The organism is Streptomyces sp. NBC_00726 (assembly GCF_045161735.1).
Taxonomy (GTDB): Bacteria; Actinomycetota; Actinomycetes; order Streptomycetales; family Streptomycetaceae; genus Streptomyces.
In genome coordinates, this window is the sequence record NZ_CP108983.1 from 1023579 (window position 1) to 1136983 (window position 113405).

Consider the following 113405-nt stretch of genomic DNA (forward strand, 5'->3'; position numbering starts at 1 on the left):
AGGATGACCGCGACCTCGGCCTTCTCCAGGGCGGCGGCGGTGCGCAGCGAGGCGTAGTAGTCCGCGCCCTCCTGGAGGTGGACGCGGCGGCGGATGCCGGCCGTGTCGATGAACTTCCAGGTGACGCCGCCCAGCTCGATGAGCTCGTCCACCGGGTCACGGGTGGTGCCCGCCAGCTCGTTGACGACGACGCGGTCCTCGTTGGCCACCTTGTTCAGCAGGGAGGACTTGCCGACGTTCGGGCGGCCGATGAGCGCGATGCGGCGCGGGCCGCCGACCGCCGTGCCGAAGGACTGCGGCGGGGCCTCGGGCAGGGCCTCCAGGACGGCGTCCAGCATGTCGCCGGTGCCGCGGCCGTGCAGCGAGGAGACCGGGTGCGGTTCGCCGAGGCCGAGCGACCACAGGGCGGTGGCGTCCGCCTCGCCGCTCTGCCCGTCGACCTTGTTGGCGCAGAGCACGACGGGCTTGCCGGCCCGGCGCAGCAGCTTGACGACGGCTTCGTCGGTGTCGGTGGCGCCGACGGTGGAGTCGACGACGAAGACGACCGCGTCGGCCGTCTCGATCGCGTACTCCGCCTGGGCGGCGACGGAGGCGTCCAGACCGAGGACGTCCTGCTCCCAGCCGCCGGTGTCCACGACCTTGAAGCGGCGGCCCGCCCACTCGGCCTCGTAGGTGACGCGGTCGCGGGTGACGCCCGGCTTGTCCTGGACGACGGCCTCGCGGCGGCCGATGATCCGGTTCACCAGGGTCGACTTGCCGACGTTGGGCCGGCCGACGACGGCGAGGACGGGGAGCGGTCCGTGACCGGCCTCGTCCAGTGCGCCCTCGACCTCCTCGGGGTCGAACCCCTCCTGCGCGGCGAGCTCCATGAACTCCGCGTACTCGGCATCGCCAAGCTCTCCGTGCTCGTGGTCCGAGCCGCCGGAGTGAATCTGGTCGTTCATGAAGTCCGTTCCTCTTTGCATCATCATCGATGGACCACGCAGCGCGCGGTCCACTACTCAAGTCTTACCCGGTGCGCCCGGTGAGGCGCCCGGCGTGCTCCAGGTGGCCGGTCAGCCGGGCCTGGATGCGCAGCGTGGCCTCGTCCAGCGCCTTGCGCGTACGCCTGCCGCTTCCGTCGCCCGCTTCGAAGGGCTCCCCGAAGACGACATCCACGCGGCTGCGCAGCGGCGGCAGTGCCGATATCAGCCGGCCGCGGCGCTCGGTGCTTCCCAGGACGGCCACGGGGACGATCGGCGCCCCGCTGCGCACCGCGAAGTACGCGAGTCCGGCGCGCAGCGAGGCGAAGTCTCCTTCGCCCCTGGTGCCCTCGGGGAAGATCCCGAGCACCCCGCCGTCCTCCAGCACGCCGAGCGCGCGGGTGATGGCGGTGCGGTCGACGGTCGTACGGTCCACCTCCAGCTGCCCGATTCCGCGCAGGAACGGGTCCAGGGGGCCGACGAACGCCTCTTTCTTGATCAGGAAGTGGACGGGCCTGGGCGCGGTGCCCATCAGCATCGGCCCGTCGATGTTGTGCGAGTGGTTCACCGCGAGTATGACGGGTCCGGCGGCCGGGACCCGCCAGGCACCGAGGACCCGGGGCCTGAAGAGCCCGTACATCAGCCCGATCCCGATGCCGCGCCCGACCGCCGCGCCACGCGGCGAGGGCGCGCTCGTGGCGTCGGTCACTTCGCGGCCCGCTTCTCCCCGACGAGCGTGACGACGCACTCGATGACCTGCTGGAGCGTCAGCTCGGTGGTGTCCACCTCGACCGCGTCGGCCGCCTTGGCGAGCGGGGAGGTCTTACGGCCGGAGTCTGCGGCGTCCCGCTTGATCAGCGCTTCCTTGGTGGCGGCGAGATCGGAGCCCTTGACCTCGCCGCTGCGGCGGGCGGCGCGGGCCTCCGGCGACGCGGTGAGGAAGATCTTGATGTCGGCGTCGGGGAGCACGGTGGTGCCGATGTCGCGGCCCTCGACCACGATGCCCTTGCCTGCCTCGGCGGCGATGGTGCGCTGGAGCTCGGTGATCAGGCTGCGCACCTCGGGGACGGCGCTGACGGCGCTGACCTTGGAGGTGACCTCCTGGGTGCGGATCGGACCGGCGGCGTCCTCGCCGTCGACGGTGATCGTCGGGGCGGCGGGGTCGGTGCCGGAGACGATGACGGGCTTGGCGGCGGCGGTCGCGACCTGTGCGGCGTCGTGCACGTCGATGCCGTTGTTCAGCATCCACCAGGTGATGGCGCGGTACTGGGCGCCGGTGTCCAGATAGCTGAGGCCGAGCTGGGCGGCGACGGCCTTGGAGGTGCTGGACTTGCCGGTGCCGGAGGGGCCGTCGATGGCGACGATCACTGCGGCCGGGGCGGTCCGGACGGCGGCGCTTACGGTTTCCACGGTGGTGGACACCTTCCTGGTGCTCGGGGCGGGCTGGGCGGGACGCGTGAACCCGCCCCGCACAAGGTTACCGAGTGCGGGGACGGGCCCGGTCACCCCTGTGGACAAGCGTGCGACCGGTCAGTTTCCCATGGTCCTACTGACGGATCGACCAGCCCCGTTCGCGGAGGGCGGCCGCCAGATCGGGGGCGGCGCTCGGTTCCACTATCAGCTGGACGAGACCGGCCTGCTGGCCGCTGGCGTGCTCGATGCGCACGTCCTCGATGTTGACCCCGGACCGGCCCGCGTCGGCGAAGATCGCGGCCAGCTCGCCGGGCCGGTCGCTGATCAGGACGGCGACCGTCTCGTACGAGGCCGGGCCGGCGCCGTGCTTGCCGGGCACCCGGACGCGGCCCGCGTTGCCCCGGCTCAGGACGGAGCGGATGCCCTCGGTGCCGGCGCGCCGCTTCTCCGCGTCGGCGGACTGGAGCCCGCGCAGCGCGGTGACCGTCTCCTCCAGGTCGGCGGCGACGCCCGCGAGGACGTCGGCGACGGGACCGGGGTTGGCGGACAGGATCTCGACCCACATGCGCGGGTCCGAGGCCGCGATCCGGGTCACGTCCCTGATGCCCTGCCCGCACAGCCGTACCGCGGTCTCGTCGGCGTCCTCCAGGCGCGCCGCGACCATCGAGGAGATCAGCTGCGGGGTGTGCGAGACGAGCGCGACGGCCCGGTCGTGGGCGTCGGCGTCCATGACGACCGGGACGGCCCGGCACAGCGCGACCAGCTCCAGGGCGAGGTTCAGCACCTCGGTGTCGGTGTCCCCGGTCGGGGTGAGCACCCAGGGCCGCCCCTCGAAGAGGTCGGCGGTCGCGGCGAGCGGCCCGGAGCGCTCCTTGCCGGCCATGGGGTGCGTGCCGATGTACGGGGTGAGGTCGGCCCCCAGCGCCTCCAGCTCGCGGCGCGGGCCGCCCTTGACGCTGGCGACGTCGAGGTAGCCGCGGGCGACCCCGTCGCGCATGGCGGCGGCGAGCACGGTCGCGGTGTGGGCGGGCGGCACGGCGACGACCGCCAGGTCGACGCGGTCCTGGGGCGGCTCCTCCGTACCGGCGCCGAGCGCGGCGGCGGTCCTGGCGGACTCGGGGTCGTGGTCGACCAGGTGGACGGTGACGCCCCGGCCCGCGAGGGCGAGGGCCGCGGAGGTCCCGACGAGGCCGGTACCGATGACGACGGCGGTTCTCACTGGGCGATGTCCTTGCGCAGGGCGGCGGTGGCGCCGAGGTAGACGTGGTTGATCTCGGCCTTGGACAGATAGGTCTCGACGTGCGCAAGGACCCGGACCACCCGGGGCATGGCGCCCTCGATGTCCAGTTCCTGGGCGCAGATCAGCGGTACGTCGACGATCCCGATGGAGCGCGCGGCGGCGGCCGGGAAGTCGCTGTGCAGGTCGGGCGTGGCCGTGAACCAGATGCTGATCAGGTCGTCCGCGACGAGTTCGTTGCGCTCCAGCACGGCGGTGAGCAGGGCGCCGACCCGCTCGTGCAGGTGCCCGGGCTCGTCCCGGTCCAGCTGGACGGCGCCCCGGACCGCTCGTACCGCCACGTCGTGCTCCTCGCTCGTTCGGTGTCGCTTCACGCCTGTCGCTTCCCGCGTATGCGATCAGCGTAGAGGGGCGGCGGGGTCCCGTGCCCGCCCCCGGCCCTTTTATGAGACGCGCCCGCGCCCGGTCCTCGCGTAGCCTCCCGGCATGATCACGCCGACCGACGAGGACCTGGTGCGCCGCCACACGGTGTACTCCTGTGTGATGGGGTCGCGCGCCTTCGGTCTCGCCACCGAGGCCAGCGACACCGACCGGCGGGGCGTTTTCCTGGCACCGACCCCGTTGTTCTGGCGCTTCGAGAAGCCGCCGACGCACATCGAGGGCCCGGCGGCGGAGCAGTTCTCCTGGGAGCTGGAACGCTTCTGCGAGCTGGCGCTGCGGGCCAATCCGAATGTGCTGGAGTGCCTGCACTCGCCACTCGTGGACCACGTGGACGACACCGGCCGGGAACTGCTCGCCCTGCGCGGCGCGTTCCTCTCCCGCCGGGCGCACGACTCGTTCGTACGCTATGCCCTGGCCCAGCGCCGCAGGCTGGAGGCGGACGTCCGCGTGCACGGCGCCCCGCGCTGGAAGCACGCGATGCATCTGCTGCGCCTGCTGGCGAGCTGCCGGGACCTGCTGCGCACCGGCGAACTGACGATCGAGGTGGGCGAGGCCCGCGAAGCCCTCCTCGCGGTCAAGCGCGGCGAGGTCCCCTGGCCGGAGGTCGAACACCGCATGACCCGCCTCGCCACCGAGAACGACGAGGCGGCCGGCACCTCCCCGCTGCCGGCCGAGCCGGACCGGGCCCGCATCGAGGACTTCCTGATCCGCGCCCGCCGGGCGTCGGCGTCAGCGCTCTGAGAGCCGGGCCCGCACTGTGTGTTGGCGAACCCCCGGTAGTGGTGGGCGTGGCCGAGGTCGGTGACCGGGAGACCGGCGTCGTGGAGCGGTGAGGCGTTGCGAGGCGTGGCTCAGGCGTCCCAGAGGGCCTCAAGCTCGTGCGGGCCACCCTGCGTGCGGGCGGCAGCCATCGGCGCGAGCCCGGTCAGCGCGCCGGTCGCAGGAGCGGGGGGTGGAGTGCGGTGGCGTCGCCCGCCCGGTAGAGGGCGGCCGGTTTGCCGCGACCGCCGGTGCGGCGGGGGGCGCCCTCCGCCGGCTGCACGAAGCCCGGGGTGGCGAGGACCTTGCGGCGGAAGTTGGGGCGGTCCAGCTCGACGCCCCAGACCGTTTCGTAGACCTGTTGCAGCTCGCCCAGGGTGAAGTGCGGCGGGCAGAACGCGGTGGCCAGGCAGGTGTACTCCAGCTTGGCGCCGACACGGTCGCGGGCGTCCGCGAGGATGCGGTCGTGGTCGAAGGCGAGCGGGCCCGTCCGGCCCGCGTCCCACCAGCGCGCCCGCGCCGCGTCACCGCCGCCGCGCGGTTCCGGCAGGTCCGGGACGAGGGCGGTGTGGGCGACGGAGACGACACGCATCCGGGGATCGCGGTCCGGGTCGCTGTAGGTGCGCAGCTGCTCCAGATGGAGGCCGGAGACGGTGTCGTCGCTCAGCCCGGTCTCCTCGGCCAGCTCGCGGCGCGCGGCGGCCCCGGCGGACTCGCGGGGCAGCAGGAAGCCCCCGGGGAGCGCCCAGCGGCCCCGGTACGGCTCCGCGCCGCGTTCGACCAGCAGGACGTGCAGCCGGGACGCGCGGACCGTGAAGACCGCCAGGTCCACGGTGACCGCGAACGGCTCGAAGGCGCTCGGGTCGTAGCCCTCGGGGGCAGCGGCGCTCACCGGTGCTCCGGGAGGGGCGCGGCGAAGTCCCAGCCCTCGGCGAGCAGCGCGTCGACGGCCTCGACCGCGCGGGCGAGCCGCGCCTCGCGGCTGCCGGTCACCTCGATGAAGGTCCGGCCGGTACGGGTGAGCTCGGCCCGGAAGCGGTCGGTCATCCAGGGTCGCAGCTCCTCGCCGTCGCGCAGCCCGTCGTCCTCGAAGGCGACGCCCTCGTGGTCCGTGAGCAGCCACAGATGGTGGCGGGCCCCGTCCGCGACGCGCTCGACCAGCGGGTTGCGCCCGCCCACGTACCGCTCGTGCCAGACGGTCGTCGCGAAGGAGTCCGTGTCGCAGAAGAGCACCGGGGAGCCGGTGCCGGCGGCCTCCTCCTCGCGGGCGTTCTGGACCTCGGCGATGTGCGGGAAGTCATGGGTGGCGAGGGTGACGTCCTCCCACTGGGCCCGGGGCCACCGTTCGCGCAGCTCGGCCAGTTTCCGTTCGCTGAACTCGCGCCCGTACTCGGCGACGTACCCCGTGTGCGCCCAGATCCCGCCGCGCCGCCGGTAGTGGGCGGCGAGCGCGCGGGCCAGTGTGGTGGTGCCGGTGGACTCCGCGCCGAGGACGACGACGCGGCGGGCGAGCGCCGCCCGCACCGGCGCTTCGAGGAAGCCCCAGCAGCCGGCCGGGTCGGCGCGGACGGCGGTGCCGGAGACGGGGTACGCGGTGCGGCCGGGGTCGACGCAGACGGACTCGGCGCCGAAGCGGCGGGCCAGTTCGTCCCCGTACGACTCCGAGGTGAAGACGGCGTCCACCCGCTCGGGCACGGCGGCGGTGAAGACGGCCATGTGCGCGTCCCAGATCGCCGGGTCGTGGAGGTCCATGCGGGTGTCGTCCATGGCGCCGACCACCGTCACATCGGGGTGTGCCCGGCGCATCCAGCCGACGCGGTCGGCGAGCGGGACGGACTCCACCGAGGCGGCGCAGACCAGGACGGTGAGCCGTTCGCAGCGGGCGGCGGCGGTGCGGACGAGGTGGTGGTGGCCGGCGTGCGGCGGGTAGAACTTGCCGAGCACGAGTCCGTGCGGGTAGCGCTTCATGCGAGGGCCTTCGAGAGTTGCGGGTCGGCCGCCGTGAGGTCGCGGCGCCAGTGGCGCAGGCCGGTCAGGCACAGCGTCAGGAAGCCCACGTACAGCAGCGAGGTCAGGTACAGCTCCTTGTACGCGTACAGCGGGATGTACACGAGGTCGGCGGCGATCCACAGCCACCAGGACTCGACCAGCTTGCGGCACTGCCCGTAGGTCGCCGCGAGCGAGAGCGCGGTCGTCAGCGCGTCCCAGAACGGCACGGTCGAGTCGGTCGCCCGGTCCAGCAGGACGGTCAGCGCCGCGGTCCCCACCGCCCCCGCCACGAGCAGCCAGGTCCACTCGGTGCGCGTGGTGCGCCGCACCGGCAGGTCCGTCCCTGGTCCACCCCCGTGGGTCCAGGTCCACCAGCCGTACGCGGCGAGGGCGATGAAGACGATCTGGAGTCCGGCGTCGGCGTACAGGCCGGACTGGGTGAACAGCAGGATGAAGAAGAGGTTGTTGGCGATGCCGATCGGCCAGTTGGCGAGGTGCTGGCGGGCCACGAGCCAGACGCACAGCGCACCGCTGCCGAAGCCCAGCACCTCGGTCCAGCTGACCGGGGTGTCCAGGACCGTCACCAGGGGTTGCTGCAAGGGATCGAGTATGTCCGCGAGACTCACGCCCGCCTCCTTAATAGTCACTGTGACTATAAAGGCTCGGACCGGGCGGCGAAAGGCCCGCGGCCGGTTCCTCTCCGGAAAATTCCGGGGAACCGGCCGCGGGCCTTCGAGCGGGGTGTACGGGGACGGGCTACAGGCCGACCTCGCGCATCAGCATGCCCACCTCGGTGTTGGTGAGCCGGCGCAGCCAGCCCGACTTCTGGTCGCCGAGCGCGATCGGGCCGAAGCCGGTGCGCACCAGCCGGTCGACGGGGAAGCCCGCCTCGGCCAGCATGCGGCGCACGATGTGCTTGCGGCCCTCGTGCAGGGTCACCTCGACCAGGTAGTTCTTGCCGGTGTTCTCCACGACGCGGAAGTGGTCGGCGCGGGCGTACCCGTCCTCCAGCTGGATGCCGTCCTTGAGCCGCTTGCCCAGGTCGCGCGGGAGAGGGCCCTGGATGGCCGCCAGGTACGTCTTCTTCACGCCGTACCTGGGGTGGGTGAGACGGTGGGCCAGCTCGCCGTGGTTGGTGAGCATGATGATGCCCTCGGTCTCGGTGTCCAGCCGGCCGACGTGGAAGAGCCGTGTCTCGCGGTTGGTGACGTAGTCGCCGAGGCACTGGCGCCCGTCCGGGTCCTCCATGGAGGCGACGACGCCGGCCGGCTTGTTCAGCGCGAAGAACAGGTAGGACTGGGTGGCGACGGTCAGCCCGTCGACCTTGATCTCGTCCTTGTGCACGTCGACGCGCATGCCCTGCTCCACGACGATCTCGCCGTTCACCTCGACCCTGCTCTGGTCGATCAGCTCCTCGCAGGCGCGGCGCGAGCCCATGCCGGCCCGGGCCAGGACCTTCTGCAGCCGCTCGCCCTCCTGCTCGGCGCCCGGGTGCGTCTTCGGGGTCCTGATCTCGGGCTTGTTCGCGTACCGGTCGCGGTTGCGCTGTTCGATCTTGGCGTCCAGCTCGCGCGGGCGCGCCGGGGCGCCGTACGGGCCGCGCCGGGCGCCGCCCTTCGCGCCGCCGCCCTGCGGGCTCTTCGGGCCGCCCTTGGCGCCGCCCCGGGCTGCCGCGCCGCGCCCCTTGCGGACGCCGTCGCCGCCGGGCTTGTCGGAGCCCGTGTCGTAGCGGCGCTCCTCGGGCCTGGGCTTGCGGGGGCGCTCCTCGTTGCGGCGGTCCTCGCGCTCCGAGCGGGGGGTCCGCGCGTTCGGGTTGCTGTTCCTGCCGGTGCCGCTGTTGTTCCTGCCGCTCCGGCCCCCGCCGCTGCCGCCGCTCCGGCCCCCGCCGCTGCCGCCGCTCCTGCCCCCGCCGCTGCCGCCGCTCCTGCCCCCGCCGCTGCCGCCGCTCCTGCCGCCGCCGCTACCGCTGTTCCTGCCACTGCTTCGCATCAAAAGTCCGTCTTGTCGTCTGCGTGAGTTTCCGGGGTGTCCGGTGCGTCCGGATCGAACGACGGCACACCCTCTGGCGTCTCGGCCTCGATCGCGTCCGCCTCGGGGAGGAAGGGCGCGAGCTCCGGGAGCTCATCCAGGCCACGCAGGCCCATCCGCTCCAGAAAGTAGTTCGTCGTCCTGTACAGGATCGCACCTGTTTCGGGTTCCGTGCCCGCCTCCCCGACCAGGCCCCTCTGGAGCAGGGTCCGCATGACCCCGTCGCAGTTCACCCCGCGCACCGCCGAGACCCGCGACCGGCTCACCGGCTGCCGGTACGCGACCACCGCCAGGGTCTCCAGGGCCGCCTGGGTCAGCCGGGCGTGCTGGCCGTCCAGGACGAAGCCCTCGACCGCCGCCGCGTACTCGGGCCGGGTGTAGAACCGCCAGCCGCCCGCGACGAGCCGGAGGTCGAAGCCGCGCCGCTGCGCGGTGTACTCGTCGGCCAGCTCCCGCAGCGCGGCGGCCACGGCCCGCCGGGGGCGCTCAAGGACCTTGGCCAGGTGTTCCTCGGTGGCGGGCTCGTCCACGACCATCAGGACGGCCTCCAGGGCGGGCTTGAGGCCGAGGCCGGCGACCGCGGAGCCGTCGGGATGCTGCTGCTCGCTCATGGCGTCTCGTCCTCCGGGGTCTCGGGGCCGTCCGGGGCGTCCGGGGCCTCCTGGTCGAACTCGTCCGTCACGACGGGCTCGGCGCCCGCCTCACCGGCCCAGCGCACCATCAGCTCGCCGAGCGCCACCTCCTGGTCCAGGGCGACGGCCTTCTCCCGGTACAGCTCCAGCAGGGCGAGGAAGCGGGCGACGACGGTAAGGGTGTCCGGGGCGTCCTCGGTCAGCGCCCGGAAGCTCATCTCGCCGGCCTCGCGGACCCGGGCGACCACGATGCCCGCCTGTTCCCGAACGCTGACCAGGGGGGCGTGGATGTGGTCGACGTACACCTGCGGCGCCGGCTTCGGCTGCATCGCCTTCACGGCCAGCCGGGCGAAGCCCTCGGCGCCGATGCTGATGACGACGTCCGGCAGCAGCGCGGCGTGGTGCGGTTCGAGGCCGACGGTACGGGGGAAGCGGCGGGCCTCCGATTCGAGCCGGCCGCTGAAGATGTCGGCGACGCGCTTGTACGCGCGGTACTGGAGGAGCCGCGCGAAGAGCAGGTCCCTGGCCTCCAGGAGCGCCAGGTCCGCCTCGTCCTCCACCTCGGCGGCGGGGAGCAGCCGGGCGGCCTTCAGGTCGAGCAGGGTCGCGGCGACCACCAGGAACTCGGTCGTCTGGTCCAGGTCCCAGTCGGGGCCCATCGCCCGGATATGGGCCATGAACTCGTCGGTGACCTTGGAGAGGGCGACCTCGGTCACATCCAGCTTGTGCTTGGAGATGAGCTGGAGGAGCAGATCGAAGGGGCCCTCGAAGTTCGCGAGCCGTACTTTGAACCGGCCGTCGTCGGGGGTGGGGGCCGCTTCGGCGGCCTCCTCCGGCACGGGCGCCTCAGCCGGGGCCGGTGTCTCCACGGGCACGTCCCCCGCCCCCGGCCCGCGCCCCAGAGGGCGGCGGGCGGTGCGGGCGGGCTCGTCGGGTGTCGGCATGGAGATCCAGGGTGCGCGGGGCGGGATACGGCGGCGGGCGGCCTGTACGGGCAGAGGCTACCGGCGCCGTACCGGTCAGCGGCCGCGCAGCCGGCGTACGAGGATGCTCGCGTCGCCGCGTGATTCCAGGTCCGCCAGGACGACGGCGACCGCCTCGCGGACGATCCGGCCCCGGTCCACGGCGAGGCCGTGCTCGCCGCGCAGGACGAGGCGCGCGTGCTCCAGGTCCATCAGCTCCTCGGCGGAGACGTAGACCGTGATCTTCTCGTCGTGGCGCTCGCGGCCGCTGGGCCGCCGGTTCGCACCGCGTCCGCCGCCGCGCCTGCGCTGCTGCTGCACGACGGGCGCCGGGGCCGGTTCGGCGGGCTGCTGCGGGCGGCGGCCGGCCTGGGCGGCGACGGCGACCCGGTCGCTCTCGGCGGACCGGCTGCGCGAGTCGCCCGCTTCGGCGCCGGCCGCCGCGTGCTCCGGGCGGGCGGGCGCGGTGCCGGGGTCCGGGGCGGTCTCCCCCGGCGCCTCGGCCCCGGGTTCGTTCTCACCGGCCGGGGCCGGCACCCGGGCCTCGCCGTTCGCCTTGCGCCTCCGCTCCGCGGGCGACGAGGACTGGAGCCCCATCCCCCCGGTCGTACGGAACAGTTCGTCGGCCCCGGGCAGACTCACTCGGCGTGACACCGGGCGAGCACCTCCCTGGCGAGCTGGCGATAGGCGGCGGCACCGACCGAGTTGGAGGCGTACGTGGTGATGGGCTCACCGGCGACCGTGGTCTCCGGGAAGCGGACCGTGCGCCCGATGACCGTGTGGTAGACGTGGTCGTCGAACGCCTCGACCACCCGTGCCAGGACCTCGCGGCTGTGCACCGTACGGGAGTCGTACATGGTGGCGAGGATGCCGTCGAGCTCCAGGTCCGGGTTGAGCCGCTCCTGGACCTTCTCGATCGTCTCGGTGAGCAGGGCCACCCCGCGCAGCGCGAAGAACTCGCATTCGAGCGGGACTATCACCTTGTGCGCGGCGGTCAGCGCGTTCACCGTGAGCAGACCGAGCGAGGGCTGACAGTCGATCACGATGTAGTCGTAGTCGGCCATCAGCGGCTTCAGGGCGCGCTGGAGCGTCGACTCGCGGGCCACCTCGCTGACGAGCTGCACCTCGGCGGCGGAGAGGTCGATGTTGCTGGGGAGCAGGTCCATGTTGGGGACCGCGGTCTTCAGCAGGACCTCGTCGGCCGCCATGCCCCGCTCCATGAGCAGGTTGTAGACGGTGAGGTCGAGCTCCATCGGGTTGACCCCGAGGCCGACCGAGAGGGCACCCTGCGGGTCGAAGTCGACCAGCAGGACGCGCCGTCCGTACTCGGCGAGCGCGGCGCCCAGGTTGATGGTCGACGTGGTCTTGCCGACGCCGCCCTTCTGGTTGCACATCGCGATGATCTTCGCGGGGCCGTGGTCGGTCAGCGGGCCCGGGATCGGGAAGTAGGGCAGGGGGCGGCCGGTCGGGCCGATCCGCTCGCGGCGCTGCCGGGCGGCGTCCGGTGCGAGCGTGGCCGCGTATTCCGGGTCGGGCTCGTACTCGGCGTCGGGGTCGTAGAAATGCGCCTGAGGCGTCTCGGCGAAGTCGGCGAGGGGGGCGGTGTCCCGGCCACTCTCGTTGCCGGCCATGGCGTTCACGTGTAGGCCGTCCATCATCTGGGGGGCTGTCGTCATGTGCTGGTGGGTGGAGAAGGTGCGGACAGCGACGGAGCCGACAGCCTCCAGCCCGTTCGGGCTCTGGCCCCGTGCAGGCATCCCTGGTTGAACACCCCCGGGAGTAATTGTCGACTCATTCACAAGTCGTCTTACCTCCTTGGACGTGACCAGGAAACTTATCGATAGGTCAGCGTGGCACCATGCCGACGATTGGCGACTCTATGGCGTGTCCCCTGTCCGCAGCAACACAATCCGCCGGACCCGGCCCGTTGTGTCGGCAATCGAACGCCCCGCTGTCAAGGGCGCGCACCCCTCGCTGCACACTTTTCCCGAGTGTACGAAACGGTTAAATGGTTACGTTCAAGACGAGTTGCCCGGGGCGCGCGCGGCCCCGGCATGCGTCCGGCCGGACCTTGACGACAAGGTCCGGCCGGACGCACGGAGTTGACGAAGCGGTTGACCCGGGTCAGCCGATGAGCGTGTTCAGGTCGATGTGGTCGAGGCCGTGCGCTTCGGCCACCTCGCGGTAAACGACCTGTCCGTCATGGGTGTTGAGGCCCTTGGCGAGCGCGGCGTCCCGGCGCAGCGCCTCGGCCCAGCCCCGGTTGGCGAGCTCCACGATGTAGGGCAGCGTCGCGTTGGTGAGGGCGTACGTGGAGGTGTTGGGCACCGCGCCGGGCATGTTCGCGACGCAGTAAAAAACCGAGTCGTGGACCCGGAAGGTCGGCTCGGCGTGCGTCGTGGGGTGCGAGTCCTCGAAGCAGCCGCCCTGATCAATTGCAATGTCGACAAGTACACTTCCGGGCTTCATCTTGGCGACGAGCTCGTTGGTGACCAGCTTCGGGGCCTTGGCGCCGGGGATCAGCACGGCACCGACGACCAGGTCGGCCTCGACCACGGCCTTCTCCAGTTCGAAGGCGTTGGAGACGACGGTCTGCACCTTGGTGCCGAAGACCTTGTCCGCCTCGCGGAGCTTGTTGATGTCCTTGTCGAGCAGCGTGACGTGGAAGCCGAGGCCCACGGCGATCTGGGTGGCGTTCCAGCCGGAGACACCGCCGCCGATGACGACGGCACGGCCGGCCGCCGTACCGGGGACGCCGCCCGGCAGCACGCCGCGGCCGCCGGCCGAGCGCATCAGGTGGTACGCGCCGACCTGCGGGGCCAGCCGGCCCGCGACCTCGGACATCGGGGCGAGCAGCGGCAGCGCGCGGTTGGCCGTCTCGACGGTCTCGTACGCGATGGCGGTGGTGCCCGACTCCAGGAGCGCGTCGGTGCACTCGCGGGAGGCCGCGAGATGCAGGTACGTGAAGAGGGTCTGGCCCTTGCGGAGGCGGTGGTACTCCTCGGCGACCGGCTCCTTGACCTTGAGCAGCAGGTCGGCGGCGGCCCAGACCTCGTCGGCGGTGGGCAGGATCTCCGCCCCGGCCGCGACGTACTCCTCGTCCGTGATGGAGGAGCCCGCTCCGGCGTTCCGCTCGACGACGACCTGGTGGCCGTGGCGGACGAGCTCATGCACACCGGCAGGCGTGATCGCCACGCGGAACTCGTTGTTCTTGACTTCGCGGGGGATGCCGACCTTCATGTCGATCACGGTCCTTGGCTCAGAGGATAATCCGGGCACAGCAATGCAAACAGGGTGGATGCATCACATGTGAAGGCACCGCGAACGGCCGCGGTACAGCCAGTCTAATGAAGGACTTCTCGCTGTCTAGCCTTGCAAAGCATTATTTTTCCATGGAAGCGCTATTGGTTTCGCAGGTCGCACCCGCTTCGCCCAGCAATCTGTCGGCCGCGCCCCGGTGCAGCCCCGCCGCCGCGGGGTCACCGAGCCGGTCCAGGGTGTCCGCCAGCCGCAGCTCCAGCGCCGCCTGAAGGCGTACGTCCCCGGCCCGCCGCGCCCACTCCACCGCCTCCCGGCAGGTGCGCAGCGACTCCCGCGGCCGGCCCGCGTACTCCTGGACCCGGGCCATCTCGCTGAGCGCCCGCGCCTGGGCCGCGAGGTCGCCGAGCCTGCGGTGGCCCGCCGCGGCGGCCCGCCAGTCCCGCAGCGCCTCGCCGTACCGCCCGGCGTAGGCGTGGACGGTGCCGAGCCGCCCGTACAGGCGCGCCGCGTCGGCCGCCTCGCCCTGGGTGAGGCGCTGGGCGAGCGCCCGCCCGTACCAGTCGGAGGCCCGGTGGTAGTCGCCCAGCTCCGCGTAGGCGCCGCCCACGGACTCCATGGCCCGCCCGGTGGCGTACGGGTCCTTCGCGGCCCGGCCGGCGTCCAGCGCGTCCCGGTAGCGGGCCAGCGCCTCGCGGGTGCGGCCGGTCCCGGCGTCCAGGTCGGCCAGGTTGAGCAGGGCCGCCGCCCGTTCGCGGGGCAGGTCGCGCCGCTCGGCGACGGCCAGCACCAGACCGTGCAGGGCGTAGAGGTCGGGGGCGGCGGCGTCGGTGCCCTCGTGCGCGGCGAGCGCCCGCACCAGCGCGGCGACCAGGCGGCGAGCCAGCGTGTCCAGCTCCCCGTCCTCGACGGCGACCCGGGCGGCGGCGAGCAGGGCGGGCCTGCGGGCGCGCAGCCAGCCGGCGGCGGTCTCCGGGTCCGGGAAGCGCAGGGTGCGCGGGAGGCCGGCCAGCTTGCGGCGGGACGGCGAGCCCTCGGGGTCCGTGACGGCGCGGCAGGACTGGAGCAGGCGCACGGTGCGCTCCAGCATCCTGGCCCGGGCGAGCTGGATCTCGGCGGGGCGGTCCCGGTCCTCAAGGAGCGCCCGCAGCAGCCCGGCGAGGCAGCCCGGGACCTCGTACTGCGGTTCGCCGGTGCCCTCGCGGCGCAGCAGGCCGAGGGTCACGAAGTCGTCCAGGGTGGTCCGGGCGGCCGAGACGGAGCAGCCGGCCAGCGCGGAGGCGGTGTGGGCGTCGGCGAGACCGCCTGGGGCGAGCGAGAGCAGTCGCAGTATCCGGGCGGGGGTGGCTGGCAGCGAGTCGTGGACGAGGCGGAAGGCGCGGGTCAGCGGGCGTGTCCCGGCGGGCAGTTCGGGGTCGTCCGGCAGCTCGCGCAGCTGCCGCCCGGCGTCGGCCACCGAGGCGGTCGGGCGGGCGGCGAGCCAGCCGCCGATGAGGACCAGGGCGGCCGGCTGCCCGCCGCACTCCTCGGCCACGGTCTGGGCGGTCAGCGGGTCGACGGTGATCCTGACCTGGCCGGTGGAGCGGCCGAGGAGCTGGACGGCGGAGCCCGCGTCCAGGCCGCCGATGGTGCAGGGCCGGACGCCGGGGATGCCGGTGAGCGGGCCCTCGGACGTGGCGACGACGAGGCAGTCCGGGTTGTCGGGGAGGAGCGGGTCGACCTGTTCGGCGTCGGCCGCGTCGTCCAGGAGGAGCAGCACCCGGCGGACGGCCAGGGCCTCGCGGACCATCTCGGTCAGCTCGTCGGCGTCGGCGCCGGGCGGTCCGGTCAGGCCGAGCCGGCCGAGGAGGTCGCGGGCGGCGCGCTCCGGAGGGACCGGGCCGCCGCCGGTCTCGGCGAGCCGGACGTGGAGCAGCCCGTCGGGGTAGTCGCCGGTTCCGAGGAGCCGGCGGGCGAGTTCGGAGGCGAGCGCGGTGCGGCCGGAGCCGGGGCGTCCGGCGATCAGGAGGACCCGGGCGCGGGCGCTGCGGCGGCCGGCCATCGTGTCGAGTCCGGCGCGCTCGATGTCGTCGCGCAGTTCCTTCAACTCGCGTTCGCGGCCGAAGAAACGGGCCGGTTCGGGGGCGGGCGGCTCCTCGGTCCCCGCTGCCTCGGCCGGGCCGCTGGTGTCCACCGCCTGATCCGTCACGGGCCACGCTCCACTTCGCTGCACGCGTCGCCCTGCGGGACTCCGGTCAGGGCATTCGAAGCGTAGTTCAGGCAGATGGCCGGAGAAGGGGGAGCACGACCCGGGCATCCCCCGATCGGATCAGCAGTTTTTACGATCGGAGGGTGCGCGGGAGTGACCGTACGGGCGGCCCCATCGACCGCCCCGCACGGTTTCAGACGGTTCGTCAGGCTTCGAAGGGGCGGGCCGGCCAGGGCGCCTCGGCGGGGCGCAGCGCGTCGACGCCGTCGCCCGCGAGGGCCGCGGTGAGTGCGAGCACGCCCACGACCAGGCAGCTGTTGTGCAGCTCACCGGCGAGCACCTTGCGTACGAGGTCCTGGAGCGGCACCCGGGCCAGCTCCATGTCGGCCTCCTCCTCGGCGACCTCGAAGCGCTCGCCCTCCGCCTCGGAGACGTCCCGGGCGAGGAAGACGCGTACGGCCTCGTCGGAGCCGCCGGGCGAGGTGTAGATGTCGGTGAGCACCCGCCAGTCCTCGGCCTTGACGTGCGCCTCCTCGTACAGCTCGCGCTGCGCGGCGTGCAGCGGGTTCTCGCCGGGCACGTCGAGCAGCCCGGCGGGGAGCTCCCACAGCTTGTGGCGGACCGGGTGGCGGTACTGGCGCAGGACGAGGACGCGGCCCTCATCGTCCAGCGCGAGCACGGCGACCGAGCCGGGGTGCACCTGGTAGTCGCGGTGCGCGACCGTACCGTCGGGCATCTCGACGTCGTCGGACCGGACGCCGGTCTTCTTCCCCCGGAACGGGGTCGCGCTCGCGGTGACCCGCCATTCCTCGGGCGTGTCCTGGAAACCCATCTGCGTCCTCCCACGAAAAACGGTGACCGGGGCCCGCGTCCCTGTTCGGACGCGCGCCCCGGTCAACCGTAACGCCTGCGGAGGTACCGCCTACTTGCCCTGCTCGCCCCCGGCCGCGGCGCCCGTCCTGCGGGCGACGGCGGCCTTCACCAGGCCGGCGAAGAGCGGGTGCGGGCGGGTCGGCCGGGAGCGCAGCTCCGGGTGCGCCTGGGTGGCGACGAGGTACGGGTGGACCTCGCGCGGGTACTCGACGTACTCGACCAGCTTGTTGTCCGGCGAGGTGCCCGAGAAGACCAGGCCGGCCTTCTTCTCCAGCTCGGCGCGGTAGGCGTTGTTGACCTCGTAGCGGTGGCGGTGGCGCTCCTCCACGTACGGCTGGTCCTCGTACGCCTCGCGGACCAGCGAGCCCTCGGCGAGCTTCGCCGGGTACAGGCCCAGCCGCATGGTGCCGCCCAGGTCACCGGCGCCCTCGACGTACGCGAGCTGCTCCTCCATGGTCGAGATGACCGGGTGCGAGGTCGCGGCGTCGAACTCGGTGGAGTTGGCGTCGGGGATCTCGGCGAGGTTGCGGGCCGCCTCGATCACGATGCACTGGAGGCCCAGGCAGAGGCCGAGCAGCGGCACCTTGTTCTCGCGGGCGTACTGGATCGCGCCGACCTTGCCGACGACACCGCGCTCGCCGAAGCCGCCGGGGATGCAGATCGCGTCGACACCGGCCAGGGCCTGCTGCGCGCCGGCCGGGGTCTTGCAGTCGTCGGACGCGACCCACTCGACCTTGACCCGGGCCCTGTTGGCGAAGCCGCCGGCCCGGATGGCCTCGGTGACCGAGAGGTAGGCGTCGGGCAGGTCGATGTACTTGCCGACCAGGGCGACGGTGACCTCGTGGTCGGGGTTGTGGACGCGGTCCAGCAGGTCGTCCCAGGTGGTCCAGTCGACGTCCCGGAACGGCAGGTCGAGCTTGCGCACGACGTAGGCGTCCAGGCCCTCGGTGTGCAGCACCTTGGGGATGTCGTAGATCGACTTGGCGTCCACGCAGGCCACCACGGCGGCCTCGTCCACGTCGCACATCAGCGAGATCTTGCGCTTGATGGCGGTCGGCACGTCGCGGTCGGCGCGCAGCACGATCGCATCCGGCTGAATACCGATGTTGCGCAGGGCGGCCACGGAGTGCTGGGTGGGCTTGGTCTTCAGCTCGCCGGAGGGGCCGATGTAGGGCAGCAGCGAGATGTGCACGACGAAGACGTTGTCCCGGCCGACCTCGTGGCGGACCTGGCGGACGGTCTCCAGGAACGGCAGCGACTCGATGTCGCCGACGGTGCCGCCGACCTCGGTGATGACCACGTCGACGTCGTCGGTGGCCATGCGGCGGATGCGGTGCTTGATCTCGTTGGTGATGTGCGGGATGACCTGCACGGTGTCGCCCAGGTACTCGCCGCGCCGCTCCTTGGCGATGACCTGCGAGTAGACCTGGCCGGTGGTGACGTTGGCCGAGCCGTCGAGGTCGACGTCGAGGAAGCGCTCGTAGTGGCCGATGTCGAGGTCCGTCTCCGCGCCGTCGTTGGTCACGAAGACCTCGCCGTGCTGGAACGGGTTCATCGTGCCGGGGTCGACGTTCAGGTACGGGTCGAGCTTCTGCATGGTGACCCGGAGGCCGCGCGCCTTGAGCAGGGCGCCGAGGCTGGAGGCAGTCAGACCCTTGCCGAGGGAAGAGGCGACACCCCCGGTGACGAAGATGTGCTTGGTCGTCGTGGATGTGGGCTGCATAGCCAAAGGGGGCTCCCGTGGTCGCGATCATGAGGTGCGTACCGGCTTGCCGTCCGGAAGATTCCGGAGATGCCGTCGCTGCGGTTCGGGGGCCTCGTCCGCTCTCGCCGACGACCACCGGTCCACGGGCTACCAGGGTATCAGCGACAGGGGGAGACTGCTTCCGGCCACCGGTCCGCGAGCGCGGCGCGAGCCGCATATGCCTCTCGCACCTTGCTCAATCCGACCACTCCGGTTGCAAGAGGGTCGCGCGGATCACCCGGCTGCGTCGTATCCTGCTCGGACCCTCGCTCGGGCGAGGCCGAAAGTTCGCAGGTCCCCCCACCACAACCCCTTGCGACAACCTCTTGACCCGCAGTAAGCGCCCCACGGGGCGACATGGCCGTTCGACTGGAGATGCACGTGGCCGGGCGCATCGAGGATTACGCACTCATCGGAGACATGCAGACCGCAGCCCTGGTCTGCCGGGACGGCACAGCCGACTGGCTTTGCCTGCCCCGCTTCGATTCACACGCCATTTTCGCGGGCCTGCTGGGCACCGAGGAACACGGCTTCTGGCGACTGGGGCCGGCCCGCCCCGAGGGCACGGAGCCGCCCGCGGCCGACCGCCGCCGCTATCGCGGGGACTCCCTCATCCTCGAATCGGAGTGGGACACGCCGCGCGGCACGGTCAGAGTGACCGACTTCATGCCGCCGCGCGACGGCGCACCGCAGCTGATCCGGATCGTGGAGGGCGTCAGCGGCCGGGTGCCGATGCGCTCGGAGCTGCGGATGCGGTTCAGCTACGGCCGCGTCACCCCCTGGGTGCACAAGGTGGACTCACGTACGGTCGCCGTCGCGGGCCCGGACTCGGTGTGGCTGGACACCCCCGCCGACACCTATGGCGAGAACCTGACGACGTACTCCGACTTCACCGTCTCCCCCGGTGACCGGATCGCGTTCACCATCAGCTGGCAGCCCTCGCACCACGAGCCGCCCGCGCTCCCGGACCCGGACGGCTCGCTGGAGGCGACCGCGGACTTCTGGCGCGAGTGGGTCGAACAGTGCACGTACCACGGCCCCTACCGCGAGGCCGTGGTCCGCTCGCTGATCACGCTGAAGGCCCTGACGTACGCGCCGACCGGCGGCATCGTCGCCGCGCCGACCACCTCGCTGCCCGAGGACATCGGCGGCTCCCGGAACTGGGACTACCGCTACACCTGGCTGCGCGACGCCGCGATCACCCTCTCCTCGCTGCTGCGCACCGGCTACCGCGAGGAGGCCCGCGCCTGGCGCGAGTGGCTGCTGCGCGCGGTGGCCGGCGACCCGGAGAACCTCCAGATCATGTACGGGATCGCGGGCGAACGGGAGCTGGGCGAGGCGGAGCTGGAGTGGCTGCCTGGTTACGAGGGCTCCGCCCCGGTCCGGGTCGGCAACGGCGCCGCGGGCCAGCTCCAGCTGGACGTCTACGGCGAGGTCACCGAGGCGCTGCACCTGGCGCACATGACGGGCCTGGCCCGCAACGACTACGCCACCGGGCTCCAGCTCAAGCTGATCGAGTACCTGGAGAAGCACTGGAACGAGCCGGACGAGGGCATCTGGGAGGTGCGCGGGCCGCGCCGCCACTTCGTGCACTCCAAGGTGATGGCCTGGGTCGCGGTCGACCGGACCATCAAGCTCATCGAGTCCGGCGACGCGGAGGGCCCGGTCGAGCGGCTGCACGAGCTGCGCGACGAGATCCACCGGGACGTCTGCGAGCGGGGTTACGACCCCGAGCGCAACACCTTCACCCAGTCCTACGGGTCGAAGGAGCTGGACGCCTCGCTGCTGCTCATCCCGCAGATGGGCTTCCTGCCCCCCGACGACAAGCGGGTCATCGGCACCATCGAGGCGATCCAGCGGGAGCTGGCCACGGAGGACGGCTTCGTCCTGCGCTACCCGACCGCGGGCGACGACGCGGGGGTGGACGGCCTGGAGGGCGACGAGGGCGCGTTCCTGGCCTGCTCGTTCTGGCTGGCGGACGACCTCGCGATGATCGGCCGGGTGGACGAGGCGCGCCGGCTGTTCGAACGGCTGCTGTCCCTCCGCAACGACCTGGGCCTGCTGGCCGAGGAGTGGGACGCCCGGCTCCAGCGCCAGGTGGGCAACTTCCCGCAGGCGTTCAGCCATGTCCCGCTGATCGACACGGCCCTGCGCCTGACGGCGAGCGGGGCGTACGTGGGCTGACGGACGCGGACCGGCCCGTCGCCCTACGGGCCCGTCACGACGGGCCGGTCCGCCGGGTCCGCCACCGGCAGCCCCCACTCGCTCCACGATCCGTCGTACACCGTCAGGTCCCGGTATCCGGCCAGCTCGGCCCCCAGCGCGAGGACGCAGGCGGTCACCCCGGACCCGCAGCTGAAGTACAGCCGCTCGCGGTCACCCGCCGCACCGGCGAACGCCGCGCGCAGCTCGTCGGGGGCCCGCATCCGCCCCTCGTCCTGAAGCCGGCCGAACGGCAGGCTGACGGCCCCCGGCATATGGCCGCCGCGCAGCCCGGCCCGCGGCTCGGGCTCCGTGCCCTCGAACCGCCCCCGGGTCCTGGCGTCGAGCACCGCCGCGTCCGGGTCGGCCAGCGCCCGGGCCACCTCACCGGCGCCGGTGAGGAGCCCGGGCCGGGGCCGGGCCGTGAAGTCCCCGCGCCCGGCGGCCGGTCCGGGCGCGCCCTCGGTGACGGGCAGTCCGGCGGCGGTCCAGGCGGGCAGGCCCCCGTCCAGGACGGCGGCCCGGTCGAAGCCCATGGCCCGGAGCATCCACCAGGCCCGGGCGCTGGAGTAGATCCCGGCCGCGTCGTACACGATGACGGTGTCCGTGTCGTCGAGGCCGAGCGCCCGCATCTCCTCGGTGAACCGGGCGGCGTCCGGCATGGTGTGCGGCACCGGCGCCGCGGGGTCGGAGAGCGCGCCGTCGATGTCGAAGACCCCGGCCCCCGCGATCCGCGTCCCGCTCCCCCGGTGCACGCCGACCGACGCGTCGAACACCCGCAGCCCGGGGGCGCCGATGCGCGCGGCGAGCCAGCCCACGGAGACGAGCGGGCCGGGCAGCTCGCCGACCGCGATGCCCTCGTCCCCGTACCCCTGTGTTTCCTCGTTCATGCACCCTCCTCAGCGGGCCGGCGGCTGGGCCAGCTCGTCGTACACGGCGAGCACCTGGGCCACCGTGTCGTCCTCGGTCGGCCAACTCGCCGCCTGCCGCAGGCCATCGGCGGCCAGCCGGTCCCGCTCGGCCGGGTCGCCGAGCAGCCGGGCCACCTCGGCGGCCAGCGCCTCGCCGTCCGCGTACGGCACCAGGACGGCGGCGTCCCCCACGAGTTCGGGCGTGCCGCCGACCGCCGTGGCGACCAGCGGCACCCCGGCCCGTAGCGCCTGCTGGGCGGAGGTCGAGCGGGACTCCCAGCGGCTGGGCAGGACGGCGACGTCGGCGGCGGCCAGCAGGGCGGCGGCGTCGGACCGGTCGCCGAGCAGTTCGACGGGCAGGCCCTCGGCCGTGATCCGCCGCCGCAGCGCCGCCCGCTCCCGCCCCTCGCCGACGACGGCCACCAGTGGTACGGGGTCGAGCAGCCGCCACAGGGCAGCCGCGTCGAGCAGCGTGTCGTAGCCGTGATGCGGTACGAGCGTGCCGAGCGCCACGATCAACGGCCGCTCCACCGCGCCCAGTTCGGCGCGGACCTTGGCGGCGGGCGGTCCGGCCGGGCGCGGGGTCCGGGGGGCGGCGACGGGCGCGAGCCGGGCGTCTCGGGCGCCCCGGGCGCGCGCCCGGTCGACCAGGTCGGACGAGGTGGCGAGCACGACGGCCGCCGCTCGGACGGCCCTGCGCTCCAGGAGGTGCAGCAGCCGGCGGCGGGCTCCTTCGGCGTGGGCCCGGGTGTGCCAGGTGACGACCAGTGGGACGGGCCTGCGGCCGATCGCCAGGGCGGCCCGCACGGCGGCGTGCAGTCCGTGTGCGTGGACGACGTCCGCGTCGGCGCAGGCGGCGCGCAGGGCGGCGACGGCCGCCGGGTCGCTGCGCCGGGGCACGGGCGCGAAGTGGGCGCCGGTGGCGGCGAAGTCGTGGACGCGGTCCAGTCCGGCGGGCGCACAGACGGTGACCCGCACGCCCCGGGCGACCAGCCCGGCGGCCAGCGAGCCGGCGTGCGTGCTGCTGCCGGCACTGCCGCCGCCGAGTACCTGGACCGTGCGCAGCTGTGACACGTCGATTGGCTCCCGGGGCTCCCGAGTCGGGGGTACGAACATCGCCAAGGATGCCAGTTCCGTACGCACGTTCCGGCACGACGGAACCGTAACTCCGGGGCCCACCACGACAAATCGGACGGCCGACACCACCCGCACGGGTGAAAGTGTGTACGGCATCACGACACCTGTACGGCGGGCGTGACGGCCGGGGCGCACGGACGCGCCCCGGCCGTGACGACTATCCGTTCGCGCGGGCCGTGGCGAGCAGTTCCTCGGCGTGGGCGCGGGCCGTCTCGGAGTCCTCCTGGCCCGCGAGCATCCGGGACAGCTCCCGCACCCGGTCCTCGCCCTCCAGGACGGTGACCCCGCTGCTGGTCACCGAGCCGTCCACGGTCTTCTCGACCAGCAGCTGCCGGTCGGCGAACGCGGCCACCTGCGGCAGGTGCGTGACGACGACGACCTGGGCGGACTTCGCCAGCTTCGCGAGCCGCCGCCCGACCTCGACGGCCGCCTTGCCGCCGACGCCCGCGTCGACCTCGTCGAAGAGATACGTGGGCACCGGGTCGGAGCCCGCGAAGACCACCTCGACCGCGAGCATCACCCGGGACAGCTCGCCGCCCGAGGCGCCCTTGGCGATGGGCCGGGGCTGGGCGCCGGGGTGCGGGGCGAGGAGCAGTTCGACCTCGTCGGCGCCGGACGGGCCGTAGGCCACATCGCGGCCGCCGATCTCGATGCCGGACGCCTCGTCCGGTGCCTCGGTCTGCCGGATGTCGAAGGACACCCGGGCGTGCGGCATGGCCAGGGACGCCAGCTCCTCGGTCACCGCCTCCGCGAAGGACGCGGCGGCGGCCGTCCGGGCGTCGGTCAACGCCTGCCCGAGGCCCGAGAGTTCGGTGCGCAGCGCGTCCCGCTCGGCGGTCAGCTCCCCGATCCGGTCGTCGTCGCCCTCCAGCTCCGTGAGCCGGTCCGCGCCCTCCTGCGCCCAGGCGAGTACGGCGGTGATGTCCTCCCCGTACTTGCGGGTGAGGGCGGTGAGCGCGGCGCGCCGCTCCTCGACGGCGGCGAGCCGCAACGGGTCGGCGTCCAGCTGGTCCGCGTAACCGGAGAGTTCACCCGAGACGTCGGCGAGCAGGATGGAGATCTCGCCGACCCGGTCCGCGAGCGAGGCGAGCGCCGGGTCGTGCGAGCGCACCCCGTCGAGGGCCTGCCGGGCGGCGGCCACCACGGTCGTGGCGTCCAGGGCCTCCGGGTCCTCCGGGTTGCCGGCCAGCGCGGTGTGCGCGAGGGCGGCGGCGGAGGCGAGCGCGTCGGCGTGGCCGAGCCGCTGGGCCTCGGCGGCCAGCTCGGTGTCCTCCCCGGGCAGGGGTTCGACGGCGGCGATCTCGTTCAGCCCGAAGCGCAGCAGGTCGGCCTCCTGGGCGCGTTCGCGGGCGCGCGTCGTCAGCTCGTCCAGCTCCGCCGCGACGTCCCGCAGCCGCCGGTAGGCCGCCGCGTACTTGGCGAGCGGCACGGCGACGCCGTCGCCCGCGTACCGGTCGAGGGCCTGGCGCTGCCGGGCGGGCTTGAGCAGGCCCTGCTGGTCGGTCTGGCCGTGCACGGCGACGAGTTCGTCGGCCAGCTCGGCCAGCACGCCCACGGGCACGGATCTGCCGCCGAGGTGCGCCCGGGAGCGCCCTTCGGCGGAGACGGTGCGGCTGATGAGCAGCGCCCCGTCCTCGATCTCGGCCCCGGCCTCCTCGGCACGCAGCGCCACCGCGTCGCCGCCGGCCACCGTGATCCGGCCCTCGACCACCGCGGCCTTGGCGCCGATCCGCACCAGGGCGGGGTCGGCGCGCCCGCCGAGCAGCAGCCCCAGGCTGGTGACGACCATGGTCTTGCCGGCGCCGGTCTCACCCGTCACCGCGGTGAAACCGGGTGACAGCTCCACCACCGCGTCGTCGATGACCCCGAGCGACCGTATCCGCATCTCCTCCAACACGGACATGACCATACGAGGTTTCCCGGCCCGCGTGCACACGGGCGGGTCAGTGGGGCGCGCCCCGCCATCCCGAGACGGGCAGCGCGAATTTGGCGACGAGGCGGTCCGTGAACGACGCCCGGTGCAGCCGGGCCAGCCGGACGGGCACGGCACCGCGCCGCACCTCGACCCGGGCCCCGGAGGGCAGTTCGACGGTCCTGCGCCCGTCGCACCACAGCACCCCGTGCGGGGTGTGCGGCTGGACCTCGACGGCGAGCACCGAGGTGGGCGAGGTCACAAGCGGCTTGGCGAACAGGGCGTGGGCGCTGATCGGGACCATCAGCAGCGCCTCGACCTCCGGCCAGACGACGGGCCCGCCGGCCGAGAAGGCGTACGCGGTCGAGCCGGTGGGCGTCGCGCACACGATGCCGTCGCAGCCGAACCCGGTCACCGGGCGGCCGTCGATCTCCAGGACGACTTCGAGCATCCGCTCGGGCGACACCTTCTGCACGGCCGCCTCGTTGAGCGCCCAGTCGGTGTGGACGACGTCCCCGTTGCTGTGCACCAGGACGTCGATCGTCATGCGCTCCTCGACCGTGTACGCCCGGGTGACGACCCGCTCGACGACCTGGTCGAGGTCGTCGCGCTCGGCCTCGGCGAGGAAGCCGACCCGGCCGAGGTTGACGCCGAGCATGGGCACGCCGGAGGCGCGGGAGAGTTCGGCGCCGCGCAGCAGCGTCCCGTCGCCACCGAGGACGATCAGCAGCTCGCAGCCGTTGAGCACCTCGGGCGTGGCATCGGTGACCGTCTCCACCGACGGGGGCAGCGGCAGATCGGCCGCCTCGGTGGCGAGGACCCGCACCCCCAGGCCGTTGCGCAGCAGCCCCTGCACGACGAGCTCGGCGCTGCGGATCGCGGCCGGGCGGCCGGTGTGCGCGAGAAGAAAGACTGTTCGTGCCTCATGCGTCGTCAACGGGGCCCCTCCGCCACTGCACGGTCGACATCCGCGGGATCGAGTTCCGGTGCTCCGGCCCGCAGCCACAGAAAGTACTCGACGTTCCCGGAGGGCCCCGGCAGCGGGCTCGCGGTCACGCCCCGCACCCCCAGACCCAGCGCCCACGCCCGGCGCGCCACTTCCCGTACCGCCTCGGCGCGCAGCTCGGGGCTGCGCACCACCCCGCCGCTGCCGAGCCGTTCCTTGCCGACCTCGAACTGCGGTTTGACCATGAGCACCAGGTCGGCGCCGGGGGCCGTGCAGCGGACCAGGGCCGGCATCACGAGCCCGAGCGGGATGAACGACAGGTCGCCCACCACCAGGTCGGCCGGTTCGCCGTCGATGGCCTCCAGGGTCAGTTCCCGGACGTTGGTGCGGTCCTTGACGACGACGCGCTCGTCGGACTGGAGCGACCAGGCGAGCTGCCCGTAGCCGACGTCCACGGCGACGACCTGCGCCGCCCCGGCGCGCAGCAGCACATCGGTGAACCCACCGGTGGACGCGCCCGCGTCCAGCGCCCGGCGGCCCTCGACCTCAAGGCCGAGCGGGACGAAGGCGGCGAGGGCGCCGGCCAGCTTGTGGCCGCCGCGCGAGACGTAGTCGGGGTCGCTGTCGTCCTTGGTGACCACGAGGGCGGCGCTGGTCTCGACCTGGGTGGCCGATTTGGTCGCGGTGTTGCCGCCGACGGTCACCCGGCCCGCCGCGATCAGCTGTCCGGCGTGCTCGCGCGACCGGGCCAGCTTGCGGCGTACCAGCTCGGCGTCGAGACGGCGACGGGCGACTCCTGCCACGTTCGGTTCAGCTCCTGTGGTTGTACGGGGGCACCGGTACGGGTGGTCCCGGTGCGGGGGCGGGCCCGGCGTCCAGCGCGCTCAGCGCCTCGCGCAGGCCCCGGTGTACATCCTCGTACACCTCGGTGTGTCCGTCCGCCGCGAGGTGGTCGGCGTCGGCCAGCCGCTCAAGGAGACCGTCCACCTCGGCGCTGCCGGTGGGCGTCCGTACGACTCCGAGGGGCGCCGGCCCCGCGGGCTCGGCCGGCTCCGGCGGGGTGTCCGTCTCGGGCTCGGGCATCGGGTCGCTCATGCGGAAACGCTACCGCGAAGCACTGGGGTAACGTCGATCACGATGGCGACCATGGCGGAGTGCCGCAGCGCACTCGACAGACTTTCCGACAACCTCGCGGGGGCCGACGGCGACGTGCGCCGCGCCGCCGACCTGGACCGCTCGCTGAGCTGCCACATCCGGGACCTGGACCTCACGTTCACCGGCCGCCTCTCCGGCGGCCGCATCCGGGTCCTGGACACGCTGGCGGGTCCACCGCGCGAAAAGGCCGAGATCCGCCTCGCGATGACCGGCGACGACCTGGTCGCCATGGTCGACGGCGACCTGAACTTCGCGAAGGCGTGGGCCTCGGGCCGGGTCCGCCTGGAGGCGGGCTTCAGAGACCTGCTCAAACTCAAATCACTGCTCTAGCGGCACACTCAAGCCCGTCCGGCGCTTGAGGACGTCTTTTCGAAGGCCCCGTGCGCCCCGCGCACCCGCGCAGCGGGTACGACCAACGGCGTCCCCGTCTCCGGGTCCGGAATCACCTGGCACCGCAGCCCGAACACCCGCTCCACCAGCTCCGCGGTGACGATCTCCCCCGGCGCCCCCTCCGCGACGATCTCCCCACCGCGCATCGCGATCAGATGCGTCGCGTACCGCGCCGCGTGGTTCAGGTCGTGCAGGACGGCCACCAGTGTCCGCCCCTGGGTCTCGTGCAGCTCGGCGCACAGGTCCAGCACATCGATCTGGTGCTGGATGTCGAGGTACGTCGTCGGCTCGTCGAGGAGCAGCAGCGGCGTCTGCTGGGCGAGGGCCATCGCGATCCAGACCCGCTGGCGCTGACCGCCGGACAATTCGTCGACATAGCGATCGGCCAGCTCGCCGACGCCCGTGGACGCCATCGACTCCTGGACGACCCGCTCGTCCTCCGGCGACCACTGCCGCAGCAGCCCCTGGTGCGGGTAGCGCCCCCGCGCCACGAGGTCCGCGACCGTGATGCCCTCCGGCGCGATCGAGGACTGCGGCAGCAGGCCCAGCGTCTTGGCGACCTTCTTCGCGGGCAGCCCGTGGATCGACTGCCCGTCGAGCAGCACCCGGCCCCGGCTCGGCCTCAGCATCCGGGAGAGCGCCCGCAGCAGCGTCGACTTGCCGCAGGCGTTCGGGCCGACGATCACGGTGAACGAGTGGTCGGGTATCCCGACCGAAAGGTTCTCCGCGATGACCCGCTGGTCGTATCCGAGGGTCACCGAGTCCGCGGTGAGGCGCTGCATGGTCGTACTCCGGGGGTCGGACGGTCGGCTGTCGGACGGTTGGGAAGAGGCGGCGGGAAAGCGGGCTTTCATATGCGCCCCGCCTTGCGCTCGGTCACCAGCAGCCACACGAGATAGCAGCCGCCGAGCACCCCGGTGACCACCCCCACCGGCAGCTGGCGGTCGCCGAACGCGTCGAGCGCGATCCAGTCGGCCACGAGCAGCAGCGCCGCCCCCATGAACGTCGCGGCCACCAGATTCGGCCCGGTGGACCGGGTCAGCCGGCGCGCCAGCTGCGGGGCGCTCAGCGAGACGAAGGCGATCGGCCCGGCGGCGGCCGTGGCGACGGCGACGAGCAGCACGGCGGCGCCCATGAGGAGGAGGCGGGTGCGTTCCACCCGTACCCCGAGCGCGTACGCCGCGTCGTCGCCCATCTCCATGACGCGCAGGGCCGGCCCGTGCCCGTACACCAGCGGGAGCAGCACGGCGCAGACGACCAGCAGCGGCCAGACCTGCGCCCAGTCGCGGCCGTCGAGCGAGCCGGTCATCCAGACGACGGCACGCGTCGCGTCGACCAGGTTCGCCTTGGTGATCAGGTACTGCGTCGCGGCGGTCAGCATGGCCGCCGCCCCGATCCCCACCAGGACCAGCCGGAAGCCGTGCACCCCGCGCTTCCACGCCAGCAGGTAGACGGCGAGACCGGTGAGCAGGCCGCCGACGACCGCACCGGCCGCGACCTCCTGCGCGCCGCCCTGGAAGAGGACGATCACGGTGAGCGCGCCGACCGTGGCGCCCTGCCCGAAGCCGAGCACGTCCGGGCTGCCGAGCGGGTTGCGGGAGAGGGTCTGGAAAACGGCGCCCCCGACGCCGAGCGCCCCGCCGACGAGCAGTCCGACGAGCACCCGGGGCAGCCGCAGGTCGGTGACGATGAACTCCTGCTGGAAGGTGCCGTGGCCGAAGAGCGTGGTCAGGACCTCGCCGGGGGTCATCGAGAAGTCGCCGCTGCCGATGAGAACGACCGCGGCGCCCGCCGCCACGACGGCCAGGAGCAGGACGACCAGGGCCGCCCGCACGTTCATCCGGAACGAGTAGCCGCCGGCCGTCCGCACGGCCCGTACCGGACGGCCGGCGCGCGCCGTCTCCTTCGTGGTCGTGGCCTTCACAGCTGGGACATCCTCTTGCGTCGTACGAGGTAGATGAAGACGGGCCCGCCGATGAGCGCGGTGACGATGCCGACCTGGAGCTCCGAGGGGCGGGCGATCACCCGGCCGACCACGTCCGCGCCGAGCAGCAGCACCGGGGAGAGCACCGCCGCGTACGGCAGAATCCATCGCAGGTCGGGGCCGGTGAGGGTGCGCACCAGGTGCGGGATCATCAGCCCGATGAAGACGATCGGCCCGCACGCGGCGGTCGCCGCCCCGCAGAGCAGTGTCACCGCGAGCATCGCGAGCACCCGGGTCCGGGTCAGGTTCGCGCCCAGTGACCTGGCCGTGTCGTCACCCATCTCCAGGGCGTTGAGCGGGCGCGCGATGAACACGGTCAGCAGGACGCCCGCCGCGGTGAACGGCCACACCTTGCCGACGGTCTCCGTGTTCGCGGAGGCCAGCGAGCCGACCGTCCAGAACCGCAGCCGGTCCAGCGCCGCCGAGTCCAGCAGCTGTACGGCGTTGACGTACCCGTACAGCGCGGCGGTGACGGCCGTCCCGGCGAGCGCGAGCCGCACCGGGGTGGAGGAGCGGCTTCCGCCGAGGAAGTACACGGCCACCGACACGATCGCGGCGCCCGCGAAAGCGAACCACACATAGCCGGTCAGCGAGGTCACGCCGAAGAAGCTGATCGCGGAGACGACGGCGGCCGAGGCCCCCGCGTTGACACCGAGGATGCCCGGCTCGGCGAGCGGGTTACGGGTCAGCGCCTGCATCACCGCCCCGGCGAGGCCGAGCGCGACGCCCACGAGGAGCCCCAGCACCGTGCGCGGGACGCGGACCTTGCGTACGAGGACGTCGTCGCCGCTGCCCGCGTAGTGGAACAGGCCGTGCCACACGTCGGCGAGCGGCAGCGCCTTGGCGCCGATCCCGATGGACGCGAGACACACGAGGACGAGGACGGCCACGGCCACCAGGAGCCCCGCCGCTCTCGCCGCATGACATCTGCGGGGAGCGGCGGCCTTGTCCGGCGCGGCTATCGGGCCGGAACTGGAATCCGGGGGGCTTTCAACCAACACCCGGTTAGGTTAGCCTACCCAGCCTCGCGGACCCGGGGCCCGGCCTCACCGCCCCAGCCGGGCCACGGCCTTGTCCGCGTCCAGGTCACAGGCCCCGTCCCCGGCGTGCGACCAGGCCGCCGCGCACAGCGCCCGCAGCCCGTCGAGCGGGTCCCCGTCGCCCTCCAGCACGAGCGCACCGCCCCCGGCGGAGGCCGTCCAGCCGCCGCAGCGGAATCCCCCGCCGGCCTCGGTCACCTCGGGCTGTCCGGTGAGCAGCCCGCGCAGATCCGCGTCGATGTACGTCGGCCGGTGCTCGGGCACGGCGGTCACCAGCTGGGCCGCGTCCGTCACCCCGGTGAGCACGAGCAGCGAGTCGACGCCGCCGTTGAACGCCCCCTCGATGTCGGTGTCGAGCCGGTCGCCGACCACCAGCGGCCGTTCCGCGCCGGTGCGCAGCACGGTCTCGCGGTGCATCGGCGGGAGCGGCTTCCCGGCGACCTGGGGCTCGGCGCCGGTGGCGATCCGGACGACCTCGACGGCCGCCCCGTTGCCCGGCGCGATCCCGCGCGCGCCCGGGATCGTCAGGTCGGTGTTGGACGCGAACCAGGGCAGCCCGCGGTTGATCGCGTACGAAGCCTCCGCGAACCGGCCCCACGCCAGGTCCGGGCCGCCGTATCCCTGGACCACCGCGACCGGGTCGTCGTCGGCCGACTCGACGGGTTCGAGGCCGCGTTCCCGCAGCGCGACGCGCAGTCCCTCGCCGCCGATGACCAGGACCCGGGCCCCGGCGGGCAGCTGGTCGGCGACCAGCCGGGCCACGGCCTGCGCCGAGGTGATCACGTCGGCGGGCTCGGCCGGGATGCCCAGCTCGGTGAGGTGCGCGGCCACGACGGCCGGGGTGCGCAGCGCGTTGTTGGTGACGTACGCCAGGTGCATCCCGCCGTCGCGGGCGGTGCCGAGCGCCTCGACGGCGTGGTCGATCGCCTGCCCGCCCGCGTACACGACACCGTCGAGGTCGAGCAGCGCCGTGTCGTACGCCTCGCTCAGCGCGGTACTGCTGCCGCTCGGCCTGGTCCTGCTCGTGCTCATGTTCCGCGCTCCTCTTCGACTGCTTCTCCCCCGATCATCGCGCATCCGTGCACCCCACATACGATGCGTGGATGAACTCACGAGGCACGCCGGACCAGGGACTGCGTCTGCTTCCGTTCCGCGGCCTGCGCTACGTCCCCGAGCGGGTCGGCAGCCTCGCGGCGGTGACCTCTCCCCCGTACGACGTGGTCGTGCGGCCGGACGGGCTGCTGCACCTGGAGTCGGCGGACCCGCACAACATCGTCCGGCTGATCCTGCCGCAGGCCGGCACGGTCGCCGCCCGCAACGCCCGGGCCGCCGCCACCCTGGACGACTGGCTCGCCGAGGGCGTTCTCGCCCCGGACCCCGAGCCCGCCCTGTACGTGTACGAGCAGCGCTCCGACGAAATCCTGCAACGGGGCGTCGTCGGCTCCCTCGCCCTCTCCGGTCCTGCCGAGGGCGTGGTGCTTCCGCACGAGGACGTCATGGCGCATGTGGTCGAGGACCGGGCGGATCTGATGCGCGCCACCGCCGCCCATCTGGAACCGCTGCTGCTGACGTACCGGGGCGACGAGGACACGGCGACGGGGGCGACCGCGGTGGTCGAGCGGACCGTGGAGCGCGAGCCGCTGCTCTGCACGACCACGGAGGACGGCTTCCGCCACCGGCTGTGGGCGGTCACCGATCCCGCCGAACGCGCGGAGATCCAGGCGGATCTGGCCGGACATCAGGCGCTGATCGCGGACGGCCACCACCGCTGGGCCACCTATCTCAGGCTCCAGCAGGAACACACGGACCCGGGCCCCTGGGACTACGGCCTCGTGCTGCTGGTGGACACCGCCCGCTACCCGCTCCGGGTCCGCGCCATCCACCGCCTGCTGCACGGGCTGCCGGTCTCGGACGCGCTGGCCGCGCTGACCGGCCTGTTCCGGATACGGGAGGTGGCGGGGCCGCTTCCGGACGCGATGGATGCCCTGGCCGGGGCGGCCGCCGAGGGCAACGCCTTCCTGCTCGCGGGCGACGGGGGCTTCCATCTGGTCGACCGCCCGGACGAGGCGCTGCTGGCCCGCACGGTCCCGGCGGACCGCCCGGCCGGCTGGCGCACCCTGGACGCGACGGTCCTGCACTCGGCGCTGCTCGACCGGGTGTGGCGCATCCCGGACGACCCGGCGCACATCGCGTACATCCACGACACCGCCGCCGCCGTGGAGCAGGCCGAGCGAAACGGTTCGACGGCGGTGCTGATGCATCCGGTACGCGAGGAGCTCGTCCGGGACCTGGCCCGCCAGGGTGTCACCATGCCCCGCAAGTCGACGTCGTTCGGCCCGAAGCCGGCGACGGGCCTGGTCCTGCGCAGCCTGAACCTGGGCTGAACGCGAAAGAGGGCGGCACCCCCGATCGGGTGCCGCCCTCTTCTCACGCGTTACGCCGGGGACTCGCCGTCCTCGTCGGCGTCGTCCCGGTCCGCCTCGGCGGCGACGGGCTCGGCCTCGTCGTCGTCCAGGGCGTCCACGAACTCGACGCCGTCCAGCTCGGCGAGGCGGTCGGACGCGTCGGTGGCGCCGTCCTTGTCGGCCTCCAGCGCCTTGCCGAACCACTCGCGCGCCTCGTCCTCGCGGCCCGCTTCGAGCAGCGCGTCCGCGTACGCGTAGCGCAGGCGCGGGGTCCACGGGTGCACGGCGTTGGAGGCGAGCTCGGGGCTCTGAAGGGTGACGATGGCGGCGTCGAGCTGCCCCATGTCCCGCCGGGCGCCGGCGGCCACGAGACGCATCTCGACCTGACCGGCCTTGTCCAGCTTCTGCACCTCGGGCTCACCGGCCATCGCCATGGCCTTCTCGGGCCGGCCGAGACCGCGCTCGCAGTCGGCCATGACCGGCCACAGCTCCACGGACCCGGTCATCCGCCGGGCCGCCCGGAACTCCGCCAGAGCCTCCGCGTACTTCTGGGTCGCGTAGGCGGCGAAACCGGCGGCCTCGCGGACGGCTGCGACACGGGAGGCGAGCCGGAGGGCGATGCGCGCGTACGCGTACGCCTGCTCGGGGTCCTCGTCGATGAGCCGGGCCACCATGACGAGGTTCCGCGCAACGTCCTCGGCCAGCGTCTTGGGCAGGCTCAGCAGCTCCTGGCGCACGTCCTGGTCGATCTCGTGACCGGTGACGTCGTCCGGGATGGGCAGCCGCTTGATGGGCTCGCGGTCACGGTCGCGGTCGTCCCGGCGCTCGTAACCGCCCTGCCGGCCGCCGCGGTCGTCGCGGCCGCGGTAACCGCCCCGGTCACGGTCGTCCCGCTGACCGCGGTAGCCACCGCCCCGGTTGTCGTCGCGCCGGGGGCCGCGGTCGCGATCCCGGTCCCGGTCGTCACGACGGAACCCGCCGCCGGACGGACGGCTGTCGTCGCGCCGGGGGCCACGGGGGCGGTCATCGCGGCGGTCGTCACGCCGGTCGTAGCCGTAGCCGCCGGAACGGCCGCCGCGGTCGTCGTCGCGCCGGGGGCCACGGTCCCGGTCGCGGTCCCGGTCGTCACGGCGGAAGCCGCCACGGTCGTCGTCGCGCCGGGGGGCACGGTCGTCGCGACGGAACCCGCCGCCACGGTTGTCATAGCCGCCACCCCGGTCGTCCCGGCGGAACCCGCCGCCGGACGGGCGGTCATCGCGACGGAAGCCGCCGCCACGGTTGTCGTCGTCCCGACGGGGGCCACGAGGCCGGTCATCACGACGGTCGTCCCGGCGGTCGAAACCACCCGGCCGGCCACCACGGTCGTCATCACGACGCGGGTCACGGTCATCGCGACGGAAGCCACCACTGCGGTTGTCACGGTCGTCACGGCGGAACCCACCACCGGAGTTGCCGCCCCGGTCGTCACGGCGGAACCCGCCACGGTCGTCGTCACGGCGGGGGGCACGGTCGTCACGACGGAAGCCACCACCGGACGGGCGGTCATCGCGACGGAAGCCGCCGCCACGGTTGTCGTCGTCCCGACGGGGACCACGAGGCCGGTCATCACGACGGTCGTCCCGGCGGTCATCACGACGGTCGTCCCGGCGGTCGTCCCGGCGGTCATCGCGACGGTCATCGCGACGGTCATAACCACCCGGCCGGCCACCACGGTCATCGTCACGACGCGGGGCACGGTCGTCGCGGCGGAACCCGCCGCCACGGTTGTCGTAGCCGCCACCCCGGTCGTCACGACGGAAGCCACCACCGGACGGGCGGTCATCACGGCGGAACCCACCGCCGGAGGGACGGTCGTCACGGCGCGGTCCACGATCCCGGTCGCGGTCACGGTCGTCGCGTCGGAACCCGCCCCCGGAGGGGCGGTCGTCCCGGCGCGGACCGCGCGAACGGTCGTCGCGGCCGCCGCCGAAGCCGCCCCGGTCACCTCCGTCCCGGCGACGCGGCTCGCGCTCCGAACGATCGTCGGGAGAGTTGGTGGACATGGGTGGAGCTCCTGTCATCGGGGTACTACAGACATTCTTGCGCAGCCGGACACCCGACGCGCTTCGGGCAAAACAAAAAGGACCCTTGGTCCCAGCGCTGAACGCTGGGACCAAGGGTCCTTCAAAAATTGTTCGGCGGCGTCCTACTCTCCCACAGGGTCCCCCCTGCAGTACCATCGGCGCTGAAAGGCTTAGCTTCCGGGTTCGGAATGTAACCGGGCGTTTCCCTAACGCAATGACCACCGAAACACTATCGGCCACTCCCCAACAAGGCGGAGTATCGGCACTTAGCGAACAAGCACACTTTTCAATTTAATGAATGACGCTGTTCAACCAGCACGACTATTCGTGGCCTGGGAACAACACAGTGGACGCGAGCAACTGAGGACAAGCCCTCGGCCTATTAGTACCAGTCAGCTCCACCCGTTACCAGGCTTCCACATCTGGCCTATCAACCCAGTCGTCTACTGGGAGCCTTAACCCCTCAAGAGGGTGGGAATACTCATCTCGAAGCAGGCTTCCCGCTTAGATGCTTTCAGCGGTTATCCTTTCCGAACGTAGCCAACCAGCCATGCCCTTGGCAGAACAACTGGCACACCAGAGGTTCGTCCGTCCCGGTCCTCTCGTACTAGGGACAGCCCTTCTCAATATTCCTACGCGCACAGCGGATAGGGACCGAACTGTCTCACGACGTTCTAAACCCAGCTCGCGTACCGCTTTAATGGGCGAACAGCCCAACCCTTGGGACCGACTCCAGCCCCAGGATGCGACGAGCCGACATCGAGGTGCCAAACCATCCCGTCGATATGGACTCTTGGGGAAGATCAGCCTGTTATCCCCGGGGTACCTTTTATCCGTTGAGCGACAGCGCTTCCACAAGCCACTGCCGGATCACTAGTCCCGACTTTCGTCCCTGCTCGACCCGTCGGTCTCACAGTCAAGCTCCCTTGTGCACTTACACTCAACACCTGATTGCCAACCAGGCTGAGGGAACCTTTGGGCGCCTCCGTTACCCTTTAGGAGGCAACCGCCCCAGTTAAACTACCCATCAGACACTGTCCCTGATCCGGATCACGGACCCAGGTTAGACATCCAGCACGACCAGAGTGGTATTTCAACGACGACTCCACAACCACTGGCGTGGCCGCTTCAAAGTCTCCCACCTATCCTACACAAGCCGAACCGAACACCAATATCAAACTATAGTAAAGGTCCCGGGGTCTTTCCGTCCTGCTGCGCGAAACGAGCATCTTTACTCGTAGTGCAATTTCACCGGGCCTATGGTTGAGACAGTCGAGAAGTCGTTACGCCATTCGTGCAGGTCGGAACTTACCCGACAAGGAATTTCGCTACCTTAGGATGGTTATAGTTACCACCGCCGTTTACTGGCGCTTAAGTTCTCAGCTTCGCCACCCCGAAGAGCAGCTAACCGGTCCCCTTAACGTTCCAGCACCGGGCAGGCGTCAGTCCGTATACATCGCCTTACGGCTTCGCACGGACCTGTGTTTTTAGTAAACAGTCGCTTCTCGCTGGTCTCTGCGGCCACCCCCAGCTCACCGAGTAAATCGGATCACCAAAGATGGCCCCCTTCTCCCGAAGTTACGGGGGCATTTTGCCGAGTTCCTTAACCATAGTTCACCCGAACGCCTCGGTATTCTCTACCTGACCACCTGAGTCGGTTTAGGGTACGGGCCGCCATGAAACTCGCTAGAGGCTTTTCTCGACAGCATAGGATCATCCACTTCACCACAATCGGCTCGGCATCAGGTCTCAGCCTTAACGTGTGACGGATTTACCTACCACACGGCCTACACCCTTACCCCGGGACAACCACCGCCCGGGCTGGACTACCTTCCTGCGTCACCCCATCGCTTACCTACTACCACCTTGGTTCATCGGCTCCACCACTACCCTCAACTCCGAAGAGATCAGGCCGGCTTCACGGACTTAGCATTAATGGGCTCAGTACTGGGCGTTTCAAAGCGGGTACCGGAATATCAACCGGTTGTCCATCGACTACGCCTGTCGGCCTCGCCTTAGGTCCCGACTTACCCTGGGCAGATCAGCTTGACCCAGGAACCCTTAGTCAATCGGCGCACACGTTTCTCACGTGTGTATCGCTACTCATGCCTGCATTCTCACTCGTGAACCGTCCACAACTACCTTCCGGTGCTGCTTCACCCGGCACACGACGCTCCCCTACCCATCCATACAGGCGTTAACCCTATGTGTATGAATGACACGACTTCGGCGGTACGCTTGAGCCCCGCTACATTGTCGGCGCGGAATCACTTGACCAGTGAGCTATTACGCACTCTTTCAAGGGTGGCTGCTTCTAAGCCAACCTCCTGGTTGTCTCTGCGACTCCACATCCTTTCCCACTTAGCGTACGCTTAGGGGCCTTAGTCGATGCTCTGGGCTGTTTCCCTCTCGACCATGGAGCTTATCCCCCACAGTCTCACTGCCGCGCTCTCACTTACCGGCATTCGGAGTTTGGCTAAGGTCAGTAACCCGGTAGGGCCCATCGCCTATCCAGTGCTCTACCTCCGGCAAGAAACACACGACGCTGCACCTAAATGCATTTCGGGGAGAACCAGCTATCACGGAGTTTGATTGGCCTTTCACCCCTAACCACAGGTCATCCCCCAGGTTTTCAACCCTGGTGGGTTCGGTCCTCCACGAAGTCTTACCTCCGCTTCAACCTGCCCATGGCTAGATCACTCCGCTTCGGGTCTAGAGCGTGCAACTCAAACGCCCTATTCGGACTCGCTTTCGCTACGGCTTCCCCACACGGGTTAACCTCGCTACACACCGCTAACTCGCAGGCTCATTCTTCAAAAGGCACGCAGTCACGACATGCAAGCAAGCTTGCATGCGACGCTCCCACGGCTTGTAGGCACACGGTTTCAGGTACTATTTCACTCCGCTCCCGCGGTACTTTTCACCATTCCCTCACGGTACTATCCGCTATCGGTCACCAGGGAATATTTAGGCTTAACGGGTGGTCCCGCCAGATTCACACGGGATTTCTCGGGCCCCGTGCTACTTGGGTGTCTCTCAAACGAGCCGTCAATGTTTCAGCTACGGGGGTCTTACCCTCTACGCCGGACCTTTCGCATGTCCTTCGCCTACATCAACGGTTTCTGACTCGTCTCACGGCCGGCAGACCATGAAAGAGAGATCCCACAACCCCGCATACGCAACCCCTGCCGGGTATCACACGCATACGGTTTGGCCTCATCCAGTTTCGCTCGCCACTACTCCCGGAATCACGGTTGTTTTCTCTTCCTGAGGGTACTGAGATGTTTCACTTCCCCTCGTTCCCTCCACACTGCCTATGTGTTCAGCAGCGGGTGACAGCCCATGACGACTGCCGGGTTTCCCCATTCGGACACCCCCGGATCAAAGCTCGGTTGACAGCTCCCCGGGGCCTATCGTGGCCTCCCACGTCCTTCATCGGTTCCTGGTGCCAAGGCATCCACCGTGCGCCCTTAAAAACTTGGCCACAGATGCTCGCGTCCACTGTGCAGTTCTCAAACAACGACCAGCCACCCACCACCCCACCCTCACGGGCGAGTTCACTGGGGCCGGCAACCGAAGAACGACCATCACGGCCGTACCTTCAGATACCCAACAGCGTGCCCGACCCGACCCATTGCTCCTACACGTTCCACGCCGAAGCAGTACTAGTGACAAACAATGTGCCGAGCCGAGTAGTCAACGTTCCACCCATGAGCTACCAGCACCGGACACTCGCCGGTGTTCTGGCCTCTGACCAAGCAAAGCTTGGTAAGAAGTGCTCCTTAGAAAGGAGGTGATCCAGCCGCACCTTCCGGTACGGCTACCTTGTTACGACTTCGTCCCAATCGCCAGTCCCACCTTCGACAGCTCCCTCCCACAAGGGGTTGGGCCACCGGCTTCGGGTGTTACCGACTTTCGTGACGTGACGGGCGGTGTGTACAAGGCCCGGGAACGTATTCACCGCAGCAATGCTGATCTGCGATTACTAGCAACTCCGACTTCATGGGGTCGAGTTGCAGACCCCAATCCGAACTGAGACCGGCTTTTTGAGATTCGCTCCGCCTCACGGCATCGCAGCTCATTGTACCGGCCATTGTAGCACGTGTGCAGCCCAAGACATAAGGGGCATGATGACTTGACGTCGTCCCCACCTTCCTCCGAGTTGACCCCGGCAGTCTCCTGTGAGTCCCCATCACCCCGAAGGGCATGCTGGCAACACAGAACAAGGGTTGCGCTCGTTGCGGGACTTAACCCAACATCTCACGACACGAGCTGACGACAGCCATGCACCACCTGTACACCGACCACAAGGGGGGCACCATCTCTGATGCTTTCCGGTGTATGTCAAGCCTTGGTAAGGTTCTTCGCGTTGCGTCGAATTAAGCCACATGCTCCGCTGCTTGTGCGGGCCCCCGTCAATTCCTTTGAGTTTTAGCCTTGCGGCCGTACTCCCCAGGCGGGGAACTTAATGCGTTAGCTGCGGCACCGACGACGTGGAATGTCGCCAACACCTAGTTCCCAACGTTTACGGCGTGGACTACCAGGGTATCTAATCCTGTTCGCTCCCCACGCTTTCGCTCCTCAGCGTCAGTAATGGCCCAGAGATCCGCCTTCGCCACCGGTGTTCCTCCTGATATCTGCGCATTTCACCGCTACACCAGGAATTCCGATCTCCCCTACCACACTCTAGCCTGCCCGTATCGACTGCAGACCCGGGGTTAAGCCCCGGGCTTTCACAACCGACGTGACAAGCCGCCTACGAGCTCTTTACGCCCAATAATTCCGGACAACGCTTGCGCCCTACGTATTACCGCGGCTGCTGGCACGTAGTTAGCCGGCGCTTCTTCTGCAGGTACCGTCACTTTCGCTTCTTCCCTGCTGAAAGAGGTTTACAACCCGAAGGCCGTCATCCCTCACGCGGCGTCGCTGCATCAGGCTTTCGCCCATTGTGCAATATTCCCCACTGCTGCCTCCCGTAGGAGTCTGGGCCGTGTCTCAGTCCCAGTGTGGCCGGTCGCCCTCTCAGGCCGGCTACCCGTCGTCGCCTTGGTAGGCCATTACCCCACCAACTAGCTGATAGGCCGCGGGCTCATCCTTCACCGCCGGAGCTTTCAACCTTCTCCCAGGAGGGAGAAAGTATTATCCGGTATTAGACCCCGTTTCCAGGGCTTGTCCCGGAGTGAAGGGCAGATTGCCCACGTGTTACTCACCCGTTCGCCACTAATCCACCCCGAAGGGCTTCATCGTTCGACTTGCATGTGTTAAGCACGCCGCCAGCGTTCGTCCTGAGCCAGGATCAAACTCTCCGTGAATGTTTTCCCGTAATCGGGGAACACATCACGAGAGCGGAACAACAAGGTCGGAATATGACCTGTTGTCCACTGCGTCCTCGCTGTGTTTTGCCTACCCGGACCCGAAGGGCCGTGTAGGACTTTCAAAGGAACCTCCAACCTGCCGAAGCAGGCCGGGGTATCAACATATCTGGCGTTGACTTTTGGCACGCTGTTGAGTTCTCAAGGAACGGACGCTTCCTTTGTACTCACCCTCTCGGGCTTTCCTCCGGGCGCTTCCCTTCGTTCTTGCGTTTCCGACTCTATCAGACTCTTTCGTGTCCAATTTCCCGGTCGAAGCGGGGCTTTCTTTTGCCTTTCGGCGTGTCCACTACTTTAGCGGATTCTCCCGTTTACTCATAATCGAGTCAGTGGGATTGAATTCCGGCATGCCGAAACTCGCACCCTCTGGGGTGAGTCGTAGGTAGTAGTTGGCCGCTTCGGGTCTGCGCGGTTCACGATCCGATGGACCGAACCAACTGCTGTACCCGTGTCAAGCGACTCGGACAACATTAGGGGCCCCGTCCGGGCGAGTCAAATTGACCTGCGGCGCGGGGCATGGGCGCGGTATGGGCTCACCGTGGGGTCGCCGTCGATCCAGAACCGCCAGGGGTGCACCGCCCCGTCCCCGCCCACTCCGGTCCGCGGACCGTTCCGCACCTGGTCACGCGTGGGCGGGGTGCCGTGGAGCACGGTGAGCTCGGCGCCCTCGTGGGCGATGGCATCGGTGCCGTCCAGTGCGCGGCCGATGTCCAGAGCGGTCGCGAGGCGCGCCGGGCCTTTGGCCAGTTCCTTGTCATTGCGGGCCGAAACTCGACGTTTACGCGTCAGCTCGGCGCCCTCCAGGATCTCGCCGGCCCGCAACAACACCCCGCTCGCCCTGCCCTCGGGGCCGCACACCAGATTCATGCAGTGCCACATGCCGTACGTGAAGTAGACGTACGCGTGGCCCGGCGGGCCGTACATCGCTTCGTTCCGCCGTGTCCGGCCCCGGAAGGCGTGCGAACCCGGGTCGATCTCACCGGCGTACGCCTCCACCTCCGTGAGGCGCAGGATGATCGGACCCTCCGGGGTGCCGCGGACCAGGGTGCGGCCTAGGAGGTCGGGTGCCACCTCCAGTACGGGGCGGTCGAAGAAGTCCCGCGTCAGCGGCGTAAGTTCCGGGTGATCGATCACGAGGTTCGAGGTTACTGGGAACCGACTACGGTCGTCGCGCGTATGTAGGGGTCAGGACCTAGGAGGAGAAACATGGGCTTCAAGCGGCTGCTCGCGAGCATGGGTGCCGGCGGCGCCTCGGTGGAAACCGAACTGAGCGAGGTCAACGTCGTTCCGGGTGGGGTCGTCCAGGGCGAGGTACGGATCCAGGGCGGCTCCGTGGACCAGCAGATCGAGGGGCTCTCCGTGGGGCTCCAGGCCCGGGTCGAGGTCGAGGGCCAGGACCAGGAGTACAAGCAGGACATCGAGTTCACCAAGCTGCGCGTCGGCGGCGCCTTCCAGGTGCAGGCGGGCGCTGTGCATGTGGTGCCGTTCGGCCTGGAGATCCCCTGGGAGACGCCGATCACCATGTTCGCCGGCCAGCATCTGCACGGCATGAACATCGGGGTGACGACCGAGCTGGAGATCGCGCGGGCGCTGGACTCCGGCGACCTCGACCCGATCAACGTGCACCCGCTGCCGGCCCAGGAGGCCATCCTCGACGCCTTCGGCCAGCTGGGCTTCGGCTTCCGCAGCGCCGACATGGAGCGCGGCCACATCCGCGGCACGCGGCAGCGGCTGCCGTTCTACCAGGAGATCGAGTTCCACCCGCCGCAGCAGTACCGGGGGCTGAACCAGGTGGAGCTGTCATTCGTCGCGGACGACCGCGAGATGGACGTCATCCTGGAGATGGACAAGAAGGCGGGTCTGTTCAGCGAGGGCAGCGACTCGTACCGCGCCTTCCAGGTCGGTCTGCACAACTTCCACGAGACCGACTGGGCGGCTTATCTGAACCAGTGGCTGGCCCAGGTCGGCGGTTCGCGCAATTGGTTCTAGGGTCAAAGGCGTCATCCGACGGAGCCGACCGAGAGGTGCTGACGTGACCGAGCCGAAGAGGGCGCCGCTGCCGCACGACTTCCATCCGGAGGTTCCCTCGTTCACCGTGGTGAGCGAGGACATCGCCGCCGGGGCCGTGCTCCCCGACGCGCAGGTGTACGCGGCGGGGAACACCTCGCCGCAGCTGCGGTGGGAGGGCTTCCCGGCGGAGACGAAGAGCTTCGCCGTGACGTGCTACGACCCCGACGCGCCCACGGGCAGCGGGTTCTGGCACTGGGTGCTCTTCGACATCCCCGCGTCCGTCACGGAGCTGCCGGCCGGCGCGGGCGGCGGGAAGTTCGAGGGACTGCCCGCCGGTGCCGTGCACGCGCGCAACGACTACGGGACCAAGGACTTCGGCGGCGCCGCCCCGCCGGCCGGGGAGAACCACCGCTATGTGTTCACCGTGTACGCGGTGGACACCGGGAAGCTGGGCCCCGACGGCGACGCATCGCCGGCGGTCGTCGGGTTCAACCTGCGGTTCCACACCCTGGGCCGGGCCCAGCTCGTCACCGAGTACGCGGAGCCCGCCGAGAACGCCTGAGCACCAAATCGTCCGCATCCGTTTGCCCTGCCCTGGTCTTGGAGAGATCAGGGCAGGGCATTTTTTAATGCGTTGTCCATCACGGCTTGCCGGGGCCAGAGTTGATCCGGGCCTGCCAGGGGGCGGCCGGCACACGGGAGGTGGGCGGGATGCGGGACACGCTGGTACTGAACGCGAGCTTCGAGCCGCTGTCGACGGTGACGCTGAACCGCGCGGTGGTGCTGATCCTTCAGGACAAGGCCGTTGTCGAGCAGTCCCACCCCGGCCTCCGGATGCGCGGCGCCGATGTGGACATCCCGGTACCCCGGGTGATCCGGCTCTGCCGGTATGTACGGGTGCCGTTCCGAAGACAGGCCCCGTGGTCCAGAAGGGGCGTCCTGGTCCGGGACCAGCACCGGTGTGCGTACTGCGGGAAGCGGGCGAGCACCGTCGACCATGTGGTGCCGAGGGCGCAGGGCGGGCAGGACACCTGGCTCAACACGGTGGCCTCCTGCGCGGAGGACAACCACCGCAAGGCGGACCGTACGCCGGAGCAGGCCGGGATGCCGCTGCTGCGCAAGCCCTTCGTGCCCTCCCCCGCGGAGGCGATGCTGCTGGCGCTGGGGGCGGGTGACCGCTCGGCGCTGCCGGAGTGGCTGGCGCGGTCCGCGGCGTAGCCGCCGTACGCCTCATGACGTCGCCGGAGCCCGTCTCCCCCGGGGGAGACGGGCTCCGGTCGTTCAGCGGAGCAGCAGCTGGACGATGGCGACCGTGCCGACGGTGACGATGAGGGCGCGCAGCAGGGCGGGGCTGAGGCGGCGGCCGACCTTGGCGCCGATCTGGCCGCCGATGGCGGAGCCCACCGCGATCAGGACCACGGCGGTCCAGTCGAAGTCGGCGACGAAGAGGAAGAACAGCGCGGCGATGCTGTTGACGACGGCGGCGAGGACGTTCTTGACGGCGTTCAGGCGCTGGATGGTGTCGTCCACCAGCATGCCCATGAGGGAGAGGTAGATGATCCCCTGGGCGGCCGTGAAGTAGCCGCCGTAGACGCTGGCGAGGGTCAGGCCGATGTAGAGCAGCGGGCCGCCGTCGGGGTGGGCGGGTGTCCCGGTGCGGGCGCGCCGCTCCTGGACAGCCTTGCTGATGCGCGGTTGCAGGATGACCAGGGCGAGGGCCAGGGCGACCAGGACCGGGACGATGGTCTCGAAGGCCGTCGAGGGCAGGGCCAGGAGCAGGGTGGCGCCGGTGAGGCCGCCGATGAGGGCGCCCACGGTGAGCTTGAGGACGCGGGAGCGCTGTCCTTCGAGCTCCTTGCGGTAGCCGATCGCGCCGCTGATGGAGCCGGGGATCAGGCCGAGCGCGTTGGAGACGGTGGCGGTGACCGGGGGCAGCCCGGTGGCGAGCAGGACGGGGAAGGTGATGAGTGTGCCGGAGCCGACGATCGTGTTAATCGTGCCGGCGCTGATCCCCGCGGCGAAGACGGCGAGCATCTCCCAGATGGACATGGCGTATCCCCCGTGCGTGATCGGTGCTTGGTGCACCGAATCATGCACGGGGGGTGTACACGTCAGTCGACCGGGGGTTCCTCGCGCCGTTCCTTGCCGGTGTTGAAGCCGGGTGCGCCGGAGCCGAGGTTGCCGAAGGCGCCGCTGAGGCCCTTGAGGGCGTCGCCGATCTCGCTGGGCACGATCCAGAGCTTGTTGGCGTCGCCCTCGGCGATCTTCGGCAGCATCTGGAGGTACTGGTACGACAGGAGCTTCTGGTCCGGGTCGCCGGCGTGGATCGACTCGAAGACCGTACGGATGGCCTGGGCCTCGCCCTCCGCGCGCAGGGCGGCGGCCTTGGCCTCACCCTCGGCGCGCAGGATCGCGGACTGCTTCTCGCCCTCGGCGGTGAGGATCGCGGACTGGCGGGTGCCCTCGGCCTGGAGGATGGCGGCGCGCTTGTCGCGGTCGGCGCGCATCTGCTTCTCCATCGAGTCCTGGATGGAGGTGGGCGGCTCGATCGCCTTGAGCTCGACGCGGTTGACGCGGATGCCCCACTTGCCGGTGGCCTCGTCCAGGACGCCGCGCAGCGCCGCGTTGATCTCCTCGCGGGAGGTGAGAGTCCGCTCCAGGTCCATGCCGCCGATGATGTTGCGGAGGGTGGTGACGGTGAGCTGCTCGATGGCCTGGATGTAGCTGGCGACCTCGTACGTCGCCGCCCGGGCGTCGGTCACCTGGTAGTAGATGACGGTGTCGATGTTGACGACCAGGTTGTCCTGGGTGATGACGGGCTGCGGCGGGAAGGGCACGACCTGCTCGCGCAGGTCGATCCGGTTGCGGATCGAGTCGATGAACGGGACGACGATGTTCAGGCCCGCGTTGAGGGTGCGGGTGTACCGGCCGAAGCGTTCCACGATGGCGGCGCTGGCCTGCGGGATGACCTGGATCGTCTTGATCAGGGCGATGAAGACGAGCACCACCAGAATGATCAGGACGATGATGATCGGTTGCATCGTTTCCTCGTGCCCTTCGGTTGATGATCGTCATCGAGTCTGACAGAACGCGCCTGGGTGTGGGGGCAGTTCGGTCACATGACGACGGCCGTCGCCCCGTCGATGTCCACGACGTCGACCTGTTGGCCGGGTTCGTAGCTGTATTCGGGGTCGAAGGCGCGCGCCGACCAGATCTCGCCCGCCAGCTTGATGCGGCCACCGGTGCCGTCCACCCGTTCCAGGACGACGGCCTGACGGCCCTTCAGGGCGTCGATGCCGGTGGCGTGCACGGGTACCCGGTCCGCGCGCTGCCGCCCGGCGATCACGCGTACCACGGCCGTCAGCGCCACCGAGACGATGACGAAGACCAGGACCTGTGCGACGATTCCGCCGCCGAGGGCCGCGACGACCGCGGCGGCGACGGCCCCCACGGCGAACATGCCGAACTCGGGCATCGCGGTCAGGACGAGCGGAATGCCCAGTCCCACCGCGCCGATCAGCCACCACACCCACGCGTCGATGTCCACATGACCATCGTAGGACCGCGGACGCCCTCACGGACAGGGCGCGCGACGGTCAACCCGGCCTAGCCGAGCGGCAGTCCGCGGGCGGTGTAGCGGTCGCCCTGGTGCTCGACCACGAGGGGCAGGCCGAAGCAGAGGGAGAGGTTGCGGGAGGTGAGCTCGGTCTCCATGGGGCCGGCGGCCAGGACCTTGCCCTGGCGGATCATCAGGACGTGGGTGAAGCCGGGGGCGATCTCCTCGACGTGGTGGGTCACCATGATCATGGAGGGTGCGTACGGGTCGCGGGCCAGCCGGCCGAGGCGGCGGACCAGGTCCTCGCGGCCGCCGAGGTCGAGACCGGCGGCGGGCTCGTCCAGGAGGAGCAGCTCGGGGTCGGTCATCATGGCGCGGGCGATCAGGGTGCGCTTGCGCTCTCCCTCGGAGAGGGTGCCGAACTTGCGGTCGAGGTACTCGGTCATGCCGAGCCGGTCGAGGAAGGCGCGGGCGCGGTCCTCGTCCACCTTGTCGTAGTTCTCGTTCCAGGTGGCGGTCATGCCGTAGGCGGCGGTGAGCACCGTCTGGAGGACCGTCTGGCGGCGGGGCAGCTTTTCGGCCAGGGCGACGCCCGCGATGCCGATGCGGGGGCGCAGGTCGAAGACGTCGGTGCCGACGCCGCCGAGGCGCTCGCCGAGGACGCTGACGCTGCCCTTGGTGGGGAAGAGGTAGCTGGACGCGATGTTGAGCAGGGTGGTCTTGCCGGCGCCGTTGGGGCCGAGGATGACCCAGCGCTCACCCTCCTTGACCGACCAGGAGACGTCGTCCACCAGAGCGCGTCCGTCGCGGACCACGGATACGTCCACCAGCTCCAGTACATCGCTCATGAGCGCGTTGTCTCCCCATGCAGTGTCGAGATCGTCGCGTGCCTGTGGGCACAGCTCCCAGGGAAAACCTACGCCACCGCGTGAGTACCGGCGGCGCTGGGCCCGCCGTCGCGGACCCGGCCGGGCGCGACGGGGGACCGCCTAGGCTGTCCGCATGCTTTCGGAACCACGTTCAGGGCTGCTGGCCGCCTGGGGGAACGCGTTGCTGGCGGGGCTCGTGTCGCCGGACGACGCGGCGCTCGCCATCGTCGGGGAGGACGCGGTGCACCGCGTCGAGGGGCTGCCGGGTGAGGCCGGTCCGGTCGGGCTGACGTTCGCCCTGGGGCGGCTGCGGGCGCTGGGGGTGAGCGGCTTCCGGGTCGCGCTGCCGGTGCCGGGGCATCCGCTGGGGCTGAGCGGTCCGGCCGATTTCAACGCCCGGGCGCTGGAGGCGGAGGAGGCCGTGGTGACCCACGGCGCCCCGTACGGGCTGGTGCCCGAGGTGCGTGAGGCGGGCCCGGCCGGTGATGTGCACGTGGACGTGGTGTGGCACTGCCTGGCGGTACGGGAGGCTCCGCCGGCCGATGTGCCCTCGCTGGGCGAGGCGGAACGGGAGCTGGCCGAGGCGCTGCGGGACGCGACGACGCTGCTGACCCGGCTGGACGTGGCCGGTTCGGGGCCGGTGGCCGAGGCGGCGGTGGACGCGTACCGGGCGCGGGCGGAGCGGGGGCGCGAGGTGCTGGCCCCGGGCTATCCGCCCCGGGCGGTACGGGTGCTTGAGCTGGCGCAGCGGGTCGGGCTGCTGATCTCGGTGGCGTACGAGAACGGGCACGGCGGCGCGGTGAGCGCGTCGGAGATGGCGGCGCGGGGCGAGGCGCTGCGGCCGGTGGAGCGGGTGGCGCGGCGGGCGCAGGTGGCGGCGTACAACGCGTATGTGGAGGAGCGGGCGCGGTAGGGGCGCGAGCGCCCCGGGTCGGCGGGAGCGCGTGCGGCGGACCCGGCAGCGCGTGCGCCCCGGGGCCGCCGGAGCGACGGTGCGTACGGACAGGGTCGGCCGGAGCGGCAACGCGAGCGCCCCGGGTCGGGCCTGAGCGACGGTGCGTACGGCCGCGGCGGCAGCGCGCGGGGCTGGGCCGGGGCGGCGGCTGGGACCCCGGTGCCCTGCGGGCCGGGCCGGCTTGCGGCCGTGGTGGTCGGAGCCGGCCCGGCTCCCCCTCAGCCCGCCGCTCCGTGGCGGACCGCCCAGAGTGCGGCCTGGGTGCGGTCGGCCAGGTCGAGCTTCATGAGGATGTTCGAGACGTGGGTCTTGACCGTCTTCTCGGACAGGACCAGGGCGCGTGCGATCTCGCGGTTGGACCGGCCGTCGGCGATCAGGCCGAGCACTTCCCGTTCGCGTTCGGTGAGGGTGCTCCCCCGGCCGGTGCCCGTGCCCGGCTCGTCCTGGGCGAGCAGTGCCCCGGCCACCTCGGGCTGGAGCAGGACGTGTCCGGCGTGGACGGAGCGGATGGCGCCGGCCAGGGCGTCCGGGTCGACGTCCTTGTATACGTAGCCGGAGGCGCCCGCGCGCAGGGCGGGGACGACGGTGCGTTGCTCGGTGAAGCTGGTGACGATCAGCACCTTGGCCGGGTTCTCCAGCTCGCGGAGGCGGCGCAGCGCCTCGATGCCGTCGGTGCCGGGCATCTTGATGTCCATCAGCACGACGTCGGGCCGCAGCTCCTCCGTCCTGGCCACGCCCTCGGCGCCGTCGGCCGCCTCGCCGACGACCTCGATGTCGTCCTGGATCTCCAGGAACGTGCGCAGGCCGCGGCGGACGACCTGGTGGTCGTCGACGAGCAGCACCCTGATGATCCTGTCAGCCACCGGGGATCTCCATCTCGATCGTGGTGCCCTTGCCGGGCGCGGATTCAACGGTGAGGCGGCCGCCGACGCCGCTCGCCCGGTCCCGCATGGAGACCAGGCCCAGGTGGCGCCCGGCCCGGCGGGTGGCGGCGGGTTCGAAGCCCCGGCCGTCGTCGGTGATCCGCAGCAGCGTGGCGCCGTCGTGGCGGGCGAGGCTGACGTCGACGTGGGCCGCGTCGGCGTGGCGCAGGGCGTTGTGCAGGGCCTCCTGGGTGACCCGGAGCAGCGCTTCCTCCTGGGCGGCGGGCAGGGCCCGGACGCCGGTGCCGGTGAAGGTGACCCGGGCGGTGTGGGCCCGGTCGAGGACCTGGACCTGGGTGCGGAGGGTGGCGACGAGGCCGTCCTCGTCCAGGGCGGCCGGGCGGAGCTCCACGACGGCGGCGCGCAGTTCGTCCACGGCCTCGGCGGCGAGGGCGGCGACCTGCTGGAGCTCGCCCTTGGCGCGGGCCGGGTCGCGGTCGACCAGGGTGGCGGCGGCCTGGGCGGTGAGCCGGAGCGAAAAGAGCTTCTGGCTGACCGCGTCGTGCAGCTCGTGGGCGAGGCGGGAGCGCTCCTCGGCGATGGTGAGCTCGCGGCTGCGTTCGTAGAGGCGGGCGTTGGTGAGGGCGATGGCCGCGTGCTGGGCGAGGATCGAGAGCAGTTCCTCGTCCTCGGCGGTGAATCCGCAGACGCCCTCGGGCTTGGGGCACCTCTTGTTGGCGAGGAAGAGGGCGCCGATGGTCTCGTCGCCGTCCCGGATGGGCAGGCCGAGGAAGTCGGACATGTCGGGGTGGGCGCTGGGCCAGCCCCCGAAGCGGGGGTCCTTGCGGACGTCGGCGAGACGTTCGGTCTTCGCGCCGTGGAGCATCGCGGCGAGGATGCCGTGCTGGCGGGGCAGCGGTCCGATGGCCTTCCACTGTTCGTCGCTGACGCCGTCCACGACGAACTGGGCGAAGCCGCCGTGGTCGTCGGGGACCCCGAGGGCGGCGTATTCGGCGTCCAGGAGTTCGCGGGCCGAGGCGACGATCGTCTTCAGGACGTCCCGTACCTCCAGGTGGCGGCTCATGGCGAGCAGCGCGGCGCTGACGGCGGCGAGGCCGGAGGGGGGTCGGTGGCTCATGCGGATCACCGTACCGGCGGGCTCCGCGCCCCGTATCGGACCGGAGGCGGCCGGGAACCGGGGCGGAGGGACTAGGACCTGCGGCCGGTGTGCCGTGCGCGGGGCCGGGAACGGCTGCCCGAACCCCTTCCGGAACGTCGCACTCCGAATTGCTCCAGCAACACGTGGTGAGGTCGTTACCCGCCCGATGTGAGGCCGGGCATAGGGCCCACGTCACTTACGAAGCCACCTAGTAGACCGAAAAGGGCGATTTGGTGTGCGATGAGCTGGGGGCGAACCGGGCAAACCGCCCCGCATTCCACTACCCGGCTTCGTACGTCACACCTTTGCCACGGCATTTTGCCGCCGCTAAGAATTGAGCTCGTCCCCGACGGAGATGCGCAGTCGCTCCCGTCTTCGTCCTCCGTGAGGACCCCCCGAATACGAAGAGGTAAGCCTGTATGTCCGCGTCCCGCTTCACCGGCCGTATCCGTAACCTGAACAAGACCCAGAAGCTCTCCGCCGCCGGCGTCTCCGCCGTCGCCGCCGCTGCACTCTCCTTGTCCCTGGTGCCCGGTCACGCCGAGGCCGAGACGGAACCGCAGGCTCTCTCCGCCGCCCCGGTCCTCTTCGACTCCGCGAGCTCCAAGCAGGCCCGCGCGATCCAGGACAGCGTCATCCAGCAGCACTCGACCGCCGAGAAGCTGGTCAAGGCCGCCGACGCCGCCAAGGCCGAGAAGGCCGCCGCGGTGAAGGAGAAGGCCGAGGCCAAGGCGAAGAAGGCGAAGAAGGCCGAGCTGAAGAAGAAGGCGAAGGCCAAGGCGCACACCAAGGCCAAGTCCCACAAGTCCGAGTCGCGCTCCAGCCGCTCCTCCGCCCGTACGCACCTGTACGCCAACAACCTGGACGGCTGGATCCGGGAGTCCCTCGACATCATGCACGAGAAGGGCATCCCGGGCACGTACGAGGGTCTGCACCGCAACATCATCCGCGAGTCCAGCGGCAACCCGAACGCCATCAACGACTGGGACATCAACGCCCAGAACGGCGTGCCCTCGATCGGTCTGCTCCAGATCATCAAGCCGACCTTCGACTACTACCACGTGTCCGGCACCCCGCACACGCAGTACGACCCGGTCGCCAACATCACCGCGTCGGCCAACTACGCCGCCGACAAGTACGGCTCGATCGACAACGTCAACAGCGCGTACTGATCCGCCGCGATCCGTACCGCCGATGACAGACGCCGAAGGGCGGCACCCCGCGTGGGTGCCGCCCTTCGGCGCGTGTCCGGGCCGGTTACTTGCGCATGACCTCGGGCTCGTGGCGGCGCAGCAGCCGCGCGACCGCGAAGCCGCAGACGACGCCGAGGAACAGCAGCACCGAGATGTCGATCCCCCACTGGCCCACCGAGTGCTCCCAGAGCGGGTCCAGGTCCGTGGGGTTGTTCTGGTCCCACGGCGGCATGAGGTGGCCGAGGTCCAGCGTCGCGCCGGCGCCCGCGATGGCCCAGCGGGACGGCATCAGCCAGGCGAACTGCTCCAGGCCGGGCGATCCGTACACCTGGAAGAGGATGCCGGTGAAGACGACCTGGACGATCGCGAACATGACCAGCAGCGGCATCGTCTTCTCGGCGGTCTTCACCAGCGAGGAGATGACCAGGCCGAACATCATCGAGGTGAAGCCGAGCGCGATGACCGTCAGGCAGAGCTCGACGGCCGGCGGCATGATCAGGCCCTCTTCGGGCAGATCGCGGGTGGCGAAGCCGATGCCGCAGATGATGACGCCCTGGACGGCCGTGATCAGGCCGAGGACGATCACCTTGGACATCAGATAGGCGGAGCGGGACAGACCGGTGGCCCGTTCCCGTTCGTAGATGACGCGTTCCTTGATCAGTTCGCGTACGGAGTTGGCCGCGCCGGAGAAGCACATGCCGATCGTGAGGATCAGCATGATCGTTCCGGCGTCGCCGTTGAACTTGTGCGGCGGCTTCGGCGGCGCGAGACCGTAGTCCGACGGGATGACCACGCTGACGATGCCGAGCACCGCGGGCAGGATCACCATCAGGCCCATGAAGCCCTTGTCGGAGCCGATCACCGAGAGGTAGCGGCGCATCAGCGTCCACAGCTGGGTACCCCAGCCCTGCGGCTTCGGCGGGCGCATCTGCTGCGGCGGCGGCATGTGCACGGACTGCACGGCGGCGGCGTCGATGTCGGCGGCGTACATCTGGTAGTGCTGCGAACCGCGCCAGCGGCCCGCCCAGTCGTAGTCGCGGTAGTTCTCGAACGCCGAGAAGACGTCGGCCCAGGTGGTGTAGCCGAAGAAGTTCAGCGCCTCGTCCGGCGGGCCGAAGTAGGCCACGGCACCGCCCGGCGCCATCACCAGGAGCTTGTCGCAGATGGCCAGCTCGGCGACCGAGTGCGTGACGACCAGCACGGTACGGCCGTCGTCGGCCAGTCCGCGCAGCAGCTGCATCACATCGCGGTCCATGCCCGGGTCGAGGCCGGAGGTCGGCTCGTCCAGGAAGATCAGCGACGGCTTGGTCAGCAGCTCCAGCGCTACCGAGACGCGCTTGCGCTGGCCGCCGGAGAGCGAGGTGACCTTCTTGTCCTTGTGGATGTCGAGCTTGAGCTCGGTCAGGACCTCGTGTATCCGGGCCTGGCGCTCGGCCTCGGTGGTGTCCGCGGGGAAGCGGAGCTTGGCCGCGTACTTCAGGGCGCGGGTGACGGTCAGTTCCTTGTGCAGGATGTCGTCCTGCGGAACCAGGCCGATGCGCTGGCGGAGCTCGGCGAACTGCTTGTAGAGATTCCGGTTGTCGTAGAGGACGTCGCCCTGGTTGGCGGGCCGGTAGCCGGTGAGCGCCTTGAGCAGGGTGGACTTCCCGGAGCCGGACGGGCCGATGACGCCGATGAGCGACTTCTCCGGGACGCCGAACGAGACGTCCTTGAGGATCTGCTTGCCGCCGTCGACGGTGACCGTGAGGTGGCGGGCCGCGAAGGAGACCTCGCCGGTGTCGACGAACTCTTCCAGCCGGTCGCCGACGAGCCGGAACGTCGAGTGACCGACGCCGACGGTGTCGTTCGGGCCGATGAGCGCCGAGCCGGACTTGGAGAGCGGCTGGCCGTTGACGTACGTGCCGTTGTGCGAGCCGAGATCGCGGATCTCGAAGCGGCCGTCGGGCGTCGCGTGGAACTCGGCGTGGTTACGGGAGACCTGGAGGTCCGAGACGACCAGGTCGTTCTCCAGCGCACGGCCGATCCGCATCACCCGGCCGAGGGCCAGCTGGTGGAACGTGGTCGGGCTGCGGTCCCCGTAGACCGGCGCCGCTCCCGCCGGGCCGTTGCCGGGACCGGGCGGCGCCGGGGCCCCGCCCTGCTGCGGCACGTACGGCTGCTGAGGCGCGGGCTGCTGGGGTGCCGGCTGCTGCCAGCCCGGGCCGCCCTGCTGAGGCTGGTGCGGCTGCTGAGGCGCGGGCTGCTGCTGCGGCTGCGCGGGGCCGGCGGCCCGGCCGCTGTAGACGTCCGCGGCGCTCAGGGTCAGCCGGGGTCCGTCGGTGGCGTTGCCCAGGTTCACGGTGGAGCCGGCCGCGATCTCCATCTGGTGGATCCGCTGCCCGTGCACGTACGTGCCGTTGGTGCTGCCGTGGTCCTCGATGAACCAACTGCGCCCGTTCCAGCTGATCGTGGCGTGCCGCCACGACACTCTGGCGTCATCGATCGCCATGTCCCCCTGCGGATCACGCCCCAGGGTGTATGCCCTGGACGCATCGAGCGTCCAGGTCCTGCCATTCAATTCCAGTACGAGTTCCGGCACTCCGCGCCCCACTAGTTGTCCCCCGTGTTACCCCCGTCGCAGGGAGTCTAGGGATGCTGAACATCGTGGGGAACTATTCCAGGACCGGTCCCGGATACGAAAGCCGGGCGGCCGAGGGTGACCTCACCGAGACCTGCGCGGCCAGGCGAAAGGGGACGGACCGGGTGCGGATGCCCGGGGTGTCCGGCACTCGGGACGGGCTGCCTGCGCGCGCTCGGGGACCGATACGGTGGGTGCACCATGAGCGTATCCCGGCCTCCTGAGCCCGCCCCGTCTCCCGAGCCCGCCGAGTCACGGCAGGGTCCGGACGTACCGACCCTGCTGGTGAAGATCTTCGGGAAGGACCGCCCCGGGATCACCGCGGGCCTCTTCGACACCCTGGCCGCCTACTCGGTCGACGTGGTCGACATCGAGCAGGTCGTGACCCGGGGCCGTATCGTCCTGTGCGCGCTGGTCACCGCGCCCACCGCGGGCGGGACCACCGAGGGCGAGCTGCGGGCCACCGTGCACAGCTGGGCGGAGTCGCTGAAGCTCCAGGCGGAGATCATCTCCGGCACCGGCGACAACCGGCCGCGCGGCGTCGGCCGTTCCCATGTCACGGTGCTGGGGCACCCGCTGACCGCGGAGTCCACGGCGGCCATAGCGGCCCGGATCACCTCGACCGGCGGGAACATCGACCGCGTCTTCCGGCTGGCGAAGTACCCCGTCACGGCGGTCGAGTTCGCGGTGTCCGGTACGGGGACCGAGGAGCTGCGCAGCGCGCTGGCGCCGGAGGCCGCGGGCATCGGCGTGGACGTGGCGGTCGTCTCGGCGGGGCTGAGCCGCCGGGCGCAGCGGCTCGTCGTGATGGACGTCGACTCGACGCTGATCCAGGACGAGGTCATCGAGCTGTTCGCGGCGCACGCGGGCTGCGAGGCCGAGGTCGCCGAGGTGACCGAGCGGGCGATGCGCGGTGAGCTGGACTTCGAGCAGTCGCTGCACGCCCGGGTGGCGCTGCTCGCGGGGCTTGACGTGTCCGTGGTGGAGAAGGTCCGCGCGGAGGTCCGGCTGACGCCGGGGGCCCGGACGCTGATCCGTACACTGAAGCGGCTCGGCTACCAGGTGGGTGTGGTCTCGGGCGGTTTCACTCAGGTGACCGACGATCTGAAGGAGCGCCTGGGGCTCGACTTCGCGTCCGCCAACACGCTGGAGGTCGTGGACGGAAAGCTCACGGGCCGGGTGACCGGGGACATCGTGGACCGGGCGGGCAAGGCCCGGCTGCTGCGGAGCTTCGCCGCCGAGGCGGGGGTGCCGCTGGCGCAGACGGTGGCGATCGGCGACGGGGCCAATGACCTGGACATGCTGAACACGGCGGGGCTCGGGGTCGCGTTCAACGCGAAGCCGGTGGTCCGCGAGGCCGCGCACACGGCGGTGAACGTGCCGTTCCTGGACACCGTGCTCTATCTGCTCGGCGTCACCCGCGAGGAGGTCGAGGCGGCCGACGGCCTCGTGGAATAGCTCCCGCCACTGCTACGGGAAGGGCCCCGGCGCGCACCTCGCGGTGTGTGCCGGGGCCCTTCCCGTACGGGCGGCGGTTCAGTCGTTGGGGGTCCAGTATTCGGTGAGCCGGCCGACGCCGTGCTCGACGCTCTTCCAGGGGCCGGTGAACCCGACCACGGCGAAGGCGGCGGTCGGGAAGCCGCCGCGCGCCATCCGGGCGAGCCCGTCGCCCTCGCCGCTGCCGGAGAGGGCGTCGGCGAGCGCGTGCATGCCGGGGTTGTGGCCGATGACCAGCAGGTCGGCGACGTCGTCCGGGGTCTCGTTGACCAGGGCGATCAGGTCGCCGAGCGATGCCTCGTACAGCCGCTCCTCGTACACGGTCCTCGGGCGCTCGGGCATCTCGTGCACGGCCAGCTTCCACGTCTCACGCGTTCTGGCGGCGGTCGAGCAGAGGGCCAGGTCGAAGACGATCCCGGAATCGGCGAGCTTGCGGCCCACCATGGGGGCCTCCATGCGGCCGCGCTCGGCCAGCGGCCGCTCGTGGTCGGACTCCTGCGACCATTCCGCCTTGGCATGTCTGAGAAGGACGATCCTGCGAGATGTATCGGCGCTCATACACCTCAGCTTCGCATGAAACGCGCCACCCGGCGCAGGGTGTTGGCGGCTTCGCAGCCCCCGGGGACGGGAGGTCAGCGGGTCAGCAGCTCCACGAGGTGGCGCAGCAGCCGGCCGGTCGCCGATTCGCCGGTGGCGGCCTGCGCCTGGCCCGGTCCGGCGATCAGCAGCAGGAGCGCGGCGAAGGCGACGGCGGGCAGTGCGACGGCCCACCACGGCAGCCGTACGTCGACGCCGCTCGGCTCCGGACGGGTGGTGTGCGTACGGGCCGGCATGTCCGCCTCCGTGGGTGGTCGGTTCTGATACTCAGAACTTACGGAGACGGGGGCGCCGCTCCCATCCGGTGACCCACCCACTTCACCCTGACCCTGGCCCCCTAAGGGATGGGGGTGCTAGCCCCACCCCGCCAGGGCGGGGCGTCACGGGGACGCGAGGGCGGCGATGACGCCGACGACGACCGTGATCAGCAGCATGGCCCCGAGGACGAGGAGCAGCTTCTTCTGACCGTTCTGGGGATTCGGATCGAGCACAGGTGACATGGCCCCAGTCTCGCACCTCAGGATTCGTCCTCGATCGTCCGGTCCCGGCCCGCCAGGACGCCCACGGCCATCTGCGGCACCATCAGGGCGGCCATCAGCGCGATCGGCACGCCCCAGCCGCCGCTGTGCTGGTAGAGCACGCCGACCAGGAGCGGTCCGGGGATCGAGATCAGATAGCCGGTGGACTGGGCGAACGCGGACAGCCGGACCACTCCGGCGCCGCTGCGGGCCCGCATCCCGATCATCGTGAGGGCGAGCGGGAACGCGCAGTTCGAGACGCCCAGGAGCAGCGCCCAGGCCCAGGCGCCGCCGGAGGGGGCCAGGTAGAGACCCGCGTAGCCGGTGAGGCCGCAGGCGCCGAGGAGGACGACGATCGGGCCCTGGGTGCGCATCCGGGCGGCGACGCGCGGGATCACGAAGGCGAGCGGGACGCCCATGGCCATGGTGAGCGCGAGCAGCACGCCCGCGGTGCCGGCGGAGACCCCGGCGTCCCGGAAGATCTGCGGCATCCAGCCCATGGTGATGTACGCGGCGGTGGCCTGGAGGCCGAAGAAGCAGGCCAGCGCCCAGGCGGTCCGGCTGCGGGTGATCCGGAGCTCCGGGGCCTCGGGCCGCGCGGCGGCCGGGACCGGCTCGTGGGCGGTGGTCCGGGCCCGCAGCAGTGGGAGCCAGGGCAGGATCGCGGCGGCGGCCAGCACGGCCCAGATGCCGAGCCCGGCCTTCCAGCTGCCGCCCATCGCGCCGGTCAGGGGCACGGTCACGGCGGCGGCCAGCGAGGTGCCGAGGGCCAGGGCCATGGAGTAGAGCCCGGTCATGGAGCCGACGCGGTCGGGGAACCAGCGCTTGACGATCACCGGCATCAGGACGTTGCTGACGGCGATGCCCATGAGGGCCAGGGCGCTGGCGGCCAGGAAGCCGGCGGTGCCGCCGACCAGGGGCCGGATCACCAGCCCCGCCGTGATGGCGACCATGCCCGCGCAGACCACCGCACCGGGGCCGAAGCGGCGGGCGAGGCGCGGTGCCATGACGCCGAAGACCGCGAAGCAGAGCGGGGGCACGGAGGTGAGGACCCCGGCGACGCTGCCGCTCATGTGGAGCCCGTCGCGGACTTCTTCGAGGAGGGCGCCGAGGCTGGTGATGGCGGGGCGGAGGTTGAGCGCGGTGAGGACGAGCCCGAGGGCGACCAGGCGCAGCGTCCACGGCGCGGGGCCGGTCCGCGGGGCGGGGGCGCCGGCGCGGGTGGCTGCCGGGGCGCCGGGGCTCAGGGTCCCGGTCGCGGTCTGGGGAGTCGTCTCTTCGTCACGCATGAGGCCATCATAGAATCATGGGATGATTGGTTGTCCATTCCTTCCGCCCACCGGACCCTGAGAAGATCGGGCCCATGAGCAGTTGCGACCGAGGAGCACCATGGCGCTGACGTCCCCGAGGCGTTCGGCACTCGCCGACCAGGTGATTGCCCAGCTGAGGAACCAGATCACCACGGGCGAGTGGCCGGTGGGTTCTCGTATCCCGACCGAACCCGAGCTGGTCGAGCAGCTGGGGGTGGCGCGTAACACCGTCCGCGAGGCGGTCCGGGCGCTCGCGCACAACGGACTGCTGGACATCCGGCAGGGCTCGGGCACCTATGTGGTCGCCACCAGCGAGCTGGCCGGGGTGATGCACCGCCGGTTCGCCTCGGCGGACCCGCGTCACATCGCGGAGCTGCGGTCGACCCTGGAGTCCTCTGCGGCGCGCCTGGCTGCGGTCCGGCGCACCGAGCGGGACCTGAAGCAGCTGGACGCGCTGATGCGGCGGCGCGAGGAGACCTGGGCGGCCGGGGACGCGGAGGCGTTCGTGGCCGCCGACGCGACGCTGCACCTGGCCGTGGTGGCCGCTTCCCACAACGACGTGCTGACGGGGCTCTACGCGGACCTGGGCGACCTGCTGCGGGACTATCTGCGCGGTGACGTCGGCCAGGAGCTGCGGCCGGAGAACCATATGGACCACAGCCGCCTGGTCGAGGCGATCCGGGCGGGCGACGCGGAGACGGCGGCGACGGAGGCCGCGAGCCACGCGCTGATCTGCCTGGCGGACCGGGTCTAGGACCTGGGCCCCGGAGTCCTTGCGCCCTACGGAGTCCTTGCGCCCTACGCTTTGGGCGCCGCGCTGTGGGTGACCCAGGCGGAGGCGACTTCCTTCCAGCAGCGGTCGGCCAGGCGCACCGTGTGCCCCGGGCCGACCGTCACCGGCTTGGAGTCCGCGTCCACGTCCCACCAGCGGGCGCACTCGGTGTGCAGCTGGACGCGGTCGGCCGAGGGGTACGGGTTGTGGCAGTAGGCGACGACCCGGGAGCCCTCGATCGACGTACGGCACTCGGAGCCGGCCGGTTCGGGGCTGGGCGCGGGCGGCGCGGCCGCACCGGCGGCCCCGACGTGCCCGGCGGCGTACAGGCCGGCCGGGACGAGCAGTCCGGCGATCACCGCGCCGGAGGCCAGCAGGGAACGGGTTCGGTGAGGTGTGCGACGCACCGCGATCTCCTCCCCATGCCTGACCTGAAGTCCGGTTCCTCCACATTCTGCGGGGGATCGTCCGGCTTTTCGACCTGAGCGCGGCTCGGGCGTACACCGAGGGGGAGAAACGGCCGCGCACCGCCTCCGGGGGGATTCCGGGGACGGTGCGCGGGCGGAACGTACGGGACCGGGAGGTCAGGCACCCATCATGTGCACGCCGCTGTCGACGTGGATGATCTCGCCGGTGGTCCGCGGGAAGAAGTCGGAGAGCAGTGCGACGATGCCGCGCCCTGCCGGCTCCGGGTCCTTCATGTCCCAGGCCAGCGGCGCGCGGGTGTTCCACACGTCGGCGAGCCCGTCGAAGCCCGGGATGGACTTGGCGGCCATCGAGCCGAGCGGCCCGGCCGAGATCAGGTTGCAGCGGATGCCGTCCGGGCCCAGGTCGCGGGCCAGGTAGCGGGAGGTGGCCTCCAGGGCGGCCTTGGCCGGGCCCATCCAGTCGTACTGCGGCCAGGCGAACTGGGCGTCGAAGGTGAGGCCGACGATCGAGCCGCCCTCGCTCATCAGCGGCTTGCAGGCCATGGCGAGCGACTTCAGCGAGAACGCCGAGACGTGCATCGCCGTGGAGACCGACTCGAACGGGGTGTTGAGGAAGTTGCCGCCGAGCGCGTCCTGCGGCGCGAAGCCGATGGAGTGCACGACGCCGTCCAGCGAGCCCAGCTCGTCGCGGACCAGCCCGGCGAGGCGGTCCAGGTGCTCCTGGTCGGTCACGTCCAGCTCGATGACCTTGGCGGGCTTGGGGAGCTTCTTGGCGATGCGCTCGGTCAGCGTGGGCCGCGGGAACGCGGTGAGGATGACCTCCGCGCCCTGCTCCTGCGCCACCTTGGCGGCGTGGAACGCGATGGACGACTCCATCAGCACACCCGTGATGAGGATGCGCTTGCCGTCGAGAATTCCGCTCATGGTGATCAGTGACCCATGCCCAATCCGCCGTCAACGGGGATGACGGCTCCAGTGATGTACGACGCGTCGTCGGAGGCGAGGAAGCGCACCGCGGCGGCGATCTCCTCGGGCTGCGCGTAACGCGCGAGCGGCACCTGGGCCACGATGCCCTTGCGCTGCTCCTCGGTGAGCACCTGCGTCATGTCGGTGTCCACGAAGCCGGGCGCGACGACGTTGAAAGTGATGTTCCGCGAGCCGAGCTCGCGCGCCAGGGACCGGGCGAATCCGACCAGACCGGCCTTGGACGCGGCGTAGTTGGCCTGGCCGGCCGAGCCGAGGAGGCCGACGACCGAGGAGATCAGGACGACGCGGCCCTTCTTGGCGCGCAGCATGCCGCGGTTGGCGCGCTTGACGACCCGGAAGGTGCCGGTGAGGTTGGTGTCGAGGACGGACGTGAAGTCCTCCTCGGACATGCGCATCAGCAACTGGTCCTTGGTGATACCGGCGTTGGCGACCAGCACCTCCACGTTGCCGTGCTTCTCCTCGATCTCCTTGTAGCCCTGCTCCACCTGCTCGGGGTCCGTGATGTCGCAACGGACTGCGAGAACACCGGCCTCGGTGAGCTCGGCGGGCGGCTCGCCGGAACGATAGGTGATCGCGACCTTGTCGCCGTTGGCGACGAAAGCGCGGGCGATGGCGAGGCCGATGCCCCGGTTTCCTCCGGTGACGAGAACCGAGCGGCTCAACGGATCACCCTTTCGTTAGCGGTCTGGTACCTCGGAAACCTATCGGTACCGTCCGCGCGTCGGAGAATCGGCCCCTGACAGCGCCTTTGGCCGGGCACTGTCGGGTTCCTACAGTCCGCCCGCCCCGTCAGTCCGCCAGACCAGGTGCGTGGGCCGACAGCCCCCCGGCCCGAGCAGTCTCGAGCATCCTGCGGTCGTACGTCACCAGGGCGGTCAAGTCATCCCGCAGCGAGAGAGCGCTGGCCACGTGGATCGCGTCCAGCGTCCTCAGGCGCCCGACCAGCAGCGCTGCCGCATCACGTACCTCGCGAGTGAGAAGAACCTCAGTGATCCGGGCGTCCAGGTCCTCCATGGCCTTCGGAAAATGCCCCATGAGGTCCAGCGTCCGCACTGTCTCCACGAAGCCGAGCGTGCTGGTGGCGAGCGGCTCTGTGGCCCGTTCCTGGAGAAAGACGTCGAGCGTGGCCCAGTGGCTGCGCCGGGTCATCCAGGTAACAAGGGCGGACGTGTCCATGTAGATCAACGGTCGTCCTCTTCGCGCTCGGCCAGCAGCAGCGCCACGGGATCGACGTCTTCCGCAACCTCGTAGTGCGGCATGGTGTGCCGCTCGGCGGCGGTGACAGGCTTCAGCTTGATCTTTCCCTGTGCCACCAGGTGTGCGTACCGCTCCATGGGGCTACCGGCCGGTGACAGTATCGCGATCACATTGCCGTGCCGGGTGACCTCGATCGCCTCTCCCTTCTCGACGCGAGCGAAGACGGCGCTGGGATTGTACGAGAACTCGCGGACGGAGATGGTGCTCATGGCGGCCTCCCAATTGTGCCTACACGTAAGCCACTGTACCTACACGCCAGAGGCTGGTGTCGCGGCTGGACGGGCTCCATGCCACTCAGTCGTCACTCGGCGGCCTCACCGCCTTCCAGCGCGTCGAGGAGCCTGCCGGCGAGTTCCGAGAGGGTTTCTCCGTCCTGGGTGGCCCAGCGGGCGGTGCCCTGGTTCGAGACGGGGCGTTCCTCCCATTCGGCCAGCTCAAACATGCGCGCGACAAGACCGCTGGGTGAGTACGAAAGGCCGTCCGCGGCCCAGACGATCGGGCGGGTCCGGTTGGTGTTGGTCCACTTCGCGTGTGCGCGCCGCGGGTTCGCCCCGAGCCACGAGGCCAGCGCGTCTTTCTCCGACTGCACGTAGAGGGCCAAGCTCAGGGTCGCCCCTTCGTCCAGCGCCCCCCTGTCGATAATGACGTGCACCGCGTTGGGCCTGCGGCGCTTTCGTGGCTTGTTCTCCTGGCGTCGGTACTTCGCCGCGGCGTCACTGCTCCCGCCTCTGTCGAGGCGTGCCAGAACGGCGCTCACCAGATCGGCGGCCTGCCCGGAGTCGGCGCATACACGCTGGACACTCGATCGGGTGCCCACTTCGTCGTCCAGAACCTGCACAAGAACAGGTACGACACGCTTGACCAGGTCGGGCACCTGCTCCTTCGCCCCGGCAGCCCATGCCAGCGACTGGTCCGGCTCCCCCATGCCTGCGTCCTGAGCGAGAAGCCGCCGGAACACCAGGTGGGTGATGAGGAACGTTCCGTCGTCGATGACGGCGGCCGCACGCCCGGCGTACTGTTCGCGCTCCGTACGCAGAGCCTTCCGCACCGCCCGCAGAACGTTTACGGCGTTCCAGATCGCGTACACGCTGGGGACGGAACGGAAGAGTGGGTCGTAGATACCGCCGCCACCCCGTACCCACAGCACGTCGGTCGAGCCGGCCGCGACGAGTCGGGCCGAGAACCTGCTTCCAGAGTGGGCACAGGCGAGCGCGCACGCGGCTTCCACGACGGAGCAGCCCTCGTCGTCCTGCGGTTCGAGCTCGCTGCGACGCACGCTGTACACGAGCCCGAGTTCCGCGCGGAACTCCTCGATGAGCACGGCCTGGACGGGGTCGAGCGCAATGCGGTCGCGTTCGGTGATGTGATTCTGCCGATTGGTGGCCTGGGTGGTGCGGTTGGCGAACTCGGCATCGCCGCCGGTGACAATAAAACGGACGGTGACCTGGGCAAGTCCGGCCTCATCGGCCTGCTCCGCCGCGTCGATGACGGAGCGTACGGTCTGCGCGCCATTTACCACACTGGCACCGTGAGCGATGAGCCGGACGGGGTGACGCTCGGGGAACTTCTGCGAACCGGGCACTGCTTCCACGGAGTCACAGAGAACGGTGACGCCGTTGTTGAAGTACCAGAAGTGGGAGGGCTCCTCAGTGAGAGTGTCGACCAGTTCCTTGTTGATCGGGGTCAGCCCGAGCGGGTTACGGATGTTGTGAGCGAACAGCTCATTGCCGTGCTCGGCCCAGCTAGCGACCTGCTCGGCCTGCATGACGCCCTCGTAGGAGAGGTACGGAGACGGCACACTGAACCAAGGCTGGAGCGTTGCTTCCAGGGTGACGGGCTCGCTCTGTTGGTCCTTGCGCACCAGCGCATAGACATCAGGCGCATGCAGAACACTATGCCCGACGTAGTCGCCGAGGGAGTTGAACTCCTTTTCACCGTTCTTGATGGCCTGCCGCACTCCTGGCGAAGGCGACGTGGTTCCCATAAGGACGATCACCTGGGTGATCTTGGTGGCCTTCGCGCCGATGAGCTCGTGTGCCTGCTTGGCGAGGATCTGACCGCGTGGGTTGAACTGGGCGGCCTCTCCGGAATCGATGAGGCTCAATCCCACGAAGAGCTTGTGCACCGCTGTCTCGTCGGCCTTGGCCGTCCCGGTCGGGCTCCACTTAGCCTGTACAAGATAGATATGGGCTGCCGCCTCGTCGATGGCGACGGCGTCGATCCCTTGGTCCTGACCGCCGTCGATGACACACTCGGCTGCCTGCTCGGGCGTCCACCCCGTCACGATCCGCACGGCGTGCGCGGCCAGGGCCCGCGAGCGGAAAGCCGGCTCTGTCTGATCCGGCGGCCGGTTACCGAAGTCACTCATGTCGATGAGGCCGGCGTACGTCTCGTCAAAGGCGCGTGCCGTCTGACGGACCTGGGTGGGGATGTCGGGCTGCTGGGGTGTGGCGTTCACGGTTTCCTGTCGGGGCGACTGCGTGTGATGGAGGAAGGATGGGTACGGCGGCGCTCTCAGCCGAGGGAGTCGAGTACTCTCTCAAAGCTCCGCTGCGCGTCGCCGAGGTGGTCCACGATCGAGCGGGCTATGTCACGCGGATCGCCGAAGTCGTACGGCGCCTCGCCGGAATCGGCCCTCAGGTCGAGTCTGACGTCGGGACTGTCCAGGATCTTCCGCACGGCGTCGCGGTCGTAGCGCTTGAAGCGCGACGACTCGGTACGACCGGTGAAACCTTCTTCTCCGGGCCGGTACGCCTCCAGGAACTCCGTGAAGTCGTCCTCTGTGAGCGGGCTCTCGGTGTCCGTGTGATGGAGGTCGCGGGCGTCGTACACCCATAGCTCGTCGGTGTTCGGCTCGCCAGTCGGGCGTCGCGTGGATTTGGTGAAGAAGAGGACGTTCGACTTGGAACCGGTGTCGTGAAACATGCCGGTCGGCAGCCGTAGCAGGGTGTGCACGGTGCAGTTCTTCAACAGCTCCCTGCGAATGGTGGACGCCGCACCCTGGTGGAACAGCACACCGTCGGGAACGAAGACAGCCGCCCTCGCACCCTGAGGCAGGGTGATGGCCAAGTGCTGGAGGAAGTTGGCCGGCAGCGTGGCGTTCTGTGCCCAGAAGTCGTCCCGCTGCTCGGTGTTCGTCTCCACGCTCCTGAACGGCGGATTGCAGATGACGACGGTCGCGGCCACGTCCCGTTCATGCCGACGCACCAGCCGGTCCCTCACTCTGAGCGAGTCCGCGCGCAGGACCGGGGGGACGTCGTGGAACTGGCGCCCGGTGTTCAGCAAAACGTTCATCGTCGCCAGGCGGCACATCTGCACATCGATGTCGGCACCGGCGATGGCAGCCGCATCGACGCGGCCCCCTTGCGCGGCCATCTCGCGGTGCGCGGCGATGAGGCTTGTGCCGACCCCGACTGCGCCGTCGATCACCCTGTCCTGCTGAGTGAGGGCGAGCGCCTCGGCGATGACCTTCAGCAGGTACGGCGGAGTGAGGAACTGGCCCGTCTCCCGCTTGGCCCTGATGTCGTCGCGACAGTCGGCGATCAGCAGGGAGAAAGCCGATCCGAGTTCGTCACGGTTCACATCCGACCAGCGGTACGGGTCGAACTCCTCGATGATCAGCCGCCCGAGTTCCGCCATCCTGTCCACGGGCCAGGGGCGGGAGTCCTGGAAGAGGACGCCGGCGATCGCCCGGCGGGGATCCTGCGGGTTCGGCCTGCCGAGGTCGGTCATCAGTCCGGTGAGGGCTCCATGCAAATCCTCACCACTGGCAAGTACGAGGCGGGGCCAGCTGTCCGCCGGGGCAACCGACCGGGTCGCGAACATCCCGGACCGCTGGGAACGTTCATGATCGAGCTTGAGGAAGAGCAGATAGGCGATGTGCTCGGTGAACTCCAGCCGGGTCAGGGCCTTGGCGCTGGTCTTGAGTTCGTAAAACCGCTGCCAGCGTTCGAAGATCGCCTTCGCCGTCCAGTGCTTCTCCGGCCCTCTGGTCCCGACTCCACCGCGCTCCGCCGCCATACCCCGCCCGCTCTCGTACGTCCCGGTCCGAGTGGATCACCGACAGGGCGCCCACTGCCTGGACGGCCCTGACAGCCGGAGTACCGCGCAGTGCATGGGCCGCTGGGCCGCAGGCGATCAACTCCTCCCCATCGTAGGCATATCTTCACGATCAGTACGACAAGATTGGCTGTCGGTGGCGATGAGCCCGTCATGCCTCCGCCTTCTCCTCAGCGGAGCGGGAGCCGCTGCGGTTCAGCACATCGAAGTGGGCCACGTTCCGGGCCGGCGTGATAGCGGGCGAGCTGTGAGCAGGCAGATGACAGTGTGACGGCGGGCCGGTGGCTCCTCGAAAACCACCGGCCCGTCGCCGGTGTCTGCGTCTACTTGTCGTCCGCCGACGGGTGCGCTTCCTTCTTCAGGGCTTGAGCCACGGCCGTGAACTCGGCCAGTGCCACTTCGAGTTCGTCGACGATCTCCTGCGCGATCACATCCGGCGACGCGTACTTCGTGGCGGCGGCGGTGCCGGATTCGAGCACCGTGAGGTCGAGGTTGGCCTTGTCCCGCGCGATCAGCTCGTCGTAGTCGTACGAGCGGAAGCGGTTGTTGGGAGTGCGCTTGGTGAAGTCCGTACCACCGGAGTGGTAGGCGGCGACAAAGTCGTCAAGATGCTGACGGCCCAGCTGGCGCTGTTTGAGCGTGAAGCGCTGGTCCGTGCGGAAGTCGTAGACCCAGAGTTTGCGGGTGCCGGGGCGGCCCCCCGTACGCTGGCCGGTCTTGTCGAAGAACAGGACATTGGCCTTGACGCCATTGGCGTAGAAGATGCCAGTGGGCAGGCGCAGAAGGGTGTGAACGTCGCAGAGGTTGAGGAGGTTCCTGCGGATGATCTCGCCGGCACCACTTTCGAATAGGACGTTGTCCGGCAGGACCAGAGCGGCTCGGCCGTTGGTCTTCAGCAGGTTGTAGATGTGCTGGACGAAGTTGAGCTGCTTGTTGGTCGTCGGCGCCCAGAAGTCGGTGCGGGCGGCATAGGACTCACCGGTGACCGAGCCGACGCCGAAGGGCGGATTGGCCAGCACGATGTCGTAGTGCCGCTTCGGGGGGCGTGCCAGGGAGTCCTGAATGGTGATGAGCGGCTTGGCCTCGGAGCTCCCGATGCCGTGCAGCAGCATGTTCATCAGGGCGAGGCGGCCGGTCTCCCGGACCAGCTCGTATCCGGTGATCGCGCCCGTCTGGAGGGCCCGTCCCTGGTCGCCATAGAGCTCGGCCTCGTAGTTTTGGACGAGGTGGGCGTGCGCCGCGATGAGGAAGCCGCCGGTGCCGCAGGCCGGATCGGTGAGGGTTTCGCCGGGCTTCGGCCGGACGCAGTCGACCATTGCGTCGATGAGCGGGCGCGGCGTGAAGTACTGGCCCGCACCCGTCTTGCGGTCCTCCGCGCCTCGCTGGAGCAGACCTTCGTAGGCGTCGCCCTTGAGGTCCTGGTTCTCCGTGGTCCAGGTATGGGGATTGATCAGGTCCTTGATCAGGCGTTCCAGGACGGCGGGTTCCTGGATCTTGTTCTGCGCTTTGGTGAAGACCTCTCCGAGCATGGTGCCGCCGCGCTGACCGAGGTCCTTGAGGATGAACTCGTAGTGGTCGAGCAGCGCTTCCGCGGACCGGGTCATCAGGCTCTGCCAGTCCCGGCCCTCGGGCACGAGTGGCTTTTCGGGGGCGTTGCGCCGGAAGACGGCCGGACGGTTGGCGCGCTCGTGGGCCATCTTCAGAAAGAGGAGGTAAGTGAGCTGCTCGACGTAGTCGAGGGTCGAGACGCCGGAGTGACGGAGCAGCTCGCAGTACGACCAGAGCCGGTTGACGAGGGTGGAGGTCGAGACCGGGGCGGGGCTTGCGACGGTTGTCTTCTCAGTGTTGCTGCTCATGGTCGTGCTCACAGGGGAAGTACTTCCTGGGTGCCGGAGGGAACCGGTCGGCCGGGGGGCGCGGAAGCGGCCGGCGGTGTCGTACTGGGCGCGCGCTTACGCTTGGCCGGTTTGGCGCTGGCGGCTCGTTCAGCGCGGATCCGGGCGAGGAGGGCGGACGCGGGCTCATCGTCGGGGTCCTGGGGGACGAGGGCGCCGGTGAAGGCGGCGTGGAGGAGGGCGTTGCGGAGCCGTCCGGCTTCGTGAGCCTGTTCGTCCAGCGGCGCTTTCAGCGGGCGCACTTGCTTCATCGCGTCCGAAACAGCTGCCACCACACGCTTCTGTCCCACGCCCTGGGGAGGGATGGGAATTCGAGCGGAGCGGACAGCCCCCTGCGAGATATTCCGCATCGAGTCACTGGTCCCCGTGGCCACCGCAGAATACTGAGCCCGCACCGGCCGCGACAGGAGGACTTCAATGAGCCACTCCTTCTCCACACCCGCTTTCGGCACCAACCGCAGGCTTTTGTCACTGAGCATCAACTTTGCACGAGTGGTACGTACCATCACTGGGGCGCCCACGTAGTCAACGGTGTTCGCGCGGCTCATAAGAATGTCACCATCGCGAATCTCGTAGTCCGGATTCGGATTACGTTCGGGCGGCAGCGCCTTGTTTTCCTCTGGTTTGAACTCTCCCCAGGTCATGGCACTGACTTTGATGACTCCCCACTCATCATTGCGGGCCACCCTCGGAAGGCAAGTAAAGGATTTACCCGCTTCGATCCCTTCAAGGACGTCCCCTACCGTGCCCCATCTCCAACCCTCGGGCAGTGCATTTCCGTTTGCCGGCCAAACGCACCGAGACCGCACCGCGTGAACAAGATCGTCTATCTTCTCGACAGCCAGAGCCAGAGCCCCTTCGCCCACCTCAACGTGTGCCAACTGATCGTTCAGCTTGGCGACGATGCGGTGTTGTTCGGCGAGGGGCGGCACCGGGATCTCCAGCCCGGCCAGATAGGGGCGCGGCACACGGCGCTGGCCCACAGCGCCGGTCATGTGCCGCTCTGCGGCTCTCCGGACACCCCGTTGCAGCAGAAAATGCATCAAGTACTCGGGGAGCACAGATCCTCGGCTCCGCAGCACATGAAACTCGGTACTCCCAAGCGCACGCCCCCCAGTCAGCCCTTGCGCTTTCGCGATCTTCCCGTTCTCCATGCAGGGCGTGATCTTCGCAAACAGTACGTCGTTCTCCTGGAACCTGGTCAGCGACTTCTTCTTCACGTCGCCATACCGCACCTGCATCGACGCGTCCATGCGCCCCGTCACTGCTTCGACAGCAGCCATTGGCACCTGGGAAATCAGATCATCATCATCAGGTTCCTCGTCGAAACCTCGTGGATTCACGTCGCACAAATCACTGATCGTCGCCCGAACCCACCCCGCAGGAAGTCCATCCGTGACATCCTCCTCGGCCCCCGAGCCCGTCGGCTCCGGTTCCGTACCCGAGTCGGTTGTCACGCGCTCAGCTCCTTGTCCAGTTCAGTGATAATGCGTTCCGCCCGTGTTCCCCCGAATTCGGCAATGAAGCCGTCCGTACCGTTGTGCTTGGTGAAAGGGGCGTAATCCAGGTCAACGGTGTCGAAGCGTACACGTTTGGCAGTCGCTTCGGCGATGCGGTCGAGCCACCACCGCTCGCCCTCCGTGAACCGAGTGCCCATCTGTTCCTGGCGGGCGATCCACGCCTGGTAGCGCTCCCGCACTACCTCCTCGTACGGGCGCGGGGTCGGCGCCCCCCGCTCCGCCCCGCCCGCGAGTTCGTAGCGGAGCAAGGCGAGCAGGTCGGAGGCCGTACGTGTGCGACGGGCACCATCGGTCACCGCCTCGCCCAGTTGCTCGTACGCCTGCCAGAGCCGGTCCGGGGTCCAGGCTCGCGGTGGGCGGGCGATGCTGCGGGCCACGTCGTCCAGCCTGGCCATGGCGGCCCTCGGTGGCACGTCCGAGCCGGCACTGAACGCGACGGACATGGCCGCGATCTCGTCGCGGTTGTCGGCGATGTACTGGCGCCAATCGCGGACGGTCCGCAACGCCGAGTCCTCGTCCTCCACGACCGCGCCCGCCCCCAGCAGCTCGTCCTTACCGGTCTCGTCGTAGAGGATGTCCTTTGCTCGCCGCATCTCCAGCAGCCGGGCGCGCAACGGTGGCTGGGCGGCGAGTGGGCGCACGGCCCGCTCGATGAGATCGCGCACCGCGCGCCCGGGGTCGCGGCCGGCACGCTCGGCGGCCCCCCGGACCTCCAGTTGCCGGTCCGCCGACACGGCTTCGACCATCCCGTGAACGATCTTCGTCAGCTCCGGTCCGCCGCTCAGGCGCTGGATCTCGGCCCGCTCCTCATCCGTCATCTGAATGTCGAGCTTGGCGAGGCGGGCCGCGAGGGTGGAGACCTCTTCCTCCTCGATGGTGTTCGCGGCGGTTTTGCGCAGCAGCTTCTCCAAGCTGATCTGCTTGTCACTGTGACGCTCCAGCGGTGCCGCGTCGACCTTCGGCTTCTTCGTCACACCGACCGCGTCAACGATCACAAAGCGAGTTTTCGGCCCCACCCCAGGAGTGACTTTCTCGAATTCCGTGAGGGACAGCGTCCGGGCTCCGCGGCCCTTCATCTGCTCGAAATAGGCCCAGCTCTTGACGTCCCGCAGGAAAAGCAGACATTCCAGCGGTTTGACGTCCGTGCCAGTGGCGATCATGTCGACGGTGACCGCGATACGCAGATCAGGAAGATTACGGAAGGCCGCGAGGCGCTCGGCGGCGTTGCGGGCCGCGCTAGTGATCTTCGCGCAGAAATCATTGCCCTTGCCGAAAACGTCGCGGACGACCTCGACGATCTCCTCCGCATGGTTGTCGTTCTTGGCGAACACCAACGTTTTAGGCACGTACATCTCGTCCCACGACAGGGCACCCGTGACCGGGTCGCGTCTGGCCCGCTCGGGGAAGATCTCCGTGAACAGTCGGTCGTGGAAGGTCTGGACGACCGTGCGCAGCTGGTCCTTGCTGATGACTCCGACGCCGACTTGCTTCGCGCCGTACTCGATGTCCTCGTCGATGTCCTCGTAACGCTGGCGGCGCGTGCGACGGTCGCGGACCGGGATGGTTCCCTGCGCGATGACACCGCCCTCGGCGGTTATCCGCGTCTGGATCTCGTAGACGGAGAAGTCGACGTTGACGCGGTCGGCCACGGCCTCCTGGTACGAGTACTCGCTGACGAGGTTCCCGTTGAAGTAGCCGAAGGTCTGGGCAACGGGGGTGGCGGTGAGGCCGACGATGGGGGCGTCGAAGTACTCGAGAACGGAACGCCACTTGCCGTAAATGGAGCGGTGGCACTCGTCGACGACGATCAGGTCGAATGCCTCCGGGGGGATGTCCGCGTTGTAGCCGACTTCGACGCCGCCGGGCACGTCGATATCGTAATCGATCTCCCCGTCGCCTTGTTCGGTCCCCGGCAGGCTCGCCCCCGTGAGCTCCATGTAGAGGCGCTGCACAGTGGAGATGACGACCTTGGAGGAAGCGAACATGCCCTCCGCGCCAAGTCGCTGAACGTTGTAGAGATCGGCAAACTTGCGGTCGGTGTCCGGAGTCTTGAAGTTCTCGAATTCGGCGAATGCCTGTGCGCCGAGGTTGTTGCGGTCGACGAGGAACAGGACGCGCTCCGCACGGGCGTGCTTGAGGAGCCGGTACGAAAACGTGACAGCGGTAAAGGTCTTACCGGCGCCAGTGGCCATCTGGACGAGGGCGCGGCACTGGCCCATGCCCTGCTGTCCCCTGCCGTGGGCGAGCGATTCCTCCACGCCACGGACGGCCGTGATCTGTGCGGGGCGCAGGGGGCGTTCATCGAGTTCGGGCATACGGTGGCGCAGCCGGGCCCGGTAGCTGGGGGCCTGCTCGTCCTCCTCGGCCTGACGGACCCAGCGGGCCAGCGTGCGCGGCTGGTGGAAGGAGAAAATGCGGCGGGTCCGGGAGTCCGGGTCGAGCACGGACCGGAATCGGGTCTCGCCGCCGTCGCTGACGTAGCGGAACGGGAGCGGGGTACGCCAGGCGCTGAAGCGCTGCTGGGCACCGGTGGGATGGTCGGCGTATCGATCGGCCTGGGCCTCCGCAGCGGACAGGTCGGCGCCCTCGCGCTTGGCCTCGATGACGCCGACGAGCTTGCGGTCGACATAGAGGGCGTAGTCCGCCCGGCCCTGGGCGGTCGTGACCTCCCGAACGGCGATGCCGTTGCCCCGCCAGTCGCCCTGGACATGAAGGTTGAGGTCGGCGCCACCGTCCTGGACGTCCCAGCCCGCCGCCATGAGCATGACGTCGAGTCGCTTGCGGACCTGTACTTCGGTGAGGGGTTCGCGGGATGCCTGCTCGGCGTTTTCCAGGAGGCGGGCCCGCTCCGCGACGGCCGCCGATGCGGCAGCACGGTCTGTGGCGGCGGTGTGACGGCGGTCGAGCTGGGCGGCCTCGGCTGCGGCCTGCAACTCCTTGAGCTGGTGCTGCATGGCCGCGACCGCGTGCGCCAGCTCCTCACGCTCGGCCTGGGCCTGGGCCAACTCGCGTTCGACGGTGCTCCGGGCGGTCTGTTCGGCCTGCGCGTGGGACGCCCGGTCGCGGTAGCTGAGACGAGCCTCCTCCAGCTCCTTTCGGGCCTTGGCGACGTCCTGGAGCAGGCGCTCGTTCTCGGCGGCCGGGGTACGGTCGGGACTGGGCGGCACAAACGGCAGCTGCTCACGTGAACCGGTGAGCAGCCGGTGGTACCAGGTGCCGAGGCGGAAGCAGGTGCGCAGGGCGCGGAAGGCATCGTCGGCGTTGTCGAGCCCCGAGTGATTCGCCTCGTTGCCGAGGGTGCGTACCTCGTGGAACGCGGTTCCCACATCGCCGTGAAGGTAGCCCTCACGGTCCAGGGCTCGCAGGCGGTCGAACTGGGTAGTGCCCTCCACCCGGACCCGGGCCCGGCTGATCAGGTCCGCCGCCAGCGCCTCCGCGAACTGGCGGGATTTGATCAAAGACGTGTTCGGGTCGCTGAAGACATGACTCTCGGCAGCGGTTCCATAGGCGACGAGCAGCGGCAGGTGCGGAAGCAGGAAGCCGAAGTTGCGGGACTGTCCGGCCAGGCGTACGAGCCGGGGGGCCGGCGTCTGGGGCACATCGCCCGCGCTGCTCATGAGGTTGGTGCCGCCTTCCCGGACGTACGAGGGCCACGTCCGCTCGTACCGCGTGATCACCCGTCGAGCCTAACCGGCGAACCGGCCTTGACGCCGGGACTTTCACCCGGGGAAACCACACCGCATCCGTTGGCGCATGATTCACTCAGCCGGACCGCGCCATGACTCTATGGGGAGGCTGCACATGGCCAATGCGATTGATCCATCCTTCACGGCGCTTCCGCTACGGGCTCTCGCCGACGCGGCGCTCGCCCGGGCGCGGGCGCTCGGGGCGGTGCACGCCGACTTCAGGTTCGAGCGGGTGCGCAGTGCGACCTGGCGGCTGCGGGACGCCCGGCCCGCCGGGGGCTCGGACACCACCGATCTCGGTTACGCGGTCCGCGTCGTGCACGGCGGGGCCTGGGGGTTCGCCTCGGGCGTCGATCTGACGATGGACGCGGCGGCGCGGGTGGCCTCGCAGGCCGTCGCGATGGCGAAGCTGTCTGCCAAGGTGATCGCGGCGGCGGGCGCCGACGAGAGGGTGGAGCTGGCGGACGAGCCGTCGCACGGGGAGCGGACCTGGGTCTCGGCGTACGAGGTCGACCCCTTCGACGTACCGGCCGGGGAGAAGGCCGGACTGCTCGCCGAGTGGAGCGCGGGGCTGCTGGCGGCCGAGGGGGTGGCGCATGTGGACGCCTCGCTGATGGCCGTGCACGAGAACAAGTTCTACGCGGACACGGCGGGCACGGTCACCACGCAGCAGCGGGTCCGGCTGCACCCGGAGTTCACGGCCGTGGCGGTGGACTCGGCGACCGGCGAGTTCGACTCGATGCGGACCATCGCGCCGCCGGTGGGGCGCGGCTGGGAGTATCTGACCGGGACCGGCTGGGACTGGGCCGGGGAGCTGGAGCGCATCCCCGGGCTGCTGGCGGAGAAGATGCGGGCGCCGAGCGTGGCGGCGGGGACGTACGACCTGGTCGTGGACCCGTCCAACCTGTGGCTGACGATCCACGAGTCGATCGGCCACGCCACGGAGCTGGACCGGGCGCTGGGTTACGAGGCGGCTTACGCGGGAACGTCGTTCGCCACCTTCGACCAGCTGGGGAAGCTGGCGTACGGCTCGCCCGTGATGAACGTGACGGGCGACCGCACCGCCGAGCACGGGCTCGCGACGATCGGCTACGACGACGAGGGCGTCGAGGCGCAGTCCTGGGACCTGGTGAAGGACGGGACGCTGGTGGGCTACCAGACGGACCGCCGCATCGCGAAGCTCACCGGCCTGGGCCGGTCCAACGGGTGCGCCTACGCGGACTCCCCCGGGCATGTCCCCGTACAGCGCATGGCGAATGTGTCGTTGCGGCCGGACCCGGGCGGGCTCTCCACGGAGGATCTGATCGGCGGGGTGGAGCGCGGGATCTACGTGGTCGGGGACCGGTCGTGGTCCATCGACATGCAGCGGTACAACTTCCAGTTCACCGGGCAGCGGTTCTTCCGCATCGAGAACGGCAGGCTGGCCGGGCAGCTGCGCGATGTCGCGTACCAGGCGACGACGACGGACTTCTGGGGCTCGATGGAGAAGGTCGGCGGCCCGCAGACGTATGTGCTGGGCGGCGCCTTCAACTGCGGCAAGGCCCAGCCGGGCCAGGTCGCGGCCGTCTCGCACGGCTGCCCGTCGGCCCTGTTCCGAGGCGTGAACATCCTCAACACGACGCAGGAGGCCGGGCGATGAGCCGCGTCAGCAAGCCGTACGAGATCGTCGAGCGGGCGCTCGAACTGTCCACCGCCGACGGCTGTGTGGTGATCGCGGACGAGGAGTCGTCGGCCAATCTCCGCTGGGCCGGCAACGCGCTGACCACCAACGGGGTCACCCGGGGCCGGACCCTGACCGTCGTCGCCACGGTCGACGGCGCCGAGGGCACCGCATCCGGTGTGGTGTCCCGGTCCGCCGTCACCACGGAGGACCTGGAGCAGCTGGTCCGGGCCGCCGAGGCCGCCGCGCGCTCCGCGGGACCGGCCGAGGACGCGCAGCCGCTGGTCACCGGGGTGGCCGCGTCGCCCGGCTTCACGGACGCGCCCGCCGAGACGGACTCCGAGGTGTTCGCCGCGTTCGCGCCGGCCCTCGGGGACGCCTTCGCCCGGGCCCGGGCCGGGGGGCGCGAGCTGTACGGCTTCGCGCACCACCAGATGACCTCCACCTACCTGGGCACCTCCACGGGGCTGCGGCTGCGCCACGACCAGCCGAACGGCACGCTGGAGCTGAACGCGAAGTCGCCCGACCGCACCCGTTCCGCCTGGGCGGGCCGCGCCACACGGGACTTCAAGGACGTCGACCCGGGCGAGCTGGACGCGGAGCTGGCGCGGCGGCTCGGCTGGGCGGAGCGCCGGATCGAGCTGCCCGCCGGGCGGTACGAGACGCTGTTGCCGCCGACCGCGGTGGCGGACCTGCTGATCTACCAGCTCTGGTCCTCCACGGCGCGGGACGCGGCGGAGGGCCGGACGGTGTTCTCCAAGCCGGGCGGCGGTACCCGGCTCGGCGAGACGCTGTCCCCACTGCCGCTGACCCTGCGCAGCGACCCGCACGCGCCGGGCCTGGAGTCGGCGCCCTTCGTCATCGCCCACTCCTCCGGCGACGGCGGCTCGGTCTTCGACAACGGGCTGCCACTGGCCCGGACGGACTGGGTCGCCGACGGCCGCCTGGAGCGGCTGACGACGACCCGGCACACCGCGGCGCTGACGAAGCAGCCGCTCGCCCCGGCGGTCGACAACCTCCTCCTGGAGGGCGGGGGCGAACGGTCGCTGGAGGAGATGGTCGCCGCGACGACCGGCCGCGCGCTGCTGCTGACCTGCCTCTGGTACATCCGCGAGGTGGACCCGGCCACGCTGCTGCTGACCGGGCTGACCCGGGACGGGGTCTATCTGGTGGAGGACGGCGAGGTGGTGGGCGAGGTGAACAACTTCCGGTTCAACGAGTCCCCGGTCGACCTGCTGTCCCGCGCCACCGAGGCGGGCCGCACCGAGAAGACGCTGCCGCGCGAGTGGGGCGACTGGTTCACCCGGGCCGCGATGCCCGCGCTGCGCATCCCGGACTTCAACATGAGCTCGGTCAGCCGGGGCGTGTGACCCGCCTAGACTGAACCGTCAAACGTATCGCCTTAAGGAGCACTGGAACCGTGACGGACATCGTCGACGAGCTGAAGTGGCGCGGGCTGTTCGCCCAGTCCACCGACGAGGACGCATTGCGCAAGGCTCTCGCGGACGGTCCCGTCACGTTCTATTGCGGCTACGACCCCACCGCGGCCAGCCTGCACGTCGGCCATCTGGTGCAGGTGCTCACCATGCGCCGGCTCCAGCAGGCCGGGCTGCGGCCGCTCGCCCTGGTGGGCGGGGCCACCGGCCAGATCGGCGACCCCCGGCCGACCGCCGAGCGCACGCTGAACGACCCGGAAACGGTCGCCCGGTGGGTGACCCGGCTGCGGTCGCAGATCGAGCCGTTCCTGTCCTTCGAGGGCGAGAACGCCGCGGTCATGGTGAACAACCTGGACTGGACCGCGGGCCTGTCCGCGATCGAGTTCCTGCGGGACATCGGCAAGCACTTCCGGGTCAACAAGATGCTGACCAAGGAGTCCATCGCCCGCCGGCTGGAGTCCGACGAGGGCATCAGCTACACCGAGTTCAGCTACCAGCTGCTCCAGAGCATGGACTTCCTGGAGCTGTACCGCCGCTACGGCTGCACCCTCCAGCAGGGCGGCAGCGACCAGTGGGGCAACCTCACGGCCGGCCTGGACCTGATCCACCGCCTGGAGCCGGGCGCCGAGGTGCACGCGCTGGCGACGCCGCTGATGACGAAGGCGGACGGCACCAAGTTCGGCAAGTCGGAGGGCGGGGCCGTCTGGCTCGACGCCTCGATGACGACGCCGTACGCGTTCTACCAGTTCTGGCTGAACGTGGACGACCGGGACATCTCGCGCTACATGCGCATCCTCAGCTTCCGGACCCCGGCCGAGCTTGAGGAGCTGGAGAAGGTCACGGAGGAGCGCCCGCAGGCCCGGACGGCGCAGCGCGCGCTGGCCGAGGAGCTGACGACGCTCGTGCACGGGGCGGACCAGTGCGCGGCGGTCGTCGCCGCGTCGAAGGCCCTGTTCGGCCAGGGTGACCTGGGCGAGCTGGACGAGGCGACGCTGGGCGCCGCCCTGTCCGAGGTGCCGCACGCCCGGGTCGCCGAGCTGGGCCCGCTGGTGGACCTGCTGGTGGAAGCCGGTCTGGCGCCGAGCAAGTCGGGGGCGCGGCGCACGGTCAAGGAGGGCGGCGCGTACGTGAACAACGTCAAGGCCGTCGACGGCGAGGCGGCCCCGGCCCGCGAGGAGCTGCTGCACGGGCGCTGGCTGGTGCTGCGCCGGGGCAAGAAGAACCTGGCGGCGATCGAGGTCACGGCCGGCTGACCCGTACGCGTACACACGGCGAAGCGGCCGGACACGTCACTCGTGTCCGGCCGCTTCGCCGTTCGGGGGTCAGGTGCGCTGTCTGTTGCCCCGCAGCGAGGCGTACAGCATGTCGCCGACTCCGACGACCACCACCGCGCCGATGAGCTGGAGCACATGGCGTGTCCAGTCGATGCCCTTGGTGTCGTTGACGCCGATCCACGTCGCGACAGCGTTTCCGAGGATGCTGCCGATCATGCCGCAGATAACCGTCAGCCAGAGGGGGATCTGCTGCTTGCCCGGCAGGATCGCCTTGGCGATCAGTCCGAGCACCAGGCCCACGATGATTGCCCACAACCAGCCCATGTGCTGCCTCCTTGTGCGACGCCGTGTCGCGCGTGTCCCGCCCAGTCTCGGCGCTGCGGCACCCCGCCGCACGTCGTGCGGGTCCGTGCGGGCCAGGGGCGGAATGTACGCATACGGCGCGCCCCGGTCTCGTACACGGTGAAGGCCGGGCGTAGCGTAGGAGCGGCCGGTCCGGGGCCGGGGAAGGTTGGTGGGGACGTGGTGCGCAAACAGGGTGGTGCGGAGGTCTTCCGGATCACGGGTGCCCGGCAGGGGCTCGCCGATGACGTGCGTGGCAGGCAGCGCCGCTATGTGATCTCGATGTCCGTGCGCACCGTGTCGGTGGTGGCCGCCGCGCTCCTGTGGAACGTGGAGCGGCACATCGCGTTCGTGGCGCTCGGTCTCGGGGTGCTGCTGCCGTACGTGGCCGTCGTCATCGCCAACGCGGGCCGCGAGAACAGCCCCGCGCTGCCGTCCACGTTCGTTCTGCCGCCCCAGTCGCGTCCGGCGCTCGACGCCGGTGCGGCCGCGCCCTCACCGCAGTCCGGACGCGCTTTCCGGTCTTCGGATGAGCCGGAGCACGACTGAGCCCAGGACGGGCCCAAGCTCAAGAAAAGCTCAGATCAATCATGGAGTTCCGGTGCACCGCGGCAGGGTGTGCGTGACATACTTTGTAGGCGCTCCGCATCCCCCGTCGGAGCGACGGACCGACGCCGGGCAGCTCCCCCCGTGGCTGCCCGGCGTCGCCTTTTCCCCCGCTTTTTCCTGTAGGGCAGCGCCGTTCTAGGGTTGAGTCCGTGAACTCCCCCGAATCCGCCGAGAATCCCGCCCCCGTGTGTTCGGCCAAGGGCTGCCGGGCCGACGCCGTCTGGGTGCTGGCCTGGAACAACCCGAAGCTGCACACGCCGGAGCGCCGCAAGACGTGGCTGGCCTGCGAGGAGCACCGGGAGCATCTGTCCTCGTTCCTCGGGGTGCGGGGCTTCCTCAAGGACGTGGTGAAGCTGGCGGAGTGGGAGGCGCGGCCCGCGTCCCCGTGACCGGGCGGGGCCGGACCGGGTCAGCCGCCGATCGCGGACATCGGGCGGTCGGGCTGGAGGAAGCTCGGGTCGTCCAGGCCGGACCCGGCCTTCTTGCCCCACATCGCCTGCTTCCAGATGCGGGCGATCTCCTCGTCGGGCGCGTCCGAGCGCAGCGCCCCGCGCAGGTCGGTCTCCTCACGGGCGAACAGGCAGGTGCGGACCTGTCCGTCGGCGGTGAGCCGGGTGCGGTCGCAGGCGCGGCAGAACGGGCGGGTGACGGAGGCGATGACGCCGACCCGGTGCGGTCCGCCGTCGACGGTCCAGCGCTCGGCGGGGGCGGAGCCGCGCTCGCCGTCGTCCTCCGGGGTGAGGTCGAAGCGGGTGCGCAGCGAGTCGAGGATGTCGCCCGCGGTGATCATGCCGTCGCGCTTCCAGCCGTGCTGGGCGTCCAGCGGCATCTGCTCGATGAAGCGGAGCTCGTAGCCGTTGTCGACGGCCCAGGCGAGCAGGTCGGGGGCCTCGTCGTCGTTGAGCCCCGGCATCAGGACGGTGTTGACCTTGACGGGGGTGAGTCCGGCCTCGCGGGCGGCCGCCAGGCCGGCGAGCACGTCGTGGTGGCGGTCGCGGCGGGTGAGGGTCTTGAACACCTCGGGCCGCAGGGTGTCGAGCGAGACGTTGACCCGGTCGAGTCCGGCGTCCTTGAGGGCGGCGGCGGTCCGCTTCAGCCCGATGCCGTTGGTGGTGAGGGACATCCTCGGGCGGGGGTCCAGCTCGGCGCAGCGCTGGACGATGGAGACGAGGCCGGGGCGCAGCAGCGGTTCGCCGCCGGTGAAGCGGACCTCGGTGACGCCGAGCGTGGTGACGGCGATGCGGACCAGCCGGACGATCTCGTCGTCGGTGAGCAGGTCGGGCTTGCCCAGCCACTGCAAGCCCTCCTCGGGCATGCAGTACGTGCAGCGCAGGTTGCACCGGTCGGTGAGCGAGACGCGCAGGTCGGTGGCGACCCGGCCGTAGGTGTCGATGAGCATGGTGGACCCCCTCCCCCGGTGACTTCCCGGTCGCGGTATCTGACTCTTTCGAGCCTACGCGAGAGCGGCGGAGCCGGGAGGGGCCCGTTTGGCACGAGGTGCGGCGGGGCCGCGTCGTAGGGTCCTACGACGCGGCCCCGGGCGGACCGGTCAGTGGGCTCCGATGCCGGTGAGGGACTTGACCTCCAGCTCGGCGTACTTGCCCTTGTCCGGCTCCTCCTTGGACAGGAGCGAGCCGATCCAGCCGAGCAGGAAGCCGAGCGGGATGGAGATCAGGCCGGGGTTCTCCAGCGGGAACCAGGCGAAGTCGACGCCCTTGAACATCGAGGACTTCTCGTTGCCGGAGACGACCGGCGAGAACAGCACCAGGATCACGGAGGAGGCCAGGCCGCCGTAGATCGACCACAGCGCGCCCTGGGTGGTGAAGCGCTTCCAGAAGAGGCTGTAGAGGATCGTCGGCAGGTTGGCGGAGGCCGCGACGGCGAAGGCGAGGGCGACGAGCCCGGCGACGTTCATGTCGCGGGCGAAGACGCCGAGGACGATCGCGGCGGCACCGATGAAGACGGTGGACCAGCGGGCGGCCCTCATCTCCTCCTGCTCGGTGGCCTGACCCTTGCGGATGACGTTCGCGTAGATGTCGTGCGCGAAGGAGGACGAGGAGGCGAGGGTCAGTCCGGCGACGACGGCGAGGATGGTGGCGAAGGCGACCGCGGAGATGACGGCGAGCATGACCGCGCCGCCGGTGGTGCCGGTCCCGCCGAGGTATTCGGCGAGCTGTGGGGCGGCGGTGTTGCCGGGGGCCGCGATGTTCTTCGGACCGATCAGCGCGGCGGCGCCGAAGCCCAGGGCGATGGTCATCAGGTAGAAGACGCCGATGATGCCGATGGCCCAGTTGACGGACTTACGGGCGGCCTTGGCGGTGGGCACCGTGTAGAAGCGGATCAGGATGTGCGGGAGTCCCGCGGTGCCGAGGACCAGGGCCAGGCCGAGGGAGAGGAAGTCCAGTTTCGAGGTGCCGTTGGCGCCGTACTTCAGTCCGGGCTCCAGGAACGCGGAGCCGTGGCCGCTCTTCTCGGCGGCGGTGCCCAGCAGGTCGGAGATGTTGAAGTCGAACCTCCACAGCACCATCAGGGTCATCAGGAGGGCGCCGGCGATGAGCAGGACGGCCTTGACCATCTGGACCCAGGTGGTGCCCTTCATGCCGCCGATGGTGACGTAGACGATCATCAGTACGCCGACCAGCGCAACGATGAGGATCTTTCCGCCGTCGCTGCTGATGCCGAGGAGCAGGGTGACCAGTGCTCCGGCGCCCGCCATCTGTGCCAGCAGGTAGAAGATCGACACGATGATGGTGGAGACGCCCGCCGCGGTGCGCACCGGGCGCTGACGCATCCGGTAGGCGAGGACGTCGCCCATGGTGTAACGGCCCGAGTTGCGCAGGGGTTCGGCGACGAGCAGGAGCGCCACCAGCCAGGCGACGAGGAAGCCGATGGAGTAGAGGAAGCCGTCGTAGCCGAAGAGGGCGATGGCACCGGCGATGCCGAGGAAGGACGCGGCGGACATGTAGTCGCCGGAGACCGCGAGTCCGTTCTGGAAGGCGGTGAACTGCCGCCCGCCCGCGTAGAAGTCGGAGGCGCTGCGGGTCTGGCGGCCGGCCCATACGGTGATGCCGAGGGTGGCGGCGACGAAGACCGCGAACAGCGTGATGATGAGCGGCCGGTGCTCGCTGGTGGACGCGGCGGCGAGGTTCACGACGGAGTGGGAGTGGTACGCGGCGCTCATGCGTCGGCCTCCATGCGGTCCTTGATGGCCTCGGCCTTCGGGTCCAGCTTCGCGTTGGCGTGCCGCGAGTAGAACCAGGCGATGAGGAAGGTGGTGAGGAACTGGGCGAGGCCGAAGACGAAGGCCACGTTGATGTTGCTGAACACCTTGGTGCCCATGAAGCCGCCCGCGTAGTTCGAGAGCAGCACGTACAGCAGGTACCAGAGGACGAAGGCGATGGTCAGCGGGAAGGCGAACGAGCGGTAGGAGCGGCGCAGTTCGCCGAACTCCGCGCTGTTCTGCTCCGCGAGGAACGCCTCGGTCGTGGGCTGGGCAGGGGTCTTCTCCGTACTGCCCTCGGGCGGCGGTGCATCGGTAGCCACGGATTCTCCTCGCGACGCGGGTGCGGTGGTGGGGACGATCGGTTGCACTGGGGACCTCGTGTTCGGGGGTGGTGGTGCGCTTCCCCTGACAACGGCACGCAACGCGCGGCGAAGCGGTTCACTTGGGTTCGCGCCTTCTCGCCATCACCCCTTCGGGTGGTCCGATGTGCACGCGTTCGTGCGAATCGATTGATGTGCCGGGATGATCGGCGCTAGCTTCACTGGTCATGTACGCGACCGGACACGTCTCGTGTCCGGTCGGCTGACACGGATGAAGTGGAGACCCCATGGCTCATCTGGTATCCCGGCGGACGCGCGCACTGACGCTGCCCGTCGGACTGGCCCTCACCGCCTCGCTCGGCTTCCTGCCGGCGGGGGTCGCCTCCGCCGCCCCGGCGGGGCACGGTGCCCCCTCGGCGGCGGTGCCGGCGGACGGACCGGAACTGTCGTACGTGGTCAACACCCAGGGCGGTCCGGGCACCGTCAAGCAGGTGCGCAAGGCGATAGAGCGGGCCGGCGGCACGGTGGTGATCGCCTATGACCGGATCGGTGTCATCGTCGTCCACTCGAAGAACCCGGACTTCGCGAAGACGGTCCGCAAGGCCAGGGGCGTCCAGTCGGCGGGCGCCACCCGCACCAACCCGATCGTGCCCCAGGCCACCAAGGACATCGGGGTCGAGCAGCCCCTGACGGCCGCGCAGGAGAAGGCCGCGGCGGCGAAGGCGACGGCGGACCAGGACCCGATGGAGCCGTTGCAGTGGGACCTGCCGGCCATCAAGGCGGACAAGGCCCACCAGAAGTCGCTGGGCAGCTCCCGGGTGACCGTCGCGGTCATCGACACCGGTGTGGACGACACCCACCCGGACCTCGCGCCCAACTTCGACCGCGCGGCCTCCGCGAACTGCGTGTCGGGCGCCCCGGACACCACGGAGGGCGCCTGGCGCCCGAAGCCCGGCGAGAGCGACCACGGCACCCATGTCGCCGGCACCATCGCGGCGGCCAAGAACGGCATCGGCGTGACGGGCGTGGCTCCCGGGGTGAAGGTCTCCGGCATCAAGGTCGGCAACCCGGACGGCTTCTTCTACACGGAGGCCGTCGTCTGCGGCTTCGTCTGGGCCGCCGAGCACGGGGTGGACGTCACCAACAACAGCTATTACACCGACCCGTGGATGTACAACTGCAAGAACGACCCGGACCAGGGCGCCCTGGTCGAGGCCGTGTACCGGGCCACCCGGTACGCCGAGCGGAGGGGCGCGGTCAACGTCGCGGCCGCCGGGAACTCCGCCGAGGACCTGGCGGCGGACTCCATCGAGGACACGACCAGCCCGAACGACTCCACCCCGGGCGGCCGGACCGTCGACCCGCGCCAGTGCCTGGACATCCCGACCATGCTGCCGGGCGTCGTCACCGTCTCGGCGACGGGCGCGAAGGGCCTGAAGGCGTCGTACTCCAACTACGGGAACGGGGTCATCGACGTGGCCGCGCCCGGCGGTGACTCGACCGTCTACCAGACCCCCGAGCCCCCGGCGACGAGCGGCCTCATCCTCTCGACGCTGCCCGGCGGCACGTACGGCTACAAGGCCGGTACGTCGATGGCGTCCCCGCACGTCGCCGGCGTCGTGGCCCTGATCAAGTCGAAGCACCCGTACGCTCCGCCCGCCGCGGTCAAGGCGCTGCTGGCGCTGGAGGCGGACGCGAAGGCGTGCGACGAGCCGTACGACATCGACGGTGACGGCACCGCCGACGCGGTCTGCGAGGGCGGGAGGAACCACAACGGCTTCTACGGGGCCGGTGTGGTCGACGCGCTGGACGCCGTGCGCTGGTGAGCCCGGGTCCGGGGGCCGGCGCGTCCCGGCCCCCGGACCGCCGGATCACGGGTGGTTCACGGCGTGATGAGGACCTTCAGCGCCGTGCGCCCGTCCATCGCCTTGTAGCCGGCCGGTACACCGTCGAGCCCGACGGACAGGTCGAAGACGGGTGAGGGGTCGATGGTGCCGTCCAGCACGTCGGGCAGCAGCTCCGGGATGTACGTGCGCACGGGGGCGACGCCGCCGCGCAGCGCGATGTTCCGGTCGAACATGTCGCCGAGGTCGAGTCCGGTGCCGCTGCCGTGCGGGACGCCGACGTAGCCGATCGCGCCGCCGTCCCGGGTGATGCCGACGGCGGTGCGCATCGACTGCTCGGTGCCCACGGCCTCGATCACGCAGTGCGCGCCCTCGCCGCCGAGCAGGTCCCGTACGGCCGCGACCGCCGCGTCGCCGCGCTCGGCGACGACGTCCGTGGCGCCGAAGTCCCGGGCGATGTCCGTGCGCGCCGGGTGCCGGCCGAGCGCGATGATCCGCTCGGCGCCGAGCCGCTTGGCGGCCATCACTCCGCACAGCCCGACGGCCCCGTCCCCGACGACGGCGACGGTCGCGCCGGCCCGGACGCCCGCACCGACCGCCGCGTGGTGGCCGGTGCCGAGCACGTCGGACAGGGCCAGCAGGCCGGTGAGCAGCCGGTCGTCGGAGGCCGCGGCGGCGGGCAGCGCGACGAGGGTGCCGTCGGCGAAGGGCACGCGGACGGCCTCGCCCTGCCCGCCGTCGGAGCCCACCGAGCCCCAGAAGCCGCCCTGCGGGCAGGAGGTGGTCAGGCCCTCCGCGCAGTACGCGCAGGTGCCGTCGGACCAGACGAACGGGGCGACGACCAGATCCCCGGCGGAGAACCCGCGCACCTCGGACCCGGCCTCCTCGACGATGCCCAGGAACTCGTGGCCGATACGCTGACCGGGCTGCCGCGCGGACTCACCCCGGTAGGCCCACAGGTCGCTGCCGCAGATACAGGCCCGCAGGACCCTCAGCACCACATCGGTGGGCTGCTGGATCACCGAGTCGGGCACCTCCTCGACGCGTATGTCGTGGGGGGCGTGGATGACGGTGGCGCGCATGCGTGGGGGTCCTTGCTGATCTCAGATGCTGATACTCCTTTCACGGTACGCCCCCGAGCCGGCTTCCTGCCGGGCCGGGGCGAGCGCCCCCAGGGTGAGCAGGAGCTGGGCGGCGACATAGGTGAGCATCACCCAGAAGCCGGGGGCCGGGAACTGGGGCCAGTCCGCGATGCCGGTGGCGATGAGCGCGTCGGAGAGCAGGAAGAGGGCCCCGCCGGTCGCCGCGTACCGGCCGAGGACGCCGGAGCGGTACGCCATGGCGGTCAGCAGCAGGCTGTAGCCGGCCATCGGAATCCGCAGCCCGGCCGGCAGCCCGTCCCAGATCAGCGCGAGGAACACGATGAGCACGACGGCGTACACCAGCGCCGGGATCAGCGCCCCGCGCGCCCGCCCGAACAGCACCAGATAGCAGACGTGCCCGGCGGCGAACCCGGCCATTCCGACGAGGAACGCCAGGTCGGAGTCGGCCAGCAGGAACACATCGCCCGCCCAGCCGCACAGCAGCGCCGCGATCAGCAGCCTCGGCCCGCGCCGGGCGAGAGCGTACCCGGCGAGCAGCGGCATCAGGAGCGGCTTGGCGCCGAGGTGGAGCCAGTCGGGGCCGGTGAGTACGCCGACGAGGTCGACGGCGCACGCGACGAGGAAGGCGATGAGCAGCGGCCGCGCGAAGCGCCCGCTCATGCGGTGCGCTCCGGGGCGGGCGCGGCGACGGGGGCGGCGGTGGCCGGGGCGGTACGGGCCTCGGCCGGCTGCCAGCCCGGGCCGCGGAAGACGCGCCCGGCCCGCTCGCCCCAGCCGCTCGCCGCGCGGACGTCGCGGGCGATGGCGGCGTACTCGTGGGTGGCGACGCGCAGCGGGTTGTACGTGTGGATGTTCTTGGTGAGCCCGTAGACCGGCCGCACCGTCTCCTGGGCGAACGAGCCGAACCAGCGGTCCCACACGATGAGAATGCCGCCGAAGTTGCGGTCGAGGTAGCCGCCCTGCGAGGCGTGGTGCACCCGGTGGTGCGAGGGCGTGTTGAGCACGTACTCGAACGGCCGGGGCAGCGTGCCGATCCGCTCGGTGTGCACCCAGAACTGGTAGACAAGGTTGGCCGACGAGCAGAACGCGAGCGCCGCCGGGTGCACCCCGCACGCGATGAGCGGCAGATAGAACGGCCAGGACGTCAGCGAGGTCCAGGGCTGGCGCAGCGCGGTGGACAGGTTGAACTTCTCGCTGGAGTGGTGCACCACATGGCAGGCCCACAGGATGCGGATGACGTGGTGGCCGCGGTGGGACCAGTAGTAGAAGAAGTCCTGCGCGAGCAGCATCAGCGGGACCGTCCACCACAGGACCGGGACGCGCAGCGGCGTCAGCTCGTACACCGCGGTGTAGATGGCGACGATGGGCACTTTCCACATCAGGTCGAAGACCAGGCTGCCCAGCCCCATGGTGATGCTGGTGGCGGCGTCCTTCGCCTCGTACCCGGCGGCGTCCTCGTCGGGATGGAAGTGGTGCAGCGCCATCTCCAGGACGGTGAGCAGGACGAAGGCGGGTATGGACCAGAGCACTACGTCGGGCAGGTTCGTCGGCATGCCTGCACGGTAGGGCCGGGTCCGGCCGGGGGCCAGATGTTGTTACCAACAAGTATGGAAGACCTGCGGTCAGCGGAGTTTGGCGACTTCCGACAGGAACGGTGTCTCTAGACCCCCGCCGCCCCCAGCAGATGCCCCGCCCCGTACGTCACCGCCATGGCCACCGCGCCCCCGCCCATATTGCGCAGCACCGCCCGGCCCGGGGCCGCCTCGCCCAGGCGGGCGCTCCACCAGCCGGTCACGGCCAGCACCGCGAGGACGGAGAGCACGGTCACCGGGACCCGGGCGGTGGCCGGGGGCAGCACGATCGCGAGCAGCGGCAGCAGGGCGCCCACGGTGAACGCGAGGAAGCTGGCGCCCGCCGCGTGCCACGGGTTGGTGAGGTCGTCCGGGTCGATGCCCAGCTCCACCTCCGCGTGGGCGCGCAGCGCATCCCGCTCGGTGAGCTGGACGGCGGCCTCCCTGGCCACCTCGCGGCTCAGCCCCTTGCCCTGCAACAGGCCGGTCAGCTCGGCGAGTTCCGCCTCCGGGGTCTCCTGGAGCTCCCGCTCCTCCGTGGCCAGCGCGGCCTTCTCCGAATCGCGCTGGGTGGACACCGAGACGTACTCGCCGGCCGCCATCGACAGCGACCCGGCGAGCAGCCCGGCCAGCCCGGCCGTCAGCAGGGCGCCCCGGTCGTCGGTGGCGCCGGCGACACCGACGACGAGCCCGGCGGTGGACACCACACCGTCATTCGCCCCGAGCACCGCCGCCCGCAGCCAGTTGAGCCGGGCGCCAAGGCCGCCCCCGTGAGGTTCGTCGTGCTCAGGCGCTCGCGTCATCCCGGGATGGTCTCACCTACGGCCCGCACGCGCACCGAGTACAGGACTGTCCGAGTCGGCCCGTATTCTCTGTGACCATGCTCGACGACCCGCAGACCGCAGCACCGTGGCCGGCCGCCTACCCGCAGGGGTACGCGGTCGTCGACGTGGAGACCACCGGGCTCGCCCGGGACGACCGGATAGTGTCCGCTGCCGTCTACCGCCTGGACGCGCGGGGCGAGGTCGAGGACCACTGGTACACGCTGGTCAATCCGGAGCGAGATCCGGGTCCGGTATGGATCCACGGGCTGACGAGCGACGTGCTGGCGGGGGCGCCGCTCTTCCCGGAGATCGCCGCCGAGTTGTCCGAACGGCTCGCGGACCGGGTGCTCGTGGCGCACAACGCCGCGTTCGACTGGTCGATGCTGGCGCGGGAGTACGCGCGCGCCTCGGTCACCGCGCCGGTGCGCCAGCGGCTGTGCACCATCGCGCTGGCCAAGGAGCTCCGGCTGCCACTGGCCAACCACAAGCTGGCGTCCCTCGCGGAGCACTTCGGCGTGGTCCAGCAGCACGCCCACCACGCGCTGGACGACGCGCGGGTGCTGGCGGAGGCGTTCCGCCCGAGCCTGCACGCGGCGGCGCGGGACGGGGTGCGGCTGCCGCTCCTGGAGTGCCGGCCGCTGACCGAGTGGTCGCAGTCGCCGGTGGCCCCGCGGTCCGGCTCCTCGCCCTCGTACGGAGGACACGGCACCTGGCGCGCCTCGCGGAAGCGGCCGGCCTGCCCGTATCCGAACCCGGGACGGTACGAGAAGGACAAACCGCTCAAGCAGGGCATGCGGGTGGCGTTCTCCGGGGACACCTCGGTCGACCGCGAGCTGCTGGAGGACCGCGCGGTGGAGGCGGGGCTGCATGTGGCGACCAGCGTCTCCCGGCTGACCAGCCTGCTCGTCACCAACGACCCGGACTCGGCGACGTCGAAGACGGTGAAGGCGAAGGCGTTCGGCACCCCGATCCTGGACGAGAGCGCCTTCACGCATCTGCTGCGCGATGTCGCCCCGGCCGTCGCGAAGGTGCCGGCGCCCACGCCGTCATCGGAGTGAACCGGGGGCGACTCGCCGCCCGCCGGCCGCCCGCCGCCGCCCGCGCGTCCCACCCTGTGGCGCATGGCACGTTGTGAGGTCTGCGGAAACGATTACGGGATGTCCTTCGAGGTGCACGCGCAGGGCGCGGTGCACGTCTTCGACTGCTTCGCCTGCGCCATCCACCGCATGGCGCCCATCTGCGAGCACTGCCGGGTCCAGGTCATCGGCCAGGGCGTCGAGGTCGACGGGCACTGGTTCTGCGGCGGGCACTGCGCCCGCGCGGAGGGGAAGGTGGGCATCGTGGACCGCGTCTGAGGGCTCGGGGCGGCCACCCCTTCGGCCACCCCGTGCGCGAGGCACCCCACGGCCGGTTGTACGGTCGTGGGGTGTACCGCTTCCTGATGACCCGGCAGTGGCTGATCCTCGCCCTCCTCTCGCTCGTCCTCATCCCCACGATGATCGAGCTGGGTTTCTGGCAGCTGCACCGGCACGAGCACAAGGTCGCGCAGAACGCCCTGATCTCGCGCAATCTGAAGGCGGACCCGGTCGCCGTGTCCGCGCTCACCTCCCCCGGCCACACCGTTCCGCGCGCGGACTACTGGCGCACCGTGACGGCCACCGGGACCTTCGACGAGAAGCACGAGGTCGTCGTCCGCCGCCGGACCGCCACCGACGGCTCCATCGGCGTCCATGTGCTGGTCCCGTTCGATCTCAAGGGCGGCGGCACGGTGCTGGTCAACCGGGGCTGGGTGCCCTCCGCCGAGGACCAGCACGCCTTCCCCGACGTACCGGCCGCCCCGAAGGGCGAGGTGACCGTCACCGGACGGCTCAAGGCCGACGAGACGACCGGCGCGAGCGGCATCAAGGACATCTCGGACCTTCCGGACCGTCAGGTGATGCTGATCAACAGCGCCCAGCAGGCCCGGCTGCTCGACCGCCCGGTGCTCGGCGGCTATATCGAGCTGACCGCCCCGGCGCCGGAGGACGGCTCGCCGGAACCGATCGAGGCCCCCGACGACAGCTCCATCGGCCCGCACATGGCGTACGCCGTGCAGTGGTGGCTGTTCGCCGCCGGTGTCCCGGTGGGCTTCGTGGTCCTGGCCCGGCGCGAGAAGCGCGACCGGGCCGCCGCCTCGGAGGCGGCCGCCGCCACCGAGGACGCGACACCGGAGCCCGAGCCCGCCCAAGGGTGACTCCCGCCTCTCCTGGCACACAGTCCGCTTAACGGAGGCCGGGTTCGGGAAGACGCCTGAACGTGACCCCACGCATCGAGGACTACGCCCTCATCGGCGATCTGCAGACCGCGGCCCTGGTCGGCAAAAACGGTTCTGTCGACTGGTTGTGCCTGCCCCGCTTCGACTCGGGCGCCTGCTTCGCCGCCCTGCTCGGCGACGAGGACAACGGCCACTGGCGGATCGCGCCCAAGGGTGCGGACATCTGCACCCGGCGCGGCTACGCGGGCGACTCCCTGGTCCTGGAGACGTACTGGGAGACCCGCACCGGCACCGTCAAGGTCATCGACTTCATGCCGCAGCGCGACAAGGAGCCGGACGTGATGCGGATCGTCGAGGGGGTCAGCGGCACCGTCGAGATGGCGTCCGTGATCCGGCTGCGCTTCGACTTCGGGTCCATCGTGCCCTGGATGCGCCGCTCGGACGGCCACCGGGTCGCGGTCGCCGGGCCGGACTCCGCCTGGCTGCGCAGCGAACCGCCGGTCAAGACGTGGGGCCAGCAGTTCTCCACCTGTTCGTCCTTCACCGTGTCCAAGGGCGAGAAGGTGGCCTTCGTCCTCACCTGGCACCCCTCGCACTCGCCCCGGCCCAAGCTCGTCGACCCCCACGAGGCGCTGGCGAACACCCTGGCCGACTGGGCCGAGTGGTCCGCCCGCTGCAAGTACCGGGGTCCGTACCGGGACGCCGTGATCCGCTCGCTGATCACCCTCAAGGCGCTCACCTTCGGCCCGACCGGCGGCATCGTGGCGGCCCCGACCACCTCGCTCCCGGAGGAGATCGGCGGCGTACGGAACTGGGACTACCGGTTCTGCTGGCTGCGGGACTCCACCCTCACCCTCGGCGCGCTGGTCTCGGCCGGCTATCTGGAGGAGGCCGCCGCCTGGCGCGACTGGCTGCTGCGCGCGGTGGCCGGCGACCCGGCGGACCTCCAGATCATGTACGGGCTGGCCGGCGAACGCCGACTCCCCGAGTCCGAGCTGCCGTGGCTGCGCGGTTACGAGAACTCCACCCCGGTCCGGATCGGCAACGCGGCGGTGCGCCAGCGCCAGCTGGACGTGTACGGGGAGGTCATCGACTCGCTCCGGCTGGCCCGGGACGCGGGCCTGGACGACAAGCCGCACGCCTGGAGCCTCCAGCTCAGCCTGCTCGGGTTCCTGGAGTCCACCTGGCGCGAGCCGGACGAGGGGCTGTGGGAGATCCGCGGGCAGCGGCGCCACTTCGTGCACTCCAAGGTGATGGCCTGGGTCGCGGCCGACCGGGCGGTGCGCAGCCTGGAGGACGACCCCTCGCTGGCCGGGGACGCCGACCGCTGGCGGGCGATGCGGGACGCCGTGCACCGGGAGGTGTGCGAGAAGGGCTACGACCCGGTGCGCAACACCTTCACCCAGTCGTACGGCTCCCGGGAGCTGGACGCCGCGACGCTCCTGATCGCCCGGACCGGCTTCCTGCCGCCGGACGACCCACGGGTGATCGGCACCGTGGACGCGGTCCGCGACGAGCTGGGCAGCGGCGGCCTGGTGCGCCGCTACAGCACGGACGGCGGCTCGATCGACGGGCTGCCGGGCGGCGAGGGCGCCTTCCTGGCCTGCTCGTTCTGGCTGGCGGACGCCCTGCGGATGACCGGGCGCACCCAGGAGGCCACCGCACTCTTCGAACGGCTGCTCGCCCTGCGCAACGACGTGGGTCTGCTGGCCGAGGAGTACGACACGGCGGCGGAGCGCCAGCTCGGCAACTTCCCGCAGGCGTTCAGCCATATCGGCCTGGTCGGCACGGCGGTCGCGCTCGCCGAGGCGCAGCCGGCCGAAGCCCGGGCCGCCGGGGACGACGCCGGGGGCGGCACGGCAGGATAGGGCCATGGATCTTGGACTGAAGGACCGTGTGTACATCGTCACCGGAGCGACGCGCGGGCTCGGCTACGCCACCGCGCGGGCCCTGGTGGCGGACGGCGCGAAGGTGATCATCACCGGCCGGGACGAGCAGCGCGCCCGGCAGGCCGCCGCCGACCTGGGCCCGGACGCCGTCGGGCTCGCCGCCGACAACGCCGACCCGGCGTCGGCCGAACGGCTGGTGGAGGCCGCCCGGGAGGGGCTTGGCCGGCTCGACGGCATCCTCATCAGCGTCGGCGGCCCGCCGCCGGGCGGCATCGCGGACAACACCGACGAGCAGTGGCGGACCGCCTTCGAGTCCGTCTTCCTGGGGGCGGTACGGCTGGCCAGGGCGGCCGCCGCGGCGCTCGGCGAGGGCGGGGTCATCGGCTTCGCGCTCTCCGGCTCCGTCCACGAGCCGATTCCCGGGCTGACCGTCTCCAACGGGCTGCGCCCCGGCCTGGCCGGCGTCGCGAAGTCGATGGCCGACGAGCTCGGCCCGCGCGGCATCCGGGTCGTGGGCCTGCTGCCGGCCCGGATCGACACGGACCGGGTGCGGGAGCTGGACGCGCTGTCGGGCGACGCGGAGGCCGCGCGTGACGCCAACGAGGCGAACATCCCGCTGCGCCGCTACGGCACCCCGGAGGAGTTCGGCCGCACGGCCGCGTTCCTGCTGTCCCCCGCCGCCTCGTATCTGACGGGCATCATGGTGCCGGTCGACGGCGGCCACCGGCACGGCTTCTGAGCCGCGTGCGGTGATACGGCGGTGGCGCGGGGCCCGCGCCACCGCACCGCCCGTCAGCTCACCCGCGCGGCCCGGTGCTTGACGGCCTTGAGCCGGACCTCGGTGGGCAGCCGGGCCAGCCCGGCGGAGTCCCGCGCGTGGGCCAGCGCCTCGTCGCTCAGCCGCCCCAGCGCCTCGTCGGGCGCGGCGTGCGGCTCCATCAGCAGCCGGACCCGGGCGGCCGGGGTGGAGCGCTTGCCGGTCAGGGTGACCTGGGCGCGGGCGACCCCGTCCAGGGCACCCGCCTCTCCGGCGAGCACCCCTTCCAGGGCGCGGCCGCGCAGCAGGGCGCCCTCGCCGTCGCCGCTCTCCACCAGCACCTCGCTGAGGCGGGGGCGGCGGAGCTGGGCCAGCAGCCACCACAGGGCGAGGACCACGAGAACGGCGAGGACCGCGATCACGGTCGGCCACCACCAGCCCTCGGAGCGCCAGCGGTCCCGGTCCGCCTCGCTGAGCAGGACGTCGTTCCTGCCGTACCAGGGCCACCAGGACGGCACGGAGAGGCCCGCCGCCGCGGCGAGCACCCCGCCGCCCACGCAGAGCAGCACCAGCCCGGCCAGCCCCAGCAGTACCCGGTTGACGGTCCTGAGCACGCCGTTCACCCCTTCTTCGCCGGCCGGCGGACATGGACCGACAGGCTCGGCTGCCTGGCGAGTCCCAGTTCCCGGATGCCTGTGGAGAGCACGGTGTCCAGGTCGGCCCGTACGTCGTCCAGTTCCCGGAAGTGCGAGACGGCACGCACTCCCACCTTGCTCCGGCCCATGCGGACCCGGACCGACTGGACACCGGCCACCTCGACGGCCCGGTCGCGCAGCACCATGGCGGCCGCCGTCCGGTCGAGCCCGGCGCGCACATCGGTGTGTTCGCGGCGCATCGGCAGCAGGTCGCGCAGCCCGGGCGTGAGCGCGAGGAGCAGCAGCCAGAGCCCGAGGGCGGCCGCGACGGAGGCGCCGGTCAGCACCCAGACGTCGTCCAGCCGCCGGGTCGCGAGCTCGTCCGCGAGGGTGCGGCGCCACCGCATCGCGGGGTGTCCGGCGCGGACCGCCGCCACGTCGTAGAGGAGCAGGCCGCTCGCGCCGAGGATCACCGCGGCGACGATGCCGGCGGGGATGCGGCGGGCGGCCCAGAAGCGCCCCGCGCCGCCTTCGGGCCGTTCCCTGCCGGGCGCGGGGTCGTAGGCCGCGGCGGAGGCCGACTGGTCGAGCGCGAGGACACTGCCGTGTTCCACCGCCCCGGCCTCGGGCGGTCGCCGTGTGCCGTCGTCCGGGTCGTGGGGCTCGGTCATCGAATCCTCCCCTGTGCCGCCAGGCTCGCTCCGGTGGGATGCAGGCGTTCGACCTGGACGGCCACTTCGGGCACCTCCATCCCCGCCAACGCCTTTACCCGCTCGGCGACCCGCCGACGCACGGCACCGCACTGGTGGCCGATGTCCGTGGGATATCCCAGCTCCAGGCTCACCCGTACGCGGGCGGTGTCGCGGTGCACGGTGACCGTGGCACGCGGCGACGCCGCCTCCTTCGGGGTCGCGTCGACCGCCTCCTTGGCCGCCTGCGCGGCGATCTTCGCGACCACCCGGTCGGCGATCCGCGTCTCTCCCCGTTCCCCGGCCGGGACCGGGCCGCTCGCCCCCGACACCTCCGTCACCGCCGTCGGTCGCCGCGCTCGCGACTGCGGAAGAAGTCGCCGGGTTCCAGATCGCCGTCGAAGAAGCGGCCGGCGACGAAGCCGACCGCTCCGAGGGCGGCCACCAGCACAAAGGCTCCGAACCCGCCGAAGTACCCGGCGAAGCCGAGCGCCATGCCGGCCAGCAGACCGGCCACAGCCATGCTCATCGTGTGCTCCTCAACCGCTCGGGGACGCCGGTACTACTGGACGCGGGACTCTGACTCGTCGTCATCGTCGTCCTCGTCGGGCAGCTTCACGTCGCTGACGGCGATGTTGACCTCGACCACTTCCAGGCCCGTCATCCGCTCGACGGCCGCGACGACGTTCTCCCGTACATCGCGGGCGACGTCGGAGATCGACACGCCGTAGTCCACGACGATCTCCAGGTCCAGCGCGGTCTGGGTCTCGCCGACCTCGGCCTTGACGCCCCGGGTGACGGACTTGGAGCCGCCGGGGACCCGGTCGCGGACCGCGCCGAACGTGCGGGACAGGCCGCTGCCCATCGCGTGCACCCCGACGACGTCGCGTGCCGCCATTCCGGCGATCTTCTCGACCACTCCGTCCGCGATGGTGGTACGGCCGCGGGTGCCGGGGTCGCCTCCGCCGCGCTTGGTCAGGCTGCTGCCGCCCGAGGCGTTGCTGTCGGGGTTCTCGGGCCGGTTCCGCTGTGGGGTATCGGTCATCGCCGCTCTTCCCTTCGGGGCAGATGTGACTACTTCGCCCACATTAAGGTCGCTTGCCCCGACTCGCGCCGTGGATACGGCAGTCTGGGGGCCATGACGACGGCTGACGGCCCGCACAGGGCCCACGCGTGGACGGCTGCGGTACGGCAACGACTCTCGCTGGGCCGGCTGCTCCCCCTGGGCGGCCCGGCGGACGGCGCCTGGATCGCGGAGCGGGCCGCGGTCGCGGTGCTGCGCCGGGCCGTGGCGGGCCCCGAGCCCGGCCCGGTCCTCGGCGAGCTGCGGATCGCCGTGGCCGACCCGGACGCGGCCCCCGCCGCCCAGGTGCCCCCGCCCCCGAGCGCGCTGCCGCCGGGTGCCCTACGAATCGAGGCGACGATGACCGCGACGGCCGACCGGCCCCTGCCCGCAGCCGCCGACGCGTTGCGCGCGGCCCTTCTGTCGGCCGCCGCGCGCCGGCTGGGCCTGGTGGTCTCCGAAGTGGACCTGCGGGTGACGGGACTGCTCGACGGCTCGCCCGGGCGGGTGGAACCGGAGCCGGCGGAGGTGCGCCCGGTGGACGCGGAGAACGCCGCGGGCCGGGCCGCCGCATCGGTGACCGGGGTGGCGGCGCTGACCGGAGTGCTGGGTCCGGCGGTGCGGACGGGCGAGGACCATGTGCGCGTCGAGCTGGCGACGGAGAGCGGTCACCGCGCGCTGGACGTGGCCCGCGCGGTGCGCGAGGCGGTGACGGAGGCGGCCGAGGGCCGGCCCCCGGTCGCGGTGCTGGTCACGGCGGTCGCGGAGGACGGCGCGGCGGGCTGAGGTCCGGTACGGAGACGGGCCGGAGGGCGCGTTGCGGCTCCGGCCCGCCCGTATGTCAGCCGAGGGCGCTCGCCAGGTCGCGGAGGCGGCGGCCCTGCGCGGCCCGTTCGGCGGCGCGCTGCTCCTCGTACGTACGCGAGAGGGCGCCGCCCAGCAGGGCCTTGGTCTCGATGACGGCGTCGCGCGGGGCGGCCAGCAGGGCGCCGGCCAGATCGCGCGCCGCGCCTTCGAGGTCGGCGGCGGGCACGACGAGGTTGGCCAGGCCGGTGCGCTCCGCCTCCTCGGCGTGGACGTAGCGGCCGGTGGCGCAGATCTCCAGCGCGCGGGCGTACCCGACGAGGTGCACCAGGGGGTGCGTGCCGGTGAGGTCGGGCACCAGGCCGAGGCTGGTCTCGCGCATGGCGAACTGAACGTCCTCGGCGACGATGCGCAGGTCACAGGCGAGGGCGAGCTGGAAGCCCGCACCGATGGCGTGGCCCTGGACGGCCGCGATCGACACGATGTCGTTGCGGCGCCACCAGGTGAACGCCTCCTGGTACCCGGCGATCAGCGCGTCGAGCTCCGCCTCCGGGCCGCGCCCCATGTCGAGGAACGACGGCTCGCCGTCGAAGCCCTCGGGGGTGAACGCCTGGCGGTCGAGTCCGGCGGAGAACGACACGCCTTCGGCGCGCAGCACGACGACCCGCACACTGCCGGGCAGGGCCCGTCCGGCCTCGGTCAACGCCCGCCACAGAGCGGGAGACTGGGCGTTGCGCTTCGCCGGATTGGTGAGGGTCACCGTGGCAACCGCGTCGGCGACGGTGAGTCGTACGCCGTCCTGGTCGAGCACGGAGTCGAGCGAGGTCATACGGGGCCTCCGGTTCGGGTGCAGTCAGCACATCAAGCTAAGTGACTGAACAGTAACCACCGGACCGGCCCTGTGGCCGACCGGGTGGGCGCACCCGGACCGGGGAACTCCCGTCAGGCCGTCGCGGCCTTCTTGCCTCGTGTGGCGCCGCCGCGTCCGCGGAGCGTCACGCCGGATTCGCTGAGCATCCGGTGGACGAACCCGTAGGAGCGGCCCGTTTCCTCGGCCAGCGCCCGGATGCTCGCACCGGAGTCGTACTTCTTCTTCAGGTCTGCCGCGAGCTTGTCGCGCGCGGCGCCGGTCACCCGGCTGCCCTTCTTCAGAGTCTCGGCCACCCGTGCCTCCTCATGGGAAGTGCGCTCTGGACTCTCATGATCACCCCTCGGGCGCTTCCTGGCCACCCATTCGGCAAGGTCTCTGCGACCGGATTCGCGCCCCGGGAGTGCGCCGGTGCGACCGGAATGCCCCATTCCAACAAGTCGTACGAGGTGCCGTGCGGGCGCCCCGGAAGGAACGTCCAGGTCAGGGCGCACACGGGCCGGGGGCCGGAAATGGGTGCGCCCGGCAGCTATCTGCCGGGCGCCGCGCCGGGGGATGAGACGTACTCACACAGATGAAGGATCTCGCGTAGGCCGAATGATCCGGTCCGGGGATCAGGCCAGGGCGACCAGGTCCCGGTAGTCGGCGCCCCACAGGTCCTCGATGCCGTCCGGGAGCAGGATGATCCGCTCCGGCTGAAGGGCCTCGACCGCGCCCTCGTCGTGCGTGACGAGGACGACGGCGCCCTTGTACGTACGCAGCGCGCCCAGGATCTCCTCGCGGCTGGCCGGGTCCAGGTTGTTGGTGGGCTCGTCGAGCAGGAGCACGTTGGCGGAGGAGACGACCAGGGTGGCCAGGGCCAGTCGGGTCTTCTCGCCGCCGGAGAGCACTCCGGCCGGCTTGTCCACGTCGTCCCCGGAGAACAGGAACGAGCCGAGCGTCTTGCGGACGGCGACGAGGTCCAGGTCGGGGGCGGCGGAGCGCATGTTCTCCAGGACCGTGCGGTCCGGGTCCAGGGTCTCGTGTTCCTGCGCGTAGTACCCCAGCTTGAGGCCGTGGCCCTCCACGACCTGGCCGGTGTCGGGCCGCTCGGCACCGCCGAGGAGCCTCAGCAGCGTGGTCTTGCCGGCGCCGTTGAGGCCGAGGATGACGACGCGGGAACCCTTGTCGATGGCCAGGTCGACGTCGGTGAAGATCTCCAGCGAGCCGTAGGACTTGGAGAGCCCTTCGGCCATCAGCGGCGTCTTGCCGCAGGGCGAGGGGTCGGGGAAGCGCAGCTTGGCGACCTTGTCGGCGACCCGGACCTCGTCCAGGCCGGACAGCAGCCGGTCGGCGCGCTTGGCCATGTTCTGCGCGGCGACCGTCTTGGTCGCCTTGGCGCGCATCTTGTCCGCCTGCGCGTTGAGGGCGGCGGCCTTTTTCTCGGCGTTCTGGCGCTCGCGCTTGCGACGCCTCTCGTCGGCCTCGCGCTGCTGCTTGTAGAGCTTCCAGCTCATGTTGTAGACGTCGATCTGGGAGCGGTTGGCGTCGAGGTAGAAGACCTTGTTGACGACCGTTTCCACGAGTTCCTCGTCGTGGGAGATCACGACAAAGCCGCCGCGATAGGTCTTGAGGTAGTCGCGCAGCCAGACGATCGAGTCCGCGTCGAGGTGGTTGGTCGGCTCGTCCAGGAGCAGCGTGTCGGCGTCCGAGAAGAGGATGCGGGCCAGCTCGACGCGGCGGCGCTGACCGCCGGAGAGGGTGTGCAGCGGCTGGCCGAGCACCCGGTCGGGGAGGCTGAGCGCGGCGGCGATGGTGGCGGCCTCGGCCTCGGCGGCGTAACCGCCCTTGGTGAGGAACTCCGTCTCCAGGCGCTCGTACTTCTTCATCGCCTTCTCGCGGGTGGCGCCCTTGCCGTTCGCCATCCGGTCCTCGTTCTCCCGCATCTTGCGCAGGATCTCGTCCAGGCCGCGGGCGGACAGCACCCGGTCCCTGGCCAGGACGTCGAGGTCGCCGGTGCGGGGGTCCTGCGGGAGGTAGCCCACCTCGCCGGAGCGGGTGATGGTGCCCGCGGCGGGGACGCCCTCGCCGGCGAGGCACTTGGTGAGGGTGGTCTTGCCCGCTCCGTTGCGGCCGACGAGGCCGATGCGGTCGCCCTTGGCGATGCGGAAGCTGGCGGATTCGATGAGCAGACGGGCGCCGGCGCGCAGCTCGATGCCGGAGGCGGTGATCACGGGGAGGTACTCCAGGGCGGAAGGAAGGGCGGAGGAACGACGGGTGGTGACGGATCGACGCCGCTACTCACGCACACGCACAAGGAGAACTGCCATGGAAACCAGTCTACTGGCGGTGTCCACCGACTTTTCCGCGTGCTCCCCGCCCGCCCGGGCGCAGGACGTGAACAGGGCATTACGGGGCGTATGCCCGGATACTCGGCGAAGGGGCCGTGCGGGCGGGACGCCAACACGAAGGACGCCAGAACCCAGCTGGGGACTCTGAGCCGGTGCCGGTGGGCGGTGCCAGACTGAGACGTGGATCACACAAGCGGTACGAAGGGGCTGAGTGCGATGGCGGAGACGGGTGTGGCGACGGTGTACCCGACACTCCTCTACGACGACGCGAAAAGCGCGATCCGGTTGCTCACGGAGGGGCTGGGGTTCGTCGCGGAGGCGGTGTACGAGGGGGACGACGGGTCCGTGGTGCATGCGGAGCTGTCGTGCGGGAACGGCAGGGTGATGCTGGGGTCGCGGGGGCGGGAGGGGGTGTTCGCCCGGGCGATGGCGGGGGCGGGGCCCGCGGGGGTGTATGTGGTGGTGGAGGAGGTCGACGCGCATTATGCGCGGGCGGTTGAGCACGGGGTGGAGATTTTGATGCCGCCCACGGATCAGTCGTACGGGTCCCGGGACTACATGGCGCGGGACGGGGAGGGGAACGTGTGGAGCTTCGGCACGTATGCGCCGGGGGCGGCGGGCTGAGGCGGCGCTCCTCAGGCCCCTCCGGCGATTCCCTCCGGCGATTGAGGAGCGGGGGTACGGGGGCAGCGCCCCCGGAATCACGAGCCGCCCGTGTGGACCTGGAAAGCCGCCTTGCGGACCGCCTTGGCCAGGGCCGGGTCCGGGTGGGCCGCTGCCAGGGCCACCAGGACCTGGACCGTGCGGGGGTGGCCCACCGCGCGGACCTCGTCCAGGAGGGCCGGGACCGTGCCCTGGACCGCCGCGTCGAGGTGGCGGACCAGGAGGCCCGTCTCGCCGTGGTCGGCGACGGCCGCCGCCGTGTCGACCCAGAGCCATGTGGCCTCCTCGCGGCTGAGGACCTCCTGGGCGTCGTCGGGGTCCGTACCGTCGTATTCGGCGAGCCAGATCAGCGCGTACGGGCGGAGTGACGGGTCGGTGCGGACGGCCCGGACCTCGGGCTCTGCGGGGGCGCCGACGACGCGCAGGGCCTCGAAGGCCAGGCCGCGCAGGAGCGCGTCCTCGCCCCGGGCGACGTCCAGGAGTTCGGCGACGGCGCTGCCGACGGGGCGGGCGGCCAGCCAGGCGCGGTATTCGGCGCGGGCGGGGCCGGGGGTGAGGCGGGCGCAGCCGAGGAGCATGTCGGCGGCGGCCTGTTCGATGTTGCCGGCGGGGCTCTGCGCGGCGACGCAGATCTGTTCCAGCTTGACCCAGACCGCCCAGTTGCCGAGCGGCGTCAGCGTGGCCTGGTCCGGGCCGAGGGTGAGCGCCCCGACGTCGGCCAGGCCCTCCAGGGCCCAGTCGAGCAGGCGGGCGACGAGAGCCGGGGGGTGGGCGGTGGGGGCCGGTTCGGCGGGGGCGGGCAGCGGCTCGGGGCCGTACGGCACCTCGCAGCGCTCCTCGTGGAGCTCCGCGACGCGCTGGCCGAGGAGGTCGAGGAGGGCGGGCACGGTGACCGGGCCTGCCGAGAGCTGGAGCAGCGAGAGGACCTGCGGCACCGCCTCGACGGCCTCGGCGACCGCGGTGGACTCGACGCCCCGGGGCGCGGGGTGGACGAGCGACCAGGCGTCGAAGAGCGCCACCCAGCCGCGCAGCACCGCGGAGTCGTCCCGGTCCCAGGCGCGCAGCCGCCAGCCGGGGCGTGCGGTGTCGCCGTGGAGTTCGACCAGTCCGGCGAGCCGGGCCCGGTCCCAGCCGGAGCGCACCTGTGCCGGGGAGATGTCCAGCGCGGCGGCGGCGTGTTCGAGGGTGGCCGGCGGTGTGGTGCCGGGGGCCGCCCCGTCGGAGGCCCAGCGGGCGATCCGTACGGCGTCGGCGAGGACCGTCCGGGCCTGGCGGGCCAGCTCCGCCCGGGGTGGGGTGCCCTCGGGCGGGCGCGGCGCGGGCCTGGTGCGCCGGGTGGTCACGGCCCTTCGGGCGGTGGCGAGGGGTCGCGGGCGGACAAGACGCAGCCTGGAGTCGCGCGGGGTACGGGACGTCACGGGAGCAGTCTTGCCCCTGACGGCCCGAAAGCCCAAACGGAACCCGGGTCACCGGCGTTGCCGGGCCCGCCCGCCGGCCGGGACCAATCGGCTGAACCGGCGCATCCCCTCACATCAGGGGCGTGAGGAAGCGGCGCAGGGTCTCCTCGTAGCGGGCCGGGTCGGCGTTCCACATCGCCGCATGCGGAGCGTGGTCCACGGTGTGCAGGGAGACCAGGTCGGGGCGGGCGGCGGCGAGCCGGCGGGAGTGGATCCAGGGGGCCAGGGTGTCGTCGGGGCCGTGGAAGACGAGCGTGGGGACGTGCAGGGTCACCGGGACCGAGGTGTCCAGGAGCGCGGTGCCGTGCAGTCCGGTCTGCCCCTGGGCGGCGCGCACCGCCAGCGGCAGCAGCGCGGCGGGCACCCCGCGTGCGGCGGCCAGGCCGCGCAGGGTGTCGGTCCAGTCGAGCACGGGCGAGTCGAGGACGAGGCCGGAGATCCGGTCCCGGAGCGCGGAGCCCACGCAGGCGTGCAGCGCCATGGACGCGCCGGTGGACCAGCCGTACAGGACGACCCGCTCGGCGCCGTTGCGGACGGCGAAGCGGATCGCGGCGTCCAGGTCGCGCCACTCGGACTCGCCGAGGTGGCCGAGCCCGTCCGGGGAGCGGGGGGCGCCCGGGTCGCCCCGGTAGGCGAGGTCGAGCACCGGCAGCTGCCGGCCGTGCAGGAAGCCGAGGAGGTTCAGCGGGTGCTCGCGGGTGGCACCGATGCCGTGGACGGTGATGACCCAGGTGGGGCGGGGCGCCGGGACGTACCAGGCGGGCAGTTCGCCGAGCTCGCCGGGAATCCGCACCTCGCGGAAGGCCAGGCCGAGCGCGCTGCCGAGGTCGCCGCTGTACACCTGGGGCGTGAGGCGGACCTTGTCGCCGGGGGCGAGGACGCCGTGGTCCACGCGTTCCAGCCGGCGCACCACGGTGTCGGCGGCCTGGTGGGCCCGGTCGATCACGGGGCCGACGACGGCGTGGACGTCCTTGCCGGTAAGACCGTACGTGCCGGGGCGCAGCGAGGTGAGGGACCGGGTCAGGGTGACCTGCCCGGCGGCCGTCGCGTGGACGGTGAGTTCGCGGTCGGCGGGGAGCGGTCGGCCGGGCGGCGTCCTGAGGGCGACGTCGCCGGCGAACCGGCCGGCGGCGACCGCTGCCGCGCCGGCGCCGATGAGGGTGGTGACGGCCGCTGCCGTCGCGGTAACCGGGCGCACACCCTCAGTGTCGGGGCCCGGGCGCCCCGATGCCAGCGGACAGGGCCGTACGGTGCCGTGTCCGCGCTGCCCGTCGTGCCGCGTCAGCCCTGCTGCCCGTATCCCTTCAGCGCCTCCAGGACCTCGCCGAGCTGGTCGTCCGACAGCAGGGCGGGGGTGCGGCCGGGTACGGCGCTCGCGGTGAGCCAGACATGGCAGAGCCATTCGAGCTGGGCGGTGCGGTCGTACGCCTCGTCCAGGGTGGCGCCGTAGGTGACGGTGCCGTGGTTGGCGAGCAGGCAGCCGGTGCGGCCGCGGAGGGCGGTGAGCATGTTGGCGGCCAGTTCGGGGGTGCCATACCGGGCGTAGGGGGCGACCCGGACCGTGCCGCCGAGGATCGCGGCGGCGTAGTGGACCGGGGGGACCTCGGTGACGAGGGTGGAGACGGCGGTGGCGTGGACCGCGTGGGTGTGCACGACGGCCTTCGCGTCGGTGTTCCGGTAGACGGCGAGGTGGAGGGGGAGTTCGCTGGTGGGGTTCAGTGCCCCGAAGGTCTGGTTGCCTTCCGGATCGACGCCGGTCAGGTGCTCGGGGCCCAGCTCGTCGTACGGCACTCCGCTGGGTGTGACCAGCACCGTGTCGCCGACCCGCAGCGAGACGTTTCCGGAGGTGCCGACGACCAGTCCCTCGGCCGCCGTGCGGCGCGCCGCGGCGACGACCGCCCCCCATCCACGGGCCATCTCGTCGTGCCGTCCGTCACTCATCCGAAGATCCTTTCCGGGCGCCGTCCGGCCACCACCGCGGGGGTCACCGCAACGCCCTGCTCAGTTCATCTTCCGTTCACTCAAGTTGCCTACGTTCCACGTGCCAATGACGTCGAACGATTGCCTGGGTAAATGGAACACATCACGCTGCTGCTCGCGATAGTGATCGTGACAGCTCTAGTGTTCGATTTCACGAACGGTTTCCACGACACCGCCAACGCGATGGCCACCACCATCTCGACCGGCGCACTCAAACCCAAGACGGCGGTCGCGATGTCCGCCGTTCTCAATCTGGTCGGCGCGTTCCTGTCCGTGGAGGTCGCCAAGACGATCTCCGGCGGGATCGTCAACGAGGACGGCCTCAGAACCGAGGTCATCTTCGCGGCGCTCGTCGGCGCCATCCTGTGGAATCTTCTGACCTGGCTGGTCGGGCTCCCGTCCAGCTCCTCCCACGCACTGTTCGGCGGCCTCATCGGCGCCGCGGTGATGTCCGCCGGCTGGTCGTCGGTCAACGGCGGCACCGTCGTCACCAAGGTGCTGCTGCCCGCCGTCGCCGCCCCGATCGTGGCCGGCGTGGCCGCGCTCCTGGCCACCAGGCTCACGTACCGGATCGGCGGGAAGATCCGTAACGACGCCCAGGAGAAGGCGACCGCCAAGGGCTACCGGGCGGGGCAGATCGCCTCGGCCGGGCTCGTCTCGCTCGCCCACGGCACCAACGACGCGCAGAAGACGATGGGCATCATCACGCTGGCCCTGGTCACCGGCGGCGTCCTCTCCCCCGGCTCCAACCCGCCGGTCTGGGTCATCGTCAGCGCCGGAATGGCCATCGCGCTCGGCACGTACCTCGGCGGCTGGCGCATCATCCGCACCATGGGCAGCGGCCTGACCGAGCTGAAGCCCCCGCAGGGCTTCGCCGCCCAGACCAGCGCGGCCACCGTCATCCTGGCCTCCTCGCACCTCGGCTTCTCCCTCTCCACCACGCAGTCCTGCTCCGGGGCCGTGATGGGCGCGGGCCTCGGCCGGGCCGGGGGTGTGGTCCGCTGGTCCACCGCCACCCGGATGTTCGTCGCCTGGGGCCTGACCCTGCCGGCCGCCGGTCTGGTCGGCGCGGGTGCCGAGTTCCTGACGAAGCAGGGCACCTGGGGCGTCGTGGTCGTCGCGGCCCTGCTGGTCGCTGGTTCCGGGGCGATCTGGGTGCTCTCGCGCCGCAAGCCGGTCGGCCACGGCGATGTCGCACCCGGCACCGAGGACGCGGCCCCGGCCGAGCCCGCCGGTGTCGTCACCCAGGCCATCGCGGCCGTGAGCCCGCCGCCCACCGCGGCCCAGGCGCACGACCTCGCCGCCACCATTCCGGCGCCCGCCGCACCCGCCGCCGCCGATCCGGCCCGACCCGCCACGGTCTGACCGACCCGGCACTCCGGTAAAGGACACCCGTATGAACATCGACTGGGCAGCTCTGGGCACCGTCTTCGGCGTCTCCCTCGTCACCACCGTCGCCCTGGTGGGCCTCTTCACGCTCGGCATCGTCGGCCTCTCCAAGCAGCCGGAACCGGCCGCGCAGGGCGGTCCGGCGGGCTCCTCGGTCCTGCTGGCGCGCGCCGGGGCGTACGTCTGCTTCGGGCTGTGCGCGGCGGCGGTCGCGTACGGCATCTATCTGATCGTCGCCTGACGCGGCACCCCCTCCCCCGGGCCGGACGCACCTCGTGCGCGTCCGGCCCGATGTGCGTCCGCCCACACCCCGCCGCCGCAGGTCAACGGCGAGTTGACGGGCGTTCGCGGGGCGTGGTGGACTGCCGGAGCCATTACGGCGACAGCAGAGGAAGCCGGTGCGAATCCGGCGCGGTCCCGCCACTGTCACCGGGGAGCGGTCCCCCACCGCACGTCACGGCCCGCGCGAGCGGACTGGAAGACCGGGGAATCCGCCGATCCGGAAGCCAGGAGACTCCTGCCGCCGTCACGTCGAACCAGGGCGCGGACCCTGAGTGAGGACATATCGCCATGCCCGGCTGCCGTGCGCCCCTCTCCCCACAGCCTCTGCCGGCGGACTCCGGTACGGCCGGCTGAGCCGTGCGTGCCGATCGCATCTACGCGTACGGCGCCACCGCCGGCCTGATCGCCGACCTGCTGCTCGGTGACCCCCGCAGGGGCCACCCGGTCGCCGCCTTCGGGCGGGCCGCCGCGGCCGTCGAGGACCGGCTCTGGCGCGACCACCGCGGCCGGGGCGCCCTGCACACCCTGATCTGCGCCGGGGGCGCCGCCGGGAGCGCCGCGCTCGCCGCCCGCGCCCTTCGCCGCCACCCCGCCGCGTCCGTGGCCCTGACCGCCGCCGCCACCTGGTCCGTCGTCGGCGGTACGTCGCTGGGGCGGGAGGCCCGGGCCATCGGCGGGGCGCTCGCCGCGGGGGACGTCGAGGCGGCCCGGGAGCGGCTGCCGCATCTGTGCGGGCGCGACCCGCAGGCGCTGGACGGCCCCGGGATCGCGCGCGCCGTCGTGGAGTCCGTCGCCGAGAACACCTCGGACGCGGTGGTCGGCGCCCTCGTCTGGGGCGCCCTCGCAGGGGTCCCCGGGCTCGTCGGCTTCCGCGCCGCCAACACGCTCGACGCGATGGTCGGCCACAAGTCGCCGCGCCATCTGCGGTACGGCTGGGCCTCGGCCCGGCTGGACGACCTCGCGGGCTGGCCCGGCGCCCGGCTCACCGCCCTGCTCGCCGTGGCCTCGGGCGGCCGGCCCCGGGAGGCGGTACGGGCCTGGCGGGCGGACGCCGCCAAGCACCCGAGCCCCAACGCGGGGCCGGTGGAGGCCGCGTTCGCCGGGGCGCTCGGCGTACGGCTGGGCGGGACCCTCACCTACGGCGGCCGGGTCGAGCACCGGCCCGTGCTCAACGGGGCGGCCGGCCGGGCGGTGGAGACCGCGGACATCGAGCGCGCGGTGCGGCTCTCGCGCCGGGTGGGCGTGCTGGCCCTCGGCGTCGGCGTGGCCGCCCGGCTGGGCGCGGGGGCGCTCGCTCGCCGGTCCCGCAGACCTCGTATACCTGGACGGAGAGCGATATGAGCGGCGGACTGCTGGTCGCCGGGACCACATCGGACGCGGGCAAGAGCGTCGTCACGGCGGGCATCTGCCGCTGGCTGGTGCGCCGGGGCGTGAAGGTCGCCCCGTTCAAGGCGCAGAACATGTCGCTGAACTCCTTCGTCACCCGCGAGGGCGCGGAGATCGGCCGGGCCCAGGCGATGCAGGCCCAGGCCGCCCGTGTCGAGCCGACCGCCCTGATGAACCCGGTGCTGCTCAAGCCCGGCGGCGACCGCTCCAGCCAGGTCGTCCTGATGGGGCGGCCGGTCGGCGAGATGAGCGCCCGCGGCTACCACGGCGGGCGGCAGGAGCGCCTGCTGTCCACCGTCACGGACTGCCTGGAGCAGCTGCGGAGCACGTACGACGCGGTGATCTGCGAGGGCGCGGGCTCGCCCGCCGAGATCAACCTGCGCCGCACGGACATCGTGAACATGGGCATCGCCCGGGCCGCGCGCTTCCCGGTCGTGGTGGTCGGGGACATCGACCGGGGCGGGGTCTTCGCCTCGTTCTTCGGCACGACGGCGCTGCTCGCGCCGGAGGACCAGGAGCTGGTCGCGGGATACCTGGTCAACAAGTTCCGGGGCGACGTCTCGCTGCTTGAGCCGGGGCTCGACATGCTGCGCGACCTGACGGGCCGCCCCACCTACGGGGTGCTGCCGTTCGCGCACGGGCTCGGTATCGACGAGGAGGACGGGCTGCGGGTGTCGCTGCGCGGCACCGTACGGGAGTCGGCGGTTGCCCCGCCGCACGGCGAGGACGTCCTGCGCGTCGCCGTGTGCGCGATCCCTCTGATGTCGAACTTCACCGATGTGGACGCGCTGGCCGCCGAACCCGGCGTCGTCGTCCGCTTCGTGGACCGGCCGGAGGAGCTGGCCGACGCGGACCTCGTCATCGTGCCCGGCACCCGGGGCACCGTGAAGGCGCTCGCCTGGCTGCGCGAGCGCGGGCTCGCCGAGGCGCTGCGGCGGCGCGCGGCCGAGGGACGGCCGGTGCTCGGGATCTGCGGCGGCTACCAGATCCTCGGCGAGCACATCGAGGACGAGGTGGAGTCGCGCGCCGGGCGGGTCGACGCGCTCGGCCTGCTGCCCGTGCGGGTCCGCTTCGACCGCCAGAAGACCCTCGCCCGGCCGTCCGGCGAGGCGCTCGGTGCACCCGTCGACGGGTACGAGATCCATCACGGCGTCGCCGATGTGCGCGGCGGCGAACCGTTCCTGACGGACGGCCTCGGCACCCCGCTGGACGGCTGCCGGTCCGGTGCCGTCTGGGGCACGCACTGGCACGGTTCGCTGGAGAGCGACGCCTTCCGCCGCCGGTTCCTGGCCGAGGTGGCCCGGCTCACCGGCCGCCGCTTCGTGCCCGCGCCCGACACCTGCTTCGCCGCTCTGCGCGAGGAACAGCTCGACCGCCTCGGCGACCTGATCGAGGAACACGCGGACACGGACGCGCTGTGGCAGCTCATCGAGTCGGGCGCGCCGTCCGGTCTGCCGTTCATCCCGCCGGGTGCGCCCGCCATCCCCGTCAAGGAGGCCCTGTGAGTACGCCCTACCCCTTCACCGCCATCGTCGGCCAGGACGACCTGCGGCTCGGGCTGCTGCTCAACGCGGTCAGCCCGGCCGTGGGCGGGGTCCTGGTCCGTGGCGAGAAGGGCACCGCCAAGTCGACCGCCGTGCGCGCGCTGGCCGCGCTGATGCCGGAGGTCGCCGTCGTGCCGGGGTGCCGGTTCTCGTGCGATCCCGCCGCGCCCGACCCGGCGTGTCCGGACGGCCCGCACGAGGACGCCTCCGGCGTGTCGCGGGCGGCGCGGACCGTGGAGCTGCCGGTCGGCGCGTCCGAGGACCGGCTCGTCGGCGCGCTGGACATCGAACGGGCCCTCTCCGAGGGCGTGAAGGCGTTCGAGCCGGGGCTGCTCGCGGACGCGCACCGCGGAATCCTGTACGTGGACGAGGTCAACCTCCTCCACGACCATCTGGTCGACCTTTTGCTGGACGCGGCGGCCATGGGTGCCTCGTACGTGGAGCGCGAGGGCGTCTCCGTACGGCACGCGGCGCGGTTCCTGCTCGTCGGCACGATGAACCCCGAAGAGGGCGAGCTGCGGCCGCAGTTGCTCGACCGGTTCGGGCTGACCGTCGAGGTCGCGGCGTCCCGGGAGACGGACCAGCGGGTGGAGGTCGTGCGGCGGCGGCTCGCCTACGAGGACGATCCGGCGGGCTTCGCGGCGCGCTGGGCCGCCGAGGAGGCGGAGTTGCGGGACCGGATCACGGCGGCCCGCGCGCTGCTGCCCGAAGTGGTGCTCGGCGACCGGGCGTTGCGGCAGATCGCGGCGACCTGCGCGGCCTTCGAGGTCGACGGGATGCGCGCGGACATCGTCATGGCCAGGACCGCGACCGCGCTGGCCGCGTGGGCGGGGCGCACCGACGTACAGGCCGATGACGTCCGGCAGGCGGCGCTGCTCGCGCTCCCGCACCGGCGGCGGCGCAACCCCTTCGACGCGCCGGGGCTCGACGAGGACAAGCTGGACGACACGCTGGAGCGGAACGGCGGCGGGGACAACGAGCCGGAGCCGGACGGGCCCGGTGACGGCGGCGGTGACGGCGGTGGCGGTGGTGGCGGCGGGCTGCCGCCGCAGGGGGACGCACCCGACACGCCGCCCGCGCCCGCCGAAGGGCCGGACGACACGCCCGGGGCGCCCGTGCCCGGGCAGGGCGGTGAGCAGCAGCCCGTACGGGCCGGTGAGCCGTTCCGTACGAAGATGCTCAGCGTGCCCGGTCTCGGCGAGGGTGCGGCGGGGCGGCGGTCCCGGGCGCGCACCGAGCACGGGCGGACGACCGGTGCGCGGCGGCCCGAGGGCGCGCTGACCAAGCTGCATCTGGCCGCGACGGTGCTGGCCGCCGCCCCGCACCAGCGGGCGCGGGGCCGGTCCGGGCGGGGGCTCGTGGTGCGGCGGGACGATCTGCGGCAGGCGACGCGGGAGGGGCGCGAGGGCAATCTCGTGCTGTTCGTCGTGGACGCCTCCGGGTCGATGGCCGCCCGGCAGCGCATGGGCGCCGTGAAGGGCGCGGTGCTGTCCCTGCTGATGGACGCCTATCAGCGGCGCGACAAGGTCGGTCTGGTCACCTTCCGGGGCCGGGACGCGGAACTGGCGCTGCCGCCGACCTCGTCGGTGGACGCGGCGGCGGCCCGCCTCGAATCGCTGCCGACCGGCGGGCGGACCCCGGTGGCCGCCGGGCTGCTGAAGGCGCACGACGTGCTGCGGGTGGAGCGGCTGCGCGACCCGTCCCGGCGGGCGCTGCTGGTCGTGGTGACGGACGGACGGGCGACCGGCGGGCCGGACCCGGTGGCGCTGGCCGCGCGGGCCGCCCGGCTGCACGCGGCCGAGGGCATCGCGTCGGTCGTCGTGGACTGCGAGACGGGCCCGGTCCGGCTGGGGCTCGCGGCGGGACTCGCCGCCGGCCTGGGCGGCACCGCCGTCACGCTGGACGAGCTGCGCGCCGAATCGATCGCCGGGCTGGTCAAGGACGTCCGGGGCGCGGGCCCCGGGCACACCGACAGGAGGGTCGCGTAATGCCGCAGGGACAGCCGGAGAGCGTGCCGGACGACGGACTCACCACCCGGCAGCGGCGCAACCGGCCGCTGCTGATGGTGCACACCGGCATCGGCAAGGGGAAGTCGACGGCGGCCTTCGGGCTCGCGCTGCGCGCCTGGAATCAGGGCTGGCCCGTCGGGGTCTTCCAGTTCGTCAAGTCGGCGAAGTGGAAGGTCGGCGAGGAGAACGCGCTGAAGGTCCTCGGCGCGAGCGGCGAGGGCGGGTCCGTCGCCTGGCACAAGATGGGCGAGGGCTGGTCCTGGGTCCAGCGCGACGACCAGACGGACAACGAGGCGAAGGCCCGCGAGGGCTGGGAGCAGGTCAAGCGCGACCTGGCCGCCGAGACGTACCGGCTGTATGTGCTGGACGAGTTCGCCTATCCGCTGCACTGGGGGTGGATCGACACCGACGAGGTGGTCTCCGTACTGCGCGACCGCCCCGGTACGCAGCATGTGGTGATCACCGGCCGCAACGCGCCGGCCGCGCTGCTGGACGCGGCGGACCTGGTGACGGACATGTCGAAGGTCAAGCACCCGATGGACGCCGGGCAGAAGGGCCAGAGGGGCATCGAGTGGTGAACATCCCCCGCCTGGTCATCGCCGCGCCCTCGTCGGGCAGCGGCAAGACCACCGTCGCGACGGGGCTGATGGCCGCGTTCGCCGCGCGGGGGCTCGCCGTGTCCGGGCACAAGGTGGGCCCCGACTACATCGACCCCGGCTTCCACACGCTGGCGACGGGGCGCCCGGGGCGCAACCTCGACGCGTACATGTGCGGGCCCGAGCTGATCGCGCCGCTGTTCGCGCATGGGGCGCGGGGGTGCGGGCTGGCCGTGGTCGAGGGCGTGATGGGGCTGTACGACGGGGCCTCGGGGCTCGGTGAGCTGGCGTCCACCGCGCATGTGGCGAAGCTGCTGCGGGCGCCGGTGGTGCTCGTCGTGGACGCGTCGTCGCAGTCGCGGTCGGTGGCGGCGCTGGTGCACGGGTTCGCGTCCTGGGACGCGGAGGTGCGGATCGGCGGGGTGATCCTGAACAAGGTGGGGTCCGACCGGCACGAGGCGTTGTTGCGGGAGGCGTTGGAGGAGTCGGGGGTGCCGGTGCTCGGTGTCTTGCGGCGGGCGGAGGGGGTTTCCGTGCCGTCGCGGCATCTGGGGCTGGTGCCGGTGGCTGAGCGGGGGGCCGAGGCGGTGGCCGCTGTCGCGGCGATGGCTGGGCAGGTGGCAGCGGGGTGCGACCTGGAGGGGTTGTTGGCGTTGGCGCGGTCGGCGCCTGCGTTGCCCGATGCGGGGTGGTCTGCGGGTGAGGCGGTGGGGGGCGCCTTCGGCGGAGCTGTTCCCCTCCCCATCCCCAAGCTCTCAGCTTCGTTCGAGCAGGGGAGACCCCACTCTTCCCGTAACCGGGGCTCCGCCCCGGACCCCGCTCCTCAAACGCCGGAGGGGCTGGATATGGCGGAGGCGCGGCGGCCCATCGTTGCCGTGGCCGGTGGGGCTGCTTTTACGTTTTCCTACGCCGAGAACACCGAATTGCTCGCCGCTGCGGGGGCCGACGTCGTGACCTTTGATCCCCTGCGGGACGAGGCGCTGCCCCTCGGAACCCGGGGCGTCGTCATCGGAGGCGGGTTCCCCGAGGTGTACGCCCCCGAGCTGTCGGCCAACGAAGCCTTGCGGAAGGCCGTCGCGGAATTGGCTCTCTCGGGGGCGCCGGTGGCCGCCGAGTGTGCCGGGTTGTTGTATCTGGCGCGGTCCCTGGACGGGCTGCCGATGTGCGGGGTGCTCGACGCCGAGGCGCGGATGACCAAGCGGCTGACGCTCGGGTACCGGGATGCCGTGGCGCTCTCCGACAACGTGCTGGCGCCCGCCGGGGCGCGGCTGCGGGGGCATGAGTTCCACCGGACCGTCATCGAGCCCGGGGCGGGCGACGAACCGGCCTGGGGCATGCACCGGCCCGAGCGGCGCGTCGAGGGGTTCGTCCGGGGCAACGTACACGCGAGTTATCTGCACACCCACTGGGCCGCGTCGCCCGGGACGGCCGCGCGGTTCGTGGCGCGGTGCCGGGGGTGACGGGGTCACTGCGCGAGGCCCACCACCAGCCAGATGAAGCACACGCCGGCCACCGTACACAGCAGGGTGGAACGGGCCGGGTGGTCGTGGTGGGCCTCGGGCAGGATCTCGGCGGCGGCGAGGTAGAGCAGGGCGCCGCCGAAGAAGCCGAGATAGCAGCCGAGCAGTTCCTCCGGCAGGGTGAACAGCAGCGTCGTCGCCGCCCCGACGACGGGCGCCGCCGCGTCCGCGAAGAGCATCGTGAGGGCCTTGCGGCGGGCGTTCCCGTACAGGCTGGTGATCGTGTAGGTGTTGAAGCCGTCCGCGAAGTCGTGCGTGATCACGGCGAGCGCCACGGCCGCGCCCATCCCGCCGCCGACCTGGAAGGCCGCGCCGAGCGCGACCCCGTCCATCAGGCTGTGGCCGACCATCGCGGACGCCGCCGTCAGCCCGACCTGCGGGACCCGCTCCTCGGCCGCGCCGTGGGCCGCCTGGCGCACCGCGAGCAGCCGTTCCACGAGGTGGGCGACGAGGAAGCCGCCGACGAACAGCAGCAGGGCCGCCGGGACGCCGAAGACCAGGCCGCCCGCCGCCTCCACCGCCTCGGGCAGCAGGTCCAGGCCGACCACGCCGAGCATCAGCCCGCCGGCCAGGCCGAGGACCAGGTGGCGGCGGTCGCTGACGCGCTGGGCGACCCAGCCGCCCGCCAGGGTCATCAGGAACGCGCCGAGCGCGACGAACACCGCCATGGCCTCTTGCTAGCCGATGTACCCCGCTCCGCGCATCCCGGCGCGCTCGTCGTCGGCGTCGGCGCCTCCCGGGGTGTCTCCGCCGACGAGGTCACCGGGCTGGTCCTGGCGGTGCTGCGGGAGGCGGGGCTCACGGCCGGCTCGGTCGCCGAGCTGGTCACCGTGACGGCGAAGGCCCATGAGCCGGGGCTCCTCGCCGCCGCCGCCCGGCTCGGGGTCCCGCTCCGCGCACACCCGGCGGACGTGCTCGCCCTGGTCCCCGTCCCGCACCCCTCCGGCGCGGCGCTCGCCGCCCTCGGCACCCCCTCGGTGGCCGAGGCCGCCGCACTCGCCGGCGGCGGTCAACTCCTCGTGCCCAAAAGGAAGTCACGGCCGCCCGACGGGCACCCGTCGAAGGCCACCTGCGCGGTCGCGCGCCGGCCCGTCGGGACCGTTGCGTGAAACAGGGTGCGGGGCGCATAGTCATCGTGCCGGAGTCCACCCAGGCCACGGCGCACACCCCCCACCACACCCCCACCACGGCGGTCATGCACACTCCCACTGAGAGTCCCGACGCGACAGGCTCGGGCACCTACGATCTGCGTCACCACGGCGACGCCGAAGTACGCGGACGGGGCCGGGATCTGACCGATCTCGCCGTCAACGTACGGGCCGGCACCCCACCGGCCTGGCTGACGGAGCGGATAGCCGGCTCCCTGGGCGCGCTCGCCGCCTACCCGGACGGCCGCGAGGCCCGCGAGGCCGTTGCCGCGCGCCACGAACTGCCGCCCGATCGCGTCCTGTTGACGGCCGGCGCGGCCGAGGCGTTCGTCCTGATCGCCCGTGCGCTGCCCGCCCGGCGGCCCTACGTGGTGCACCCTCAGTTCACCGAGCCCGAGTCGGCGCTGCGCGCTGCCGGGCACCAGGTGGGCCGGGTCCTGCTGCGGGCCGGGGACGACTTCCGGCTCGACCCGTCGGACGTGCCCGACGAAGCGGATCTGGTGGTCGTCGGCAATCCGACCAACCCGACGTCCGTCCTCCACCCCGCCGCCGTCCTCGAACGCCTCGCCCGTCCCGGGCGGACCCTGGTGGTGGACGAGGCGTTCATGGACGCGGTGCCGGGCGAGCGGGAGGCCCTGTGCGGGCGTACGGACATCCCCGGGCTCGTCGTCCTGCGCAGCCTCACCAAGACCTGGGGGCTCGCCGGGCTGCGCATCGGTTACGTGGCGGCCGCCCCGGAGACCATCCGCGCCCTGACGGAGGCGCAGCCGCTGTGGCCGGTGTCGTCGCCCGCGCTGGCGGCGGCGGAGGCGTGCATGGAGCCGCGCGCGCTGGCGGAGGCCGCCGGTGCGGCGGACCGGATCGTGGTGGACCGGGCGCATCTGGTCGCCGGGCTGCGGGAGTTCTCCGAGATCCGGGTGGTGGAGCCGGCCGAGGGGCCGTTCGTGCTGATCCGCCTCGACGGGGCCGCCGAGATAAGGGAACGGCTGCGGATGCTGGGGTTCGCGGCGCGGCGCGGAGACACGTTTCCGGGGCTCGGCGACGGCTGGCTGCGGCTGGCGGTACGCGACCGGGCGACGACCAACCGCTTCCTCCAGGCGCTGGACCTGGCGCTCCAGGCGCTGACGGTGGCGGGGCGGTAGGAGGTGGTCGCGGGGGCGCTCTCGTGAGTGAGCGGTGCTCTGTTTCACGTGCGGTACTCATGTGAGTGAGCGGTGCTCCCCCCTCGGAGCACCGCTCACTCACCCCCTCCCCCTGGGTTCCCCCTCGGGCCGTCAGCCTCGGGCGCGGCGGCGGGTCAGGACCATGGCGGCCGCGCCGGCCGCCAGCAGCAGCGCCGCGCCGCCCGCGATGTACGGGGTGCTGGAGCTGCTGCCCGTCTCGGCCAGGTCCGCGTCGGTGGCCGCCGGGGCCCGGTCCGTACCCGTCTGGGTCTTCACGTCGCCGCCGGTGGAACCGGCCTCGTCACCGCCGCCCGTGGAGCCGCCGTTCCCGGAGCCGCCGTCCGTCGCGCCGCCGTCACCCGAGCCGCCGTCCGTCGAACCGCCTCCGGTCGCGCCGCCGTTGCCGTTCCCGCCGTTGCCGTTCCCGCCGTTGTCACCGCCGCCGTTGTCGTTCCCGCCGTTACCGCCGCCCGTGTGGCCGCCGTGGCCCTTCGGGGTTTCGCAGGTGGCCTCCGCGAGGGTGACCTCGCCCTTGACGTCCGCGACGTTCAGGTTGCCCGGGTTGACCGACACCTTCAGCTGGAGTGCCACCGCGGCGGCCGTGCGCGAGGTGGTCCGCGTCTTCGACAGGTCGAGCGTCACCTCACCGACCTGCGGCACCGCGACCCGCGTGGTGCCGCCCGCCGTGAGCGTGACGCGCTTGCCGAGCACCGACACGGACCCGAGCACGTTGGACTCGGCGACCGGCCGGCTGCCCACCTCGCAGACCGCCTTCGAGGTGACCTTCTCCACCTTGAGCAGCGGGAACATCGTGAGCCCGGGGAGGCTCACCCGGGCGTTGGCGAGGTTGCTGTAGCCGGCCGCCCGGTGCTCGTCGGCGGTGGCCTCCGCGGTGGCCACGTCCGCGCTGAGGACGCTGACCGGCTTTCCGTGGTCCACGCCGTCGAGCCGCACGCTGAGCGCGGTCTTCTCGGCGGTGCGCGGCGCCCGCACCTCGTTGAGCGTGACGTTCAACGGCACGT

Annotated in this window: 103 protein-coding genes, 3 rRNA genes, 1 pseudogene and 1 riboswitch (2 of these 108 cut by a window edge); of the genes and pseudogenes, 32 read left to right on the forward strand and 75 right to left on the reverse strand. The window is 71.2% G+C overall.

The window, feature by feature from the left end; all coding sequences use genetic code 11:
* The 5 genes from der to aroH form a co-directional block, all read right to left on the reverse strand.
* Window positions 1-944, reverse strand: the 5' portion of a protein-coding gene (der, locus tag OG338_RS04525; protein WP_391264211.1) for a ribosome biogenesis GTPase Der. The gene continues 526 nt to the left of window position 1, outside the view; only the first 944 of its 1470 coding nucleotides appear in the window; its start codon is at window positions 942-944; its stop codon lies off the left edge, out of view.
* A gap of 64 nt (window positions 945-1008) precedes the next feature.
* Window positions 1009-1671: a lysophospholipid acyltransferase family protein gene (locus OG338_RS04530; protein WP_405936080.1), complete on the reverse strand. Its 663-nt coding sequence runs from the start codon at window positions 1669-1671 to the stop codon at window positions 1009-1011.
* Window positions 1668-2384 carry a (d)CMP kinase gene (gene cmk, locus OG338_RS04535; protein ID WP_405936081.1) on the reverse strand — a complete coding sequence of 239 codons (717 nt, stop codon included), beginning with the start codon at window positions 2382-2384 and terminating at the stop codon, window positions 1668-1670. Before cmk ends, OG338_RS04530 begins: the two co-directional genes overlap by 4 nt.
* A gap of 124 nt (window positions 2385-2508) precedes the next feature.
* Window positions 2509-3594 carry a prephenate dehydrogenase gene (locus OG338_RS04540; protein ID WP_405936082.1) on the reverse strand — a complete coding sequence of 362 codons (1086 nt, stop codon included), beginning with the start codon at window positions 3592-3594 and terminating at the stop codon, window positions 2509-2511.
* Window positions 3591-3953 (reverse strand): chorismate mutase, encoded by a 363-nt coding sequence (gene aroH / locus OG338_RS04545; RefSeq protein ID WP_405940316.1) that lies wholly within the window; start codon window positions 3951-3953, stop codon window positions 3591-3593. The genes OG338_RS04540 and aroH overlap by 4 nt, the downstream gene beginning before the upstream one ends.
* 145 nt (window positions 3954-4098) lie before the next feature.
* Here aroH and OG338_RS04550 point away from each other — a divergent pair, with 145 nt between their 5' ends.
* Window positions 4099-4794 carry a DNA polymerase beta superfamily protein gene (locus OG338_RS04550; RefSeq protein WP_405936083.1) on the forward strand — a complete coding sequence of 232 codons (696 nt, stop codon included), beginning with the start codon at window positions 4099-4101 and terminating at the stop codon, window positions 4792-4794.
* Between the two features lie 184 nt (window positions 4795-4978).
* Here the strand turns inward: OG338_RS04550 and OG338_RS04555 are convergent, their stop codons facing one another.
* The 12 genes from OG338_RS04555 to OG338_RS04610 form a co-directional block, all read right to left on the reverse strand.
* Window positions 4979-5704 carry an NUDIX hydrolase gene (locus tag OG338_RS04555; RefSeq protein ID WP_405936084.1) on the reverse strand — a complete coding sequence of 242 codons (726 nt, stop codon included), beginning with the start codon at window positions 5702-5704 and terminating at the stop codon, window positions 4979-4981.
* Window positions 5701-6780 carry an AAA family ATPase gene (locus tag OG338_RS04560; protein ID WP_405936085.1) on the reverse strand — a complete coding sequence of 360 codons (1080 nt, stop codon included), beginning with the start codon at window positions 6778-6780 and terminating at the stop codon, window positions 5701-5703. Before OG338_RS04560 ends, OG338_RS04555 begins: the two co-directional genes overlap by 4 nt.
* Window positions 6777-7427, reverse strand: coding sequence for a nicotinamide riboside transporter PnuC (gene pnuC, locus OG338_RS04565; RefSeq protein ID WP_405936086.1), 651 nt, complete (start codon window positions 7425-7427; stop codon window positions 6777-6779). Before pnuC ends, OG338_RS04560 begins: the two co-directional genes overlap by 4 nt.
* 130 nt (window positions 7428-7557) lie before the next feature.
* Window positions 7558-8790 carry a pseudouridine synthase gene (locus OG338_RS04570; RefSeq protein ID WP_405936087.1) on the reverse strand — a complete coding sequence of 411 codons (1233 nt, stop codon included), beginning with the start codon at window positions 8788-8790 and terminating at the stop codon, window positions 7558-7560.
* A complete protein-coding gene (scpB, locus tag OG338_RS04575; RefSeq protein WP_405936088.1) occupies window positions 8790-9440 on the reverse strand; it encodes an SMC-Scp complex subunit ScpB in 651 nt (216 codons plus the stop codon). The genes OG338_RS04570 and scpB overlap by 1 nt, the downstream gene beginning before the upstream one ends.
* On the reverse strand, window positions 9437-10405 hold the full coding sequence (locus OG338_RS04580) for a segregation and condensation protein A (RefSeq protein WP_405936089.1): 969 nt from the start codon (window positions 10403-10405) through the stop codon (window positions 9437-9439). Before OG338_RS04580 ends, scpB begins: the two co-directional genes overlap by 4 nt.
* 75 nt (window positions 10406-10480) lie before the next feature.
* A complete protein-coding gene (locus OG338_RS04585) occupies window positions 10481-11065 on the reverse strand; it encodes a hypothetical protein (protein ID WP_405936090.1) in 585 nt (194 codons plus the stop codon).
* Window positions 11062-12180: a ParA family protein gene (locus tag OG338_RS04590; RefSeq protein ID WP_328899509.1), complete on the reverse strand. Its 1119-nt coding sequence runs from the start codon at window positions 12178-12180 to the stop codon at window positions 11062-11064. The genes OG338_RS04585 and OG338_RS04590 overlap by 4 nt, the downstream gene beginning before the upstream one ends.
* Before the next feature lie 367 nt (window positions 12181-12547).
* Window positions 12548-13663 (reverse strand): alanine dehydrogenase, encoded by a 1116-nt coding sequence (gene ald, locus OG338_RS04595; protein WP_405936091.1) that lies wholly within the window; start codon window positions 13661-13663, stop codon window positions 12548-12550.
* 142 nt (window positions 13664-13805) lie between these two features.
* Window positions 13806-15869: a tetratricopeptide repeat protein gene (locus tag OG338_RS04600; protein WP_405936092.1), complete on the reverse strand. Its 2064-nt coding sequence runs from the start codon at window positions 15867-15869 to the stop codon at window positions 13806-13808.
* A gap of 205 nt (window positions 15870-16074) precedes the next feature.
* A complete protein-coding gene (locus tag OG338_RS04605) occupies window positions 16075-16701 on the reverse strand; it encodes an NUDIX domain-containing protein (RefSeq protein ID WP_405936093.1) in 627 nt (208 codons plus the stop codon).
* Between the two features lie 90 nt (window positions 16702-16791).
* A complete protein-coding gene (locus OG338_RS04610; RefSeq protein ID WP_405936094.1) occupies window positions 16792-18465 on the reverse strand; it encodes a CTP synthase in 1674 nt (557 codons plus the stop codon).
* Window positions 18466-18867: 402 nt separating this feature from the next.
* On the opposite strand from OG338_RS04610, the gene OG338_RS04615 reads away from it, so the two are divergent.
* Window positions 18868-20670, forward strand: coding sequence for a glycoside hydrolase family 15 protein (locus OG338_RS04615; protein ID WP_405940317.1), 1803 nt, complete (start codon window positions 18868-18870; stop codon window positions 20668-20670).
* A gap of 23 nt (window positions 20671-20693) precedes the next feature.
* Here the strand turns inward: OG338_RS04615 and OG338_RS04620 are convergent, their stop codons facing one another.
* The 6 genes from OG338_RS04620 to OG338_RS04645 all read right to left on the reverse strand — a co-directional run bounded on the left by OG338_RS04620 (window position 20694) and on the right by OG338_RS04645 (window position 26689).
* Window positions 20694-21578, reverse strand: a complete 885-nt coding sequence (locus OG338_RS04620; protein WP_405936095.1) for a sulfurtransferase — start codon at window positions 21576-21578, stop codon at window positions 20694-20696.
* Window positions 21579-21587: 9 nt separating this feature from the next.
* Window positions 21588-22673 (reverse strand): glycosyltransferase family 4 protein, encoded by a 1086-nt coding sequence (locus OG338_RS04625; RefSeq protein WP_405936096.1) that lies wholly within the window; start codon window positions 22671-22673, stop codon window positions 21588-21590.
* A gap of 220 nt (window positions 22674-22893) precedes the next feature.
* Complete coding sequence (gene recN / locus OG338_RS04630) at window positions 22894-24639, reverse strand: DNA repair protein RecN (RefSeq protein WP_405936097.1); 1746 nt, start codon at window positions 24637-24639, stop codon at window positions 22894-22896.
* A 40-nt stretch (window positions 24640-24679) separates the two neighbouring features.
* Window positions 24680-25585, reverse strand: a complete 906-nt coding sequence (locus OG338_RS04635; RefSeq protein WP_405936098.1) for an NAD kinase — start codon at window positions 25583-25585, stop codon at window positions 24680-24682.
* The gene (locus tag OG338_RS04640) at window positions 25582-26397 is read right to left on the reverse strand and encodes a TlyA family RNA methyltransferase (protein ID WP_405936099.1); all 816 of its coding nucleotides are present in this window, start codon (window positions 26395-26397) and stop codon (window positions 25582-25584) included. Before OG338_RS04640 ends, OG338_RS04635 begins: the two co-directional genes overlap by 4 nt.
* Before the next feature lie 7 nt (window positions 26398-26404).
* Window positions 26405-26689 carry a hypothetical protein gene (locus OG338_RS04645; RefSeq protein WP_405936100.1) on the reverse strand — a complete coding sequence of 95 codons (285 nt, stop codon included), beginning with the start codon at window positions 26687-26689 and terminating at the stop codon, window positions 26405-26407.
* A 42-nt stretch (window positions 26690-26731) separates the two neighbouring features.
* Between OG338_RS04645 and OG338_RS04650 the strand changes: the two genes are divergently transcribed.
* Entirely contained in the window at window positions 26732-27079 is a 348-nt protein-coding gene (locus OG338_RS04650; RefSeq protein ID WP_405936101.1) for an SCP2 sterol-binding domain-containing protein, read from the forward strand.
* A gap of 8 nt (window positions 27080-27087) precedes the next feature.
* On the opposite strand, the gene OG338_RS04655 is transcribed toward OG338_RS04650, so the two are convergent.
* The 4 genes from OG338_RS04655 to OG338_RS04670 form a co-directional block, all read right to left on the reverse strand.
* Complete coding sequence (locus tag OG338_RS04655) at window positions 27088-27921, reverse strand: ABC transporter ATP-binding protein (protein ID WP_405936102.1); 834 nt, start codon at window positions 27919-27921, stop codon at window positions 27088-27090.
* A gap of 68 nt (window positions 27922-27989) precedes the next feature.
* Entirely contained in the window at window positions 27990-29063 is a 1074-nt protein-coding gene (locus OG338_RS04660) for a FecCD family ABC transporter permease (protein ID WP_405936103.1), read from the reverse strand.
* Window positions 29060-30019 carry a FecCD family ABC transporter permease gene (locus OG338_RS04665; RefSeq protein WP_405936104.1) on the reverse strand — a complete coding sequence of 320 codons (960 nt, stop codon included), beginning with the start codon at window positions 30017-30019 and terminating at the stop codon, window positions 29060-29062. Before OG338_RS04665 ends, OG338_RS04660 begins: the two co-directional genes overlap by 4 nt.
* 150 nt (window positions 30020-30169) lie before the next feature.
* Window positions 30170-31195: an HAD-IIA family hydrolase gene (locus OG338_RS04670; protein WP_405936105.1), complete on the reverse strand. Its 1026-nt coding sequence runs from the start codon at window positions 31193-31195 to the stop codon at window positions 30170-30172.
* A 71-nt stretch (window positions 31196-31266) separates the two neighbouring features.
* On the opposite strand from OG338_RS04670, the gene OG338_RS04675 reads away from it, so the two are divergent.
* Window positions 31267-32547, forward strand: coding sequence for a DUF1015 family protein (locus OG338_RS04675; RefSeq protein ID WP_405936106.1), 1281 nt, complete (start codon window positions 31267-31269; stop codon window positions 32545-32547).
* Between the two features lie 50 nt (window positions 32548-32597).
* Here OG338_RS04675 and OG338_RS04680 read toward each other — a convergent pair whose 3' ends face one another.
* From OG338_RS04680 to OG338_RS04705, 6 genes are all read right to left on the reverse strand, one after another.
* Window positions 32598-33350: a tetratricopeptide repeat protein gene (locus OG338_RS04680; RefSeq protein ID WP_405940318.1), complete on the reverse strand. Its 753-nt coding sequence runs from the start codon at window positions 33348-33350 to the stop codon at window positions 32598-32600.
* Window positions 33287-34360 (reverse strand): hypothetical protein, encoded by a 1074-nt coding sequence (locus OG338_RS04685; protein ID WP_405940564.1) that lies wholly within the window; start codon window positions 34358-34360, stop codon window positions 33287-33289. The genes OG338_RS04680 and OG338_RS04685 overlap by 64 nt, the downstream gene beginning before the upstream one ends.
* 380 nt (window positions 34361-34740) lie before the next feature.
* Window positions 34741-34857, reverse strand: a 5S ribosomal RNA gene (gene rrf / locus OG338_RS04690).
* 136 nt (window positions 34858-34993) lie between these two features.
* A 23S ribosomal RNA gene (locus tag OG338_RS04695) occupies window positions 34994-38115 on the reverse strand.
* Between the two features lie 302 nt (window positions 38116-38417).
* Window positions 38418-39943: ribosomal RNA gene (locus OG338_RS04700) — 16S ribosomal RNA — on the reverse strand.
* The 16S, 23S and 5S rRNA genes sit together here, the layout of an rRNA operon.
* A 552-nt stretch (window positions 39944-40495) precedes the next feature.
* Window positions 40496-41137, reverse strand: a complete 642-nt coding sequence (locus OG338_RS04705; RefSeq protein WP_405936107.1) for a DNA-3-methyladenine glycosylase — start codon at window positions 41135-41137, stop codon at window positions 40496-40498.
* A 72-nt stretch (window positions 41138-41209) separates the two neighbouring features.
* On the opposite strand from OG338_RS04705, the gene OG338_RS04710 reads away from it, so the two are divergent.
* From OG338_RS04710 to OG338_RS04720, 3 genes are all read left to right on the forward strand, one after another.
* The gene (locus OG338_RS04710; RefSeq protein ID WP_405936108.1) at window positions 41210-41992 is read left to right on the forward strand and encodes a sporulation protein; all 783 of its coding nucleotides are present in this window, start codon (window positions 41210-41212) and stop codon (window positions 41990-41992) included.
* A gap of 43 nt (window positions 41993-42035) precedes the next feature.
* The gene (locus OG338_RS04715; RefSeq protein WP_405936109.1) at window positions 42036-42575 is read left to right on the forward strand and encodes a YbhB/YbcL family Raf kinase inhibitor-like protein; all 540 of its coding nucleotides are present in this window, start codon (window positions 42036-42038) and stop codon (window positions 42573-42575) included.
* Between the two features lie 149 nt (window positions 42576-42724).
* Complete coding sequence (locus OG338_RS04720; protein ID WP_073968443.1) at window positions 42725-43231, forward strand: HNH endonuclease; 507 nt, start codon at window positions 42725-42727, stop codon at window positions 43229-43231.
* 63 nt (window positions 43232-43294) lie between these two features.
* Here OG338_RS04720 and OG338_RS04725 read toward each other — a convergent pair whose 3' ends face one another.
* The 4 genes from OG338_RS04725 to OG338_RS04740 all read right to left on the reverse strand — a co-directional run bounded on the left by OG338_RS04725 (window position 43295) and on the right by OG338_RS04740 (window position 46417).
* On the reverse strand, window positions 43295-44062 hold the full coding sequence (locus tag OG338_RS04725) for a sulfite exporter TauE/SafE family protein (protein ID WP_405936110.1): 768 nt from the start codon (window positions 44060-44062) through the stop codon (window positions 43295-43297).
* Between the two features lie 62 nt (window positions 44063-44124).
* Window positions 44125-45054: an SPFH domain-containing protein gene (locus OG338_RS04730; RefSeq protein WP_018104741.1), complete on the reverse strand. Its 930-nt coding sequence runs from the start codon at window positions 45052-45054 to the stop codon at window positions 44125-44127.
* A 74-nt stretch (window positions 45055-45128) separates the two neighbouring features.
* Entirely contained in the window at window positions 45129-45560 is a 432-nt protein-coding gene (locus OG338_RS04735; RefSeq protein WP_405936111.1) for an NfeD family protein, read from the reverse strand.
* A gap of 59 nt (window positions 45561-45619) precedes the next feature.
* Window positions 45620-46417 carry an ABC transporter ATP-binding protein gene (locus OG338_RS04740; RefSeq protein WP_383298101.1) on the reverse strand — a complete coding sequence of 266 codons (798 nt, stop codon included), beginning with the start codon at window positions 46415-46417 and terminating at the stop codon, window positions 45620-45622.
* Window positions 46418-46571: 154 nt separating this feature from the next.
* On the opposite strand from OG338_RS04740, the gene OG338_RS04745 reads away from it, so the two are divergent.
* Entirely contained in the window at window positions 46572-47351 is a 780-nt protein-coding gene (locus OG338_RS04745; RefSeq protein ID WP_405936112.1) for a hypothetical protein, read from the forward strand.
* A 260-nt stretch (window positions 47352-47611) separates the two neighbouring features.
* Here the strand turns inward: OG338_RS04745 and OG338_RS04750 are convergent, their stop codons facing one another.
* The gene (locus tag OG338_RS04750; RefSeq protein ID WP_073968438.1) at window positions 47612-48256 is read right to left on the reverse strand and encodes a response regulator transcription factor; all 645 of its coding nucleotides are present in this window, start codon (window positions 48254-48256) and stop codon (window positions 47612-47614) included.
* Window positions 48249-49394 (reverse strand): GAF domain-containing sensor histidine kinase, encoded by a 1146-nt coding sequence (locus tag OG338_RS04755; RefSeq protein WP_405936113.1) that lies wholly within the window; start codon window positions 49392-49394, stop codon window positions 48249-48251. Before OG338_RS04755 ends, OG338_RS04750 begins: the two co-directional genes overlap by 8 nt.
* A gap of 440 nt (window positions 49395-49834) precedes the next feature.
* Here OG338_RS04755 and OG338_RS04760 point away from each other — a divergent pair, with 440 nt between their 5' ends.
* Window positions 49835-50587, forward strand: a complete 753-nt coding sequence (locus tag OG338_RS04760) for a transglycosylase SLT domain-containing protein (protein ID WP_405936114.1) — start codon at window positions 49835-49837, stop codon at window positions 50585-50587.
* Between the two features lie 85 nt (window positions 50588-50672).
* Here OG338_RS04760 and OG338_RS04765 read toward each other — a convergent pair whose 3' ends face one another.
* Window positions 50673-53198, reverse strand: a complete 2526-nt coding sequence (locus OG338_RS04765) for an FHA domain-containing protein (RefSeq protein ID WP_405936115.1) — start codon at window positions 53196-53198, stop codon at window positions 50673-50675.
* Window positions 53199-53426: 228 nt separating this feature from the next.
* Here OG338_RS04765 and serB point away from each other — a divergent pair, with 228 nt between their 5' ends.
* Window positions 53427-54683 (forward strand): phosphoserine phosphatase SerB, encoded by a 1257-nt coding sequence (serB, locus tag OG338_RS04770; protein ID WP_405936116.1) that lies wholly within the window; start codon window positions 53427-53429, stop codon window positions 54681-54683.
* Between the two features lie 78 nt (window positions 54684-54761).
* Here the strand turns inward: serB and OG338_RS04775 are convergent, their stop codons facing one another.
* The 4 genes from OG338_RS04775 to OG338_RS04790 form a co-directional block, all read right to left on the reverse strand.
* Window positions 54762-55280, reverse strand: coding sequence for a SixA phosphatase family protein (locus OG338_RS04775; RefSeq protein WP_405936117.1), 519 nt, complete (start codon window positions 55278-55280; stop codon window positions 54762-54764).
* 74 nt (window positions 55281-55354) lie between these two features.
* A complete protein-coding gene (locus OG338_RS04780; protein ID WP_405936118.1) occupies window positions 55355-55555 on the reverse strand; it encodes a hypothetical protein in 201 nt (66 codons plus the stop codon).
* 144 nt (window positions 55556-55699) lie between these two features.
* On the reverse strand, window positions 55700-55810 hold the full coding sequence (locus OG338_RS04785; protein ID WP_405940319.1) for an SGM_5486 family transporter-associated protein: 111 nt from the start codon (window positions 55808-55810) through the stop codon (window positions 55700-55702).
* A gap of 26 nt (window positions 55811-55836) precedes the next feature.
* The gene (locus OG338_RS04790) at window positions 55837-57126 is read right to left on the reverse strand and encodes a CynX/NimT family MFS transporter (RefSeq protein WP_405936119.1); all 1290 of its coding nucleotides are present in this window, start codon (window positions 57124-57126) and stop codon (window positions 55837-55839) included.
* Between the two features lie 100 nt (window positions 57127-57226).
* Between OG338_RS04790 and OG338_RS04795 the strand changes: the two genes are divergently transcribed.
* Window positions 57227-57901 (forward strand): FadR/GntR family transcriptional regulator, encoded by a 675-nt coding sequence (locus OG338_RS04795; protein ID WP_405936120.1) that lies wholly within the window; start codon window positions 57227-57229, stop codon window positions 57899-57901.
* 44 nt (window positions 57902-57945) lie between these two features.
* Here OG338_RS04795 and OG338_RS04800 read toward each other — a convergent pair whose 3' ends face one another.
* The 10 genes from OG338_RS04800 to OG338_RS04845 all read right to left on the reverse strand — a co-directional run bounded on the left by OG338_RS04800 (window position 57946) and on the right by OG338_RS04845 (window position 71682).
* Window positions 57946-58326: a hypothetical protein gene (locus OG338_RS04800; protein ID WP_405936121.1), complete on the reverse strand. Its 381-nt coding sequence runs from the start codon at window positions 58324-58326 to the stop codon at window positions 57946-57948.
* Window positions 58327-58503: 177 nt separating this feature from the next.
* A complete protein-coding gene (gene fabI, locus OG338_RS04805; RefSeq protein ID WP_111333260.1) occupies window positions 58504-59271 on the reverse strand; it encodes an enoyl-ACP reductase FabI in 768 nt (255 codons plus the stop codon).
* A 5-nt stretch (window positions 59272-59276) separates the two neighbouring features.
* Complete coding sequence (gene fabG / locus OG338_RS04810; protein WP_405936122.1) at window positions 59277-59996, reverse strand: 3-oxoacyl-[acyl-carrier-protein] reductase; 720 nt, start codon at window positions 59994-59996, stop codon at window positions 59277-59279.
* A gap of 127 nt (window positions 59997-60123) precedes the next feature.
* Window positions 60124-60510, reverse strand: coding sequence for a type II toxin-antitoxin system VapC family toxin (locus tag OG338_RS04815; RefSeq protein ID WP_405936123.1), 387 nt, complete (start codon window positions 60508-60510; stop codon window positions 60124-60126).
* Window positions 60511-60515: 5 nt separating this feature from the next.
* A complete protein-coding gene (locus OG338_RS04820; protein WP_405936124.1) occupies window positions 60516-60800 on the reverse strand; it encodes a type II toxin-antitoxin system Phd/YefM family antitoxin in 285 nt (94 codons plus the stop codon).
* A 92-nt stretch (window positions 60801-60892) separates the two neighbouring features.
* Window positions 60893-63049 carry an AIPR family protein gene (locus OG338_RS04825; protein ID WP_405936125.1) on the reverse strand — a complete coding sequence of 719 codons (2157 nt, stop codon included), beginning with the start codon at window positions 63047-63049 and terminating at the stop codon, window positions 60893-60895.
* A 56-nt stretch (window positions 63050-63105) separates the two neighbouring features.
* The gene (locus tag OG338_RS04830) at window positions 63106-64611 is read right to left on the reverse strand and encodes a class I SAM-dependent DNA methyltransferase (protein WP_405936126.1); all 1506 of its coding nucleotides are present in this window, start codon (window positions 64609-64611) and stop codon (window positions 63106-63108) included.
* A gap of 362 nt (window positions 64612-64973) precedes the next feature.
* Window positions 64974-66506 carry an N-6 DNA methylase gene (locus OG338_RS04835; protein WP_405936127.1) on the reverse strand — a complete coding sequence of 511 codons (1533 nt, stop codon included), beginning with the start codon at window positions 66504-66506 and terminating at the stop codon, window positions 64974-64976.
* Window positions 66507-66514: 8 nt separating this feature from the next.
* Window positions 66515-68002 carry a restriction endonuclease subunit S gene (locus OG338_RS04840; RefSeq protein WP_405936128.1) on the reverse strand — a complete coding sequence of 496 codons (1488 nt, stop codon included), beginning with the start codon at window positions 68000-68002 and terminating at the stop codon, window positions 66515-66517.
* Window positions 67999-71682: a DEAD/DEAH box helicase family protein gene (locus OG338_RS04845; protein ID WP_405936129.1), complete on the reverse strand. Its 3684-nt coding sequence runs from the start codon at window positions 71680-71682 to the stop codon at window positions 67999-68001. Before OG338_RS04845 ends, OG338_RS04840 begins: the two co-directional genes overlap by 4 nt.
* Before the next feature lie 184 nt (window positions 71683-71866).
* On the opposite strand from OG338_RS04845, the gene OG338_RS04850 reads away from it, so the two are divergent.
* The 3 genes from OG338_RS04850 to tyrS are packed head-to-tail and all read left to right on the forward strand — an operon-like array spanning window position 71867 to window position 76100.
* Window positions 71867-73390, forward strand: coding sequence for a TldD/PmbA family protein (locus OG338_RS04850; protein WP_405936130.1), 1524 nt, complete (start codon window positions 71867-71869; stop codon window positions 73388-73390).
* Window positions 73387-74781 (forward strand): metallopeptidase TldD-related protein, encoded by a 1395-nt coding sequence (locus OG338_RS04855; RefSeq protein WP_405936131.1) that lies wholly within the window; start codon window positions 73387-73389, stop codon window positions 74779-74781. Before OG338_RS04850 ends, OG338_RS04855 begins: the two co-directional genes overlap by 4 nt.
* A gap of 50 nt (window positions 74782-74831) precedes the next feature.
* Window positions 74832-76100 (forward strand): tyrosine--tRNA ligase, encoded by a 1269-nt coding sequence (tyrS, locus tag OG338_RS04860; protein ID WP_405936132.1) that lies wholly within the window; start codon window positions 74832-74834, stop codon window positions 76098-76100.
* Window positions 76101-76169: 69 nt separating this feature from the next.
* Here the strand turns inward: tyrS and OG338_RS04865 are convergent, their stop codons facing one another.
* Complete coding sequence (locus OG338_RS04865; RefSeq protein ID WP_383298628.1) at window positions 76170-76445, reverse strand: GlsB/YeaQ/YmgE family stress response membrane protein; 276 nt, start codon at window positions 76443-76445, stop codon at window positions 76170-76172.
* A 198-nt stretch (window positions 76446-76643) separates the two neighbouring features.
* On the opposite strand from OG338_RS04865, the gene OG338_RS04870 reads away from it, so the two are divergent.
* Together OG338_RS04870 and OG338_RS04875 are read left to right on the forward strand one after the other, a co-directional pair.
* Window positions 76644-77012, forward strand: coding sequence for a DUF3099 domain-containing protein (locus OG338_RS04870; RefSeq protein WP_405936133.1), 369 nt, complete (start codon window positions 76644-76646; stop codon window positions 77010-77012).
* Between the two features lie 209 nt (window positions 77013-77221).
* Window positions 77222-77461, forward strand: a complete 240-nt coding sequence (locus OG338_RS04875; RefSeq protein ID WP_405936134.1) for a hypothetical protein — start codon at window positions 77222-77224, stop codon at window positions 77459-77461.
* A 20-nt stretch (window positions 77462-77481) separates the two neighbouring features.
* Here the strand turns inward: OG338_RS04875 and moaA are convergent, their stop codons facing one another.
* From moaA to OG338_RS04890, 3 genes are all read right to left on the reverse strand, one after another.
* Complete coding sequence (moaA, locus tag OG338_RS04880) at window positions 77482-78471, reverse strand: GTP 3',8-cyclase MoaA (protein WP_405936135.1); 990 nt, start codon at window positions 78469-78471, stop codon at window positions 77482-77484.
* A 150-nt stretch (window positions 78472-78621) separates the two neighbouring features.
* Window positions 78622-80253: a cation acetate symporter gene (locus tag OG338_RS04885; protein WP_405936136.1), complete on the reverse strand. Its 1632-nt coding sequence runs from the start codon at window positions 80251-80253 to the stop codon at window positions 78622-78624.
* A complete protein-coding gene (locus tag OG338_RS04890) occupies window positions 80250-80615 on the reverse strand; it encodes a DUF485 domain-containing protein (protein WP_405936137.1) in 366 nt (121 codons plus the stop codon). Before OG338_RS04890 ends, OG338_RS04885 begins: the two co-directional genes overlap by 4 nt.
* A gap of 287 nt (window positions 80616-80902) precedes the next feature.
* On the opposite strand from OG338_RS04890, the gene OG338_RS04895 reads away from it, so the two are divergent.
* Complete coding sequence (locus OG338_RS04895) at window positions 80903-82441, forward strand: S8 family peptidase (RefSeq protein ID WP_405936138.1); 1539 nt, start codon at window positions 80903-80905, stop codon at window positions 82439-82441.
* Between the two features lie 56 nt (window positions 82442-82497).
* On the opposite strand, the gene OG338_RS04900 is transcribed toward OG338_RS04895, so the two are convergent.
* The 4 genes from OG338_RS04900 to OG338_RS04915 all read right to left on the reverse strand — a co-directional run bounded on the left by OG338_RS04900 (window position 82498) and on the right by OG338_RS04915 (window position 85936).
* Window positions 82498-83541, reverse strand: a complete 1044-nt coding sequence (locus OG338_RS04900) for a zinc-dependent alcohol dehydrogenase family protein (protein WP_405936139.1) — start codon at window positions 83539-83541, stop codon at window positions 82498-82500.
* Between the two features lie 21 nt (window positions 83542-83562).
* On the reverse strand, window positions 83563-84222 hold the full coding sequence (locus OG338_RS04905; protein ID WP_405936140.1) for a lysoplasmalogenase: 660 nt from the start codon (window positions 84220-84222) through the stop codon (window positions 83563-83565).
* The gene (locus OG338_RS04910) at window positions 84219-85115 is read right to left on the reverse strand and encodes a sterol desaturase family protein (RefSeq protein ID WP_405936141.1); all 897 of its coding nucleotides are present in this window, start codon (window positions 85113-85115) and stop codon (window positions 84219-84221) included. The genes OG338_RS04905 and OG338_RS04910 overlap by 4 nt, the downstream gene beginning before the upstream one ends.
* A 107-nt stretch (window positions 85116-85222) precedes the next feature.
* Window positions 85223-85936, reverse strand: coding sequence for a VIT family protein (locus OG338_RS04915; protein ID WP_405936142.1), 714 nt, complete (start codon window positions 85934-85936; stop codon window positions 85223-85225).
* A gap of 71 nt (window positions 85937-86007) precedes the next feature.
* Between OG338_RS04915 and OG338_RS04920 the strand changes: the two genes are divergently transcribed.
* From OG338_RS04920 to OG338_RS04940, 5 genes are all read left to right on the forward strand, one after another.
* On the forward strand, window positions 86008-87015 hold the full coding sequence (locus OG338_RS04920) for a DEDDh family exonuclease (RefSeq protein ID WP_405936143.1): 1008 nt from the start codon (window positions 86008-86010) through the stop codon (window positions 87013-87015).
* Window positions 87016-87078: 63 nt separating this feature from the next.
* Window positions 87079-87312, forward strand: coding sequence for a hypothetical protein (locus OG338_RS04925; RefSeq protein ID WP_026171732.1), 234 nt, complete (start codon window positions 87079-87081; stop codon window positions 87310-87312).
* A 71-nt stretch (window positions 87313-87383) separates the two neighbouring features.
* Window positions 87384-88190, forward strand: a complete 807-nt coding sequence (locus tag OG338_RS04930) for an SURF1 family protein (protein ID WP_405936144.1) — start codon at window positions 87384-87386, stop codon at window positions 88188-88190.
* A 62-nt stretch (window positions 88191-88252) separates the two neighbouring features.
* Complete coding sequence (locus OG338_RS04935) at window positions 88253-90079, forward strand: glycoside hydrolase family 15 protein (protein ID WP_405936145.1); 1827 nt, start codon at window positions 88253-88255, stop codon at window positions 90077-90079.
* A gap of 4 nt (window positions 90080-90083) precedes the next feature.
* On the forward strand, window positions 90084-90839 hold the full coding sequence (locus tag OG338_RS04940) for an SDR family oxidoreductase (protein ID WP_405936146.1): 756 nt from the start codon (window positions 90084-90086) through the stop codon (window positions 90837-90839).
* Between the two features lie 53 nt (window positions 90840-90892).
* On the opposite strand, the gene amaP is transcribed toward OG338_RS04940, so the two are convergent.
* Genes amaP through OG338_RS04965 form a run of 5 tightly spaced genes read right to left on the reverse strand, consistent with a single transcriptional unit; the run spans window position 90893 to window position 93226 of the window.
* A complete protein-coding gene (gene amaP, locus OG338_RS04945) occupies window positions 90893-91480 on the reverse strand; it encodes an alkaline shock response membrane anchor protein AmaP (RefSeq protein WP_405936147.1) in 588 nt (195 codons plus the stop codon).
* Complete coding sequence (locus tag OG338_RS04950; protein WP_405936148.1) at window positions 91477-92163, reverse strand: DUF6286 domain-containing protein; 687 nt, start codon at window positions 92161-92163, stop codon at window positions 91477-91479. Before OG338_RS04950 ends, amaP begins: the two co-directional genes overlap by 4 nt.
* Complete coding sequence (locus tag OG338_RS04955; RefSeq protein ID WP_405936149.1) at window positions 92160-92522, reverse strand: Asp23/Gls24 family envelope stress response protein; 363 nt, start codon at window positions 92520-92522, stop codon at window positions 92160-92162. The genes OG338_RS04950 and OG338_RS04955 overlap by 4 nt, the downstream gene beginning before the upstream one ends.
* Window positions 92519-92710: a hypothetical protein gene (locus OG338_RS04960; RefSeq protein ID WP_143624117.1), complete on the reverse strand. Its 192-nt coding sequence runs from the start codon at window positions 92708-92710 to the stop codon at window positions 92519-92521. Before OG338_RS04960 ends, OG338_RS04955 begins: the two co-directional genes overlap by 4 nt.
* Before the next feature lie 33 nt (window positions 92711-92743).
* A complete protein-coding gene (locus OG338_RS04965) occupies window positions 92744-93226 on the reverse strand; it encodes an Asp23/Gls24 family envelope stress response protein (RefSeq protein ID WP_405936150.1) in 483 nt (160 codons plus the stop codon).
* A 93-nt stretch (window positions 93227-93319) separates the two neighbouring features.
* On the opposite strand from OG338_RS04965, the gene OG338_RS04970 reads away from it, so the two are divergent.
* Window positions 93320-94030, forward strand: coding sequence for a hypothetical protein (locus tag OG338_RS04970; RefSeq protein ID WP_405936151.1), 711 nt, complete (start codon window positions 93320-93322; stop codon window positions 94028-94030).
* Between the two features lie 55 nt (window positions 94031-94085).
* Here the strand turns inward: OG338_RS04970 and OG338_RS04975 are convergent, their stop codons facing one another.
* The 3 genes from OG338_RS04975 to OG338_RS04985 all read right to left on the reverse strand — a co-directional run bounded on the left by OG338_RS04975 (window position 94086) and on the right by OG338_RS04985 (window position 97129).
* Window positions 94086-94877 carry an enoyl-CoA hydratase/isomerase family protein gene (locus OG338_RS04975; protein ID WP_405936152.1) on the reverse strand — a complete coding sequence of 264 codons (792 nt, stop codon included), beginning with the start codon at window positions 94875-94877 and terminating at the stop codon, window positions 94086-94088.
* A 113-nt stretch (window positions 94878-94990) separates the two neighbouring features.
* Entirely contained in the window at window positions 94991-95212 is a 222-nt protein-coding gene (locus OG338_RS04980; RefSeq protein ID WP_018518904.1) for a helix-turn-helix domain-containing protein, read from the reverse strand.
* A 318-nt stretch (window positions 95213-95530) separates the two neighbouring features.
* The gene (locus tag OG338_RS04985) at window positions 95531-97129 is read right to left on the reverse strand and encodes an ABC-F family ATP-binding cassette domain-containing protein (protein ID WP_405936153.1); all 1599 of its coding nucleotides are present in this window, start codon (window positions 97127-97129) and stop codon (window positions 95531-95533) included.
* Window positions 97130-97462: 333 nt separating this feature from the next.
* Here OG338_RS04985 and OG338_RS04990 point away from each other — a divergent pair, with 333 nt between their 5' ends.
* Window positions 97463-97870 (forward strand): VOC family protein, encoded by a 408-nt coding sequence (locus tag OG338_RS04990; protein WP_405936154.1) that lies wholly within the window; start codon window positions 97463-97465, stop codon window positions 97868-97870.
* A gap of 77 nt (window positions 97871-97947) precedes the next feature.
* Here the strand turns inward: OG338_RS04990 and OG338_RS04995 are convergent, their stop codons facing one another.
* The 3 genes from OG338_RS04995 to OG338_RS05005 form a co-directional block, all read right to left on the reverse strand.
* Complete coding sequence (locus tag OG338_RS04995) at window positions 97948-99252, reverse strand: hypothetical protein (RefSeq protein WP_405940320.1); 1305 nt, start codon at window positions 99250-99252, stop codon at window positions 97948-97950.
* Window positions 99253-99436: 184 nt separating this feature from the next.
* Window positions 99437-100564 (reverse strand): alpha/beta hydrolase, encoded by a 1128-nt coding sequence (locus tag OG338_RS05000; RefSeq protein ID WP_405936155.1) that lies wholly within the window; start codon window positions 100562-100564, stop codon window positions 99437-99439.
* An 83-nt stretch (window positions 100565-100647) separates the two neighbouring features.
* Window positions 100648-101307 (reverse strand): class II aldolase/adducin family protein, encoded by a 660-nt coding sequence (locus OG338_RS05005; protein WP_405936156.1) that lies wholly within the window; start codon window positions 101305-101307, stop codon window positions 100648-100650.
* 132 nt (window positions 101308-101439) lie between these two features.
* On the opposite strand from OG338_RS05005, the gene OG338_RS05010 reads away from it, so the two are divergent.
* The 7 genes from OG338_RS05010 to OG338_RS05040 all read left to right on the forward strand — a co-directional run bounded on the left by OG338_RS05010 (window position 101440) and on the right by OG338_RS05040 (window position 110012).
* Window positions 101440-102711, forward strand: coding sequence for an anion permease (locus OG338_RS05010; protein ID WP_405936157.1), 1272 nt, complete (start codon window positions 101440-101442; stop codon window positions 102709-102711).
* A 31-nt stretch (window positions 102712-102742) separates the two neighbouring features.
* On the forward strand, window positions 102743-102976 hold the full coding sequence (locus OG338_RS05015) for a hypothetical protein (protein WP_405936158.1): 234 nt from the start codon (window positions 102743-102745) through the stop codon (window positions 102974-102976).
* Window positions 102977-103122: 146 nt separating this feature from the next.
* Window positions 103123-103252: riboswitch (cobalamin riboswitch) on the forward strand.
* Between the two features lie 122 nt (window positions 103253-103374).
* Window positions 103375-104358, forward strand: a complete 984-nt coding sequence (locus OG338_RS05020; protein ID WP_405936159.1) for a cobalamin biosynthesis protein — start codon at window positions 103375-103377, stop codon at window positions 104356-104358.
* Entirely contained in the window at window positions 104355-105908 is a 1554-nt protein-coding gene (locus OG338_RS05025; protein ID WP_405936160.1) for a cobyric acid synthase, read from the forward strand. Before OG338_RS05020 ends, OG338_RS05025 begins: the two co-directional genes overlap by 4 nt.
* Window positions 105905-107935 carry a putative cobaltochelatase gene (locus tag OG338_RS05030; protein ID WP_405936161.1) on the forward strand — a complete coding sequence of 677 codons (2031 nt, stop codon included), beginning with the start codon at window positions 105905-105907 and terminating at the stop codon, window positions 107933-107935. Before OG338_RS05025 ends, OG338_RS05030 begins: the two co-directional genes overlap by 4 nt.
* On the forward strand, window positions 107935-108534 hold the full coding sequence (cobO, locus tag OG338_RS05035; RefSeq protein ID WP_073864749.1) for a cob(I)yrinic acid a,c-diamide adenosyltransferase: 600 nt from the start codon (window positions 107935-107937) through the stop codon (window positions 108532-108534). The genes OG338_RS05030 and cobO overlap by 1 nt, the downstream gene beginning before the upstream one ends.
* Window positions 108531-110012, forward strand: a complete 1482-nt coding sequence (locus OG338_RS05040) for a cobyrinate a,c-diamide synthase (RefSeq protein WP_405940321.1) — start codon at window positions 108531-108533, stop codon at window positions 110010-110012. Before cobO ends, OG338_RS05040 begins: the two co-directional genes overlap by 4 nt.
* Before the next feature lie 5 nt (window positions 110013-110017).
* Here OG338_RS05040 and OG338_RS05045 read toward each other — a convergent pair whose 3' ends face one another.
* Window positions 110018-110740, reverse strand: a complete 723-nt coding sequence (locus OG338_RS05045; RefSeq protein WP_164634389.1) for a ZIP family metal transporter — start codon at window positions 110738-110740, stop codon at window positions 110018-110020.
* A 6-nt stretch (window positions 110741-110746) separates the two neighbouring features.
* Between OG338_RS05045 and cobC the strand changes: the two are divergent.
* A pseudogene (cobC, locus tag OG338_RS05050) lies at window positions 110747-112362 on the forward strand (Rv2231c family pyridoxal phosphate-dependent protein CobC).
* Window positions 112363-112494: 132 nt separating this feature from the next.
* Here the strand turns inward: cobC and OG338_RS05055 are convergent.
* Window positions 112495-113405, reverse strand: partial view of an SCO1860 family LAETG-anchored protein gene (locus OG338_RS05055; protein WP_405936162.1) — the 3' portion only. Its footprint extends 181 nt past the window's final position; the window shows 911 of its 1092 coding nt (coding positions 182-1092); the start codon falls outside the window, past its right edge; it ends in the stop codon at window positions 112495-112497.

What these genes read in the sequence shown, in the direction of transcription:
- serB (WP_405936116.1), top strand. Translation starts at nt 53,427, where the DNA reads ATGAGCGTATCCCGGCCTCCTGAGCCCGCCCCGTCTCCCGAGCCCGCC.
- OG338_RS04905 (WP_405936140.1), bottom strand. Translation starts at nt 84,222, where the DNA reads ATGAGCGGGCGCTTCGCGCGGCCGCTGCTCATCGCCTTCCTCGTCGCG.
- OG338_RS04830 (WP_405936126.1), bottom strand. Translation starts at nt 64,611, where the DNA reads ATGGCGGCGGAGCGCGGTGGAGTCGGGACCAGAGGGCCGGAGAAGCAC.
- OG338_RS04855 (WP_405936131.1), top strand. Translation starts at nt 73,387, where the DNA reads ATGAGCCGCGTCAGCAAGCCGTACGAGATCGTCGAGCGGGCGCTCGAA.
- OG338_RS04910 (WP_405936141.1), bottom strand. Translation starts at nt 85,115, where the DNA reads ATGCCGACGAACCTGCCCGACGTAGTGCTCTGGTCCATACCCGCCTTC.
- OG338_RS04895 (WP_405936138.1), top strand. Translation starts at nt 80,903, where the DNA reads ATGGCTCATCTGGTATCCCGGCGGACGCGCGCACTGACGCTGCCCGTC.
- OG338_RS04820 (WP_405936124.1), bottom strand. Translation starts at nt 60,800, where the DNA reads ATGAGCACCATCTCCGTCCGCGAGTTCTCGTACAATCCCAGCGCCGTC.
- OG338_RS04865 (WP_383298628.1), bottom strand. Translation starts at nt 76,445, where the DNA reads ATGGGCTGGTTGTGGGCAATCATCGTGGGCCTGGTGCTCGGACTGATC.
- OG338_RS04780 (WP_405936118.1), bottom strand. Translation starts at nt 55,555, where the DNA reads ATGCCGGCCCGTACGCACACCACCCGTCCGGAGCCGAGCGGCGTCGAC.
- OG338_RS04925 (WP_026171732.1), top strand. Translation starts at nt 87,079, where the DNA reads ATGGCACGTTGTGAGGTCTGCGGAAACGATTACGGGATGTCCTTCGAG.
- OG338_RS04710 (WP_405936108.1), top strand. Translation starts at nt 41,210, where the DNA reads ATGGGCTTCAAGCGGCTGCTCGCGAGCATGGGTGCCGGCGGCGCCTCG.
- OG338_RS04775 (WP_405936117.1), bottom strand. Translation starts at nt 55,280, where the DNA reads ATGAGCGCCGATACATCTCGCAGGATCGTCCTTCTCAGACATGCCAAG.
- OG338_RS04815 (WP_405936123.1), bottom strand. Translation starts at nt 60,510, where the DNA reads ATGGACACGTCCGCCCTTGTTACCTGGATGACCCGGCGCAGCCACTGG.
- OG338_RS04940 (WP_405936146.1), top strand. Translation starts at nt 90,084, where the DNA reads ATGGATCTTGGACTGAAGGACCGTGTGTACATCGTCACCGGAGCGACG.
- OG338_RS04975 (WP_405936152.1), bottom strand. Translation starts at nt 94,877, where the DNA reads ATGACCTCGCTCGACTCCGTGCTCGACCAGGACGGCGTACGACTCACC.
- OG338_RS04760 (WP_405936114.1), top strand. Translation starts at nt 49,835, where the DNA reads ATGTCCGCGTCCCGCTTCACCGGCCGTATCCGTAACCTGAACAAGACC.
- OG338_RS04795 (WP_405936120.1), top strand. Translation starts at nt 57,227, where the DNA reads ATGGCGCTGACGTCCCCGAGGCGTTCGGCACTCGCCGACCAGGTGATT.
- OG338_RS05005 (WP_405936156.1), bottom strand. Translation starts at nt 101,307, where the DNA reads ATGAGTGACGGACGGCACGACGAGATGGCCCGTGGATGGGGGGCGGTC.
- ald (WP_405936091.1), bottom strand. Translation starts at nt 13,663, where the DNA reads ATGAAGGTCGGCATCCCCCGCGAAGTCAAGAACAACGAGTTCCGCGTG.
- OG338_RS04885 (WP_405936136.1), bottom strand. Translation starts at nt 80,253, where the DNA reads ATGAGCGCCGCGTACCACTCCCACTCCGTCGTGAACCTCGCCGCCGCG.
- OG338_RS04990 (WP_405936154.1), top strand. Translation starts at nt 97,463, where the DNA reads ATGGCGGAGACGGGTGTGGCGACGGTGTACCCGACACTCCTCTACGAC.
- OG338_RS04580 (WP_405936089.1), bottom strand. Translation starts at nt 10,405, where the DNA reads ATGCCGACACCCGACGAGCCCGCCCGCACCGCCCGCCGCCCTCTGGGG.
- OG338_RS04755 (WP_405936113.1), bottom strand. Translation starts at nt 49,394, where the DNA reads ATGAGCCACCGACCCCCCTCCGGCCTCGCCGCCGTCAGCGCCGCGCTG.
- OG338_RS04590 (WP_328899509.1), bottom strand. Translation starts at nt 12,180, where the DNA reads ATGCCTGCACGGGGCCAGAGCCCGAACGGGCTGGAGGCTGTCGGCTCC.
- OG338_RS04570 (WP_405936087.1), bottom strand. Translation starts at nt 8,790, where the DNA reads ATGCGAAGCAGTGGCAGGAACAGCGGTAGCGGCGGCGGCAGGAGCGGC.
- OG338_RS04730 (WP_018104741.1), bottom strand. Translation starts at nt 45,054, where the DNA reads ATGCAACCGATCATCATCGTCCTGATCATTCTGGTGGTGCTCGTCTTC.
- OG338_RS04650 (WP_405936101.1), top strand. Translation starts at nt 26,732, where the DNA reads ATGGCGACCATGGCGGAGTGCCGCAGCGCACTCGACAGACTTTCCGAC.
- OG338_RS04560 (WP_405936085.1), bottom strand. Translation starts at nt 6,780, where the DNA reads ATGAAGCGCTACCCGCACGGACTCGTGCTCGGCAAGTTCTACCCGCCG.
- OG338_RS04850 (WP_405936130.1), top strand. Translation starts at nt 71,867, where the DNA reads ATGGCCAATGCGATTGATCCATCCTTCACGGCGCTTCCGCTACGGGCT.
- scpB (WP_405936088.1), bottom strand. Translation starts at nt 9,440, where the DNA reads ATGAGCGAGCAGCAGCATCCCGACGGCTCCGCGGTCGCCGGCCTCGGC.
- OG338_RS04720 (WP_073968443.1), top strand. Translation starts at nt 42,725, where the DNA reads ATGCGGGACACGCTGGTACTGAACGCGAGCTTCGAGCCGCTGTCGACG.
- OG338_RS04675 (WP_405936106.1), top strand. Translation starts at nt 31,267, where the DNA reads ATGAACTCACGAGGCACGCCGGACCAGGGACTGCGTCTGCTTCCGTTC.
- fabI (WP_111333260.1), bottom strand. Translation starts at nt 59,271, where the DNA reads ATGAGCGGAATTCTCGACGGCAAGCGCATCCTCATCACGGGTGTGCTG.
- OG338_RS04670 (WP_405936105.1), bottom strand. Translation starts at nt 31,195, where the DNA reads ATGAGCACGAGCAGGACCAGGCCGAGCGGCAGCAGTACCGCGCTGAGC.
- OG338_RS04915 (WP_405936142.1), bottom strand. Translation starts at nt 85,936, where the DNA reads ATGACGCGAGCGCCTGAGCACGACGAACCTCACGGGGGCGGCCTTGGC.
- OG338_RS04740 (WP_383298101.1), bottom strand. Translation starts at nt 46,417, where the DNA reads ATGAGCGATGTACTGGAGCTGGTGGACGTATCCGTGGTCCGCGACGGA.
- OG338_RS04835 (WP_405936127.1), bottom strand. Translation starts at nt 66,506, where the DNA reads ATGAGCAGCAACACTGAGAAGACAACCGTCGCAAGCCCCGCCCCGGTC.
- OG338_RS04960 (WP_143624117.1), bottom strand. Translation starts at nt 92,710, where the DNA reads ATGAGCATGGCTGTGGCCGGTCTGCTGGCCGGCATGGCGCTCGGCTTC.
- OG338_RS04605 (WP_405936093.1), bottom strand. Translation starts at nt 16,701, where the DNA reads ATGGGTTTCCAGGACACGCCCGAGGAATGGCGGGTCACCGCGAGCGCG.
- OG338_RS05010 (WP_405936157.1), top strand. Translation starts at nt 101,440, where the DNA reads ATGGAACACATCACGCTGCTGCTCGCGATAGTGATCGTGACAGCTCTA.
- OG338_RS04620 (WP_405936095.1), bottom strand. Translation starts at nt 21,578, where the DNA reads ATGAACGAGGAAACACAGGGGTACGGGGACGAGGGCATCGCGGTCGGC.
- cobO (WP_073864749.1), top strand. Translation starts at nt 107,935, where the DNA reads ATGCCGCAGGGACAGCCGGAGAGCGTGCCGGACGACGGACTCACCACC.
- OG338_RS05045 (WP_164634389.1), bottom strand. Translation starts at nt 110,740, where the DNA reads ATGGCGGTGTTCGTCGCGCTCGGCGCGTTCCTGATGACCCTGGCGGGC.
- OG338_RS04645 (WP_405936100.1), bottom strand. Translation starts at nt 26,689, where the DNA reads ATGAGCGACCCGATGCCCGAGCCCGAGACGGACACCCCGCCGGAGCCG.
- OG338_RS04900 (WP_405936139.1), bottom strand. Translation starts at nt 83,541, where the DNA reads ATGCGCGCCACCGTCATCCACGCCCCCCACGACATACGCGTCGAGGAG.
- OG338_RS04725 (WP_405936110.1), bottom strand. Translation starts at nt 44,062, where the DNA reads ATGTCCATCTGGGAGATGCTCGCCGTCTTCGCCGCGGGGATCAGCGCC.
- OG338_RS04655 (WP_405936102.1), bottom strand. Translation starts at nt 27,921, where the DNA reads ATGCAGCGCCTCACCGCGGACTCGGTGACCCTCGGATACGACCAGCGG.
- recN (WP_405936097.1), bottom strand. Translation starts at nt 24,639, where the DNA reads ATGTCCGTGTTGGAGGAGATGCGGATACGGTCGCTCGGGGTCATCGAC.
- OG338_RS04550 (WP_405936083.1), top strand. Translation starts at nt 4,099, where the DNA reads ATGATCACGCCGACCGACGAGGACCTGGTGCGCCGCCACACGGTGTAC.
- OG338_RS04745 (WP_405936112.1), top strand. Translation starts at nt 46,572, where the DNA reads ATGCTTTCGGAACCACGTTCAGGGCTGCTGGCCGCCTGGGGGAACGCG.
- OG338_RS04970 (WP_405936151.1), top strand. Translation starts at nt 93,320, where the DNA reads ATGACGACGGCTGACGGCCCGCACAGGGCCCACGCGTGGACGGCTGCG.
- OG338_RS04950 (WP_405936148.1), bottom strand. Translation starts at nt 92,163, where the DNA reads ATGACCGAGCCCCACGACCCGGACGACGGCACACGGCGACCGCCCGAG.
- OG338_RS04610 (WP_405936094.1), bottom strand. Translation starts at nt 18,465, where the DNA reads ATGCAGCCCACATCCACGACGACCAAGCACATCTTCGTCACCGGGGGT.
- OG338_RS04845 (WP_405936129.1), bottom strand. Translation starts at nt 71,682, where the DNA reads ATGAGCAGCGCGGGCGATGTGCCCCAGACGCCGGCCCCCCGGCTCGTA.
- OG338_RS04965 (WP_405936150.1), bottom strand. Translation starts at nt 93,226, where the DNA reads ATGACCGATACCCCACAGCGGAACCGGCCCGAGAACCCCGACAGCAAC.
- OG338_RS04790 (WP_405936119.1), bottom strand. Translation starts at nt 57,126, where the DNA reads ATGCGTGACGAAGAGACGACTCCCCAGACCGCGACCGGGACCCTGAGC.
- OG338_RS05015 (WP_405936158.1), top strand. Translation starts at nt 102,743, where the DNA reads ATGAACATCGACTGGGCAGCTCTGGGCACCGTCTTCGGCGTCTCCCTC.
- OG338_RS05025 (WP_405936160.1), top strand. Translation starts at nt 104,355, where the DNA reads ATGAGCGGCGGACTGCTGGTCGCCGGGACCACATCGGACGCGGGCAAG.
- moaA (WP_405936135.1), bottom strand. Translation starts at nt 78,471, where the DNA reads ATGCTCATCGACACCTACGGCCGGGTCGCCACCGACCTGCGCGTCTCG.